This window comes from Variovorax sp. GW821-FHT09B05 (assembly GCF_059418265.1).
Genome location: NZ_JBWKPN010000003.1, coordinates 608028 through 720895 on the forward strand (window position 1 = coordinate 608028; position 112868 = coordinate 720895).

Sequence of the window (112868 nt, forward strand, 5' to 3'; positions counted from 1 at the left end):
GAAGACCGTGGTGGCAATCATGGGCGCCGGAACTGGCGCTCCAACACACGGCAAGAACCGGCGTGCCTGGCGGGGGAGGTGCGGAACCCGGGGATTTCAAATCGGGTTCAGGGGGCCTCGGTGCCAATCGGCCAACCGGTGGGGTGACGAGAAAAGACTTCGTCGTAGTATCGAAACGAACCCGGCATTGTAACCGGACTGGCATGACTGTTGCTCAGGTTTCGGCCGGGACTGGCGCGAACGCGCGACAAATCGGCCGATATTGCTATCAAAAAAGTAGCTGAAAGCCCTCAGGCCGCCGCGGGCTCCCCGACCCGCGCGACCGCGCCGCCGCCGTGCCGGCGGCCATGGGCCAGCAGCAGCACGCCGGCCAGCTGGCAGGCCGCGCCCACCCAGCCGACGGCGCTCACGCCGAACCACGCGATCGCCACGCCGCCGAATAGCGAGCCGGCCGCGATCCCGAGGTAGATCGCCGAGGCGTTGAGCGACAGCGTCATCGGCGCGCGCTCGGGCGCCAGCCGGATCAGCCGCACCGCCTGCGCCGGCCCGAAGCCCCAGCCCGCGAAACCCCACAGCGCCGCCAGGCCCACCACGGTCGGCAGCGCCAGGCCGCCGGGCAGCGCCTGGGCCGCGAGCGACAGCCCGCCGAGGACCGCCACCAGCAGCAGCGCGAAGCCGCGCGCCACCCGGTCGGCGCCGAAGCGGTCGGTGGCCCAGCCGCCGGCCGCGGTGCCGAGCGCCGCCGCCACGCCGATGGCGACGAACACCGCGCCGATGCCTTCGGGGCCGATGCCCACCGTGCGCGAGAGGAACAGCGCGATGTAGGTGTAGAAGCTGAAGCCGCCCGTGGTCCAGAGCACGCTGACGCCGAGCCCGGCCAGCACGCCCGGCGCGCGCAGCACGGCGAAGGCCGCGCCGCCCGATGCGGCGGGCGCCGCCGCCGCGAGCCGGCGCGGCAGCCCGGCCGCCAGTCCCACGGTCGCGACCAGGCCCAGCGCGGCGATCAGCAGGTAGGCCGTGCGCCAGCCGCCCCAGCCCGCGATCCAGGCGCCCAGCGGCACACCGAGCGCCACCGCCAGCGTGCCGCCGCCGGTCACGATCGCCAGCGCCCGGCCGCGCAGCGCGGGCGACACCAGCGAGGCCGCCACCGCGCTCGCCGTCGGCACGAACACGCCCGCCACCAGGCCCAGCGCCAGCCGCGCCAGCGCGAGCTGGCCGAAGCCCTGCGCCATCGACGCCAGCAGCGTGAGGCCGCTGAAGGCCGCCAGGCTCGCGACCAGCAGCGGCCGACGGCCGAAGCGCGCGCAGGCCGCGGCCATCAGCGGCGAGCCGATCGCATAGCTGAGCGCGAACAGCAGCACGAGCTGGCCCGCGTGCGTGGGGCTGATCCGCAGGTCGGCCGCGAGCACCGGCAGCAGGCCCGCGACGATGAAGCTCTCGGTGCCGATCGCGAAGGCGCCGAGCGCGAGCCAGGTGAGGCTGAGCGGCAGGCGCTCGGGCGCGGTGGAAGAAGAGGGGGCGTGGTGCATGGCGTTTCTCCGTCGAGCATTCGATGGGGTCCAGCGTAGGCTTGCGATTGGTTCCTCAAAAGAACCACAATCGGCCAATTCCATGGAGCCACTTTTCGAGCTGTCCCTGCAGCTGCCCGCGGCCGGCTCGCGCGAACTGCTGCGCGAGCTGCACCGGCAACTGCATGCCGCCATCCTCGACGGCCGGCTGCGGCCCGGCGCCCGCCTGCCCGCCACGCGCGCGCTCGCGCAGCGCCTGGGCGTGTCGCGCAACACCATGCTGGCGGCCTACGACCTGCTGCTCAGCGAGGGCTACCTGGTCGCCCGCCCCGGGGCCGGCACCTACGTGGCCGACACCCTGCCAGCCTCGCGCCGCGGCCGGTCGCCACGCACCGCCGCGCTCACCGAGGCCGGCACGCCCCGCCGCGATCCCCGCCTGGCCCCGCCGCGCGTGCCCGGCGCCGACCTGCCGCCCACGCTGCAGCAGCGCCCGGCGCGCGACGATTTCCGCGTCGGCCTGCCCGATGCGAGCGCGCTGCCCTTCGACATCTGGCGCCGGCTGTCCGACCGCGCGCTGCGCCGCATCGCGCGCGGCGGCGGCGAAGCGGCGCAGTACGCCGACCCGCGCGGCCAGCCGGCGTTGCGCGAGGCGATCGCGCGCCACGTGTCCTTCACGCGCGCGGTCGGTTGCAGTGCCGACGACATCGTCGTCACCGCCGGCGCGCAGCAGGCCTTCGGGCTGCTCGCGCGCATCCTCGTCGTGCCGGGGCGCACGGTGGTGGCGGTCGAGCAGCTGTCCTATCCCTCGCTGCGCGAGGCCCTGGCGGCCGCCGGCGCGAAGGTGGTGCCCGTGCCCACCGACGCCGAGGGCCTGTGCGTCGACCGGCTGCCGGCCGAGACGCGCGTGGTCTGCGTGACGCCCTCGCACCAGTTCCCCACCGGCGTCGCCATGTCGACGCCGCGACGCGCCGCGCTGCTGGCCTTCGCACGCGAGCGCCATGCGGTGGTGATCGAGGACGACTACGACAGCGAATTCCGCTTCGCCGGCCGCCCGCTCGACGCGCTGCAGACGCTGGACCGCGCCGACTCGGTCTGCTACGTGGGCACCTTCTCGAAGAGCCTCTTTCCCGCGCTGCGCCTGGGCTTCGTGGTGGCGCCGCCGTGGGCCCGCGCGGCGCTGGTGCGCATGCGCGAGCTGGCCGACTGGCACAGCCCGGTGCTGGGCCAGGACGCGCTGGCCGATTTCATCGCCGAAGGCCACCTGGCGCGCCACATCCGCAGGATGCGCAAGGTCTACGGCGAGCGCCGCCGCGCGCTGCTCGAGGCCCTGGTGCGCCATGGCGCGGACCTGTTCGAGGCCATTCCCTCGCAGGCCGGCCTGCATCTGTCGGCCCGGCTGCATGCGCCGCTGCGCGCCGACCTGCTGGCCCGGCGCGCGGCCGAGGCCGGCATCACGCTGGCGCCGCTGTCGCGCTATGCGCTCGATCCGAACGCGGCCGATGTGCCCGAAGGCCTGGCCTTCGGCTATGGGCTGATCGAGGCCGCGCGCATCGACGACGCGATCCGGCGCGTGGCGCAGCTCGCGCGCGCCGGCTGACGCAGCCTCCCGTGCAGGCGGTCGAGCGCAGCCACGGGAGCCGACGGCCTACACCGCGCGCTGGGGGCGCCACGCTCAATGGTCCGACCCAGGATGCCAAAGGAGCCTCGACCATGAACGACACCGCCACGCATGCCCGCACTCCGGTGCGCTTCGATCCCTCCGTCGAGACCGAGCGCGAGGACGAGGCCCAGACCCAGATCGAGCTGGTCGCCACCTTGCGCGAGATGGCGCAGACCATGGCCGAGCACACCGGTCATGCCATGCGCGCCGTGCACGCCAAGAGCCACGGCCTGCTGCATGCCGAACTCGTCGTGCCCGAGGGCCTGCCGCCCGAGTACGCACAGGGCCTGTTCGCCACGCCGGGGCGCCATCGCACGGCGATGCGGCTGTCGACGCCGCCGGCCGAGGTGCTCGACGACCGCATCTCGCTGCCGCGCGGCATGGCGCTCAAGGTGTTCGACGTCGAGGGCGAGCGCGTCGAGGGCTCCGAGGACCACACCACGCAGGACTTCCTGTTCGTCGACGGCCCGGTGTTCGTCGCGCCCGACGCCCGCGGCTTCCTGCGCAGCCTCAAGCTGCTCGCGGCCACCACCGACCGCGCGCCGACTGGCAAGCTGCTGCTGTCGGGCGTGCTGCAGAGCATCGAGAAGCTGATCGAGGTGGCGGGCGGCTCGAGCGCGAAGCTGGTCGCGCTGGGCGCGCATCCGCTGACCCATCCGCTGGGCGCCACCTTCTTCACCCAGGTGCCGATCCGCTTCGGCGATCACATCGCCAAGCTGCAGCTCGCGCCGGTGTCCGATGCACTCGTCGCGCTCGAGAAGGTAGAGCTGCATCTGGACGGCAAGCCCGACGGCACGCGCGAGGCGGTGATGGACTTCCTGCGCACGCATGGCGGCGAGTGGGAGCTGCGGGCCCAGCTGTGCGTCGACCTCGAGCGCATGCCGGTCGAGGACGCCTCGGTCGAATGGCCGCAGGAACTCAGTCCCTTCGTGACGGTCGCGCGCGTGCTGGCGCCGCCGCAAGCGGGCTGGAGCGAGGAACTGTCGCGCGAGATGGACGACGGCATGGCCTTCAGCCCCTGGCAGGCGCTCGCGGCGCACCGGCCCCTGGGCGGCGTGATGCGCGCGCGCAAGGCAGCCTATGCGGCCTCGTCGGAGTTCCGCAGCGAGCGCAACGGCTGCCCGCTGCACCGCTGAGCGGCCGCGTCAGTCGAGGCCGAGCACGCGCCGGTTGGCCGCCACGTCGACGCCGCCGGCCGCGAAGTCGTCGAAGGCCCGGTCGGCCACGCGGATGATGTGGTCGGCGATGAACTTCGCGCCCTCGCGCGCGCCGTCCTCGGGATGCTTGATGCAGCACTCCCACTCGAGCACTGCCCAGCCCGGGAAGTCGTACTGCGCCATCTTCGAGAAGATGGCCTTGAAGTCGACCTGCCCGTCGCCCAGCGAGCGGAAGCGCCCGGCGCGGTCGATCCATTTCTGGAAGCCGCCGTACACGCCCTGCTTGCCGGTCGGGTTGAACTCGGCGTCCTTCACGTGAAAGATCTTGATGCGCTCGTGGAAGTGGTCGATGTAGGCCAGGTAGTCGAGCTGCTGCAGCACGAAGTGGCTCGGGTCGTAGAGCAGGCAGGCGCGCGGATGGTTGTTCACGCGCTCGAGGAACATCTCGTAGCTCACGCCGTCGTGCAGGTCCTCGCCCGGATGGATCTCGTAGCCCACGTCCACGCCCGCGGCGTCGAAGGCATCGAGGATCGGGCGCCAGCGGCGCGCGAGCTCGTCGAAGGCCTCCTCGATCAGTCCCGGCGGGCGCGGCGGCCACGAGTACAGGTAGGGCCAGGCCAGCGCGCCCGAGAAGGTCGCGTGCGCCGTGAGGCCGAGGTTGGCCGAGGCCTTCGCCGCGTAGTGCAGCTGCTGCACCGCCCATTGCTGGCGCGCCGCCGGATTGCCGCGCACCTCGGGCGCCGCGAAGCCGTCGAAGCCCGCGTCGTAGGCCGGGTGCACCGCGACGAGCTGGCCCTGCAGATGGGTCGAGAGCTCGGTGATCGAGAGGCCGTGCGCGGCGAGCGTGCCCTGGATCTCCTGGCAGTAGGTCCTGCTCTCGGCGGCCTTCTTGAGGTCGATCAGCCGCGCGTCCCAGCTCGGGATCTGCACGCCCTTGTAGCCCAGGCCCGCAGCCCAGCCGGCGATCGCGTCGAGCGAGTTGAAGGGCGCGGTATCGCCCGCGAACTGGGCCAGGAAGATGGCGGGCCCCTTGATCGTCTGCATGCGGTGTCTCCTTGTGGGCTCGACAGGATACTTCGCGGGTTCGGCTGACACACGACCGAAGTTCGGTGGGCGCAGAATGAATTTCGCTCACAGGGAACCCAACGAGATGCCCCAGCCCGTCTCCGCCCGACTCAAGATCGGTTTGTCCGCCTGCTTCTCGCACGCCGATCCGGCGCGCTCGCTGTTCACCAACAAGACCCTGCAGTACGTCGAGCAGTCGATCGCCCACTGGCTGATGTCGGCCGGCGCGATGGTGGTGATGGTGCCCTGCCCCACGGGCGAGACCGCGCGCGGCGACACCAAGCTGTCGCACTACGCCGAGTGGCTCGACGGCGTGGTGATGCACGGCGGGGCCGACGTCTGGCCCGGCAGCTACGGCGAGGTGCCGCTCAAGGACGCCTGGATCGGCGACCGCATCCGCGACCTCTACGACCTCGCGCTGGTCGAGGCCTTCGAGCAGGCCGGCAAGCCGATCTTCGGCGTGTGCCGCGGGCTGCAGCTCATCAACGTGGCCTTCGGCGGCACGCTCTACCAGGACATCGAGGAGCAGCACGGCCATCCCGAGACGCTGCGCCACCGCGACCCGGTGACCTACGACCAGAACTTCCACCAGATCGGGATCGTGCCGGGCACGCGGCTCGCGAAGCTCTATCCCGAGGTGCAGACCGCGCGCGTCAACAGCATCCACCACCAGGGCGTGAAGGACCTCGCGCCCGGTTTCGAGGTCGAGGCCTGGAGCCTGCCCGACCGGGTGGCCGAGGCGATCCGTCGCCGGCCCGAACGCGGCCGCAGCTACATCGCTGCCACGCAGTGGCACCCCGAATTCCACAAGTACGGCAGCACCGAGACCGTGGACGACACGCCGATCCTGCACGACTTCCTGTGGGCCTGCGCCACCGCCAAGGTGGCGCCGAAGACCACGCTGCGCGGCGCGCCCGGCAAGATCCGCGACCGCGCGGCGCGCGTGCTGCAGCAGGCGCTGCTGCGGCGGCGCCGCTGAGCGCCGCGCCGGTTCAGCGGCGCTCGGACTTGGTCGAGTAGCCGCTGACGCCGGCGTCGACGGTGCCGAACACCGTCACGCCGCTGCCCGAGGAGGCGGTGCTGCCGGCATCGGCGGTGCGCGAGGACGAGGCACAGCCCGCGAGCGAGAAGCCCATGGCAAGGGCGAAGGCGGTGGCAATCAATGACTTCATGGAATCTGTCCCCAGGGGTGGATCGAACGACTATAGGCCGCGCGTCATGGCGCGCATGTAACAAGACCCCGCGCGCGGGGTCTTGTCGTTGGTGCCGCCGCGGCACGCCGGGTTCCCGTCGCGCGCGATCTTGAAGAAAAACTGCAAGCCGCTTCGCTCGCCGGGCGGCTTATCAAAGGCGGAAGCCGGGCGCACATTCAGGGCACACAACACCCAGAGGACACCGCCATGACATCCGCTCCCGCTTCTTCTTCACCGCAGCGCACCTGGTTCATCACCGGCGTGAGCACCGGCTTCGGCCGCGCGCTCGCGCAGGAGGCGCTGGCCGCCGGCCACCGCGTGGTCGGCACCCTGCGCGACGAGGCCGCGCGCGCCGCCTTCGACGCGCTGCAACCCGGCCGCGCCTTCGGCCGCCTGCTCGACGTGACGCGCCACGACGATGTCGAGCGCGTGGTGGCCGAGGTCGAGGCCGGCATCGGCGCCATCGACGTGCTGGTCAACAACGCCGGCTACGGCCACGAAGGCACGCTCGAGGAATCCTCGCTCGACGAGGTGCGCCGGCAGTTCGAGGTCAACGTGTTCGGCGCGGTGGCCGTCGCCAAGGCCGTGCTGCCCTTCATGCGCGCGCGCCGCCGCGGCCACATCCTCAACATCACCTCGATGGGCGGCATCGTCACCTTCCCGGGGCTCGGCATCTACCACGGCAGCAAGTTCGCGCTCGAGGGCCTGTCGGAGGCGCTCGGCAAGGAAGTGGCGAGCTTCGGTATCCGCGTCACGGCCGTGGAGCCGGGCGGCTTTCGCACCGACTGGGCCGGTCGCTCGATGGTGCGCGCGCCGCAGAGCATCGCCGACTACGCACCGGTGCTGGGCCCGGTGCGCGAGGCGCGGCTGGCGCGCAGCGGCAGGCAGGCGGGCGATCCGGTGAAGGCCGCGCGCGCCATGCTGCGCATCGTCGAAGCGCCGACGCCGCCCGCGCATCTGCTGCTGGGCAGCGATGCGGTGAAGGCGGTGCGCGAGAAGCTGGCCGCACTGCAGGAGGAACTGAGCGCGTGGGAATCGCTGTCGCTGTCGACCGACTTCACGCCGGCCTGACGCAACGGGCTATTCGGGCTTCGCGCCCGAGGCCTTGACGGCCGCGCCCCAGAGCCCGATCTCGCTCGCGACGAAGCGGTCGAACTCGGGCCCGGTCGTGGGCGCCGGCTCCGAGCCGCGCTCGCGGATGAAGCGTGCCATCTGCTCGCTCTTGAGGATCTCGGTCACCTCGCGGTTCAGGCGCGCCAGCACATCGGGTGGCGTGCCGCGCGGCGCCATCAGGCCGAGCCAGCCCACGGCCTCGAAGTCGCGCGTGCCGGCCACGCCGCTCTCGCGCACGGTGGGCACCTCGGGCAGCTGTGAGGAGCGCGTGGCCGAGGTCACGGCCAGCGGGATCGCCTTGCCGGCCTTGATGTGCGGCAGCGCGGCGGTCACCGAATCGATCATCAGCGGCACCTGGTTGCCGAGGAAGTCGGCTTGCGCGGGCCCGCTGCCCCGGTACGGAATGTGCGTGACGAACACATGCGCCGCCGACTTGTACATCTCGCCCGACAGATGCTGCGTGCCGCCGATGCCGGCGCTCGCGTAGCTGAGCCGGCCGGGCTCGGCCTTGGCGCGCGCGGTGAGCTCGCCCAGCGTGCGGATGCCGCTCTCGGGCGTGGCGAGGAACACCAGCGGCACCTTGGCGATCAGCGAGATGCCCACGAGGTCCTTGCGCGGGTCGAAGCCGGGCTTGGCGTAGAGCGTCTGGTTGACCGCCATCGCGCTGCCGGCCACCACCAGCGTGTAGCCGTCGGGCGCGGAACGCACCACGAACTCGGTGCCGATGTTGCTGCCGGCACCGGCCTTGTTGTCGACGATCACCGGCTGGCCCAGCCGCCGGCCGAGCTGCTCGGCGAGCGCGCGCGCGAAGATGTCGGTGGCCTGCCCGGGCGGGAAGGGCACCACCAGCTTGACGGGCTTGTCGGGCCAGTCGGCGGCCTGGGCCGGGGCCCAGGCGGAAAGCAATGCCAGCGCGAGGCCGGCGGCCGTGCCTGCGAAGCTTCTGCGCCGCATGGCTCAGAGCGCCGTGAGGTGCTTGCCCACGATGCCCGCGAGCTCGAACATCGTCACCTGGTCCTTGCCGAACACCGGCTTGAGCTTGGCGTCGGCATTGATCGAGCGCTTGTCCTTCGCGTCCTGCAGGCCGTTGGCCTTGATGTAGTCCCAGAGCTTCTTGACCACCTCGGTGCGCGCCACCGGCTCGTTGCCGATCACCGCGGCGAGCGCGTCGCTGGGCTTGAGGCCGGCGCCGGTCTTGCGCGGCGCCTTCTTCTCGGCCGGTGCCTTCTTGGCCGCGGGCGCCTTCTTCGCCGCCACCTTCTTGGCGGCTGCGGTCTTGCCGGCCGGCGCGGCCTTGCCGAAGGTCTTGCGCGGCGGGAATTTGCTGCCGCCCTCGCGCGGCGCGAACTCGAAGGTCACCTTGCCTTCTTCCGCGTTCCAGGTCAGGAAGGCCTTGAAGGCGCGGCGCGTGCGCATCGAGACGAACTTGTCGAGCAGGTCGGTCTTGCCGGTGGCCAGCAGCTTCTCCATCTGCGCGCGCTCCACCGGCTGCTGCAGGATGATCTTGCCGGTCTTGAAGGTGCAGCTCGGCGTGGGCTGGGCGTTGGTGGGCACCGACTTCTCGCAGATGTAGTTGCTGCCGTGCTCGAACACGGGCGCGCCGCAGATCGGGCACGGGCCGACCGTGTCCTGCTCGCTGAAGTCGACGATCTCGCCGCTGTCCTCGTTCTTGTCGTCGCCGAAGTCGAACTCCAGCTTCCAGTTCTTCGCCTCCTCGTCGTACTTGAGCACGATCTCGGAGGTGAAGGGCCAGCCGGCCTTGGAGCGGAAGCCCTCGAGCGGGCCGATGTGCTTGTCGCGCAAGAGCGCCTCGGCCTCGGCGACCTCGAAGGTGCGCCCGGCCGGCGACTTGCCGAACGAGAAGCCGCAGGCGTCCTCGCCCGTGCCGCTCTTGCCGGTGCAGCCGTAGCGGCGGTAGTTCTCCTTCACCACGCCGCCGCAGTTGGGGCAGGGCGTGGCCAGCGTCGTGTAGTCGCCGGGCACGGTGTCGCGGTCGTACTCCTTGGCCTTCTTGACGATGTGCTCGGTCATCGCCGCGATCTCGCGCATGAAGGCGTCGCGGCTGAGCGACCCCTTCTCCATCTGCGCGAGCTTGTATTCCCACTCGCCGGTGAGCTCGGCCTTGGAGAGTTCCTCCACGCCGAGGCCGCGCAGCAGCGTCATGAGCTGGAACGCCTTGGCGGTCGGGATCAGCTCGCGGCCCTCGCGCAGCATGTACTTCTCGGCGATCAGGCCTTCGATGGTGGCTGCGCGCGTGGCTGGCGTGCCCAGGCCCTTCTCCTGCATGGCCTCGCGCAGTTCCTCGTCGTCGATGGTCTTGCCCGCGCCTTCCATGGCGCCGAGCAGCGTGGCTTCGGAGTAGCGTGCCGGCGGGCGGGTCTTCAGGCCCTTGGTGTCGACGGTCTCGGCCAGCACCATCTCGCCGGGCTTCACCGGCACCAGGTTCTTGCCGTCCTTCTCGTCGTCGTCGCTGACGGCTTCCTTGCCGTAGATCGCGAGCCAGCCCGGCTTGACCAGCACCTTGCCGTCGGAGCGGAAGGCGTAGTTCCTGCCGGCCTGCGCCACCGTGCTGATGCGGGTCGTGACCTGGTATTCGGCGCTCGGGAAGAACACCGACAGGAAGCGGCGCACCACGAAGTCGTAGAGGCGCTGCTCGGCTTCCGACAGGCCGCTGGGCGCCTGCAGGGTCGGGATGATCGCGAAGTGATCCGACACCTTCGCGTTGTCGAAGATGCGCTTGCTCGGCTTCACGTAGTTCTGGTCGATCGCCTGCTGCGCGAACGGCGCGAGGTGGCGCATGCCGCTGGTGGCGAGCATGCCCATGGTCTGCTTGACCACCGGCAGGTAGTCCTCGGGCAGGGCGCGCGAGTCGGTCCGCGGGTAGGTCAGCGCTTTGTGGCGTTCGTACAGGCTCTGGGCCAGCGCCAGCGTGGTCTTGGCCGAGAAGCCGAAGCGGCTGTTGGCCTCGCGCTGCAGCGAGGTCAGGTCGAACAGCTGCGGCGAGGCCTGGGTGGTGGGCTTGCTCTCCTCGGTGACGCTGGCGGGCTTGCCGCGCGCGGCCTGCGCGATGGCGAGCGCGTCGCGCTCGTTCCAGATCCGGTCGGCGCGCTGCTCGGGGTCGGGCTCGCCGCTGGGCAGCAGCGGGGCGCTGGCCTTCTTCCAGGCCGGGTCGAACCACTTGCCCGGATAGTGGCCGGCTTCGGCGAGAAAGCTGGCGTGCACTTCCCAGTAGTCGCGCGAGACGAACTTGCGGATCTGCTCCTCGCGCTCGACCACCACCGACAGCGTGGGCGTCTGCACCCGGCCCACGGTGGTCAGGAAGAAGCCGCCGTCGCGCGAGTTGAAGGCCGTCATCGCGCGCGTGCCGTTGATGCCCACCAGCCAGTCGGCCTCGGAGCGCGAGCGCGCGGCGTCGGCCAGGCCCTGCATCTGCTTCTCGGTGCGCAGCGAGTCGAAGCCGTCGCGGATCGCCTGCGGCGTCATCGACTGCAGCCACAGCCGCCGCACCGGCTTGTTCAGGCCCGTCTTGCCGCCGGCGTACTGCTCGATCAGGCGGAAGATCAGTTCGCCCTCGCGGCCCGCGTCGCAGGCGTTCACGAGCTGGGTCACGTCCTTGCGCTTGGCCTGCTTGACCACCGCGTTGAGGCGGGTCTTGGTCTTGTCCACCGGCTTGAGGTCGAAGTGCGGCGGGATCACCGGCAGGTTGGCGAAGCTCCACTTGCCGCGCTTGACGTCGAACTCCTCGGGCGCCTGGATTTCCACCAGGTGGCCGACGGCGCTGGTCACGACGTACTGGTCGTTCTCGAAGTGCTCGTCGTGTTTGTCGAACTTGCCGGCCACCGGCGTGAGCGCACGCACGATGTCCTGCGCCACCGACGGTTTTTCTGCAATAACCAATGTCTTCGTCATCTGTGCTCTCTCAACTGTTTCGCCAAGCCGGCTCGCGGGCCATGCGCGCAGTGCCATGGGCTCTCTCTATACTCGGCGGCTTCTCGCGTGCGCACACGCGCACGCGCATGTGTGCATATTCAAACTAACAGACTTCGGCGATGCCTTCCAAATCCCCACTTTCCAACGCCCGCCGAATTCAGACGCGGCGTTCCTCCGTCCATGGCAACGGCGTGTTCGCGGTGCAGGACCTGGCCGAAGGCGAGCGGATCATCGAGTACAAGGGCGAGATCATCACGTGGAAGGAGGCACTGCGCCGCCATCCGCACGATCCGGCCCAGCCGAATCACACTTTCTACTTCCATATCGATGACGGACGCGTGATCGACGGCAACGTCGACGGCAATGCGGCCCGCTGGATCAACCACTCGTGCGAGCCCAACTGCGAGGCCGACGAGGTCGATGGGCGCGTCTATATCAAGGCGCTGCGCAACATCGCGGCCGGCGAGGAACTCAACTACGACTACGGCCTGATCATCGACGAGCCGTACACCGAGAAGCTGCTGTCCGAGTTCCCGTGCTACTGCGGCTCCGAGCAATGCCGCGGCACGCTGCTCACGCCGAAGGACGACGAGGAAGAGGACAAGAAGAAAAAGAAGAAGGCGAAGAAGAAGGAAGCGAAGAAGGCCGAGAAGGAGAAGGCCGAGAAGAAGGCTGACAAGAAGGCCGAGAAGGAGAAGGCCGAGAAGAAGGCTGACAAGAAGGCCGAGAAAAAGTCCGAAAAGAAGGCCGAGAAGAAGTCGGAAAAGAAGGCGGACAAGAAGGGCGGCAAGAAGAAGGACAAGGCGCCGAAGGCCGACAAGCCGGCCAAGGCGAAGAAGGCCGAGACGGTCGCCGAGGCGGCCCCCGCCGCGGCCGGCAGCGGCGGGCTCTGAGCATGGCCGCCGGCGGCAGCGCCCTGCAGTGGCACGAGGAGCGGATCGCCGCGGCGCTCGCCCCCCTGCTGCCGGGCTTCGCGGCCGAGGTGGTCGGCGAGATCGATTCCACCAACACCGAACTCATGCGGCGCGCGCGCGCCGGGCGGACCGAGCCCGTGCTGCTGGTCGCCGAGCGTCAGACCGCGGGCCGCGGCCGGCTCGGCCGGCCCTGGCAGAGCGCGCAGCAGCCCGGCGACGATGTCGCGCCGTCGCTGACCTTCTCGCTGGGCCTGCCGCTCGCGCCGGCCGACTGGTCGGGACTCTCGCTCGCGGTCGGGGTCAGCCTGGCCGAGAACCTCGATCCCACGGGCGCGGCGAAGCTCGGGCTCAAGTGGCCCAACGACCTCTGGGTCGACGAGCGCAAGCTCGTGGGCATCCTGATCGAGACCGCGCTGCCGCATGCCGGCGGTGCCGCCGGCGTCGCATCGTCGCCGCGCTACGTGGTCATCGGCATCGGCGTGAACATCGGCGCGCGCGATGCCGAGGGCATGCGCACGCCACCCGCCTGGATGCGCCAATGGCGCCCCGACGCCACCTCGCCCGCGGTGCTGGCCGAGCTGATCCCGCCGCTGGTGCGCGACGTGCTCGCGTTCGGCGCGCGCGGCTTCGCGCCGTTCGCCGAGCGCTTCGCGGCGCGCGACGTGCTGCGCGGGCGCGAGGTGGTGCTGAGCGACGGCCGCACGGGCCTGTGCGAGGGCGTCTCGTGGACCGGCGAGCTGCAGGTGCGCACGGCCGAGGGCCTGCAGGCCATCGTCAGCGACGAGGTCAGCGTGCGGCCGCGCGGCATGGCCCTCTGAGACCGGACGCCGCGATGCCGCTGCGCCTGGTCGTGATCGCCCTGCTGGTCCTCAATGGCGGCTACTGGCTGTGGTCGCGCGGCGACCTCGCGGGCTTCGGGCTCGCGCCGGCGGGGCTCGACGAGCGCGATCCGCAGCGCCTCACGCGGCAGATCCATCCCGAATATCTGCAGATCCGCGCCGAGCCGCCGAAGGCCGGTGCCTCGGGCCCCGGCGCCCGATGAGCCGGCCGTTCAGGCCGGCGCGCTCTCGAAGCGCACCGTGAAGCGCGCGCCCGGCGGCTGCCGCTCGGGATGCGCGTCCTCGAGCGTCACCTGCGCATGGTGCTGGTTCGCGATCTCGCGCACGATCGGCAGCCCCAGGCCCGAGCCGTCGGCCTCGTTGCCGAGCACGCGGTAGAAGGGCTCGAACACGAGCTCGCGGTCGGCTTCGGAAATGCCCGGCCCGTTGTCCTCCACCTGCAGCAGCAGCACCCGGCCGAAGGGATCGGCCAGCACCCGCGCGGTGATCACGCCGGTGCGTTCGGGCCGCGAGGGCGTGTAGTTGATCGCGTTGTCGACCAGGTTGCGCACCAGCTCCTTGAGCAGGGTCGGATTGCCCTCGAGCACCACGCCGCGCGAGCCGGGATCGAGGCCGTCGTAGCCGAGGTCGATGCGCTTCTCGATCGCGCGCGGCACCGCCTCGCGCACCACCTCGATCGTGAGCCGCGCCAGGTCGCAGGGCTGGCGATGGGCGCCGGCGCTGTTGCCTTCGGCGCGCGCCAGCGACAGCAGCTGGTTCACCGTGTGGGTGGCGCGCACGCTGGCGCGGCCGATCTGCTTGAGCGACTGCTTGAGCTCGTCGGCATTGGCGTTCTCGCGCTGCGCCAGGTCGGCCTGCATGCGCAGGCCCGCGAGCGGCGTCTTGAGCTGGTGCGCCGCGTCGGCCAGGAAGCGCTTCTGCGTGTCGATGGAATCGTTGAGCTTGTCGAGCAGCTCGTTGACCGAGGACACCAGCGGCACCACCTCGAGCGGCACCGAGGACTCGTCGAGCGGGCTCAGGTCGCCGGGGCGGCGCTCGCGGATGCGCGCCTCCACCACCGACAGCGGCTTGATGCCGCGCACCAGCGCCAGCCAGATCAGCAGCACTGCGAGCGGCAGGATCGCGAACTGCGGCAGCAGCACGCCCTTGATGATGTCGGCCGCCAGCAGCGACTGCTTCTGGCGCGTCTCGGCCACCTGCAGCAGCGCGGGCGGCGCATCGGGCGCGTCGCCGGCCAGCCAGATCCAGGCCACGCGCACCGACTTGCCGTTCATCTCGCCGTCGCGCAGCTGGACCTGGCCGATGATCGGCGGCTCGTCGAGGCTGGGGTGCGGCACGTCGTGCTCGCCGCTGAGCAGCGTGCCGTGGCTGTCGAGCACCTGGTAGTACACGCGGTCGGTGTCGTCGCCGCGCAGGATCTCGCGCGTCGGCTGCGGCAGCACGAAGCGCGGGCTGTCCTTCTGCAGCGAGACCGTGCGCGCCAGCGTCTCGATGTTGTGCGTGAGCACGCGGTCGAAGGAGGCGCTCGCGATGCCCTGTGCCACCAGCCAGGTCACGCCGATGCTGACCGGCACCAGCAGCAGCAGCGGCGTGAGCATCCAGTCGAGGATCTCGCCGAACAGGGAGCGCTGCGCGCGCTGGAAGAGTTTCATCGGACCGGACCCGCCGCGCCCGGCGGCCGCACGCGCGTCACTGGATCTTTTCGAGGCAGTAGCCGAGCCCGCGCACGGTGGCGATGCGCACCGGGCCCTTCTCGATCTTCTTGCGCAGGCGGTGGATGTAGACCTCGATCGCGTTGAGGCTGACCTCCTCGCCCCATTCGCACAGGCGCTCCACCAGCTGGTCCTTGCTGACCAGCCGGCCCGCGCGCTGCAGCAGCACCTCGAGCAGGCCCAGCTCGCGCGCCGACAGCTCGACCATCTTGCCGTCGAGCGTGGCGACGCGGCCGGCCTGGTCGTAGATCAGCGGGCCGTGCTTGATCGCGTTGCTGGTGGTGCCCATGCCGCGGCGCGTGAGGGCGCGCACCCGCGCCTCGAGCTCCTGCAGGCTGAAGGGCTTGGCCATGTAGTCGTCGGCGCCGTTGTCCAGCCCCTTGACGCGCTCCTCCACGCTGTCGGCCGCGGTGAGCACCAGCACCGGCAGCTGCGAGCCGCGCGCGCGCAGCCGCTTGAGGATCTCGATGCCATGCAGGCTGGGCAGGCCGAGGTCGAGGATCAGCAGGTCGAACTCGCTGTGCGTCATGAGCGCGGTGTCGGCCTCGGAGCCGTTGGCCACGTGATCGACGGCGGCGCCCGAGGTGCGCAGGCTGCGCAGCAGTGCATCGGCCAGCACCTTGTCGTCTTCGGCAATCAGTATCCGCATAGCCACCTCCAGCCCGGTTCGCGCCGTGGGCGGCGCCTTTGCACGTTGTCTCCGCTCAGGGGAGTCTAGCCCGCCGTATAGGCTTCCAGACCGATGGTTACCACGGTGGCGACATCGTCGCCCACGCTGGCGCGGAACTCGCGCTCGGCCTGCGTCACCGCCTGGCGGAAGGCCTCGAGCCAGGCCAGGCCGTCGGCCGTGAACAACACGCGCCGCGCGCGCGCATCGAGCGGATCGGGCCCGCGCGTGACCAGCCCCCAGGCCTCGCACTGGTCGACCAGCGCGCCCATGGCCTGCTTGGTCATGCCGGCACGCTCGGCGAGCTCGGTCAGGCGCGAGCCCTCGCGCGCGAGGTGGCGCGTGATGTGGACGTGGGCCGCGCTCACCTGCGCGCGCGCCGCGAGGTTCGACAGCGCCAGCGGCACGTCGACGTCGTGCGCCATCAGCGCGAGCACGCGCTCGTCGAAGCGCCGCATCGCATGGCCGAGCAGCCGGCCCAGGTGGGTCTGGCGCCAGGCATCGGGATCGAGGGGGAAGGGGGTGTCGCTCACGGCGCCAAATGGTAAAGCAAACTGACCAAAAAATGGGTTTACTCGAATCCATCCGCCCCTACACTACTGTTCAAGCATCCAGGCTGTAGTTAAAAGCAGATGGATCCGGCAGTACACAACCCGTTGATCTTCAAGGAGTTTTTCACATGGACGCAGTCGTCAAGGGCTCGAGCATCGCAGGCGCCAACACCGAAAAGGCCAAGGCCCTCCAGGCCGCGCTGGCCCAGATCGAAAAGCAGTTCGGCAAGGGCACGATCATGCGGCTCGGCGAAGGCGAGGCGCTCGAGGACATCCAGGTGGTCTCCACCGGCTCGCTGGGCCTCGACATCGCCCTGGGCGTCGGCGGCCTGCCGCGCGGCCGGGTGGTCGAGATCTACGGCCCGGAATCCTCGGGCAAGACCACGCTCACGCTGCAGGTCATCGCCGCCATGCAGAAGCAGGCCGGCACCTGCGCCTTCGTCGACGCCGAGCACGCGCTCGACGTGCAGTACGCCCAGAAGCTCGGCGTGAACCTGTCCGACCTGCTGATCAGCCAGCCCGACACCGGCGAGCAGGCGCTCGAGATCGTCGACTCGCTGGTGCGCTCGGGCGCCGTCGACCTGATCGTCATCGACTCGGTCGCCGCGCTCACGCCCAAGGCCGAAATCGAAGGCGAGATGGGCGACTCGCTGCCCGGCCTGCAGGCCCGCCTGATGAGCCAGGCGCTGCGCAAGCTCACGGCCACGATCAAGAAGACCAACTGCATGGTCATCTTCATCAACCAGATCCGCATGAAGATCGGCGTGATGTTCGGTTCGCCCGAAACCACCACCGGCGGCAACGCGCTGAAGTTCTACGCCTCGGTGCGCCTGGATATCCGCCGCATCGGCACCATCAAGAAGGGCGACGAGGCCATCGGCAACGAAACCAAGGTCAAGGTGGTGAAGAACAAGGTCTCGCCCCCGTTCAAGACGGCCGAGTTCGACATCCTGTTCGGCGAGGGCATCAGCCGCGAGGGCGAGATCATCGACATGGGCGTGACCGCCAAGATCATCGACAAGTCGGGCGCCTGGTACGCCTACAACGGCGAGAAGATCGGCCAGGGCCGCGACAACGCGCGCGAGTTCCTGCGCGAGAACCCCGAGCTGTCGCGCGAGATCGAGAACAAGGTGCGCGAATCGCTGGGCATCCCGCTGCTGGCGGCGGACGCGGCCGGCGCGGCCGAATAACCGGCCGATGCCTGCGAGCGGGGCGCCTTCGGCCGCCCCGCTTTCTTTTTCCGCTCCCGCATTTCCGATGGCATTCGATGCTCCTTCCCTGAAAGGCCGCGCGCTGCGCCTGCTGAGCCAGCGCGAGCATTCCCGCAGCGAACTCGAGCGCAAGCTGGCGCGCTACGAGGAAGAGCCGGGCACGCTCAAGGCCGCGCTCGACGAGCTCGCGGCCAAGGACTTCATCAGCGAGGAGCGCGTGGTCGCCTCGGTGCTGCACCAGCGCGCGGGCCGGCTCGGCGCGGCGCGCGTGCGGCAGGAGCTGCAGGCCAAGGGCATCGGCGCCGAGGCCATCTCGCAGGCGGTGGCCGGGCTGCAGGGCAGCGAGCTCGAACGCGCGGCCGCGCTCTGGCGCCGTCGCTTCGATGCCCCGCCCGCCGATTCCAAGGAACGCGCCCGCCAGGCCCGCTTCCTGATGGCGCGGGGGTTTTCGGCCGCGGTGGCGGCCAAGGTGCTGAGGAGCGATATCGATGAGCTCGAATGAACTGTCTCGCGTGATCACGCAGCGCGTGGCCTGCGACTGGCGCGCGGCCTATGCACTGGCGGCCGATCCCGCGCGCCTGCCCGATTGGGCCAGCGGCCTGGCCGACGGCGCACTGACACGCGACGGCGATCGCTGGCTGGCGACCACGCCCGGTGGCCGCGCGGTGCTGCGCTTCGCGCCGGCCAACGAGCTCGGCGTGCTCGACCACTGGGTGGCGCCCGAGGGCGTGCCCGAGGTCTACGTGCCGTTCCGCGTCATCGGCGTGGCGCCCGGCGCGTGCGAGCTGCAGTTCACGCTGCTGCGCCAGCCGCACATGGACGACGCGGCCTTCGCGCACGACGCCGAGTGGATCGCGCGCGACCTGCGCGCGCTGCAGGCGCTGCTCGAGGCGCCGGCCGACTGAGCAGCCGGGCCCGCGACGGGCCGATGGCATGATCCGCGGCTTCATACAAAGAGGAGGAGTCGCAGATGTCTTCGGAATCCACCGGATCCCCTTCACTCGTGCGCACCGGCGCCCGCGCCGGCGCCGCCTTCGTCGGTTCGGTCGCGAAGGGCGTCTTCTTCGGCGTGGTGCTCGGTGGCGGCGCCTTCGTCTATTACCTGAGCCGGTTGAGCGGCCCCGGCATTCCCGGCGCACGCGCGGGCGGCGCCGGCGCGGTGCTGGCGCTGCTGGCCTCGCCGCCGCTGCTGGTGGGGCTGCTGCTGGGGCTCTTCATCGGCGTCTACGTGCTGCTCGGCGTGTCGCAGGGCCGCACGCGCGCGATGCAGCACCTGGTGGCCGCGCGCGGCGAGGCCGTGTCGCAGCGCCTGGGCGATGCCATCGCCGGGCGCATCGAATCGATGCCGCGCACCCACGGGGCGCTGCAGCGCGTGAGCGACTGGCTCTCGGTCGATGCACTGAGCGCGCAGCTCGCGCCGGTGCTCGGCGAAGGCAAGGCGGTGCGGGCGGTGATCGCCTTCGTGGTCAACCGGCTGCCGCTCAACGAGCTGCTGGCCGAATGGCAGCAGGGCCGCGCCGCGCAAGGCGAGCCGGCACTGCTTCCCACGGTGCCGGGCGGGCCCGTCGCGGCGCAGGACCCGGCCTTGCGCGCGCTGATCACGCGACGCATCCACGAGACGCTGCAGGAGATGTCGACGCCCTCGCGCAAGCCGTTCTACATCGTGCTCGCGCTGCATGCGGCGCTGCTCGGCACCGGGCTCTGGCTGGTGGGCTGAAACGAAAAAGGCGCCGGGGAGCCGGCGCCTTTCGAGTGGTGGAGGCCGCGCCTCAGAGCGACAGCATCAGCTTGAGGTTCTGCACCGCGGCGCCGCTCGCGCCCTTGCCGAGGTTGTCCAGGCGCGCGATCACCACGGCATGGCGATGGTCCTCGTTCGGGAACACGCGGATCTCGAGCTGGTTGGTGTCGTTGAGCGCCAGCGCGTCGAGCTTGCCGTCCGCGGTGGGCGGCAGCACCTTCACGAACTGCTCGGGCGTGTTGCTCTTCGCGTAGTGCGCGGCCAGTGCCTCGTGCAGGTCGCCGGCCTTCGGTTTGCCGGGCAGCAGGTCGAGGTGCAGCGGCAGCTGGACCAGCATGCCCTGCTTGAAATTGCCGACCGAGGGGATGAACACCGGGCGCTGCGTGAGGCCGGTGTATTTCATGATCTCGGGAATGTGCTTGTGCGTGAGGCCCAGTGCGTAGGTCTCGAACAGCGGTGCCTCGCCCTTCTCGTAGGCCTCGATCATGGTCCGGCCGCCGCCCGAGTAGCCGCTGACCGAGGGCAGCGCGATCGGGAAGTCGGCGGGCAGCAGGCCCGCGTCGACCAGCGGACGCACCATGGCGATCGCGCCGGTGGCGTAGCAGCCGGGGTTGCCCACGCGGTCGGCCTGGGCCACGGCCTGCCAGTGGCCCGCCACCAGTTCGGGAAAACCGAACACCCAGCCCGGCGCCACGCGGTGCGCGGTCGAGGCGTCGATGATCTTGGGCTTCTTGCCGGGCAACTGGTCGATCAGCGCGACCGATTCGCGTGCCGCGTCGTCGTGCAGGCACAGCACGACGAGGTCGACGCCGGCCATGAGGTCGCGCTTGGCATTGACGTCTTTTCGCAGCTCAGGCGCGATGCTCACGAGCTCGACCTGCGGCATGTCTTGCAGCCGCTCGCGGATCTGGAGGCCGGTGGTGCCGGCTTCGCCATCGATGAAAACCTTGGCCATGGTGGGGTTGCCTGATGGAAGGGCTGGAGGAAAGGGGGCGGAAGGAGACGGGCTAGAAGAAAGTACGTATTGACCGCACACGCCCGTCAGTATTGATGCGGCGCACCATGATACAGTCCGCGATTGTCCGCCGCCCCCAGCCGTCAGGCTGCCGTCGCCTGTGGACAACAGAGCCAACACCAGCCTGCCTAGATCTCCCGTTTATTCAACCTCTTCCTTCCGAGAGACATCCCTCATGAAGATTCACGAGTACCAAGGCAAGGAAATCCTTGCCAAGTTCGGCGTGCCGGTGCCGCGCGGCATTCCGGCCTACACGGTCCAGGAGGCGGTCGAAGCCGCCCAGAAGCTGGGCGGCCCGGTCTGGGTGGTCAAGGCCCAGATCCACGCGGGTGGCCGCGGCAAGGGCGGCGGCGTGAAGGTCGCCAAGACCATCGAGGACGTGAAGAAGCTGGCCGGCGAGATCCTCGGCATGCAGCTCAAGACGCACCAGACCGGCCCCGAAGGCCAGAAGGTCCGCCGCCTCTACATCGAAGACGGCGCCGACATCCAGAAGGAATACTACGTTTCGGCCGTGACCGACCGCGCCACCCAGAAGGTGGCCTTCATCGCTTCGAGCGAAGGCGGCATGGACATCGAGGAAGTGGCCCACTCCTCGCCCGAGAAGATCATCACGGTGTTCGCCGACCCGCAAGCCGGCCTGACCGACGAGCAGGCCAAGCAGATCGCCGACGGCATCGGCATCCCGGCCGATTCGACCGCGCAAGCCGTCGACATCTTCAAGAAGCTCTACACCTGCTACATGGAGACGGACGCCTCGCTGGTCGAGATCAACCCGCTCAACCGTGACGGCAAGGGCAACATCATCGCCCTGGACGCCAAGTTCAACTTCGACAGCAACGCGCTGTTCCGCCATCCCGAGATCGTCGCGCTGCGCGACCTCGACGAGGAAGATCCGGCCGAAGTCGAAGCCTCGAAGTTCGACCTCGCCTACATCTCGCTCGACGGCAACATCGGCTGCCTGGTGAACGGCGCCGGCCTCGCGATGGCCACGATGGACACCATCAAGCTGTTCGGCGGCGAGCCGGCCAACTTCCTCGACGTGGGCGGCGGCGCCACCCCCGAGAAGGTCACCGAAGCCTTCAAGATCATGCTGAAGAACAAGAATGTCGAGGCCATCCTCGTCAACATCTTCGGCGGCATCATGAAGTGCGACACCATCGCCACCGGCGTGATCGCGGCCTGCAAGGCCGTGAACCTGCAAGTGCCGCTGGTCGTGCGCATGAAGGGCACCAACGAAGCCGAAGGCAAGAAGCTGCTGGCCGACTCGGGCCTGCCGATCATCAGCGCCGACACCATGGCGGACGCGGCCCAGAAGGTCGTGGCAGCAGTCAAGAAGGCCTAAGGAACAGAGTCATGTCGATCTACATCAACAAAGACACCAAAGTCATCACCCAAGGCATCACCGGCAAGACGGGCCAGTTCCACACCGAGAAGTGCCAGGAATACGCGAACGGCAAGAACGCCTTCGTGGCCGGTGTGAACCCGAAGAAGGCCGGCGAGTCGATCTTCAACATCCCGATCTTCGGTTCGGTGAAGGAAGCCGCCACGCAGACCGGCGCCACCGTGTCGGTGATCTACGTGCCGCCGGCAGGCGCCGCGGCCGCGATCTGGGAAGCCGTCGAGGCCGACCTCGACCTCGCGATCTGCATCACCGAGGGCATCCCCGTTCGCGACATGCTCGAAGTGCGCAACAAGATGAAGGCCAAGGAAGCCGCCGGCGGCAAGAAGACGCTGCTGCTCGGCCCGAACTGCCCCGGCCTGATCACGCCCGACGAGATCAAGATCGGCATCATGCCCGGCCACATTCACCGCAAGGGCCGCATCGGCGTCGTGAGCCGCTCGGGCACGCTGACCTATGAAGCCGTGGCGCAACTGACCGAGATCGGCCTGGGCCAATCGTCGGCAGTCGGCATCGGCGGCGACCCGATCAACGGCCTCAAGCACATCGACGTGATGAAGGCCTTCAACGACGACCCCGAAACCGACGCCGTGATCATGATCGGCGAAATCGGCGGTCCCGACGAAGCCGACGCTGCCCGCTGGTGCAAGGACAACATGAAGAAGCCGGTGGTCGGCTTCATCGCCGGCGTGACCGCGCCTCCCGGCAAGCGCATGGGCCATGCCGGCGCGCTGATCTCGGGCGGTGCCGACACGGCCGAAGCCAAGCTCTCCATCATGGAAGAGTGCGGCTTCACCGTGACGCGCAACTTTTCGGAACTGGCCAAGCTGCTCAAGGGCAAGCTGTAAGCCACGGCGTTCGCGCCCAGCAAGGTCCGTAAAGAGACCTCACACGCGCAAGAAAGAACAAGACGCCCGCAATCCGATTGCGGGCGTTTTTTTCACAAAAACAAAGCGGGATCAGAGACATGGAACTTCTTCAAAGCACGGACTTCTGGATCGGCCTGATCAAGATCGTCTGGATCAACATCATCCTGTCGGGCGACAACGCCGTGGTGATCGCCATGGCGGCGCGTTCGCTGCCGCCCGAGCAGCAGAAAAAAGCGGTGCTCTTCGGCTCCGGCGCGGCCGTCGTGTTGCGCATCGTGCTGACGGTGGTGGCGGCCAAGCTGCTGGCGCTGCCGTACCTGCAGATCGTCGGCGGCCTGCTGCTGCTGTGGATCGGCCTGCAACTGCTCGGCGAGGAAGACGAGGGCGACGGCGACTCCAAGGAGTACGGCAGCATGATGGCGGCCGTGCGCACCATCCTGCTGGCCGACCTCGTGATGAGCCTGGACAACGTGATCGCCGTGGCGGCCGCCGCGCAGGGCAGCATGGTGCTGCTGGTGCTGGGCCTGGCGATCAGCATCCCGCTGGTGATCTTCGGCAGCACGCTGATGATCAAGCTGATGGAGCGCTTCCCCATCATCGTGATGCTGGGTGCGGCGCTGATCGGCTGGGTCGGCGGCGAGACCATCGTGAGCGACGTGTCGCTGCGCGAGGTGCTGGCGGCCAACCCCTGGCTGCACTACGCCGCTGCCGCGGCCGGTGCGCTGTTCGTGGTGGCGGTGGGCAAGCTGCTCCAGCGGCGCGCCCACGCGGCCGCGGCGCAGCACTGACGGCGGAAGCCACCACCGGGCTGCCGCTTCGCCGACACTTGCGACCATGGTAGGTGTCGGCACTTCCCTCTTCTCGACCCGTCCCCCGCTCTCGTGGGAGTTCGCGGCGCTGACCGACGTCGGCCGCGTGCGCGCCCACAACGAGGACGCGGTCCATGTCGATCCCGTGCTCGGGCTGGCGGTGCTGGCCGACGGCATGGGCGGCTACAAGGGTGGCGAGGTCGCCAGCGCGATGGCGGTGTCGCTGGTGCATGCGAACTTCCGGCGCTGGTACGTGCAGGCCGGTCCGCAGGCGCCGGCCCGCGTCGTGCGGCGCGCGCTGCAGGCCGCGACCGACGAGGCCAATGCCGCCATCCTCGACGGCAGCCTGACCAATCCCAACCTGCAGGGCATGGGGACCACGCTGGTCCTGGCCGCCTTCGGGCCGCATCGCGTGATGGTGGGTCACATCGGCGACTCGCGCTGCTACCGGCTGCGTAACGACAAGCTCGAGCAGCTCACGCGCGACCATTCGCTGCGCCAGCAGCAGCTCGATGCCGGCGCCATCACGGCCGAGGAAGCGCTGTCCTCGCCCAACCGCAATCTCGTGACCCGCGCCGTCGGCGTCGAGGCCCAAGTCTTGCTGGAAATGCATGAACACACGGCCAGGCCCGACGACCTCTATATGCTGTGCTCCGACGGGCTCAGCGAAATGGTCCCAGACGCCCAGCTTTTCACGCTTCTGACGAGACAAGACGGTGGTATTGAGTCCAAGGTATCACTTTTGGCAAACATCGCCAACGAAAATGGCGGACGGGATAACATTTCTGTCATCCTGGCCCGGGCCAGCCTGCCACGCGCGGCGGCCTGACGCAGGCGATGGGGCGGCGGATGCATCCGCCGCGTCGTCGTCGGCCCCGCGACAATTGCAATCAGGGAGTCGGCAGTGCCGAGAATGAGTATCTCGATCGATGGTGTCGTCATTCGGGAAGTGACGCTCGCGAAGGACCGTACCACCCTCGGGCGGCGCGCCTACAACGACATCGTGGTCGACAATCTCGCGGTGAGCGGCGAGCATGCCGTTCTGACCCTGCGCGGTGGCGATGTCCAAATTGAAGACCTCAACAGCACCAACGGCACCTACGTCAATGCAGTGGCCGTGCAGAAGCGGACGCTCAAGGACAACGATGTCATCGAGGTCGGCGGCTGCCGCATCCACTACCGCGCGCGCAGCGTCGCGCCCGCGGCCGGCACGCCGGTCCAGGTCGTCGTCGGCACCGAGTCTTCCGCGCCTATCCCCCTGTCCGCCGCGCCCACCGAATCGGGCGCGCTGGTCGAGCTCGGCGTGCCGGTGCTGCGCGTGCTGGCCGGCGAGAACGCCGGGCACGACCTGCCGCTGCAGAAGGTCGTCACCACCGTCGGCAAGCCCGGCGTTGCCGTTGCGGTCGTCACGCGCCGCCGCCAGGGCTACGTGGCGGCGAGCGTCATGGGTGCCGTCCTGCTCAACGGCGAGCCGCTGGGTGTCGAGGCCGTCGCGCTGCACGAGCGCGACCTGCTCGAGCTCGGCACCCTGCGCCTGCAGTTCGCACGGGTCTGAGCCGCGGGTCTTCCGTCGGCGAACCGGCCCCGATTCCGACCCCGGTTCCGGTCGATCATGAGTGCATTGCGGCGCCATTGGGCGCGCATCGCCGTCACCCTGCTGCCCGTGCTGCTGGCGCTGGCGCATGCCACCGGGCTCTGGCATGCCGGCATGCTCGAGCGCCTCGACCACCTGATCTACGACGTGCGCCTGCGCGCCACCATGCCGGGCACCTTCGATCCGCGCATCGTGATCGTCGACGTCGACGACGCGAGCCTCGCGCGCCAGGGGCAATGGCCGTGGCCGCGCGACAAGGTGGCGCGGCTCGCGACCGAGCTGCTGTCGCACCAGCAGGCCAAGGTCGTGGGCTTCGACGTCATGTTCGTCGAGCCCGATCGCAGCTCGGGCATCGACCGGCTGCGCGAGCTGGCGGACGGCCCGCTGCGCGGCATCCCGGGGCTCGCCGGCGAGGTCGAGAAACTCGCGCCCTCGCTCGACAACGATGCCGTGCTGGCGCGCACGCTCGCCGGCCGGCCCGTGGCGCTCGGCTACTACTTCACGCAGGCCGAAACGCCGCGCGCCCGCGGCGCCTTGCCCGCCACGCCGCTGTGGCCCGCCGACGCGCTGCCCGCGAAGCAAGGCTACACCACGCACTGGAACGGCTTCGGCGCCAGCCTGCCGGTGCTCGCGCAGGCCGCGCCCAGCGGGGGCTTCCTCAACACCCTGGTCGGCGAGAGCGATGACGGCGTGATCCGCAGCGTGCCGCTGATCGCACGCTACGACGGCGACCAGGCCCGGCCCGGCTACTACGAGTCGCTCGCGCTGGCCGTCTACCGGCTCGCCAACGGTTCGCCGCCCGTGGTGCCCGCACTGGTGCCCGACAGTCCGGTCGCGCAGCTCGAGTCGCTGCGCATCGGCGAACTGCGCGTGCCGGTCGATCGCAACGCCAGCGTGCAGGTGCCGTTCCGCGGCCCGGGCGGAAGCCGCGGCGGCTCGTTCCGCTACGTGGCGGCCGCCGACGTGCTCGAAGGCCGGCTCGCGCCCGAGGAGCTGAAGGACAAGATCGTGCTCGTCGGCGCCACCGCGCCGGGCCTGCAGGATCTGCGCGCCACGCCCGCGGCACCTTCCTTCGCCGGCGTCGAGGTACATGCCAACATCGTCTCGGCGCTGCTCGACGACCGCCTGCTCGCCGTGCCCGACTACGCGCCGGGCTACGAGGTGCTGACCGTGTTCATCGCCGGCATCGCGCTGGCCATCGGCCTGTCGCTGCTGCCCGCGCTGCGCGCCGTGGCCTTCATGCTGGCCGTGGCCGCGCTGCTGGTCGGGCTCAACACCTGGCTCTACGTCGCGCACGGCCTGGTGTTGCCGCTGGCCTCGACGCTGGCCATGGTCGCGCTCGCCTTCCTGCTCAACATGAGCTGGGGCTACCTGGTCGAATCGCGCGCGCGCCGCGGTCTCGTGCAGCTCTTCGGCACCTACGTGCCGCCGCAGCTCGTCGACGAGATGCTGGAGCGCCCCGGTCACTACAGCATGCGCGCCGAGAGCAAGACCATGACCGTCATGTTCTGCGACATGCGCGACTTCACGCGCTTCTCGGAGCAGATGTCGCCGGCCGAGCTGCAGGCCTTCCTCAACACCGTGTTCAGCCGCCTCACCGACGTCATCACCGCGCACCGCGGCACCGTCGACAAGTACATGGGCGATTGCGTCATGGCCTTCTGGGGCGCGCCGCTGGAGACGCCGGACCACGCCAGCCTCGCCGTCAATGCGGCGCTCGACATGGCCGAGGCCGTGCAGGACCTCAACCGCATCCACCGCTCCCTCGGCCGGCCCGAGATCAGCATCGGCATCGGCCTCAACAGCGGCGTCATGAGCGTGGGCGACATGGGATCGGCCGCGCGGCGCAGCTACACCGTGGTCGGCGACGCGGTCAACCTGGCCTCGCGCCTCGAGGGCCTCAGCGGCCACTACGGCGTCGAGATCGTTGCCAGCGGCGGCACGCGCGAGTTCGCGCCGGCCTATGTCTGGCAGGAGCTCGACAGCGTGTTCGTCAAGGGCCGGGCCCAGGCCGTCGCTGTGTTCACGCCGCTGGCCGTCGCCCTGGACGAAGCCGACGTCGTCGCCGTGCGCGAGGCGCACCGGCTCGAACGCTGGGCCGAGGTGCTGGCCGCCTACCGGCGCCAGGACTGGGCCTTGGGCCGAAACTTGCTGGACCCCCTCCTCGTGGCCGATGCCAAAAAAGTCCTTTACCAGCTCTACGCGCAGAGATTAGCCTCGATGGCGTTGCGTCCCCACGACCCGTCGTGGGATGGTGCGACCCGGTTCGAAACCAAATGACAGACACAGACAAGGGGTCTCTCACAATGCAGGTTCGTGTGCTGGGTTGCTCGGGCGCCATCGCCAAAGACTGCCGCACCACCTCCTTCCTGGTCGATACCGACCTGCTCGTCGATGCCGGTACCGGCGTCGGCGATCTCACCCTCGAAGAAATGGCCGGCGTCGACGACATGGTGCTCACGCACTGCCATCTCGACCACATTGCCGCCCTGCCCCTGATGCTCGACGCCGTCGGTGGCCGCCGCACCCGACCGCTGCGCGTGCATGCGCTACGCGCCACCATCGAGGCGCTGCGCGCGCATGTGTTCAACAACATCATCTGGCCCGACTTCGAGAGCATCCCGAGTCCCGAGGCGCCCTTCGTCACCTTCCACGACATCGCCGTCGGCCAGACCCTGTTGCTCGGCAGCGCCACGCCCAAGCGCATCGAGGTGCTGCCGGCCGTGCACACCGTGCCCGCCTGCGGCTTCGCCGTGAGCCGCGCCGACGGCGGTGCCCACTGGGTCTTCAGCGGCGACACCGAGCGCAACGCGCCGTTCTGGGACCGCGTCAACGCGCTCGAGGTCGCGATGCTCGTCATCGAGACGGCGTTCAGCAACCGCGAACAGGCCCTGGCGGAACGCAGCCTGCACCTGTCTCCCACCATGCTGGCCGACGAGCTGGCTCACATCGAGCCCGGCAAGGACTACCCGATCTACATCACCCACACCAAGCCGGCCGAAACCGAGGAGATCATGAGCCAGATCGAATCACTGGCCGGCCGGCAGGTGCCGGGGTTGGCGCAGCGGGACATCCGCTGGCTCAAGGCGGACGGCATCCTGACCTTCTGAGCCCCGCCGCGGCGGCACGGATGGCATGACAAATTTGTCACCATGTGTCGCATCTTGATACATCTTCTGTCACATGCAGTAACGCCAATGTGGTCAGGGGTGACGCGTTAGGTCGCTGACGGGACGTCAAAACGGGTGGCACGGATGCTGCGGAAGGTTCTTCGCTCCGGGGGGAGGACTCCCGGGAGTGACAACCAACCCAACCAACCTGGAGTTAGTGAAATGAACCGTCGTACGATCGCCCGCCGCGCGCAGGCAGGCTTTACCCTTATCGAATTGATGATCGTTGTGGCGATCATTGGTATTTTGGCTGCCGTGGCACTGCCGGCATATCAGGATTACACGGTGCGTGCTCGCGTGTCGGAGGCGCTGGTCTTGGCAGGCGGTAACAAGGCGACGATCGCCGAAAATGCTGCGAATGCGGCGTCCGATTTGAGCTTGGGCACCACTCCAGTCACGGCCTCCAGCCAGACCAAGAACGTTGCAGAACTGACAATCGCTCCCACGACTGGGGTGATTACGATCAAAACGACCAAGGCGGCAGGCGAGCTCGGCCTGACGCTCACGCCGAAAACGGCTTCTGGTGCGGCTCTGCAAAACAACCAGCTGCCGGACGGAACGATTGTCTGGACTTGCAAGGTCGATGCTGGCAAAGAAAAATTTGTTCCGAGCGAATGCCGCTAAATTGTAGGCGGATTTAAAAAGCCCCGGAAGGGGCTTTTTTTATGAGCATGAAAATTCTTGTTCGGCCAACTCTAATTCTCGGAACTATTTTCTTCTCGATTAGTTGGCTTATTCCAAATAAAACCGAGCCGTGGAGAGGTTTTCATTCGGAATTCATATCCACATTGGGCCTGGGACTGATCGCCTTAGGAATAGTTCTTGGATCTCAGATTTCTTGGAGAGGCGGCTCGCTTGTCCGCTTGGCGGCGGCATTAGTGCCAATTCCATTTTTTCAATATCTTTTTGGGGTAATTCCGTTTTCCGGGCAAGCTTGGATTTCTGTTGTTTATATTTACGCTTGTCTTTTGATGCTGCTGGCGGGCGGTGCTTGCAAAGAAGAAAAATTTGTTCAGTTGTGTGATTTTCTTTTTGCAGCCATTCTTTTTGCTGCATTGATATCGATTGTCTTGCAGTTTCAGCAGTGGCTCGGAATCTACCAAGATGGGGCTTTGGATATTTGGGTTGCGAGCCGATCGAAAGGTCGCCCTGCCGCGAATCTGGGGCAACCCAACCACCTTGCCACCCTTTTGTTATGGGGGCTCATTGGAGTTTGGTGGTGGAAATGGAGGGGGGTTTTTGGATTCAGCACAACTTATCTCCTTTCATTTCTTTTCATTTTTGGCATTGCTATCACTCAGTCGAGAACGGGGGCAATAGGAGTTTTTGCGATTGCTTTGTCTTTGCTGTTTTGGAAGCCGCTGCAGACTGTTTGGGGCAAAAAAGGGACGGCTAGATTGTATGCCTACGTCGTGATTTTCTTCTTCGTAGCAATTTTTTGGAGCGCCCAAAAAATATCTGCATACTTGTTACTAGAGACAGCTGGGAATTTAAGTGACAGATTAACGAGTGAAGTAAGGCCCGTTATCTGGCGAATGTTGATGGAGGCAGTTTTCGATAGACCTTTATGGGGGTATGGCTGGAATTTTGTTGTTCCTGCGCAAATGGGCAAAGCGGAAAATTTCCCTTCGCTGCATGTCGTATTTTTTCAATCGCACAATCTTTTTTTAGATTTTTTGGTGTGGATGGGGTTGCCTCTGGGTGGCAGCATGATTGCGATCATTTGTATTTGGGCTGTACGAGTTGTGGCGAGAGTTCGAGCTCCGTGCGAGGTCTTTGCTTGTTTGATGCTATTGACGGTAGGCATCCATGCCATGTTTGAATATCCTCTCCACTATGCATATTTTCTTTTGCCTGCAATGCTGATGGCAGGAGCTCTCGATGTATCGCACATTAAAGAAGGCAAAGCATCCTCAAGAGTTGGGTCGCAAATAATTTTTATTATTGCGATTTTTGTAGGAGGAGGCGCCATGGCGCTGATCGCGAAAGATTATCTTGCCGCTGAGGCTTCCTTCGAATCGTTTCAGCTGGAGCAAGCAGGATTGCGTGCAACCGGAACTACCAAACCTCCGGATTTGATTTTTCTGAATCAAATCAAAGAGGAATTTAATTCAAAATTGTTTTTGCCCAAAACGGGGATGACTGATCTCGAGATAAATCACGCTGAACGCGTGTTGGAAATTTCTCCAAGCACCAAAAATTTCGTGGATATGGCTGTCGTTTATGGATTGAATGGAGAGCAACGGAAAATTGAACCGACATTAAATCGGATGTGCAAGATGGTGCCAAAAGACCAATGCTATGCCGCTCAAAAAAAATGGAAGCGCTTGCGCGCCGAGTATCGGAATTTAAATTTCCCGCACTGGCCAAACGAGAACGATGCCCAAAAATATTGATCTTCGTGCTTTTTGAAATGCACGCCTTCAGGCTGCGATGGAAGCACTCGTCCTACCGTTGGTCTGCGGGTGATGGGGGCTGCTGAAGCTCACCCGCACGCCCAGGCGGATGAGCACAGCGCGAGCTCGCTGAGTTGGCGCGGCTCGCGCGGGCTGCCGAAGGGCGCGCCGTTGGCCGCATTGATGCGCACCGGCAGACCGTAGCGGGAGAAGACGTCCTGCAGCTGGTTCTTCACATTGGCCGTTTGCAGGCGAGCGCAGGCGCGCAAAGCCAGGGTTGTAGCGGGAGTGGTCGCCCAGGCAGCGTTAGCGAACTGCGGCGCTCCGCTGAGGTGGATGTGTAGCCCTTGAAGTCGATCTGCCAGAGGCTGTTGGGCGCCTCGTGCTCGAAGCGCTGCCAAGCGTGGCCGCGCTGATGGCCTGGACGCTGATGAGGCCGTGGCGTTTGAGGATGGAATTGACGGTGCTTGGAGCCAGACAGCCCTGGCCGAGGTCGCTCAGGCGCCGTGCGAGCTTGCGAGCGCCCTAGGCGGGGTGCTGCAACAAACTCTTCTCTCAGGCTCATGATGTCTAGGGTGCTCCAGGGCATGGTCGGATTCCGGTCGGGCAATATGTCCGACGGTGTCCACCGTGTCCTCGCACAACCGTCCACCATGTGTCCGGTCCACACACCAAAAAAAGATGGCGTTCTATCCAAACTACCAATTTGCTTCGCGCCGAAATGGGGCGATTCAATTAAGTTGAGCGAGGTGTCGTATTAGTAGTTGAGCATCCAATAGTGCATGGGGCCGACTCACGCTGAGGGCGGAAATTCACTTAGGAGAAGCAATTGGTGAGTGGAGTGACCACAGACTCGTGAAGCACATCGTCTAACTGAACTACATCGAGCCGAACATTACTGCGTCAACTCTCGCCACGAAGTCCGCTGCGGGGTAATACTCGAACTCGTACTCGACGGCGTCCTCACCAACGAAGTCGTGCCATCGCTGAGTTGCCGCAAAAGCCGCAACGTCCCATCCGCCAGCTTCACGAAGCTCTGCCCCACGATCACGGAATTGGCGCTCACAAGCGCGCCGGCTTTGCTCTCCAGCGCGGCGCCACTGGCGGTGTTCAGCAGGTAGTTCCACGAGCTGCCGCCAGAGCTGCACGCATCACCGGTGGGAATCGCCGTGGAAATCGCGAGCACGCTGCCCTGGAGCGCGATGTCGACGAAGATGCGTTCACCCGACTGAGGCAGGTCTACCTTCCAGCCGTTCTGGGTCGTCCAGTTGACCGGGTTGCTGGTGATCGTGGCTTCGTTGTTCGATACGGTGATGGTTTGCCGCACTAGCGTCGTGCCGGCCCGCACGTCGCCCAGGCCCGTGCTCGCCAGCGAATCCTTGATGGCGTAGATGCTCTGCTGCGTCGTGTTGGTGATGTCGCCCGTGCTCATGTAGCGCCCGGTGCCGATGACGATGACCGGCTTGCCGTTCACCTGTGTCAAGCGAGGGCGCGTCGTGATGGGCTGCGGTGTCGTGCTGTTGATCAGGAACTGGGCCAGCAGCATCGCGGAGTTGTAGGGTTGCGTCGCGCCATCGATGTCGAAGCGCCAGAGGTTGCCCAGTTCGTCCCCGCCGTAGAAGCGCCTGGAGGTATTGTCCGATTCCTGGTCGATCCATCCGTTGATCTTCGACAGTCCGCTCGGCGCGGAAGTGCTGCCCACACCCGTGCTGATATCCGTGCGAGCTCTCGCGCCAGTATTGGCGTTGAGCACGAAAAGCCGGCCCACGCCGTCGCCGGGGCTGACGTTGTTGTAGCCCGACGCGAACGCCACGACCCATGTGCCATCCGCGCGCTTGGTGATGACGGGATTTCCGAAAGTGAGGCCCAGGTTGTCGTCGGTGAATTCCCACAGCGACCGCGGACTCTGCGGGTCCGTAATGTCGAGCGCGTAGTAGCCTCGTCCGCCCTTGCCCATGCCGCCGACGAGGATCGTCTTCCAGGCGTTGCCCACATAGATGTCGCCGACCACCGGGGCACCATCCAGAATGTAATTGTGCTTGTTCGCATAGTTCGAGTCGGCGAGGCGGTAGAGGTTGGGCATCGCGGCCGTCGGCACGTAGGCCCACAACTCGGTACCGCCATCCGTCGTATCGGCGGAGATCGCATGCAGCATGCCATCGTTGGCCGCCACATAGATCATCGGCTTGCGATTCCGGTTGTTGCGCACGAAGTCGGTGTAGCCCGCATCCGAGTAGCCGAAATCGGGCTTGCTCACATACCTGGGGGCGCCATTGATGATGTCGCCGAGCACCCCCGCGCGCACGCGATACAGAGCCGTGGTGCTACCGATCGCGGTGTTTGCTCTTTCGTTGCTGCGGTCGCCGCTGAGAAAGTTCACCAGGTTCGTCGCGCTGTTGGCCCGGGTCTTGTCGGCATCACTCAAGGTCTGGCATTGCGTCACTCCAGTGTGATTGGCATTCCCGCACAAGTTGAAGTGATCGGCCAGCCCGTCGGCGGTGAGGTTGGTTGCATTGAAGGTGCCCAGCGCGTTGGTGCTCGAGCGGCGGTAATAGATGGTCCGCGCGGTATAGGCCGCGCCCGTCAGCTTGGTCTGTGCCGACCAGGTGGGGTTGGTATTGATGGTGCCGCTGCTGCCGTCCAGCGAGTAGGCCTTCAGGTCGCCAGTCCAGGTGCCCGTGGTATAGCTCGCACTGTAGACCTGATTGTTGTCGCCCGACACCAGCTCCAGGGTGCTCGTTGTCGCTGCGGCGGAAGAGCCCGTCACTTCCTGGATCGCACTGACCACGCCGCTGATGGCTTCGGCAAGCTGGGTGGCATTGAGTGCAGAGTAGTACTGGCCGCGCCCGTTCACCGCGGCATGCCAGAGGTCGTCGATGTTGCGGGCATCGCCTGAGGCGCCAGAAATATTGACCGTATCCGGCACCGGCCAGTTGGTGGCGCCGCTGGTCAGGTCCACGTAGGCGCCCGAGGTCTGCGTGAGGTAGTTGCGATCGTAGGTCAGCGTTCCGCTCACGCCTAGGCCGATGGTAAACGTGGTCATGTGCTGGTGCCTCGCGGTATCGCGGCCCGAAGTGGGAACGATATCGCTGCAAACGTTCTGGATGATTCCCGAACTGGTCGACGTGCAGTTGGTCGTGCGCAGATCGGTCTTGTAGTAATAGGCAGCCACATCGGCGAGGCTGTTCGAGGATCCCCCCGACGGGTTCGTGACAGCGGTCACGGTGGAGTAGACGGTTCCCCCTGCGTTGGACGCGGCCGTCTGCTGGGGGGAAGTGTTGGGCAAGACATAGCTGCCTGCCTGGCAGTCGCCGCGACTGTTGGTCGGCGCCGGTGCATCGGGTGTCCACGTCGAGTTGTCGGTGGATGTCTGATCCGTCGCCCGGACCTTGTATTGGTTGTTGGAGCAGTTGTTAGCGCCTCTCGTGCTCACTCGATAGGCAGTACGGCTGTATGACGTGGTCGTGGTGGTGCCGTCAAACAGAGGCCGCGCCTCGCTGCCATCCTGGTTGCCCACATTGTTGCCATCCAGATCGATGGCGCTGTAGCCGGTGCCCTCTGTCGCTCCGGGAGAGCCGCCCTTGTTCCAGTAACCATCGGTGGACAGCAGAACGAAATTGCGCTGGCACGCGTACTGAACAGGATCGTTCGCTTCGGTTTGACCCGAAAGTCGACGACCGTAATACCGGCCGATCTTGGCTAGCGCGCCACGCAGCGGCGTCCCCCCAGCCGCGGCCGCGCCGTACAGCTTGGTGTAGAGCGTCGTCTTTTGATCCCCGGTGAAGTCTCCAACGGGCTGGAAACCATCGGACGTCGTCACCGTGGTACTGCTGTTGATGGTTGAGAAACCGAGACGATATCCATCGTCGAGGGCCGCGAAGGCACGTCCCACCGCGGTGCGCATCAACAGCGTCCGGGTGCGGTAGTAGGAATACCAATTGGCGTAGTTCTGGGCCTCGGTGGATGCGCTGGTGACCGTGAAGCTGTCGAACAGGGAGGCACCCGAAGAACTGCTCGTCTTGTAGTTGCACTCGTTGTAGAAAGTGTCCTGAACCACGTCCGCACTCGTGTACTGCCAAGACATCCTGGGCCTTGTTCCCTTGTACTTGTAGTACACACTCCCCGTGAGGCGACTGAGCGTCCAATCCTTCGTGGCAGCCGTGCCGGTGGACTGGGTCACGTTGAGCACCATCGTGTATGTGAAGGTGCTAGAACCTGTGGTGGTCAGCGTGGTAATCGTCCCGATCATGGTGGCGCCCGACGACGTCACTGACACCAGACTCCCGACATCGATTCCCAGGTCGCTCTTGTAGGAGGTGCCGCTGAAGACGAAGGTCTTGCTTCCGGTTCCTGGGGTGATGTTCGCGGTCGTGGTCAGGGTTCTGCTTGCCGCCACCCCATTGAGATTCGTGGTGCTGCTCGACGAGCTGAAGCCGTCCTGCTTCGCCGCCGTGAAGGAGCTGTTCACCATCTCCGCCCCGGCCGCATCGAGCGGCGGCTTGTAGGTGATGCTCGGATCGTAGGCAACGCCGTTGCACTGCGCGCTTCTGAATCCGAAGGTGCCCGTGTCGCTCATCTCGTCGGGCATGTACTCGCGAGCCATACTGCCCGAGTCGTCCAGCACGAACATCAGGTTCGGCTTGGCGTGTGCGTTGGGGCTGGTGATCAGCGGTACATCGGAAATCTCCGTGGCATCGCTGCGAACGGTGAAACCCACTGCGCCCAGCATCGTCAATGCCGCGGCAGCGATGAGGCCGATCTTCCTGCCGCTAGCACGAAGAGGGTTCCGGAACGTGGACGAGAATTGATTTGGCATGGTTGCGACTCCCGGTGCGAGAGCTTTCGCCCTAGAGTTGAACGATGGTTTCGATGTAGCTCACCGAGTTGCGAGAGCCACGCACCTGCACCACGATGCGGTAGAAGGCGCCGGCGGCGGGCTGGGAAATCGACCGCTCGCCGGCCTCGTGGCCACTGCTTGCGGCGCTGGTGGCTGTTGCACAGTTGTTGGTGCCGGTGACGGCCGTCGACACGGCACCGGTCAAGCTGCAGAGACGGAAGATGGTGTAGGCGAGCTGATTGTTGCCGTTGGGCGTCGTGCCGGCATCGACGGCCTTCAGCGTGCAACTGCCGTTGGTGCCCGCATAGGCGCAGGTGCCATCGGCGTACCAGTCGATCAACTGGCGCGAGGTGTTGCTTGCGTACTGCCGGCCCGTGACGTCGAGCGGTGCGGTGCTGTCGGTGTCGCGCGAAGTGGCGTAGTAGCCGCTGTTGGGAACGTCCGCCGTCAGGTCGGCCTGGCCCTTGAGCCACACGAAGGCCTTGCGCGCGGCCTGGTCGCCCGCCGCGGTGGCATCCTGCTTGAAGCTCAGGTTGCCGAGCAGCAAGGCCCCCGTGTCGACCGACCGTACCAGCGAGAGTGTCGCCAGGCCCAGGATCACCAATGTGATCAAGGCGAAGATGAGTGCCGCGCCCTGCTGGCGGCGAAGTGCGATGAAACGGTGCATGTTCAGCTGGCTGAGTTCCACAGCACGTTGCGCAGTGGAATGATGGTGTCGTAGACCCGGTAGCGGTAGTGCTTCCAATCCGGTACGTGGCTGACCTTGATCGACAGGCACTTGCTGCCGCCGTGGCAGTCCGTCGCGCCCGTGACTGTTGCGCTGGCGCCGAGGTCCCAGAGCGGATCGGCCTGGGTCACTGCATCGCCATCGTTGGCTTTCTTGGTAGGCTCGTATTGGGTACTGCGGGCCACCACGGCGATGCGGATCGCCAGCACCTGCTGCCAGCCAGCACTGGTCGTGGGCGTGGTGCTGTCATAGGTGTCGACCACACCGTCGTTGTTCGTGTCCTTCCCGTACAGTGCTTGCAGATTCACGATGTTGGGAAAGAGCTCGGAGGTGGATCCCGCGGCAGTTGCCGTGCGCGTCGTGATCTGGAGTGCGAGATCGCTGCTGATCGAATAGGAGCTGTAGCCCAGGCCACCCAGGTTGAGCAGATAGCTGGCCGTGATGGCGGACAGCGCCGAATTGTTGTTCCAGCTGGGAAGCGCACCTTCGACATGCGGCACGCGAAGCGCCCACAACCCGGTGTTGCTGGACGTGCCCGCGCCGTCGTCGGTGACCGAGAACAAGCGGCACGGAGCAGACGATCCCCATGGATTCGGAATGGCGACCATCAGGTCGCCCGCCTTCACGCCCAGTGACGACTGCACGGTGAAGTAGTCGGAGGATTGCGCGGTCACTATCACGGGGACCGAGAAACCAGCCGTCCGGCTCTGGAGGATCGTCACCGTGTCGGGTGCGCCACTGGCTCCTTCGGTAATCTGGACAGGTGCCAGGGTCGCGGCGAAGGTTTCAGCCGTGGCGCTGGCATTGAGCTTGAAGGTGCCTTGAAGCGGGCAGCCCATCGCATCCGGCTTGATCGCCAGGCCATAGCCGGCCATGGCGATGTCGCGCTGCAGCGTGTAGGCCGCCAATGCACCATTGATCTGTGCATCGTTCCCGCTCGCGATGGTGCGCTTGCGGCTCTCGCTCGTCGCGAGGATCTGCGTGATGACGAGCACGGTCAGCAGCCCTAGCAGCAAGCCGACCATGAGCTCGACGAGCGTGAGTCCATGCATGCGCGACCGGGACGCAAGTGCGGGCGGCGCGGACGACCGCGCGCGGGCGTGATGGATGCGCTTCATCAGCTGGCCGCCTTCGCGGAGACGTTGCTCTGCGTTTCGTAGGTATGGGTGCTGCCGCCGGGCAGTGCCCACTGGATCCGCACCGACACATTGCCGGCGCTGGCGCCCGTTCCCACCGTGATGGCGGCGGTCGCTCCCGGAAGCAGCAGGGCGAGCTTGTCGCGCCATTCGGTGCAGGAAGTGGCGCTGCATGAATCGGTTCCGGCATAGCTGCTGAGGTTGCTGATGTCGGCCCACATGCGGCCGATCAGTTCGCTGGCCAGGTACGCCGCGTTCGCACGCGTGTTGGCCTCGCTCTCGGCCCGGACCAATGCAGTCTGCAGGCCGATGAAGCCCAGGATGCCGAACATGAAGATCAGCAGCGCGACCAGCACCTCGATCAGGACGATGCCGCGATGGCTTTTTCGCCGCGACGGGACATGTGGCCGAAGGGGACGGATGCGGGACGAGGCGCGCATGGCGACGAGATCCTTCAACATTTGCGGGGATCGTTGGTCTGAATGGAGGACCGCGGGTCGCAGATGCGGACCCCGCCCCCCGTCTCGACGATGACCATGAGATCGAGGTAGGTGATGTCGGTCTTGGGACCGGTGATCCGCACGCGATTCAGCGGCGAGGACGTGGTGTCCAGGCGACCGAGGCCATCGAAGGTCGTCGTGGTGGCGGCGGTGCCCACGACCGTCTTGTCGCTCGTATTAGAAGAACTGCCCGCCGAAATCTTGACACCGCTGCTCGAGGAGCCGATCGCACGCGAGCCGAGGATGGAGGCGTTGCCGCACTTGCCTGCCGGCGAACTGGTGTTGATCACCCACGAGCCGCTGGTGGATGACAGGGCGCAGCTGTTGTCCATGGTGCTGCCATTGGTCAGCGACACGAGGTAGAAGGACACGCTCTGGTTGCGGCGCACGGCCTCCATCCGCGCTGTCTGGAGACCGGCCTGCAAACCCTCGGCCGCACTCCGGATGCGGGTGTTGTCGAGCCATACGCCGATGTTGGGCATGGCGACGAGCAACCCGACGGCCAGCACCGCCATGGTGATGACCAGCTCGATCAACGTGAAGCCGCGAACGCGGCGCATGTATCGCATCGGGCGGCTCAACAAGCGCTGGACCGCGTCAGCCAGCACTCGGCGGAAACGGTGGCGCCTTTGAATTTCGAAGTCGAACGATTGCCGTTCTGATCGATGGAATAGACATCGTTCTTCACTTGGCCGTTCTTGCCCGTTGCGCTGATCAAGTAGGCTTGCTGCGCGCTGTCTGTGATGGTGCAGGCGTACCGAAAGTGGTCCGTTTCCTTGAAGTCGTTCCACGTGGACGCGGTCGCGTCATTGGCGCAAGTGGTGCCCGAACCGTACTTCCGGTTGTCTTGGTAGTACTGCTCCATCTTGGCGCGGAAGTCGGACAGGGCATTGAACGCTTCCGGCTGTTGCCCACGGCGGATGTAGTCGTTGTAGGAGGGTAAGGCGATCGCCGCCAGGATGGCGATGAGGGCCACCACGATCATCATCTCGATGAGAGTGAAGCCCCGCATGCGGCTCGCGAGCGCGACGCGATGACGCGGAAAAATGGAAAACTTCAAGGGCACCTCGTTGTAGAGCAGGTTGGGTGACGACTGTGAATGCACCTGACAATGGTCACAGAATGTCTCCAATTGTGTTTGATTGCAAAACCACTGAGCCCAGGCGATCGACCATTCGTCAGCAATTGCAGGTTTCGGGGGGAGTTGTGCATACTTTGTATGTAAGTGAGCCGGGTTTCTAGGGCTTGAGTTCATCCATCCGGCAGATCGTGCGGCCGGTTCACAATCGCGCTGGATGTCCTCGGTCCTCAAGCGAATCTCTCGACTCGAAAGCGCTCCCTCCATCGGCTGCGCGGGACTCGTCGCCATTCCATTTCTCTGCCCGCTCGTGGCGGGCCCTTCGGCCAACGCGTGGCAACTGCTCGCCTCCGGGCTCTGCGCGGCCCTGCTGGTGCTGTCGGCGAGTGGCGGTGCCGTCGATCGGCGCTTGGCCGTTTGGCTGGGTTGCTGTGTCGTGGCGCTCGCGCTTTCGCTCCAAGGCTTCGCGGACTTGCGATTCATGGGGTGCGCGGCGCTCGCGGGGATCGGTTTGTCGGCGCTCGCCGGTGCCGGAAAGCAGGGGCAGACCGTATCCGTTCCGGCGGCGTTGGCCTGGGGCATCCTGGCGGCCGGCGTCATCAATGCACTTGTCGGGCTGCTCCAGTACGGCAACCTGGCTGAAGACCTGTTTCCCTGGATCACCTCTCCCACCGCCGGTCGCGCCTGGGGACTGCTGCGCCAGCGCAACCAGTTCGGCACATCGATCAGCCTGGCCTTGATCGCCACCTTGTGGCTGTACGCAATGGGAGGCTCCGGTCGCATACGGAGCAGCCTCGTCGCTGCCGCCGTGCTGCTCATTGCCGCCACCGCCGCATCAGGCTCCCGCACCGGCTTGCTCCAAGTTGCGCTGATCTCGGTCGCCGCGGGCGTCGTGGCCTGGAAGGAGCGCCGCATTGCTTCCGATCCAATCGCGGTTCGCCGCCTGCCGCCGCCCCTGGCATTGCTGGCCATGCTCCCCCTCTACTTCGCCCTGAATTGGTTGCTACCCCAGCTCGCAGCCATCGGCACCAGCCACAAGGCCGTCGCCTCCGCCGGCGCCCTGGTCCAACGTCTCCAACCCACCGCCCTAGGCAACGAAAGCCGTCTCACCCTCTGGCACAACGTCCTCTCCCTGATCGCCGAGCGCCCGTTCACCGGCTGGGGCTGGGGCGAACTCAGCTACGCCCACTTCATGGCCGTCTACCCGGGCCCGCGTTTTCCTGTGCTCCTCGACAACGCCCACAACCTCCCGTTGCACCTCGCGGTCGAACTCGGCATCCCGGCCGCCGTGCTGATCTGCGGCGGCTTCCTCTGGCTGGTGATCTCCGCTCGCCCCTGGCGCGAGCGCGATCCGAACCGACTCATGGCCTGGGGCCTGCTGGCCGTCATCCTCGTGCACAGCCTGCTCGAGTACCCGCTGTGGTACGGCCCCTTCCAGCTGGTCTTCGGCCTGTGCCTGGGCATGCTGTGGCCCGCGCGCGCCGGCGGCGAGCCGGCATCGAAGAAGACATGGCTCCCCGACGGCCGAAAGCTTTCAGCCCTGGCGAGCATCGTCCTGCTCTCGTTCGTCGTCTACGCCGCCTGGGACTACACCCGCATCAGCCAGATCTACCTGCCGCGCGACGAGCGCCTGCCGCCCTGGCAGGACGACACGCTCGCGAAGGTCCGGGATTCCTGGCTGTTCGCGCGCCAGGTCGATTTCGCCGAATTGACGCTGACGCCGGTCACGCACGAGAACGCGGCGCGGATGCATGCGCTCGCCGAGCGGACGCTGCATTTCTCGCCGGAGCCGCGCGTGATCGTGAAGCTGATCGAGAGCGCCGAACTCTCGGGTCGCGAGGACGAAGCGCGCCTGATCGCCGAGCGCTTCAGGGCGGCCTTCCCGCGCGACTACGCGCGCTGGCTCCAGCAGAACCCCGTCGAGGCGGTGCCGGCTCCTTAGGTCGCTGGCGCGGCAGTCCAGCTCCCCGACTTCCCGCCATGCTTCTCCACCACATGCACCCCGGTGACCGTCATCCCGCGGTCCACCGCCTTGCACATGTCGTACACGGTCAGGAGCGCGATCTGCACGGCGGTCAGCGCCTCCATCTCGACGCCGGTCGGCCCGACGGTCTCGACCGTGGCGGTGCATCGCACGTGCGGTGTCGCGTCGTCGGCCTCGGAGAGCGCGAGGTCGACCGCCACCCGGGTGATGGCCAGCGGATGGCACAGCGGGATCAGGTCGCTGGTCTTCTTGGCGGCCTGGATGCCGGCGATGCGCGCGATGCCGAGCACGTCGCCCTTCTTCGCGCTGCCCGAGGCGATCAGCGCCAGGGTCTCGGGCCGCATCTCGATGCGGCCGGTGGCCACGGCCACGCGATGGGTGGCGGGCTTGGCGGCGACGTCGACCATGTGGGCCTGGCCCTGGGCGTCGAAATGGGTGAGTGAGCTCATGGTGAACGTTCAAGAGGGAGGTGCATCATACGAGCCCGAGTTCTGGACAAGCCATGCCACGCTGGACCCCACCCCCTCGCAAGAAACGACCCTTCGTCCCCGCCCTGCGGACGGTTTGCGCTAGCGTTTTAATAGCGTCCCAGGTGCTGATGCCGCCGCTGGCGCGCGCGCAATTGCTGCCGGGGCTCGGCGACGGCGGCGAGATGACGGCGACCGCCGAGCGCCACCTGGGCGACCAGATCGCGCGCGAGCTCTACCGCGACACCGACTACATCGACGATCCGGTGATCGCCGACTACGTGCAGGAGATCTGGCAGCGCCTGCTGGCGGCGGCGCGGGTGCGCGGTGAACTCACGCCCGAACTCGACGAGCGCTATGCCTGGGTGGTGATGCTGGGGCGCGATCGCAACATCAACGCCTTCGCGTTGCCGGGCGGCTACCTCGGGCTCAACCTCGGGCTGGTGGCGGCGGTGGGCAGCCGCGACGAGCTGGCGACCGTGCTCGGGCACGAGCTGTCGCACGTCACGCAGCGGCACATCGCCCGCATGATGGACAAGCAGAACAAGCAGTTCCCGCTGATGCTCGCGGGCCTGATCCTCGGCATGATCGCCGCGGGCAAGAGCCGCAGTGGCGGCGACGCGGGCCAGGCGATGGTCCTGGGCAGCCAGGCGGCGTTCATGCAGAACCAGCTGAATTTCTCGCGCGACATGGAGCGCGAGGCCGACCGCGTGGGCTTCGGCGTGATGACGCAGGCCGGCTTCGCGCCGCAGGGTGCGGCCACGATGTTCGAGAAGCTGCAATACGCCTCGCGGCTCAACGACAACGGCTCCTTCCCCTACCTGCGCAGCCATCCGCTGACGACCGAGCGCATCTCCGACATGCAGGGCCGCTTCCAGTTCCGCATGGACACGGTGCCGCCGCCGGTGCTGCTGATGGACCATGCGATGGTCTCCTCGCGCGCGCGCGTGCTGACGCGCCCCGGCGTCGACGTGCTGCGGCAATGGGTCGACGCGGCCTCGACCGGCGAGTTCGCCAAGAGCACGCCGGCCCAGCAGGCGGGCACGCTCTACGCGGCGGCGCTGTCGGCCAAGGAGTTGCGCGATTACAAGGCGGCGCGCGCGCTGGCGCAGCGGCTGGTCGAGCGCACGGCGGAAGACGTTCCGGCCGCGCGCCAGGCGCGCTGGCTGCAGGCCGAGATCGAACTGGCGGCCGGCGGCGCGGGCGTGGCCAAGGCGGCCTCGCTGCTCGACGGCAAGGCCAAGTCGCGGCCCGAGATGCTGCTGGCGGCCGACGTCGCGGTGGCGAGCCGCCAGCCGGCGCCGATGATCCCGGTGCTGCGCGACTGGGTGGCGGCGAATCCGCGCGATGCCACGGCCTGGCGCACGCTGGCCAATCTCTACGGCGCGCAGAACGACACGCTGCATGCGGTGCGCGCGGACGCCGAGTCGAACGTGGCGATCCTCGACTACCCGGCGGCGCGCGACCGTTTCAAGGCGGCGCAGGAACTGATCCGCCAGAGCCAGAGCGGCCGTCCGGGCGCGGTGCCGATCGACCACTTCGAGGCGTCGATCATCGACACCCGCGCGCGCGAGATCGAGGTGCTGGTGAAGCGGCAGGCCGAGGAGCCGGCGCTGCGTTGAGCCAGGGGAGGTGGATCAGGTGGATCAGGTGGATCAGCGGCGCGTCAGCAGCCCGCCGAGCGCGCTCTCGATCAGCAGGCTGAGCACCGAGTAGAGCAGCGAACCCACGAGCGCGGCGAGGAAGCCGTTGACGTGGAAGCCCGCCAGCAGGCCGGACGCGGCCCAGAACATCAGCGCATTGATCACGAACAGGAACAGCCCGAGCGTGACGATGGTGACCGGCAGCGTGAGCACCACCAGCACCGGGCGCACGATCATGTTGAGCAGGCCGATGACCACGGCCGCGATCAGCGCCGAGCCGAAACTGCTGACCTGGACGCCGCTGTAGAGGTAGGCCACCGCAAGCAGCGCCACCGCGCTGAGCAGCCATTTGAGGAGGATGCGCATGCGGCGCAGGATACCGCAGCACCGGGGCGGCGGCGAGACGGACATGCCCGCGAACCCGCGTGGGACGGGGCGTCGGCCTCGCGATGCCCATCGGCATGGGCACAAAAAAACGGCTCCCGAAGGAGCCGTCGTCTGAGCGGGAAGGCGCGGCGCTGACGCCGCGGTCCTCTTATTCCGCCAGTTCGTTCGCCAGCACCAGCAGCGCGCCCATGCCCATCACGGCACCGGGAAAGGCCCAGCCTTGCTGGCCGGCCGGCTTCTGCTCGGGCGTGACCGGCTCGAGGTCCACACCGACCTTGGGGCGGCGGGCGTCGACCACGTGGACGGCCATGTGCTCGCGCTTGAGCTGCTGCGTGAGCTCGGTCAGCGGACCCTTGGCCAGCACGGCCGTGACCTGCCCACCGTTTCGCTCCAGCAGCGGCAGCAGCTGCGCCTGCAGCTTGCTGAACCACTTCGCACGCCAGTTCTCGCGTGCGCTGTGGCTCACCCACTTGCTGATGCGATGCGTCATGCGCGGCGCGCAAGCCACGAGCACCCAGTGACGCGCCACGACGGTGTCGGCGTCCGGCGCCAGCTCGGCGAACTGTTCGCAGGCGTAGACGACGTCGTCGACGTAAAGAATGATCTTTTCCATAGGGTGCTCCTTCAGGTAGTTAGAGTGGCAGAGACGGGTCGAAATGGATAGGGGACTTTCGTGGGGCGGGCAACGGGCTCAGCTCGCGGTGGCCGGCGTCGACGCCTTGGCGCGGGCCTGGCGCGAAGCCACCCACTTGCCGATGGCCAGCACGAGCAGGGCACCGGCGATGCCGGCGGCGTACTTCACGACATCGGTCTGCGGCACCTTCGGCACCCAGGTCCAGGCGGCGGCGTTGGCCAGCGCGGGGTCGGACACGGCCATGGTGCCGGCGATCCAGCCCAGCAGCATGCCGCCGAGCGTGATGATCATCGGGAAGCGGTCCATCAGCTTGATCACGAGCTGGCTGCCCCAGACGATGATCGGGATGCTCACGAGCAGGCCGAAGATCACGAGCGGCATCTGGTGGCCTTCGCCGGCGCCTTGGGCGGCACCCGCGATGGCGATCACGTTGTCGACGCTCATCACGAGGTCGGCAATGATCACGGTCTTGACGGCACCCCAGAGCCTGTCGCTGCCGGCGATGTTGCCGTGTGCGTCGTCATGCTCGGGCGCCAGCAGCTTGATGCCGATCCACAGCAGCAGGATCGCGCCCACGAGCTTCAGGAACGGAATGGCCAGCAGGGTCAGCGCGAAGAAGATCAGGATCACGCGCAGCAGGATGGCGCCGGCGGTGCCCCACAGGATGCCCTGCGTGCGTTGGGCCGGCGGCAGCTTGCGGCAGGCCAGCGCGATCACGACGGCGTTGTCGCCGCCAAGAAGGATGTCGATCATGATGATCTGACCGACGGCGACCCAGAATTCCGGGGTCATGAACTGTTCCATAGTTTCCTCTGTGTCTTGTGACCGTCCCGCTCCACCGTTGCGTGGTGGCCGCGGGCATGGCACATGCGATGCGTTTCGATTCATCCCGGGCGGGCTGATCGAAGCGAGGAAATGAAACCGGGTGACACCGGGGGATCCAACGACGCTTCGACCAAACCTGCACAGGTTCAAATCGAAGGTCTGGCTCGGCACACGCACGGTCGTTCGCCGACATGCGCAATGCCCGACAGGCCGGAAGTGTTGTGCTTCGTATTGACGACCTGGCGATGTCCGTCGTGGGTGCGACGGCCGGGAGCTACTCCCCTTCGTGGGCGCGATTAGAGCATCGGCGCTCGCGCGCTGGCAACCGAAAGTTTCAAGCCTTCAAAAGGAAGGCGCTCAAAACCTGCATCGCAGCAAGGTCTATTGCTACAAGTTTGGTAGCGCCTATAACCTTCGAGGGTCTCGGGACATTGGCGGACTATGATCGCCCGCCCTGCCGATCTTTCTGCGTTCATGGCCGCCATCCACATCACCGACATCGAGGCCGCCATCAATCACTGGCGCGAGAAGAGCCCCTCGCCCGATGGCGTCACGCTCGCGCCCGAGCTGCGCGCGCTGGCCGAGGTCTATGCGCTCATGGTCTACCACCACGAGGACGAGGTCGACGAGGTCGGCTTCCCGGCCAAGGCCTGGGCCGCCTGGCTGGACTGGTACCAGAGCACGCCCGACACCCCCTGCATCGCGATCTGCTCCACCAGCCAGGGCGACGACCAGTGCAAGGGCTGCGGGCGCAGCTTCGACGAGGTGCAGCACTGGCCCGCGATGACGCCGGCCGAGAAGCGCGTCACCTGGCGCCGCATCACCATGGAGGATTCGGCCTGGCGCTTCAACCGCTATGCCGAGCGCGCGCGCGAGGCCGAGCCGCCGAAGTGGCCCGACGAGCCGGACGATCCCGCCGTGCCCACCGGGCCCGAAGACGCGAGCTGAGCGGCCGGCCCGATGCGTCGCCTCGCGCAAGCGCCCAACCTCGCCATCGCGACGCTGTGGGTGCATGCGCTGCGCGAGGACGGCGTGGCCGCGACGGTGCAGCGCGAGTACCTGGGCGCGGCGGCCGGCCAGCTGCCGCCCGACCAGTGCCTGCCCGAGATCTGGATCGACGACGAAAGCCAGTTCGAGCTCGCCCAGCGGCTGCTGCATGCGCTGCAGCACCGGCCGCAGCGCAGCTGGCAGTGCGTCTGCGGCGAGCGGATCGAGGGCGGCTTCGAGCAGTGCTGGCAGTGCGGCGAGATGATGCCGCTCTGAGATTCCGGGCTACTTCCAGCGCAGCAGCTCGATGTCGACGCTGTTCGCGCCGTCGCCGAGCGTCAGCGTGTTCTCCTGGATCGTCGCCTGCAGCTGCATCGAGCGCTGCGCCAGCGCCGCGAGCGCCTGCGAGGCGGCGGTGGGCACGCGGTAGACGCGCAGGTTCTGCGGCCGCGAGAGCTTGTTCTCGATGCCGCGCCACCAGATCTCGGCCGCGTGGTTGAAGCAGTAGACGATCACCTCATCGGCCTTGCCGCAGGCCTTGATGACGGGCTTGTCCTCGGGCTGGCCGACCTCGATCCACAGCCGGGTCTGGCCCGTGAAGTCGCGCAGCCAGACATCGGGTTCGTCCACGTTCGACAGGCCGGCGCCGAAGGCCAGCGTGCCGTCGCCGTTGCAGATGTCCTGCAGCTGGTGCGCGTTGAGCGCCAGCGCGACCAGCCGGATCATCATCCGCTCGTCGGTCTCGCTTGGATGGCGCGCCAGCGTGAGCGCGTGGTCGGCGTAGTAGCCGTGGTCGATGTCGGCCACCGCGAGGTTGGCCTTGAAGATGGTGGATTTGAGCGCCATGGGTGCGCGAGTGTATGCGCGCGCTCCCGGGCCGGCGCCGGCCCGGGACCTGCTCGCCGCCCGATCAGTAGGCGACCGAGGCCTGCAGGTACACGGTGCGCGGCTGGCCCACGTACTTGCCGCCGTTGTTGTCCACCGAGCGGTTGAAGTAGCGGCGGTCGAACAGGTTCTTCACGCCCACGGCCAGCTTGAGGTTGCGCATCGTCGGGCCGAAGTCGTAGCCCGCGCGCACGTTCATCACCGCGTAGCCGGGGATGTTGCCCAGGCGGCCGGTGCTGTCCTCGAGCGTGACGTAGCGCGCATTGGTGTCGGGCGAGCCCGGCGAGCGCTGCTTCGACTGCGCGTAGACGTCGGCGTTGAAGGTCCACGGGCCGCGCTCGTAGCGCGCGCCCAGCGTGGCCACCTGGCGCGAGTAGAACGGCAGGTCGCGGCCCGCGAAGGCGCCGGCCTTCTGGATCGCCTGCGTGTAGGTGTAGGTCGCCGACACCGACAGCCCCTTGAGGGCCGGGCTCAGGTCGCCGAGCTCGTAGCGCAGCGCCGATTCCAGGCCGCGGTGGCGCGTGGCGCCCAGGTCGGTCCACTGGCCGACGTCGCCCGTGATCGAGCGCGCGAGCTGCAGCTCCTTGTCGAAGTTGATGTTGAACAGCGTGAGCTCCGAGCTCCAGGCCTCGCCCTTGTAGTGCGTGCCGATCTCATAGGTCTTCGCCTTCTCGGGATGCAGGCCATCGGTGGACTGGGCGAGCTGCGCGTACTGCTGCGGCCCGAAGGACACGCCGGCGTTCGCGAACAGCGACCAGCGCTCGTTCATGCGGTACATCACCGACACGGTCGGCAGCCATTCGTTGGAATCGATCTTCGGCGCGATCACGCTGGTGATGCGGCCGTTGGTCAGGCCCACCACGTCGTTGTGCGAGCGGATCGCCTCGTAGCGCACGCCGGGCGTCACGGTCCAGTTGCCGAAGTCGATGCGGTCGTCGATGTAGAAGGCGTTGGCGGTGGTGCCGCCGGCGCTGGTCTGGTAGGCCGGCTGGGCCAGCGTGCTGGCGTCGAAGCCCAGGCGCGGGCGGTAGTAGCTGCTGCGCGTGGCCACTTCGGAGCTGGCCTCCTTGAGGTAGCGGTAGCCCACGCTGACTTCCTGCACCACGCTGCCCGAGTCGATCAGGCGCGAGTAGCGCGGCTCGATCGCGAAGGTGTGGTACTCGCGCGGCGCGGCCGTCAGGCGGCGCTGGTTGGCGCTGCTGCCCGTGCCTTCCTGCTCGAGGTGGCTGCCGCGGAACGAGTCGGTGTAGTAGGTCAGCAGCTCGAACTTGTTGATGCCGTCGTTGTGCGTGTAGCGCAGCGAGCCGTCGGTGCGCCGTCCGGTGAACTCGTCGAAGGGACGGTCCGACTGGAATGGGTTCAACGCGTACTGCGCCGTCGTCAGGCCGCCGGGCATGCGGCCCTGGCCTTCGAAGTGGTGCAGCGCCACCGCGATGTCGTCGGTCTTCGAGAAACGGTAGCTGCCCTTGAGCATCACGTCGTCGATGTTCGTCTTGTCGTTGCTCTGGCGGAAGCCCTCGCCGTGCGTGCCCGAGTACAGCAGCGCCAGGCCCAGGCCCTTGTCGTTGGTGCCGCCGACGAACACGCTGGGCGTCGACTTGGTGCCGCCGCCATGGCCCGCGCTCTCCACGCCGATGCTGGCCTCGGCGGCGAACTTCTCGGGGATCGAGCGCGTCACGAAATTGATGATGCCGCCCACGTTCTGCGGTCCGAAGCGCACCGAGCCGGCACCGCGCACCACGTCCACGGTCTCGATGTTGCCCAGAGACAGCGGTGCCAGCGACAGCTGCGGCTGGCCGTAGGGCGCGTAGGCCAGCGGCACGCCGTCCATCAGGATGGTGGAGCGCGGCGACAGGCGCGAGGTCAGGCCGCGCACGCCGACGTTCAGCGAGATGTCGCTGCCGCCGGTGCCGTTGCTCTCCTGCACCTGCACGCCGGGGATCTGGCGCAGCACGTCGCGCACGCTCGACGAGCCACTCTCGCGGATCTGGCGCTGCTCGACGATGGTCCGCGCGCCGGGGTGCTCGACGACCTTCTTCTCGGTCGGGCTGCCGAGCCAGTCACCGGTGACGGTGATGGCCTCGAGCGCCTTGCCGTCGGCGCCCGTGGGCACGTCGCCCTCGGCGGCGAAGCCGGGCAGGCTCAGGGGAAGCAGGGCCATCGCGATGGCGGTGCGTTGGAAGGGGGACACGGGAACTCCTCGGGTTTTTGAAATTGAAAAAGGAACGGGCGGGCGTGGGGCGCGTCGTTCGGGCAGGCCGGCGTCGTCGCGCCGTCGTCGAATCGCCTGGCGTGGGGCTCAGGACGAGGGGCGCGCGAGCGCGGCGCTGCGCCTGGCCGCCTCGGCGGCCGTGCGGCGGCGGCGCCACCAGAGCCAGATGCCGCTGAAGCCCAGGCCACCGAGCGCCAGGCCCAGCAGCGCGGTCACGATCTCGTGGACCACGCCGCCGAGCTCGCCGGTGTGCAGCGGGAAGATCACCGCCACCGAGCCGTTGCCGGCATCTAGCTCCTGCCACTTGCGCGCGGCCAGCACCTCGCCGGTGACCGGGTGGAGCCAGGCCGAGCTGATGCCGTTGGGATGCGGGTCGTCGGGCAGCTTGAAGCGAACGCGCACGGGCCGGTCGGCCTTGCCGGGCACCGCCACGTAGCCGATCGGCTGGCCCGGATGGACCTGCTGCGCGCGCGCCACGATCTCGTCCAGCGGCAGGCGCGGGCCGTGCGCCGCGCCCTTGGCGATCGTCGGCGCCTTGACCGGCTTCTGCCCCATGGCGGCGGAGATGAAATCGCCCAGCGGCCGCCAGGCCATGTAGGCGCCCGTGGCGACCGACACCGCGATCAGCAGGCCGAGCACCGCGCCGCCCGTGCGGTGCAGGTCGAACAGCCCGCGCAGCAAGCCGCGGTTCAGCACGATGCGCAGCGAGGGCGGCCAGCGCGTCGGCCACCACAGCACCAGGCCCGTCACCAGCAGCACCAGGTAGGACAGCGCGACGAAGGCCAGGATGCCCTTGCCGGTGCTGTCGAGCAGCAGGCTGTTGTGGATCTTGTAGATCAGGTTGTAGGCACCTTCCTGGGTGCCGCGCCGGCCCTGTTCGGCGCCGGTGAAGGGGTCGAGGTAGACCGTGCCGTCCCAGCTGCCGCGCACCAGCACCCAGTAGCTGTCGCCGGGCTGGCGCGGCGGGCGCAGGGTCAGGTTGGTGTCGGGGCCGAACTCGGCCAGCAGCCGCTGGCGCAGCGGTTCCAGCGGCAGCCGCGCCGCGGTGGCGTCGCCGGCCGTGCGCGCGACGAAGAGTTCAGGATGGGCCTGGCGGTCGAGCGGCTGGCCCACGACCAGTGCCGCGCCGAGCAGGGCGGTGACGGCGAGGATCGGGCCGAGCGTGAGGCCGACCCAGCGGTGGATCTTGAGCCAGAGACGTCGCAGGGAAGCGCGCAGCATGGACAACGGGGACGCCGAGGCGTCCCGCACGGAAGTGTTGCTGGCTGGCGCACGGCTGGCAGGCGGCGTGCGTTGGCTAGGAAATTGGAAGGAAACCGGAAAGGGCGATCGAAACGAATCGGCCGCCCTCGACGGATTCAGGCGGCCTCAGCGAACGAACCAACCGCTTAAAAAGGAGAAAAGCAGTTGGTGCATCGATGCACAGGGCGTCAGATTCTACCGGCGAGTTCGGCCGCCTTGCCCACGTAGCTGGCCGGTGTCATGGCCAGCAGGCGGGCTTTTTCCTCTTCGGGAATCGCGAGCGAACGGATCAGGCCATGCAGCGCCTCGGCCGTCACGGTCTGGCCGCGCGTCACTTCCTTGAGCTGCTCGTAGGCGCCCTGCACGCCGAAGCGGCGCATCACGGTCTGGATCGGCTCGGCCAGCACTTCCCACGAGGCATCGAGGTCGGCCGCGAGCGCGTCGCGGTTGAGCTCGAGCTTGCCCAGGCCGGTGGCCAGGCTCGCATAGGCCAGGGTCGCGTAGCCGAAGGCCACGCCGATGTTGCGCAGCACCGTGCTGTCGGTCAGGTCGCGCTGCCAGCGGCTGATCGGCAGCTTCTCGCTCAGGTGGCGCAGCAGCGCATTGGCCAGGCCCAGGTTGCCCTCGGCGTTCTCGAAGTCGATCGGGTTGACCTTGTGCGGCATGGTCGAGGAGCCGATCTCGCCCTTCTTGAGCCGCTGCTTGAAGTAGCCCAGGCTCACGTAGCCCCAGACGTCGCGCGAGAAGTCGACCAGGATGGTGTTGGCGCGCGCCACGGCATCGAACAGCTCGGCCATGTAGTCGTGGGGCTCGATCTGGATGCTGTAGGGCTGGAAGCTCAGGCCCAGGCCCAGCGGCGCCGGGGTCTCGACGACCTTGCGGCTGAAGGCTTCCCAGTCGAAGTCGGGCCAGGCCGCCAGGTGGGCGTTGTAGTTGCCGACCGCGCCGTTCATCTTGCCCAGCAGCTGCACCGAGGCGATCTGCGCGCGCGCCTTCGACAGCCGCACCGCCACGTTGGCGATCTCCTTGCCGACCGTGGTCGGGCTGGCGGTCTGGCCGTGGGTGCGCGAGAGCATCGACACGTCGGCGAACTGGTGCGCCATCTCGCGCAGCTTGGTGATCAGGCCGTCGATCGCGGGCAGCAGCACGGTGTCGCGCGAGGCCTGGATCTGCAGCGCGTGGCTGGTGTTGTTGATGTCCTCGCTGGTGCAGGCGAAGTGCACGAACTCGGCCGCGGCCAGCAGCTCGGGGCGGGCCTCGAACTTGGACTTGATCCAGTATTCGACCGCCTTCACGTCGTGGTTGGTGGTCTTCTCGATCTCCTTGATGGCCAGCGCGTCGGCCTCGGAGAAGTGCGAGACCAGGCCCATCAGGTACTTGCGGGCGCCGCCGGTCAGCGGCTTGAATTCGGCGAAGCCGCAGTCCGACAGCGCGATGAACCACGCCACTTCGACCTGCACGCGCCGGTGCATGTAGCCCTGCTCGCTCATCAGGGGGCGCAGGGCCGCGAGTTTGGCCGCGTAACGGCCGTCCAGGGGGGAAAGGGCGGAGACGGTGGAGAAGCTCATGCCCGAATTTTAGGCGGGCCGCCCGGGGACGAACCCGGTACACCGAAAGCCGGGCTTTGGCGTTCCCCTAAAATGATTATGAACAAACGTTATCAATGTCGAGGGAGAGAGCCTTCATGAAACTGATCGGATCCGCCGCCAGTCCCTATGTGCGCAAGGTGCGCGTGGTGCTGGCCGAGAAGCGGCTCGACTACCAGTTCGTGATCGAGGACGTCTGGTCGCCCGACACGACCATCGCCAATTCGAACCCCCTGGGCAAGGTGCCGTGCCTGATCATGGAAGGCGGCGAGGCGATGTTCGACTCGCGCGTGATCGTCGAATACATCGACACCCTGTCGCCGGTCGGCAAGCTGATTCCCCAGCAGAGCCGCGAGCGCGCCGAGGTCAAGACCTGGGAGGCGCTGGCCGACGGCGTGATGGACGCCGGCGTGCTGTGGCGCCTGGAGCGCACCTGGTCCGGCCGCGCCGACGGCGAGCGCAGCGAGGCCTGGATCGACCGCCAGCGCGCCAAGGTCGAGGCCGGCGTGGCCGCCATGGCCAAGGGCCTGGGCGACAAGCCCTTCTGCAGCGGCATCCACCTGAGCCTGTCGGACATCGCGGTGGGCTGTACCCTGGGCTGGCTGAACCTGCGCTTTCCCGAGATCGAATGGCGCGCCGAGCACGCGAACCTCGCGAAGCTCTACGACAAGCTGATGCAGCGCCCGAGCTTCATCGACACCCAGCCCTGAGCCGCTGAACGGCTTCCGCCCATGAAAAAAGCGCCTTCCGGCGCTTTTTTGCCGTCGGCCCGGCCTCAGGGCTTGCGCAGCGTGTACTGCACCACGTCGATGCTGCGCTCGGCGAAGGCGGCCTCGCAGTAGGCCAGGTAGAACTCCCAGATCCGCATGAAGCGCTCGTCGAAACCGAGCTGCAGCACCTGGGCGCGCTGCGCCAGGAAGCGCTCGCGCCAGCGCCGCAGCGTCTCGGCGTAGTCGGCGCCGAAGGCGAATTCGTCGACCATCTCGAGGCCCGCGGCCTCGGTGGCGCGCCGGAACTCGCGCGGGCAGGGCAGGCAGCCGCCCGGGAAGATGTACTGCTGGATGAAGTCGGTGGCGTCCACGTAGCGCTCGAACAGCCCGTCGTCGATCACGATGCTCTGGATGCAGGCGCGCCCGCCCGGCTTGAGCAACCGGCTCACGCTCGCGAAGTAGGTCGGCCAGTATTCGCGGCCCACGGCCTCCACCATCTCGATCGAGCAGATCGCATCGAAGGGCGCGTCGCCGGTGGTCCGGCCGATGTCGCGGTAGTCCTGCAGCCGCAGGTCGACCGGCAGGCCCTCGGTGCGCTGGCGCGCGTGGGCGAGCTGCTCGTGCGAGAGCGTCACGCCGGTGACGGCGGCGCCGAATTCGGTCGCGGCCTTCTCGGCCAGCGCGCCCCAGCCGCAGCCGATCTCGAGCACCCGGTCGCCGGGCCGCACGCCCGCCATGGCGAGCGCGCGCCGCACCTTGGCGTGCTGCGCCTCGGGCATCGGCCGCGTCAGGTCGCCCTCGAACCAGGCCGACGAGTAGTTCATCGTCTCGTCGAGCCAGAGTTCGTAGAAGGCATTGCCCAGGTCGTAGTGCGCCTGGATGTTGCGTGCGCTGCCGGTCCTGCTGTTGCGGTTCAGCAGCAGGTGGCGCAGGCGGTAGAGCAGGCGGCCGGTCCAGCTGCCGTAGAACACGTTCTCGATCGCGCGCCGGTTCGCCACGAACACGCGCAGCAGCTCGACCAGGTTCGGCGTGGTCCAGTCGCCCGCGATGTAGCTCTCGGCGAAACCGATGTCGCCCGACTTCAGCGCGGCGCTGCAGACCGTCCAGTTGCGCAGCGTGAGCGAGGCGGTCGGGCCCTCGCCCGGCGCGGCGCCGAAGTGGCGCACCGAATCGTCGGGCAGCCGCACGGTCAGCGAGCCGTGCGCCAGGCGTTGCAAGAGGCGCAGCACGCTGCGGGCCGCGCGCGGCGCGTCCTGCGGCAGGTGGAAGCCCGAGGCGGGCGAGTCGGCAGTGGTCGTCGTCGGGGTCATGGATTCGCCTGCGGCTGGCGCGGCTCGCCGCGCGACACGGAATGAAGCGGCGGGGCCGGCTTGTGGACGAAGGGCACGCGCTTGAGCCACAGCCGCGCGGCCTGCCAGTGGATGCGGGCGATCAGGCCCAGCGTCATGGCGGGGTAGCGCCAGAGCGCGCGCCGCAGGCTGGCCGCGTCGAGCGCCTGGAGTTCGCCGCCGACGCTGGTCTGCAGCAGCGGGCCGTCGGCGTCGTCGTGGTCGATGCGCACCAGCGTGCGCGTGCGTTCGTCGTCGGTGAAGAAGCGGAAGCGGTAACTGCCGTCGATGCGGCAGAACGGCGAGACGTGGAAGGCCTTGGTCGCGCGCAGCTCGGGGCCGAAGGCCGGCCGGTCGAGCAGGTAGCAGTGGCGCTCGCCGAAGGTGTTGTTGACCTCGACCACGATCGCTCGCAGCGCGCCCGCGCGGTCGTGGCAGTACCAGAAGCTGACCGGCTTGAAGGTGTAGCCGAACACCCGCGGGTAGCAGTGCAGCCAGGCCTCGCCGTCGGCGTCGTCGATGCCGTGGGCGGCCAGCAGTTCGTCGAGCCAGGCCAGCGCGCCGCCCGCATCGGGCGCGCGGCCGTCGCCATGGTCGACGTCGTGGAAGGACAGTGCGCCGCGGCGGTTGAACGCGAGCGCCGGGCTGCCGTCGCGGCGCAGGGCGCGCATCGGCAGCATGAGAAAGAAGGTGGGGTAGGCGAAGGCGTTGCGGGCCGGGCGCAGCCGCGCATGCCGGACCTCGCCGAAGCCGATCAGCGGCAACGGCCCCGCCGTGGTCATGGGGCGGCTTTCCCGGTCGCCAGCTGCGCCTGCAGGCCGCGGGCCGCGGCCAGGCCGGCCTTCAGGCCGTCCTCGTGGAAGCCGTAGCCCATCCAGGCGCCCGCGAACCAGGTGCGGCGCTGTCCCTGCAGCGCGGGCACCCGCGACTGGGCATCGATCGCTGCTAGATCGAGCACCGGGTGGGCGTAGTCGTATTCGGCCATGACCTCACTACGCGCGATCTCGCGAACCGGATTCAGCGAAACGATCACCGGTTGCGACCAGGGCAGCGGCTGCAGCTTGTTGAGCAGGTAGTGCAGGCAGACGCCGCCCGATTCCCGCGCGCCGTCCGCGCGCTGGTAGTTCCAGGCCGCCCAGGCGGAGGGCCGCTCGGGCAGCACCGAGGCGTCGGTGTGCAGCACCGCGTGGTTCGGCTGGTAGCGGATCGCGCCGAGCACCGCGGCCTCGGCCGGGCTGGGCTCGGCCAGCAGCGCCAGGGCTTGGTCGGAATGGGTGGCGAGCACCAGGTGGTCGAAGGCCTCGGTGCCGGCATCGGTGGCGATCCGCACGCCGTCGGCGTCGCGCTCGATACGCCGCACCGGTGTGTTCAGCCGTGCATCGGACAGGCCCGCGACGATCTTCTCGACATAGCGTTGCGAGCCGCCGCGCACGGTGCGCCACTGCGGCCGGTTGGCGATCTGGATCAGGCCGTGGTTGTGGCAGAAGCGGATCATGGTCGCGACCGGGAACGCCAGCATCTGCGCGGTCGGGCAGCTCCAGATGCAGGCCATCATCGGCAGGAAATACCAGTCGCGGAAGGCCGGACCGAAGCGGTGCGTATCGAGGAAGTCGCCCAGCGGCTGGGAGAGCTCGCCCTCGGTGCCGGCGAGCGCGATGCGCGTCGTCAGCCGGTTGAAGCGCATCAGGTCGGCCAGCATGCCCAGGAAGCGCGGATCGACGAGGTTGCGGCGCTGCGCGAACACGGTCGCGAGGCTGCTGCCGCTCCATTCCAGGCGCCCGCCGCCGGGCCGCGTCGCCTGGACCGAGAACGACATGTCCGAGTCGGCGGTCGCCACGCCCAGGTCGGCGAACAGGCGGATCAGTTCGGGGTAGGTGCGGTCGTTGTAGACCAGGAAACCCGTGTCGACACCATGCGCGACGCGTTCGCCCAAACCGGGCGATGTCGGCAGCGTGACCGTGGCCGTGTGGGCGTGGCCACCGAAGTAGTCACTGGCTTCGAAGAGGGTGATGCGGGCCGAATCGCGCAGCGCGTGGGCCGCGGCCAGTCCCGAGATGCCGGCGCCGACGATGGCGACCCGGGTCGGCGGCCTCATGGCACCGCCCCGGATTGGCTGGAAGACAAAAATGCTGCGAGGCGCCCCGACGCGAAGGAGGGAGGGAGGGAGGAGGAGAAGAATCGCCTCGGGATTTCGACCAGACGGCAAGCGCCCGGAAGACCTCGCAACATGAAAACCGTGGGGCATTCACTGCCCACGCGAGTTATGAGCGAGGACTTTGCCGCACGGTTCCCACCGCAGTGGTAAGCATTTGTGACGATCCGTTCACAATCTGATTGACGCATCGGTAAATAATATTACCGATACGTCTTCGTGTGAACTGATCAGTTTTGAATTCGATCGCCGGTGCGAACCTGCCGGCATCAGCCCGGATTGGCGGCCAATTGCTTCTCGATGATCGAGATGAAGGCGTTCTCGTCGGGCGCGGTCATGCTCGACCAGGCCTGCACCACCTTGCCGTCGCGGCCGATCAGGTACTTGTAGAAGTTCCATTTCGGCGTCGTGCCCGAGGCCTGGGCCAGCTGCTTGAACAGCGGGTTGGCGTCCGAGCCGCGCACCGAGGATTTGCCGAACATCGGGAATTTCACGCCGAAGGTGCTTTCGCAGAAGTCGGCGATCTCCTTGTTCGAGGCCGATTCCTGAGCGAAATCGTTCGACGGGAAGCCCAGCACCACCAAGCCGCGCGCGCGGTACTTGCTGTCGAGCGCCTCCAGTCCCTTGTACTGCGGCGTGAAGCCGCAGAAGCTGGCGGTGTTGACCACCAGCACCACCTTGCCCGAGTACTGGCACAGGGACTGTGGTTTTTCGTCCTGCAGCCGTGGGAAGGTGTGCTGCAGTATGGCGGGACAGCCTGCCGCCGCCTGGGGCGCGGCAGCCGGTGCGGGCGCCGCGGGTTGCTGGGCGAAGGCCGGTGCTGTTGCGGTCAACAGGCCGGCCATCAGGGCCATTGCCGACGTACGGAGCATCGGGACCGACAATGGGGTGGGGGTTCGCATGGCGGGCTCCTGGTTCACAAAAAGGGGGGCGCATCCGTGCCGCGACGGCGCACGTATTCGCATCATCGCGCGCCTGTCATGGATGCGCCAAACGTGCCGTTTAAAATCGGCGGCCTTAGAAAGATATAGATGCTCTATCCGGAACTCTTCAGACAGCTCGAATCCGTCCGCTGGGACATGGACAAGGACATCCCGTGGCAGTCGTTCGACGCTTCGCTGCTGTCCGAAGAGCAGGCGCAAACCATCAAGATGAACGCCATCACGGAGTGGGCGGCGCTGCCGGCCACCGAGATGTTCCTGCGCGACAACCGCCACGATAGCGATTTTTCCGCTTTCATGTCGATCTGGTTCTTCGAGGAGCAGAAGCACTCGCTGGTGCTCATGGAGTACCTGAAGCGCTTCAGCCCCCAGCACGCCCCCACCGAGGCCGAGCTGCACGAGGTGCGCTTCGACTTCGACCCGGCGCCCCCGCTCGAGACCCTGATGCTGCATTTCTGCGGCGAGATCCGCCTCAACCACTGGTACCGCCGTGCCGCCCAGTGGCACACCGAGCCGGTCATCAAGCACATCTACACCACGCTGAGCCAGGACGAGGCCCGCCACGGTGGCGCCTACCTGCGCTACATGAAGCGCGCGCTCGAGAAGTTCGGCGACGAGGCCCGTTCGGCCTTCACCAAGGTCGGCGTGCTGATGGCGAGCGCCCGGCGCACCGCCCAGGCGCTGCACCCGACCAACCTGCACGTGAACAAGGCGCTGTTCCCGAACGACACGATCCAGAGCCGCATGCCCGATCCGGACTGGCTCGAGCACTGGCTCGACAAGCAGATCAAGTTCGACGCGGTCTGGGAAACCAAGGTCGGTGAGCGCATCCTGCACAACCTGAGCCTGTTGATGAACCGCAGCTTCAAGACGGTCCAGGAACTGAACCGCTACCGCAAGGAACTGGCGGCCAGCCTCGGCCCCAAGCCCGAATACCAGGGCGCCTGAGCAAGAAAGAAAGCAGAAAATCGCCCCGCACGCCGGGGCGATTTTTTTTGAGGCCCCGCGTCACAAACCGGCAACGCCAGCCGTCTTGCCTTCATGGACGCCGCCACCCTCGCCTTCGACCGCCACCGCCCGCGCCTGCAGGGCATCGCCTACCGCATGCTCGGTTCCGTGGCCGAGGCCGAGGAGGTCGTGCAGGACGCCTGGCTGCGCTGGCACGAAACCGCCACCGAGGCGCTCGACAGCACCGAGGCCTGGCTGGTCACGGTCGTGACCCGGCTGTCGATCGACCGGCTGCGCGCGGCCAAGGTGCAGCGCGAGCACTACAGCGGCCACTGGATGCCCGAGCCGATGCTGACCGAGTCGCCGGCCACGCCCGAGGAAGTGCTGGCGCGCGCCGACGACGTCTCGGTGGCCTTCCTGACCGTGCTCGAACGGCTGGCGCCCGAGGCCCGCGCGGCCTTCCTGCTGCGCGAGGTGTTCGACACCGACTACGACGAGATCGCGCGCATGCTCGGCAAGAGCGAGGCCGCCTGCCGCCAGCTGGTGCACCGCGCCAAGACCCAGGTGCAGGAAGGGCGGCCGCGCTACCGCGTCTCGCGCGAGACCCAGATGCGGCTGCTGCGCAGCTTCGCCGAGGCCTCGGCCAAGGGCAGCGTGCGCGAGCTCGAGGCCTTCTTCACCGAGGAGGCCGAGCTGGTCGGCGACGGCGGCGGCAAGGTCCAGACCTTCACGCACGGGCTGGTCGGCGCGCGCCGCATCGCCCAGCTCTACTTCGCCGTGCAGCGGCGCCACGCGGGTGGCGAGCCGGAACGCAGCGTGCGCACCGAGCTGGTCGACCTCAACGGCGAGCCGGGCCTGCTGCGCTTCATCGGCGGCGTGCTCGAATCGGCCCAGACCTTCGAGTTCGTCGGCGACCGCATCTCGCGCGTGCGCGCGCAGCGCAACCCCGACAAGCTCGCGCGCATCGCCGCGGCCTTCGCGCGCTGATTTTTTTCCGACTTCGTGTCACAGGCCGGCGGGCCGGCGCGTCTTCAGTGTGTATCTCGATTTCATCGTCAACCACTGGAGAACATCGCCATGAACACCACTCCCCGCCTCAACTGGTTCAAGACCGTGCCCAAGGCCTTCGAGGCCCTGCTGTCGGTCAACACCGCCATCGCCGACACCACGCTCGAGAAGAAGCTGGTCGACCTCGTGTTCGCCCGCGTCTCGCAGATCAACGGCTGCGCCTACTGCCTCGACATGCACGTGCGCGACCTGCGCAAGGAGGGCGAAGGCTGGCAGCGCATCAACAGCCTCGCGACCTGGCGCGAGATGAGCTTCTACGACGCGCGCGAGCGCGCCGCGCTGGCCTGGGCCGAGTCGCTCACGCGCATGGCCGACCGCCACGATGCGCGCGATGCCGAATACGAGGCGCTGAAGGCCGCCTTCAGCGACCTCGAGATCGCCGAGATCACGGTCGCGGTGGCGCAGATCAATTCGTGGAACCGCATGAACGTCGCGATGCACGTGCCCGCGCCGGTCAAGCCGCTCGAATGAGCGCAGCGGCCGGACGCTCCTAGCGCCGCTCGACCACCATCGGCGAGATGCGCAGGCTCTCGCGCACCTGCGACACCGCCTCGCCGGCTTCGCCGCGCGAGGCGAAGGGCCCGGCCTGCAGCCGGTGCGTGCCGGCCTCGCTGAACACGCGCAGTTGCGGCGCGAGCGCAGGCAGGCCGCGCGCGGCCTGGGCGCGCAGGGTTTCGGCGCCGCCGCGTTCGCGGAAGGCGCCGAGCTGGACCCAGAAGCCGGCCGACGGCGTGTCGGGCCCGGCCAGCGAGGCCGCGGCGGCGGCAGCCACCGCCGCGGGCGAGGGCCCGCTCGGCGGCGCGGCCGCGGCCGGTGCCAGCGGCGGCAGGGCATTCACCACCATGGGCGGGCGCGGTCCCGGCGGCGGCTCGACCTCGTCGTCGGCGCCGGGTGCGGGCCCAGCCATGGTGGACGGCGCCACCGGCATCGTCGAAGCCTCGGGTGCGTTCGTTCCCACCGTCGAGCCCCAGGCCGAGGGCACGGCCACCGGCGCGGCGGCCGCGCGGGTCGGCATCGGCGGCGGCGGCACGTAGACCGGTGCCGCGGGTGCGGGCGCGGGTGCCGTGTAGACAGGCGCCGCCGCCAGCATCGTGTCCGACCCGCGCCGCCAGGCGCCGGTGCGGATGTCCTCGTTCGTGATGCGCTCGATCTCCACCGGCGCCACGCCGCGCAGCAGGTCGAGCTTGAGCGCGGCCGTGTAGCTCAGGTCGATGACGCGGCCGTCGACGAAGGGCCCGCGGTCGTTCACGCGCACGATCGCCTCGCGGCCGTTGGCCGGGTTGCGCACGCGCACGTAGCTCGGCAGCGGCAGCGTCTTGTGGGCCGCCGTCATCGCGTACATGTCGTAGGGCTCGCCGCTGGCCGTCGAGCCCGCGTGGAACTTGCGTCCGTACCAGGAGGCCAGGCCCGACTCGCGGAACGGCCGGTCGTCGGTGATCGGCGTGTAGCCGCGGCCGAGCACGGTGTAGGGCTTGCTGGTGCCGCCGCTGCCGCGGATCGGCTCGATGCGGGGCTCGGCGTCGGGCACGCGCTCGAGGTTGGAGGGCGGACTGGCGCCCGGCCCGTCGCGGCCAGCGCCGCCGCCGCGTGGCCCGCTCGCGCAACCCGCGAGCAGGACGGCGACAGCCACCGCACAGGCGGCGCAGGCCGCGCTGGGTCGGCGGGCGCCGCGCGCCTCAACCAAACACGGCCCTCCACAGCGCCAGCATCGCTTCGCGCTGCGCGGCCAGCGCGGGTGGCGTCACCTGCGTCGGCTCCTCGTTGAGGCGTGCGCGGTGCTGCACGCGCCGCAGCTCGCGGTAGGCCGCGGCCGCGTTGCGGCCCACGCCCGCGGGCAGCAGGCCGGCGTCCTCCGCGCGGATCAGCAGCGCGATGTTGCCGAGGTTGGGGATCAGTTCGGGATGCTCGCTGGAGGCCGACAGCACCAGGAACTGCACCGCGAACTCGGCATCGACCATGCCGCCGGGGCTGTGCTTGACGTCGAAGCGGTCGGCCTTCACGGGCCGCGCGCCGCGCAGCTTGTCGCGCATCGCGATGATCTCGGCCTTCAGCGCCTCGCGGTTGCGCGGCGCCACCAGCACGGCCTCGCGCACCTGGTCGAAGCGCGCGCCGAGCTCGGCGCCGTGGTCCTCGCTGCCGAGCACGAAGCGCGCGCGCGTCATGGCCTGGTGTTCCCAGGTCCAGGCGGTGTTGCTGCCGCGGCCGAGCTGGTACTTCTCGTAGGCCTGGAAGCTGGTGGTCAACAGGCCCGAATTGCCGTTGGGCCGCAGCGCGGTGTCGATCTCGAACAGGTCGCCCTCGCGCGTCTTCACCGTGAGCCAGTTGATGAGCTTGCGCACGTAGGCCGCGTAGACCTCGCCGGCGCGTTCGTCGTCGTCGTCGTAGACGAACACGATGTCGAGGTCGCTGCCGTAGCCCAGTTCTTTGCCGCCCAGCTTGCCGTAGCCGATGATCGCGAACTGCGCCACCTCGCGGTGCCGGTTGCGCACGTGCGGCCAGCACCAGCGGGCGGTCACGCGCAGCGTGGTGTCGGCCAGCGCGCTCAGGTCGTCGGCCACCTGCTCGACGGTGATGCGGCCGTCCACGTCGCGCGCCAGGGTGCGGAACACTTCGGCATGGTGCGCATGGCGCAGCAGGTTCAGCAGGCGCTCCTCGTCGGCCTCGCCGGTGCGGCTCAGCGAGGCATGGCGCGCCTCGAGCTCGCGCTCGAACTCGGCGGCCACGAAGCGGCCCGACAGCATCTCGTCGCTGGCCAGCTCGTCGATCACGCCCGGGTGCTGCATCAGGTAGCGTGCCGGCCAGCGCGCCGAGCCCAGCAGCCGCAGCAGGCGTTCCTGCACCGCGGGCCGTTCGACCAGCAGCGCGAGATAGCTCTCGCGGCGCAGCAGCGGCTCGATCCAGTCGGCCCAGCGCAGCGCGGCCTCGACAGGGTGGGTGGTCTGGCCCTGGCTGTCGCCGTCGGGCTCGCGCAGCCACTGGCCGGTGCGCTGCACCAGCTGGCGCAGCCGCGCGCGCGTTTCATCGCGCAGCGCCATCATGCGCGGCGTCTCGCACCAGTCCTTGATGCGCTCGGCGAAGGCCGGCGGCAGCTCGTCGAGCAGGTCCGACAGCTCGGCCGGCGCGGCCGCCTTGCGTGCACCGTTGCACTTGCCGTTGCAGGGCTTGTCGCCGCCCAGCAGCTTGTCGAACTCCTGCGCGACGAACTCGCGGTGGGTGTCGAGCTGGGCCAGGAATGGGCAGCAGTCGGCATAGCCGAGCGTCTGCGCGATCCAGCGCAGGTCCTCGTCGGCCACGGGCAGCGCATGGGTCTGCTGGTCGTCCAGGTACTGGATGCGGTGCTCGACCTGGCGCAGGAACTCGTAGGCCGCGGCCAGCGCGTCGGCGGTTTCCTGCGGCATCAGGCCGGCGCGCGCGAGCCGCTGCAGCGCATCGAGCGTGGGCCGGGTGCGCAGCTCGGGGAACTGGCCGCCGCGCACCACCTGCAGCAGCTGCACGGTGAACTCGATCTCGCGGATGCCGCCGCGCGACAGCTTCACGTCGTTCGCGCGCTCGGGTCGGCCCGCGCTGCGGCGCGCCGACTGCTCGCGGATCTGGCGGTGCAGCACGCGCAGCGAATCGAACACGCTGTAGTCGAGGTAGCGGCGGAACACGAAGGGCAGCACCGCGCCGCGCAGGCCCTGGGCCTGGCCCTGCGCGACCACCTCGGTGGGCGCGACCACGCGGCTCTTCATCCAGGCGAAGCGCTCCCATTCGCGGCCCTGCACCTGGAAATACTCCTCCAGCGCATCGAGCGAGACCACGGGTGGCCCCGAGTTGCCGTTGGGCCGCAGCGCCAGGTCGACGCGGAACACGAAGCCGTGCTCGGTGGTGTCGCCCACCAGCGCGTAGATGCGCTTCACGGCGCGCGCGAAGTACTCCTGGTTCGCGAGCTTGCCGCGGCCCTGCGGGTCGCCGGCGGTGTCGCCGTCCTGGTCGTAGAGGTAGATGAGGTCGATGTCGCTCGACACGTTGAGCTCGCGCGCGCCGAGCTTGCCCATGCCCACGATCCACAGCTGCGAGCGCTGGCCGTCGGCGCCCAGCGGCGCGCCGTGCGCCGCGTCGAGCTCGGCGCAGGCCTCGCGGCAGGCGGTGTCGAGCGCGAACTCGGCGAGCTCGGTGACCGCGGTGGTCACCACGGCCAGCGGCGCCTGGCGGTCGCAATCGAGTGTGACAAGGCGTTCCATCACCAGCTGCCGCACGATGCGCAGGGCGTCGCCCACGCCGTCGCCGCGCGCGCGCAGTGCCTCGTAGGCCTGCGTCATCGATGCGCGGCGCGGCTCGCCCTCGGGCAGCAGCGCGAGTTCGCCCGCATAGCGGCGGCGCAAGCGCTGCACGAAGCGCGAATAGGAGGACAAGGCGGGCTTGTCCGCGTCGGGGTTCGTCGATGCTGTAGCTGACAACTGATTCAAACTGGTGCTGGTTGCGGCGGAACCCGTCCCGATGGTGGCGGTCATAATTCCCGGCACAGCGCGATCCTCAATGAACGACACGGTGTCTTCCCCTTCACGTCTGCTCAAGATCACCGCTGTGACGGCGCGCTGGCTCCTGGGTCTTCTCGTGGCTGCGTGGCTTCTCCTGGCCCTGGCAGTCGTGGTCCTGCACGCGTGGATTGTGCCGCGAATCGGCGATTACCGTGGTGCGCTGGAGGCGCAGGCCAGCAAGGCGATCGGGGTGCCGGTGCGCATCGGTTCGATCACGGCCCGCTCGGGCAGCCTGTTCCCCGCCTTCGAGTTGCGCGACGTGGTGCTGCAGGACGCGCAGCAGCGCGAGGCGCTGCGCCTCGTGCGCGTGGTGGCCAGCGTCTCGCCGCGCTCGCTGTGGCGCTTCAATTTCGAGCAGCTCTACATCGAGGGCCCGGCGCTCGACGTGCGCCGCGACGCTCAGGGAAAACTCCATGTCGCGGGCCTGCACATGTCGACCGATACGACCGGAGAAACCCGCGCCGCCGACTGGTTTTTCGCGCAGCGCGAACTGGTGATCGAAGGCGGCACGGTGCGCTGGACCGACGAGCAGCGCCAGGCCGAGCCGCTGATGCTGACCGACGTGCGCTTCGTGGCGCGCAACGGCGGCCGCCGCCACGGCCTGCGGCTCGACGCCACGCCACCGGCCGGCTGGGGCGAGCGCTTCACGCTGCGCGGCCAGTTCCGCCAGCCGCTGCTGTCGGTGCGCACCGGCCGCTGGCAGACCTGGGACGGCCAGATCTACGCCGACCTGCCCTACATCGACGTGACCCGGCTCGGGCGCTACGTATCGATCGATGCACGCATCCGCGAGGGCAACGGCGCGCTGCGGCTGTGGGCCGACGTGGACGACGGCCAGATCGTCGGCGCCGCCGCCGACCTCGGCCTCGACCGGGTCGATGCCTCGCTCGGCAAGGGGCTGCAGCCGCTGGTGCTGCGCGCGGTCACGGGCCGGCTCGCTGGCCGGCTCACGGTCGACACGATGGAGTTCTCGACCACCGCGCTGCAGTTCGACACCGCCGACGGCCTGCGCTGGCCCGGCGGCAACCTCTGGCTGCAGCACACGCCCGCCAAGGGTCGCACGCCCGAGCACGGCGCGCTGCGCGCCGACCGGCTCGATCTCGCGGCGCTGGCGCTCATCGCCGACCGGCTGCCGCTCGGAGACGCCACCCACCGCGTGCTCGATGCCTACGGCCCGCGCGGGCTGGTCGAGCGCATCGACCTGAACTGGCAGGGCTCGCTGGGCGCGCCCGACCGCTACCAGGCCAAGGGCCGCATCAGCGGGCTGCGCATCGCCTCGCAGGCCGGCGCGGCGCCGGCGGAGACCCCTGCTGCCGCGTCCGCCACGCCCGTCGCCAAGCCGCCCGCCCCGACACCTTCCGCACCTTCGGCGAGCACCACGGCCACCGCGGCCGTCCCCCCGCGCGTGCATCCCGGTTCCCCCGGCCTCAGCGGCGCCACGCTCGACTTCGACGCCACCCACGCGGGCGGCAGTGCCACGCTCGCGATCGCGCAGGGCGGGCTCGAATTTCCCGGCGTGTTCGAGGAGCCCGCGATCCCGGTCGACCGGCTCTCGGCCCAGCTGCAATGGAAGATCGACAACGGCAACACGCAGCTGCAGGTGTCGAAGCTGCGCTTCGCCAACGTCGATGCCGAGGGCGATGCCGAGGCCAGCTGGCGCACCAGCGACCCGGCCACCTCGAGCAGCAAGGCGCGCTTTCCCGGCGTGCTCGACCTGCGCGGCAAGCTGACCCGGGCCGACGGCACGCGGGTCTTTCGCTACCTGCCGCTCGACATCCCGCAGCACACGCGCGACTACGTGCGCGACGCGGTCACCAAGGGCGTCGCGAGCAGCGTCGACTTCCGCGTGCGCGGCGACCTGCACGACATGCCGTTCATGGACCCGCGGCTCGGCGAGTTCCGCATCGCGGCCAAGGTGCAGGACGTGCACTACGCCTATGCGCCGCCGCACGTGCCCGCTGCGGTCGCCGCGCCGGCACCCGCGCGCGGCACCGCGGCCTCCCGCGTCGCCGCCGCGCCCACCCCGCCGACCGTCGCCCCGCCCGCCGCGCCCAGCGTGGCCCAGTGGCCCGCGATCACCGGCCTGTCGGGCGAGCTGATCTTCGAGCGCGCCGGCATGCAGGTGCGCAACGCGCGCGGCCGGCTCGCGGGCGCCACCGCCATCGAGGTGTCGAAGGCCGAGGCCCAGATCGCCGACATGTCGCACCACGCCGCGCTGCTCAAGGTCGACGCGCAGGCGCGCGGGCCGCTGGGCGAGCTGCTGCGCGTGGGCGCGCCGCTGGCCGGCGATGCCGGCGAGTTCCTGCGCGGCGTGCGCGCCAACGGCGTGGCCGACTACAAGCTGCATCTCGAGCTGCCGCTCGAGGCCATGGACAAGGCGAAGGTGCAGGCCAGCGTGGCCTTCGGCGACAACAACGAGGTGCAGCCGGTGCCCGAGGCGCCGCTGCTGACCCAGACCAAGGGCACGCTGAACTTCACCGAGACCGGCTTCGCGCTGGCCGGCGTGCAGGCCCGGCTGCTCGGCGGCGACGTGCGCATCGACGGCCGCGGCCGCTACACCGGCCCGGCCGCGAGCCACGAGCTCGCCATCCGCGCGCAGGGCAACGTCAGCGCCGACGGCATGCGCGCCGCGCGCGAGGTCGACTGGCTCGCGCGGCTGGCGAAGAAGGCCACCGGCAGCGCGCCCTACACCGCGAGCTTCTCGATGCGCGAGGGCGCCTCCGAGTTCTCGGTCGCCAGCAGCCTGCAGGGCCTGGCGCTGCAGCTGCCGGCGCCGCTCGCGAAGAGCGCCGAGGAGCAGATGCCGCTGCGCATCGAGAAGAAGATCGTGCAGCGCGAGGCGCGCGCCGGCACGGCGGGCAGCGCGGGCGCGGCCAGCGTCGCCACGCAGGACCAGATCGGCCTGGAGATCGGCCGCGTCGGCTCGGTGCAGTACGTGCGCGACATCTCGGGCAGCGAGCCGCGCGTGCTGCGCGGCGCCATCGCGGTCGGCCTCGCGGCCAACGAGACCGCGAGCGTGCCCGAGCGCGGCGTGCTCGCCAACATCAACCTCGCGCGACTCGACATGGCGGCCTGGCAGGCGGCCTTCGGCGAAGCCGCCGGCACCGGCCCGGCCGACATGCAGGCCGCGGCCGGCGACGAGGCCTCGCCCTACCTGCCCACGCGCATCGCGGTGCGCGCGCAGCAGCTCAGCGTGGCGGGCCGCACCCTGCACGAGGTGGTGCTCGGCGGCACGCGCGACGGCGCGCTGTGGCGCGCCAACATCGACGCCACCGAACTCAGCGGCTATGCCGAGTACCGCCACACCCAGGCCGGCCGGCTCTATGCGCGGCTGGCGCGGCTGAAGATCGCGCCGACCGAGGCGACCCAGGTCGAGGCCCTGCTCGACGAGCAGCCCGGCACCCTGCCCGCGCTCGACATCGTGGTCGACGACTTCGAGCTGCTCGGCAAGCGCCTGGGCCGGGCCGAGATCGATGCGGTCAACCGCGGCGGCGTGGGCCGCGAATGGCTGCTCAACCGGTTGAGCTTCACCATGCCCGAGGCCAGCTTCGCGGCCAAGGGCACCTGGGCCGCGGTCCCGGGCTCGGGCGGCGGCGGCCGCGCCGAGCAGCGCCGCACCGCCATGACCTTCCGGCTCGACATCAACGATGCCGGCAGCCTGCTCGGGCGCTTCGGCATGCCCGGCGTGCTGCGGCGCGGCAACGGCCGGCTCGAGGGCAACGTCGACTGGCGCGGCTCGCCGTTCTCCATCGACTACCCGAGCCTGGGCGGCCAGCTCGGCGTGAACGTCGAATCGGGCCAGTTCCTCAAGGCCGACCCGGGCCTGGCCAAGCTGCTCGGCGTGCTGAGCCTGCAGGCGCTGCCGCGCCGGCTCACGCTCGACTTCCGCGACGTGTTCAGCCAGGGCTTCGCCTTCGACTTCATCCGCGGCGACGCGAAGATCGCGAACGGCACCGCGAGCACCAACAACCTGCAGATGAAGGGCGTGAACGCCGCCGCGCTGATGGACGGCTCGGCCGACATCGTCCACGAGACGCAGAACCTGCGCGTGGTGGTGGTGCCCGAGATCAACGCCGGCACCGCCGCGCTGGTCGCGACCGCGATCAATCCGGCCATCGGCCTGGGCACCTTCCTCGCGCAGTGGGTGCTGAGCAAGCCGCTGTCGAGCGCGGCCACGCAGGAGTTCCAGATCGAGGGCACCTGGGCCGACCCCAAAATAGCGAAGGTGGCGCGTCCGCTGCTGCCCAATATTTCGAACAACCTGCCGCACCTGCCGGCGCTTCCCAGCCTGCCGGGCATCCCGGGGCTGCCGGCCGCGGGCGAAGGCCGGAGACCGGAGACCACGCAATGAAAGTCGCAGCCATCCAGATGGTGTCGGCCATCGCCCGCGAAGCCAACCTGGCGCGCGCGCACGACCTGCTCGCGCGCGCCGCCGCCGAGGGCGCCGAGCTCGCGGTGCTGCCCGAGTACTTCTGCATGATGGGCGCGCGCGACACCGACAAGCTGGGCCTGCGCGAGACCGCCGGCGCGGGCACGGTGCAGGGCTTCCTGGCCGACGCGGCGCGCGAATTCGGCCTGTGGATCGTCGGCGGCACGCTGCCGATCGAGAGCACCGATGCCGACCACGTCTTCAACAGCTCGCTGGCCTTCTCACCCGAGGGCAAGTGCGTGGCGCGCTACGACAAGATCCACCTGTTCTTCTTCGACAACGGCCGCGAGCGCTTCGACGAGCGCCGCGTGATCGCGCCGGGCGCCGAGCCGGTGCTGTTCGAGCTGCCCTCGCGCGACGGCCATGCCTGGCGCATCGGCCTGAGCGTGTGCTACGACCTGCGCTTTCCCGAGCTCTACCGCGCGCTCTCGCGCCAGGGCGCCGACCTGCTGCTGGTGCCCAGCGCCTTCACCCACACCACGGGCGCCGCGCACTGGGAGGTGCTGCTGCGCGCGCGTGCCATCGAGAACCTGGCCTGGGTGGTCGCGCCCGCGCAGGGCGGCACGCACGAGAACGGCCGCCGCACCTGGGGCCAGTCGCTGATCGTCGATCCCTGGGGCACGGTGGTGGCGCAGCAGGCGAGCGAGGAGGGCGTGGTGCTGTTCGACATCGACACCGCCCAGGTCGAGCGCGCGCGCACGCAGCTGCCCGCGCTGTCGCACCGCATCCTCTAGGGGCGCGGCATGGCGGTGGATGCGGCCGATCTCGCGGTGCCCGGCGCGCCGGAGCCGGCCTATGCGCCGCCACCGCTGCCGGTGCCGCCCTACCGCCGCCTCGTCGTCGGCTTCGCGCGGCTGCGCTCGCTGTGGCAGCGCTGGTTCCTCTGGCTGCTGCTCGCGATCCTGGTGCTGGCGCTGCTGGTCACCGTGGTCTGGCTCGCGGGCAAGCACGAGGTCGAGCAGGTGCAGGCCGCGCTCGACCGCGACACCGCCGACGCGGTGACCGACCTGCGCAGCGGCCTGCAGCGCAATGCCCAGAGCCTGCGCGCCACGCAAGCGCCCGGCCCCGACCGTTCGCACTGGCCCGAGGCCGCGGCCGCGCTGCTGCGCGAGCACCGCGAATGGCTGCGGCTCGAGTGGCGCGACGCGCGGCTGCGCACGCTCGACGCGGTCGATACGCCCTACCGGCTGCACGTGCTCGATCCCGCGAGCCGCACGGCCGAGCAGTCCGACGTCTCGCTGGCCTGCGCCGCCGCGCGCAAGCTCGGCACGCCGGCCTATTCGCCGAGCCACTACGTGCCGCTGGGCGGCGGTGGCGGCATGGAGGTGATGGAGCTGTGCGTGCCGATGGACACCGGCGGCGGCTTCCTGGTGGCCAGCTACTCGCTGCGCGACACGCTGGCCGAACTGGTCGGCCCCACGCTCACGCGCGGCCAGGAGGTGGCCTTCACCGAGACCGACGGCACGCGCCTGGTGGCCATCGGCACCGCGCGCCGCGTCGGCACGCGCGTGTTCACCTCGCAGCAGCTGATCGACCTGCCCGGCGCCGCGCTGATGCTGCGCGTGGACGGCTGGCGTTCCGCGCCCGACCTGTTCCCGAACGTGCTGACCGCGCTGGTCACGGCGATCTCGATCGCGCTGGTGTCGGTGCTGGTGCTGCTGGCGCGCGACACGCGGCGGCGCCTGCGCGCCGAGCGCGACCTCGCCGATTCGCTGGCCTTCCGCAAGGCGATGGAGGACTCGGTCATCACCGGCCTGCGCGCGCGCGACCTGCAGGGCCGCATCACCTACGTCAACCCGGCCTTCTGCGAGATGGTGGGCTTCAGCGCCGAGGAACTGATGGCGCGCGAGGCCAACGACGCGCCCTACTGGCCGACCGAGCTCGCGCACGAGTACCAGCAGCGCCAGGCGCGCCGGCTGGCCGGCGGCATGCCGCCGCGCGAGGGCTTCGAGTCGGTTTTCATGCGCAAGGACGGCACCCGCTTCCCGGTGCTGATCTTCGAGGCGCCGCTGCTCAACGCGCAGCGCGTGCAGACCGGCTGGATGAGCGCCTTCATCGACGTCAGCGAGCAGCGCCGCATCGAGGAGCTGTCGCGCGCCAGCCAGGAGCGGCTGCAGGCCAGCGCGCGGCTGGCCACCGTGGGCGAGATGGCCTCGCTGCTGAGCCACGAGCTCACGCAGCCGCTGGCCGCGATCGCCAGCTACGCCACCGGTTCGCTCAACATGCTCGGCCCCGATGCGCGCGGCGAGCAGGGCGAGGTGGCGATGGCGGTGCGCCGCATCGCCGAGCAGGCCGACCGCGCGGGCCAGGTGATCCGCAGCGTGCACGACTTCGTGCGGCGGCGCGACCGCACGCGCGAGGCGGTGGCGCCGCAGGCGCTGATCGACGCCGTGCTGCCGCTGGTGCGGCTGCAGGCGCGCAAGCTCGGCGTGATCATCGAGGTGGTGCTCGAGGACCGGCTGCCGGCCGCGATGTGCGACCGCACGCTGGTCGAGCAGGTGCTGCTGAACCTCGCGCGCAATGCGATGCAGGCCATGGACACGGCCGACAACATCGGCAACCGCGTGCTGCGGCTGCGCGTGGCGCGCGCGGTGGCGGTCGGCGGCAGCGGCGTCGACGACGCGCGGCGCTGGCTCGAGTTCTCGGTGGCCGACCTCGGCAGCGGCATCGGCGAGGAGGTCGCCGCGCGCCTGTTCACGCCCTTCTTCACCACCCGCGCCGACGGCATGGGGCTCGGCCTGAGCCTGTGCCGCACCGTGGTCGAGCAACATGGCGGCGCGCTGATGTTCGAACCGAATCGGCCGCGCGGCACCGTGTTCCGGTTTACCCTCCCGGCCGCGGCCTGAGGCCGTCGCCCCCGCCACCCTTTCGATTTCCTTCCCGACCGATATGCAACCGCTGATCGATGGCCTGATCTTCATCGTCGACGACGACGCCAGCGTGCGCGAGGCACTGGCCTGGCTGCTGCGTTCGCGCCGGCTCGCGAGCGAGCACTACGGCAGCGCCGAGGCCTTCGAGCAGCGCCTGGCCGAAGGCCCGCTGCCCGAGCAGCCGCTGTGCCTGCTGCTCGACGTGCGCATGCCCGGCACCAGCGGGCTGGTGCTGTTCGACCGGCTGGTCGAGCGCGGCCTGCTCACGGCCCTGCCCGTGATCTTCCTGACCGGCCATGCCGACGTGCCGACCGCGGTCGATGCGGTCAAGCGCGGCGCCTTCGACTTCTGCGAGAAGCCCTTCTCCGACAACGCGCTGGTCGACCGCATCGAGCAGGCGCTGCTGCTCTCGCAGGACGCGCTCGAGGCGCGGCGCGCGCGCCGCGGGCTGTCCGACCGCATCGCCGAGCTCACCGAGCGCGAGCGCGACGTGATGCGGCTGGTGATCGAGGGGCTGCCGAACAAGCTGATCGCCGACCAGCTCGCGATCAGCGTGCGCACGGTGGAGGTCCACCGCGCGCGCGTGTTCGACAAGATGGAAGTGAAGTCGGCGGTCGAGCTCGCCAACAAGCTGCGCGGGCTCTGAGCCGCGCGTAAAAAAGCCCTCCGCGTGGGGAGGGCTGGCGATGTGCAGGTCGGGCCGGTGCTCAGGCTTTTTCGGCCACGAACAGTTCGACGCGGCGGTTCTGCGCGCGGCCGGCCACCGTGCCGTTGTCGGCCACCGGCTCGCGCGAGCCGCGGCCGTCGGTGGTGATGGCGGTGGTCGACACGCCGCGGCCCACCAGGTGGTTGCGCACGCTGTCGGCGCGGCTCACCGAGAGGCGCTCGTTGCCTTCCTCGCTGCCGGTGTTGTCGGTGTGGCCGATCACGCGCACGCTGGCGGCGGTGGCGCTCTTCAGGCCGTCGGCGACCTTGTCGAGCACCTGCGCGAGGTTGCGCTTCACGTTGGCGCGGCCGGTGTCGAACGACAGCTCGTTCGGAATCACGAGGTGCAGCTGGTTGTCGGCCGTCTGCTCGATCACCACGCCGGTGCCCTTGGTGGCGGTTTCCAGGTCGGTCTTCAACGTGGCCAGCCGTGCGGTCCAGCTGTTGCCGGCGGGGGCTTCGGTCTTGGCGGCGGGCGCGGCCCCGTCGGCCGGTGGCGTGGACGACTGCGAAGCGCAACCGGCGACGAACAACAGCACGGCCGCGGCCGCGCTCGAAACAACGAGCTTCCTCATGAATATTCCCTCGGGTGAACCATTGGACAAGACGTGGATGTGGGTGCCGGTGGTCCGGCACGCCTGCCTTCCCTGCGGGTGATCGGCCGCCTCGACGGCCGACCGGGGGTCAGCCGCGCGGTCCGCGCTCGCCGACGTAGATCTCGACGCGGCGGTTCTGCGCCCGGCCCGCGTCGCTGTTGTTGTCGGCGATCGGCTCGTGCGAGCCGCGGCCCTCGATGCGGAAGATGGCCGCGTTCACGCCGCGCGCCACCAGGTAGTCGCGCGTGCTCGCGGCACGGTCGACCGACAGCGGGTTGTTGATGGCGTCGGAGCCGGTGCTGTCGGTGTGGCCGATGATGCGCACCTCGGCGGCCGGGTTGTTGCGCAGGCCGCTGGCGAACTGGTCGAGCACCGGCGCGAAGTTGGGCTTGATGTTCGAGCGGCCCACGTCGAAGGAGACGTCGCTCGGGATCGCGAGCTTGAGCTCGTTGTTGGGGGTTTGCGTGACGGCCACGCCGGTGCCCTGCGTGGCGGCTTCCATCTGGCGCTTCTGCGCTTCCATGCGCTGCGACCACAGGTAGCCGCCGAGCGCGCCGGCCGCCGCGCCGACCACGGCACCGGTGCCGATCGCCCCGCGGTTGCCGCCGGTGGCCGAGCCGATGACGGCGCCGCCCAGGGCGCCAGCGCCCGCGCCGATGGCGGTGTTGCGCTGCGTGTCGGACATGCCGCCGCCTGCGCAGCCCGCGAGAACGATGGCGAGCGAGGTGGTGGCGAGTACGAGTTTCTTCATGGCGATCCCTTTCGAGGTTGATTCAAAGCGGGCACAGCTTAGCCTTGCGGCGGCTGAGATGGTACGGCTTCCGAGGCCTCTCTGAAACACCGAAAGCCGTGATAGAGCCCGTGATTGCTCGATCGGTTGCTACCAAAGTAATAGCCAGAAGGGCGTTCTCCGACAGTGCGCGTCGACCCGGGACTGCACGAGCAATTCACGGATGCGGCGGCGGGTCTTGTTCGTCCTTCGCGTCCCCCGTCTTGGGCTCGTCCTCCTCGTGCAACTCGCCCTTCTTGCGGCCCGAGAACATGGTCCACCAGACGATGCCGATGAACAGGAGTCCGGCCGCGAGGGCTTCAAGCAAAATCAAACCCATGAGAAATGGACTCCAGTGGCTGGTTGGGCTCGCGATCGTAGCAACGCTGGCCGGCTGCTCCGTCGGGCCGCGCGTGCCCGACACCCCCGCCCGCCCCCCCGTCGTGCAGCCGCCGCGCGACCTCGGCCCCCTCACCGGATCGATGGCGCATCCCAAGAGCCGCTGGGTGCCCGTCGGCTGGGCCGAGCTGCCGGGCTTCGGCGAGGACCCGCTGCACGAAGCCTGGATCGCGCTGGTGGCGAACTGCTCGCGGCCCAACGCCGCCTTCGCGCCGCTGTGCCGCGAGGTGCGCCAGCTCGCCATCGCGACCCTCGACGAGCAGCGCCAGTGGATGACCCAGCGGCTGCAGCCCTACCGCGTCGAGTCGCTGGCCGGTTCGAGCGAGGGCAAGCTCACCAGCTACTACGAGCCGGTGTACGAGGCCTCGCGCGTACCGACCGCGCAGTTCAACGTGCCGCTCTACCAGGTGCCCGCGGGCTTCGTGCCGCGCCGTCCCTGGTACACGCGCCAGGAGATCGAGACCCTGCCCGAGGCCCAGGCCGCGCTGCGCGGCCGCGAGATCGCCTGGATGGCCGACCCCATCGACGCGCTGATGCTGCACATCCAGGGCTCGGGCCGGCTGCGCCTGACCGAGCCCGACGGCTCGCAGCGCACCGTGCGCATGGCCTTCGCCGGCACCAACGAGCAGCCCTACCGCAGCGTGCAGCAGTGGCTGATGTCGCAGGGCGTGAGCCGGGTCAGCCGCTGGCCCGACGACACCAAGGCCTGGGTGGCGCAGAACCCGCAGCGCGTGTCGCAACTGCTGTGGAGCAACCCGCGCTACGTGTTCTTCCGCGAGGAGGACCTGAACGAGGTCGACGCCGCCTTCGGCCCGCGCGGCGCCCAGGGCGTGCCGCTGACCGCGGGCCGCTCGATCGCGGTCGACCGCGAGAGCATCCCCTACGGCACGCCGGTGTGGCTGGCCTCGGCCGGCCCGTCGGCGCAGCTGCAGAAGCTGGTGGTGGCGCAGGACACCGGCAGCGCCATCGTCGGCGCGGTGCGCGCCGACTACTTCGCGGGCACCGGCGCCGATGCCGGGCGCTTCGCGGCGAGCATGAACCAGTCGCTGCGCCTGTGGGCGCTGTGGCCGAAGCAGCTGCCGCCGCCTTGACTCCGCGCGGGGCTCGATGCCTCGTCCATTCATCGGGGGCTCGAAGCCCCCTTTTTTTCGTCCGCATCTGGATGCCGGGAGCCGTCGCATGGCGGCATCGTGACAACCACAAAAACACAGGTCGAATGAACCTGAACGGAAGCTGACCAATTCACGGAACTGTCATTCGTTCTGCCTAACTTCGCGGGCTGGTTACTTTTCCAACCCACGAGAAAGACAGCGCGCATGACCGCACCTACCCGCGACGACCCTTCGTACGATCTCGACGACGTCGGCACCAATCCCAGCAAGAACCCGTCGTTCAACGACCTGATCGCTTCGCGCCTGAGCCGCCGCCATCTGTTCGGCCTGGGCGTCGGCACCGCCGGCACCGCGCTGCTGCAGGCCTGCGGCGGCGGCGGTGGCGGCGGCGGGTTCCTGCCCATCGTCCCGCCCCCGCCCGCACCTCCGCCGCCCGCGCCTCCGGCACCGCTGAAGCTCAACTTCAACCCCGTGGCCAAGAGCCTCGCCGACGTGGTCACCGTGCCCGCCGGCTACACCGCCAGCGTGCTCTTCCGCCTGGGCGACCCGATGGCCGCCGGCGTGGCCGCGTACAAGAACGACGGCACCGACGATCCGGCCACCTACGACCGCCGCGCCGGCGACCACCACGACGGCATGACCTTCTTCGGCATGAACGGTTCGAACAAGTGGGACGCCGCCAACGCGACGCGCGGCTTGCTGGTGATGAACCATGAAGCGATCACGCCGCTGTTCCTGCATCCCAATGGCCAGACCGTGGTCGGCGGCGTGCGCACCGTGGCCGACGAGGTCAAGCGCGAGTTCTACCTGCACGGCGTGAGCGTGATCGAGGTCAACAAGAGCGGCAACAGCTGGAGCTACAAGCAGGACTCGAGCTTCAACCGTCGCGTCCACACGCTGACCGAGATGACCTTCTCGGGCCCGGCCGCCAAGACCGACTACCTGAAGACCAAGTTCTCGACCGACGGCAGCAAGACCCGCGGCACGCTCAACAACTGCGCCAACGGCACCACGCCGTGGGGCACCTACCTGACTTGCGAAGAGAACTGGGCCGGCTACTTCCGCCGCACGGCAGGCATGGCCAACGACGACAAGAACCGCACGGCCAAGGAACTCAAGTCGTTCAGCCGCTACGGTGTTGCCAGCGCCGGCCGCGAACTCTGGGCCACCGTCACGCCCGACACCGCCGACAACCAGTACGGCCGCTGGAACACCGAGGTGCTCGGCGCCAGCGCCATCGCCGACTACCGCAACGGCCACAACACCTATGGCTGGGTGGTCGAGATCGATCCCTTCAACCCCTCGAGCACGCCGAAGAAGCGCACCGCGCTCGGCCGCTTCGGCCACGAAGGCGCCTGCCTCGGTCCGGTCGTGGTCGGCAAGCCGCTGGTCTGGTACATGGGCGACGACTCGCGCAACGAGTACATCTACAAGTTCGTTTCGACCAAGAACTGGGACGCGGCAGATATCGGTGGCGGCATGGCCGCCGGCGACAAGTACATGGATGACGGCCGCCTTTACGTGGCGCGCTTCGATGCCGACGGCACCGGCAAGTGGCTCGAGCTCAAGCTCGGCGTCAACGGCATCACCTCGAGCAACACCAACTACGCCTTCGCCGACGCGGCCGACGTGGTGATCAATGCCCGCCTGGCCGCCGATTCCGCCGGCGCGACCAAGATGGACCGCCCCGAGTGGACCGCCGTGAACCCGAAGAACGGCGACGTCTATGTGACGCTGACCAACACCAACGACAGCGCACGGCCCATCGGCCAGACCAACGGCCCCAATCCGCGCTTCTACAACGACATCAAGAACAACACGCAGAACCAGAAGGGCAACCCCAACGGCCACATCGTGCGCTTCGCCGACGACAACGCCGACCCGGCGGCGCTGAGCTTCAAGTGGGACGTTTACCTGTTCGGCGCGCGCTCCACCGCCCCGGTCGACGTCAACGTGTCGCAGCTCTCGGCCGACAACGACTTCTCGAGCCCCGACGGCATGTGGTTCAGCCACGCCGCCCCGGGCCTGCTGTGGCTGCAGACCGACGACGGTGCCTACACCGACGTCACCAACTGCATGCTGCTGGCGGCATTGCCGGGCAAGCTCGGCGATGGCGGCGCGAAGGTGATCACCAACACCGACGACGCGACCCCTCCCACCACGCGCACGCAGAACACCTTCGTGGGCAAGGCGCCCGGCACCCACGGCCTGCGCCGCTTCCTGGTGGGACCGAAGGACTGCGAGCTGACCGGCATCGCCGAGTCGGGCGATGGCCGCGCGCTGTTTGTGAACATCCAGCACCCGGGCGAGACGCCGCCGCCGAACAACACCGGCACCACGGACCCGACCAAGTACGGCAGCCACTGGCCGCAGGGCGGCACCGCCCGCCCGCGCTCGGCCACGCTGGTGATCACGAAGGACGACGGCGGCCTGATCGGCCTCTGAAACCCCGTACCGCGGACCGGCCTCGCCGGTCCGCGCATGGGGCTCCCGAGTGGGAGTGACACGCGGATGTCGTCACATCCGCGTGCGCGGTGTCATGGCCTTGTCATGTGCGATGCACGTCGTCGTCACAGTAGTTAACTAAGGTTCGCGACTGACCGGCAGCGGAGAGAAACAGAGGCTGCACGGTCATCCCACGACACCCCACGACAACTCGGGAGAAATCCATGTCCGATTCCACCAAGGCGCAGTCCGGCGCCTCGCGCCGCCACGCCCTCAAGCTGCTGAGCGCAGCACCGATGCTGCCGCTCGGCGGCGTTGCCTTCCTGACCGCCTGCGGTGGTGGCGGAGGCGGCGGCGGCTTCCTGCCCATCGTTCCGCCCCCGCCCGCACCGCCGCCGGCTCCCGCCGCGCAGTTCGTCTCGGCCGAATTCATCGGCATGCCGGCCCCCTCGCTGGCCAATCCCGCCGCCATGGCGACCACCACTGTCGGCTCGACGCTCAAGGTCTCGTTCGACAACGGCAGCTCCACCGAATACCGCCTGGCCTACCACCCCTTCTTCCAGACTGGCGACATGGTGCCGGACGGCAAGGGCGGCAAGATCCTGGCGGGCGGCTACTACGACATCAAGAACCAGCCCATCATCGACCGTTCGTTGGCCGACCCGACCAAGGACCGCCAGTTCTTCTCCGACGCACCGGACGGCAGCTCGCTGCTGAGCCTGCCCAACGCCAACGTGCCCGGCATCAAGGGCAAGCCGGTGTTCGCGGTCGTGCAGTTCGAGTACATGACGAAGAACCTGAAGGGCGAGGGCACCTACGGCCAGTTGCCTTCGCCGATCGCCGTGCTCACGCTCGACCAGGATCAGACCACTGGCAAGCTCGAACTGGTCAAGTACCACAACGTCGACATGTCCAGCGCCCACGGCCTGTGGATCACCTGCGGCGCGAGCCTCTCGCCCTGGGGCACCCACCTGTCGAGCGAGGAGTACGAACCCGATGCCTTCACCGCCTCGACCAGCGCGCAGTTCAAGGGCTACAGCAAGAACGTGTTCGGCGACGAGACCACGGCCCGCGCCTACCACTACGGCCATCTGCCCGAAGTCACCGTGAATCCCGACGGCACCGGCAGCGTCAAGAAGCACTACTGCCTGGGCCGCATCTCGCACGAGCTGATCCAGGTCATGCCTGACAACCGCACCGCGCTGATGGGCGACGACTACACCAATGGCGGCCTGTTCATGTTCGTGGCCGACAAGGAGAAGGATCTTTCGGCCGGCACGCTGTACGTCGCGAAGGTTGGCACCGGCTTCTCGATCGACCCCGCCGCTGCGGGCGCCGCACTGACCTGGATCCGCCTCGGCCACGCCACCAGCGCCGAGATCGAGGCCTTCGCCAACACGCTGCTGCCGACCGACATCATGGACGTGAAGTTCACCGATCCGGCCAATGCCTCCTACACCCAGATCTTCGCCGACGGCGTCAAGCAGTGGGTCAAGCTGGTGCCCGGCATGGAGAAGGCCGCCGCCTTCCTCGAGACGCACCGCTACGCCAACCTCGTGGGCGCCAGCATGGCCTTCACCAAGATGGAAGGCACGACCGTCAATGCCAAGGACAAGATTGCCTACTCGGCACTGGCCAACATCCAGTCGTCGATGGTCAAGGGCAACGCCGCGTGGCGCTCGGATCTGAACGTCACGGTCGAAAAGGCGCTCGTGGCCGGCGGCGTGATGGCTCACAACCTGACCGGTGGCCAGAAGGACACCGGCGGCGCCGTGATCAACAGCGATTGGGTGCCCGTGAAGACCAAGGCCCTGATCGTGGGCGAGGACCTCGACCCGGCCGACAGCCTCGGCAACAACGCCAATGCGGACAAGATCGCCAGCCCCGACAACATCAAGTTCTCGGAAAAGATGCGCACCCTGTTCATCGGCGAGGACAGCGGCAACCACGTCAACAACTTCCTGTGGGCCTACAACGTCGACACGAAGAAGCTCTCGCGCATCCTGTCGACCCCGACCGGCGCCGAGTGCACGGGCCTGCACGCGGTCGACGAGATCAACGGCTGGACGTACATCATGAGCAACTTCCAGCATCCGGGCGAGTTCATCAAGACCGCCAGCAGCGACGTCAAGAAGCTCGAGACGCTGATCAAGCAGAACTACAACCAGGGCTACAGCGCCGTGGTGGGTTACCTCACGGCCGATCCGGCGCAGCCGAAGCTCTCGAAGTAATCGGCCCTGCCGAAGTGATCAGGACGGCGCTGTCGGCAACGGCAGCGCCGTTTTGTATCGCACCTGCTTGAGCGCAAAGCTCGAGCGGATCTTCTCGATCCCCGGGATCGGCGTGAGCTGCTCGAGGATGAATTTCTCGAGCGCCGCCATGTCCGCCACCGCGATGCGGATCAGGTAGTCGCTGTCGCCGGTCATCAGGTAGCACTCCATCACCTCGTCGTGCTCGGCGATGCGCTGCTCGAAATCGGCCAGCGACTGCTTGCTCTGCGTCGTGAGGCTGATCGAGATGAACACGTTGAGGCCCAGGCCCAGCGCCTTGGCGCTCGCGAGCGCCACGTAGCGGTCGATCACGCCCTCGGTCTCGAGCAGCTTCACGCGCGCGAGGCAGGGCGAGGGCGACAGGTGCACGCGGCGCGCGAGTTCCACGTTCGACAGCGCGCCGTCGCGCTGCAGTTCGTCGAGGATGCGCAGGTCGATCGCGTCGAGTTGCATGAAATGCCGTGATCTGAAGGATTGGCGGCATTTTATGCTGGTGAGCCGTCAAGATGCGGGCTGCAGCAGTAGCCAATTCTTTTCATGGCGGCTTAAAGTGCCGGCATGAACGCCCCGATTTCCGCCGACCAGATCCGTGCCCTGCTGCTCGACGAGGCAGCGCTGTCGCACGACCCCGATCCCGCCGAGACCGCCGAATGGCGCGAGTCCTTCCTCGCGCTGGCGCAGGTCCACGGGCCGCAGCGCGCGCGCCAGATGCTCGACGAACTCGCGCGGCTCGCGCGCCAGCAGCGCATCGGCTGGCAGCCGGAGCTGTCGACGCCGTACGTCAACACCATCGCGGCCGAGGACCAGCCGCCGTTCCCGGGCGACCTCGCCGTCGAGGAGAAGCTGGCCTCGCTGATGCGCTGGAACGCGCTCGCGATGGTGGCCAAGGCCAACCAGGCCTATGGCGAGCTCGGCGGCCACATCGCGAGCTATGCGAGCGCGGCCGACCTGTTCGAGACCGGCTTCAACCATTTCTTCCATGCGCGCAGCGCGGCCCATGGCGGCGACCTCGTGTTCTTCCAGCCGCACAGCGCGCCGGGCGTCTATGCGCGCGCCTACCTCGAGGGGCGCCTGAGCGAAGACGACCTCGCGCATTACCGCCAGGAACTCACTGCGCCCGCCTTCGTCGACGGCAGCGGCGCGCGCGGCCTGTGCAGCTACCCGCATCCCTACCTGATGCCGGACTTCTGGCAGTTCCCCACCGGCTCGATGGGCATCGGCCCGATCAGCTCGATCTACCACGCGCGCTTCATGCGCTACCTCTCGCACCGCAACCTGCTCAATTGCGAAGGCCGCAAGGTCTGGGGCGTGTTCGGCGACGGCGAGATGGACGAGCCCGAATCGATGAGCGCGCTGACCCTGGCCGCGCGCGAGAAGCTCGACAACCTCGTGTGGGTGGTCAACTGCAACCTGCAGCGCCTCGACGGCCCGGTGCGCGGCAACGGCCGCATCATCGACGAGCTCGAGAAGCTGTTCGCGGGCGCTGGCTGGAACGTGATCAAGCTGGTCTGGGGCAGCGACTGGGACGGCCTGTTCGCGCGCGACACCAGCGGTGCGCTGGCGCGCGCCTTCGCCGCCACCGTCGACGGCCAGATGCAGACCTTCGCGGCCAAGGACGGCCGCTTCAACCGCGACAACTTCTTCGGCCAGAACCCCGAGCTCGCGCGCCTGGCCGAGGGCATGACCGACGAGCAGATCGACCGCCTCAAGCGCGGCGGCCACGACCTCGTGAAGATCCATGCCGCCTATGCCGCGGCCGCCGCCCACAAGGGCCGGCCCACCGTGATCCTGGCTCACACCAAGAAGGGCTACGGCATGGGCAGCGCGGCCCAGGGCAAGATGACCACGCACTCGCACAAGAAGATGGGCGAGGTCGACCTGATCGAGTTCCGCGACCGCTTCGACCTGCCGCTGAGCGACGCGCAGGCCGCCGCCATGGACTTCTACCGCCCGGCCGAGGACAGCGCCGAGATGCGCTACCTGCGCCAGCACCGCGAGGCGCTCGGCGGCGCCATGCCGCGCCGCGAGACCGCCTGCGAAGCGGTGGCCAAGCCCGACCTCGCGAACTACGCGCAGTTCGCGGTCGCGGCCGCCGGCAAGGAGATGAGCACCACCATGGCCTTCGTGCGCCTGCTGGGCAACCTGCTCAAGGACAAGGCGCTGGGCCCGCGCATCGTGCCGATCGTGGCCGACGAGGCGCGCACCTTCGGCATGGCGAACCTGTTCAAGCAGGTCGGCATCTATTCGAGCGTGGGCCAGCGCTACGCGCCCGAGGACATCGGCTCGGTGCTGAGCTACCGCGAGGCCACCGACGGCCAGATCCTCGAGGAAGGCATCAGCGAGGCCGGCGCCATCGCGAGCTGGACCGCCGCGGCCACCAGCTACAGCGTGCACGGCCTGGCGATGCTGCCGTTCTACATCTACTACTCGATGTTCGGCTTCCAGCGCGTGGGCGACGCGATCTGGGCCGCGGCCGACCAGCGCGCGCGCGGCTTCCTGCTCGGCGCCACCTCGGGGCGCACCACGCTCGGCGGCGAGGGCCTGCAGCACCAGGACGGCAGCAGCCACCTCGTGGCCGCGACCATTCCCAACTGCAAGGCCTACGACCCGGCCTACGCGGGCGAGATGGCGGTGATCGTCGATGCGGGCATCCGCGAGATGATGGTCGAGCAGCAGGACGTGTTCTATTACGTCACGCTGATGAACGAGAACTACGCGCAGCCCGACGTGCCCGCGGGCGCCGAGGCCGACATCCTGCGTGGCTGCTATCGCTTCGGCACTTACGCGCCGGCATCGGGCAAGGCAAAGAAGAAGGTCACGCTGATGGGCTCGGGCGCGATCCTCACCGAGGTCGTGAAGGCCGCGCAACTGCTGGCCGACGAGGGCATCGAGGCCGAGGTGTTCAGCGTCACGAGCTGGAGCGAGCTCGCGCGCGACGGCCTGGCCTGCGAGCAGCGCGCCATCGCGGGTGACGATGCGGGCGAGTCCTTCGTCGCGCGCCAGCTCGGCCAGGGCAAGGCGCCGATCGTGGCCGCCACCGACTACGTGCGCGCCGTGCCCGAGAGCATCCGCGCCTTCCTGCCCGCGGGCCGCCGCTACCTCACGCTGGGCACCGACGGTTTCGGGCGCAGCGACACGCGCGCCGCCCTGCGCGGCTTCTTCGGCGTCGACGCGCAGAGCATCGCGAAGGCCGCGCGGCACGCGCTGGGCTGACCCGCCGCACCGGCCGGCCACGCCGAAAGTGGCCGGATCCGTGGGGTCGTTGTCGTTGCGGCCAATCGCGGCGCGCATGACACTGCCGGCATGCAAACGCCGCGCGCCATCGCCTGCACGATCTACCCCGATGTCCAGGTGCTGGACGTCACCGGTCCGCTTCAGGTGTTCGCTTCGGCCAATGTCGAGCTGCAGCGCCAGGGCCGACCGGCCGGCTATTCGCTGCACCTGCTGGCCGACGCGGTGGGGCCGGTGGCCTGCTCGGCCGGCTTCTCGCTGCTAGCCGAGGCCGCGCGCGAGGACCAGGACCCGGCGCGCTTCGACACCGTGCTCGTGCCCGGCGGCTGGGGCGCCGAAGCCCAGCTGCGCAACGCGCCGCTGCTGGCCTGGCTGCAGCGCGCCGAGCCGCGCGTGCGCCGGCTCGGCTCGGTCTGCTCGGGCGCGCTGATCCTCGCCCAGGCCGGCCTGCTCGACGGCCGCCTCGCCACCACCCACTGGGACAGCGTCGAGGCGCTGCGCACGCGCCATCCCGCGGTCGAGGTGGCGGCCGACCGGCTCCACACCTACGACCCGAGCGGGCGCGAGGGCGACGGCCATGTCTTCACCTCGGCCGGCGTCACCACCGGCATCGACCTCGCGCTGGCGCTGGTCGAGCACGACCTCGGCCGCTCGATCGCGCTGGCGGTGGCGCGCCGGCTCGTGATGTTCCTGCGCCGGCCCGGCGGGCAGGCGCAGTTCAGCCGCTTCCTCGCGCCCGAGGCCACGCATGCGCCCCGGCTGTCGTCGTTGCTCGAATGGATTCCGGGCCAGCTCGCGGGCGATCTCTCGCTCGAGGTGCTGGCCGAGCGCGCCTGCATGCCGCCGCGCACCCTGAGCCGTGTGTTCCGGCGCGAGCTCGGCATGACGCCCGGCCACTATGTCGAGCGCGTGCGCGTCGAGGCCGCCTCGGCATTGCTGGCCCATGCGCAGACCTCGGTGTCGACCGTGGCGCGGCTGTGCGGCTTCGGCCATCCCGAGACGCTGCGGCGCAGCTTCCACAAGCACCTCGCCGTGAGCCCGCAGGCCTTTGCCGAGCGCTTCGGCGCGGGCGCGCCGCGCACCGGGAGTTGAGCGATGCAGCTGCTGCGCAATCCCGCGATCCGGCTGCTGTTCCTCGGCCAGGCGCTCTACTGGTCGTGCTCGATCATCGGCATCACGCTGACCTCGGTCGCGGGCCTGCGGCTCGCGCCCTGGCCCGCGCTGGCCACCCTGCCGCTCGCGCTGCTGGTGCTCGGCAACCTCGCGGCCGTGTCGCCGCTGTCGATGTTCATGCAGCGGCGCGGCCGCCGCCGCGGCCTGATGGGCGGCGCGCTGCTCGGCGTGGTGGGCGGGCTGGTCTGCGCCACGGGCCTGGGGCTCGGCAGCTTCGCGCTGTTCTGCCTTGGCGCCGCCTGCATCGGCGGCTATCAGGCCTCGGCCGGCTTCTACCGCTATGCCGCGCTCGAGGCCGTCGAGCCGCGCCACAAGGGCCGCGCCGCCGCGCTGGTGGTCGGCGGCGGTGTCTGCGCGGCGGTGTTCGCGCCCGCCATCGCGGTCTGGACGCGCAACGCGCTGCCCGTGCCCTTCGCGGGCGCCTACCTCGCGATCGCGGTGCTCGCGCTGTGCGGCGTGGTCGCCATGTCGAGGCTGCGCGAAGGCGCCGCGCCGCCGGCCGTGGCGCGCGGCTGGGCCCAGATGCGCGCGCTGCTCGCGCGGCCGATGCTGCGCGCCGCCATCCTCATGACCGCCATCGGCCACGGCCTCATGGTGCTGGCGATGAACGCGACCCCGCTCGCGATGGACTTCTGCGGCTTCTCCGCCGCCGCGGCCGCGCAGGTGATCCAGTGGCATGTGCTCGGCATGTTCGCGCCGGCCTTCTTCGCCGGTGCGCTGGTCGACCGCTGGGGCAGCCGCCGCGTCGCGATGCTGGGCTCGGCGATCCTCGCGACCAGCGCCGCGGTCGCGCTCTCGGGCCAGGACTTCGCGCACTTCCTCGCGAGCTCGCTGCTGCTGGGCCTGGGCTGGAATCTGATGCTGATCGCCGGCACCACGCTGCTGGCCGAGGCCCACGCCGAGCACGAGCGCGGACCCGCGCAGGCGCTGATGGAACTGAGCAACGGCACCACGGCCGTGCTGATGTCCTTCGGCTCGGGCGCGTTGCTCGCGGGCGTGGGCTGGACCGCGATCAACCTCGCGATGCTGCCGCTGCTGGCGTTCGCGTTGACGCTGCTGTGGCTCAACGCGCGGCCGGTGGTGGAGCGGGCCTAGATCGCTTGTTGGACCGGTCGCGCGGGCCAGTCCGCGGGCGGCGCGATGACTTCGAGCGCCTGCAAGGCGAATGTCTTGCGCGGCGTGCGGTTGCGCAGCCGAGCTTCGCGCACCTTGACTCTGGCGCGGACATGCCGATGCAGAGGAGCCAGTCCCTCTTGCAGCGAGTGCTCCATGGCGGCACGCGTCACCGTGCCGACCACCACGCTCCGATCGCCATGCAGGCGCAGTTCGAAGCGCGACGAATACTCGGCCCAGCCGATGACCTCGCCTTCGAGCATCTCGACGCGGTCTTCGATGGTCATCGCCTCGGCGCGTTGGCGTGCGCGTCGAACGGCTTGCGTCGAGAGTTCGAAGTCCCGCTCGCCTTCGACGAGGCGAAGACTGGCGCCCTCGTCGTCGAGCAGCTTGAAGAACTCCTGCAAGGTACCGAGCTGGCGGTTGTCCACGTCCGCCGAGGCTTCGTCGAACAGGGCGTCGTCCGCCGCCGCCATGCGGGACAGGGTATCGGCCACGTGATCCACGGCGTCCTTGAGCGGTGCATCGCTGCTGGCGGGTTCGCTGCCCTGCAGCACGAAACCGAACGAGCCGCGTACCACGTCGGTGACCAGCAACTGGGTGTCGTCGCTCATCGGCACGCGGCCACGCGAAGAGAGCGGACCTGTCTCGGCGGCCGCATAGCGCTGACTCACGAGCTTCTGAAACTTGCCGATGGCCTGCGTCCCGAACGACGCCTTGATGCCATTCGAGCCCACGACCGGGCGCCCCCCAAAGAACAAGGCCACGCCGACGGGCGCGTTCGTGCCTGCTTCCGACAATTCGGTCAGTTCCTTTTCGAGGCGCGCGACGCGCTGGGCATATTGATGCACCGCGATCGGATCGTCGTGCGCCTGCCCGTCTGCCAGCAGCTGACGAACCTGCGCCAGGTCAGCCTGCAGGAATTGCTTCTCAAGTTGAGCCAGCATTCGGTTCTCCTTGGTGCATGAGTCGATCGAGCATCACACGGGCGGAGTGATCGTCGGAATCCATGGGCAACTGCAGCATGCCTTTCCACAGGGCATCGCCGCGGCGATGAGAAAACAAACCATACCAATAGCGCGTCTGCTGCACCAACCGCTCCGGTGAGGTGGTCAGGTTGATGATGCTGGTGTCGCAGTGAAACCCCTGCTTGCAGCGCTCGTGATCGAAGAGATCGGGGCGCTCGTCCATTATCCGATTGATCTCCGTCTTGCTCATTCCCTGCGGCGGGTAGGCGAAGCTCACGACATCGATGTCCCGAGGAGGGCGACCTTCGCGTGCCTCGATATCCTCGACGAAACTGCCATCGAGCCACTGAAAGCCTTCGACGAACCCGATGCCGCGGAGTTCGGCGCGATAGCGCAACAGGCCGTCGAGGATGGTGCATCGCGCCGTGCCGATCGCGAAGCGCTGCACCATTTCGCAGGCCGACACCAAGTAAGGCGAGCTGTGCGCGCCACTCAACCGCTCGCCCTCGAACGGCGGCAGCACGTGCGAATGATTGAAGGTCGGAATCACGAGCGGCAGCATAGCGAGCGGTCCCTACGGCGCCACTCGACGCGCAGGAAATGCCCGCGGGAAATGCGCCGAACTGCGCGCTTGCCTTCATCCACATGCGATGGCATCCCGCCGGCGGGCCTGCGTTAGAGTCGCAGCCCATTCATGACCGCCCGCTTCCAATCGCTCGCCCCCGCCGTCCGCCTGGCCGACCAGGTGGCCGATGCGCTGGCGGCCGAGGTGCGCAGCGGTCGCTTGTCCGAGGGCGACCGGCTGCCGACCGAGTCCGCGCTGGCCGAGCAGTTCGGCGTCAGCCGCACGGTGGTGCGCGAGGCGGTGTCGCGGCTCAAGTCGCTCGGGCTGGTCGACTCGCGCCAGGGCAGCGGCGTGTACGTGCGCGCGGCCGGGGTCGAGCCGCTGCGCTTCGAGATGCCGCACGTGGCTTCGCGCGAGGCGGTGATCCAGATGGTCGAGCTGCGCCGCGCGCTCGAGGCCGAGGTGGCGGCGCTGGCGGCCGAGCGCCGCACGGCCGAGGACGTGCGCCGCATCCGCGACGCGATCGCGGCGCTGCATGCGGCCGTGGCCGTGGGCGGCAACGGCGCCGAGGAAGACGTGCGCTTCCACCGCGCCATCGCCGAGGCCGCGCGCAACCCGTTCCTGATCGGCACCCTGCAGTACCTGCGCCAGTTCCTGCACGGCGCCACCCGCGTCACGCGCGCCAACGAGGCGCGTCGCGCCGACTTCGCGCGCGAGGTGGCGCAGGAGCATGCGCGCATCGTCGAGGCGATCGAGGCCGGCGATGCGCTGCGCGCGCGCGAGGCCGCCAAGACCCACATGGACAACGCGATCCGCCGCATCGAGCAGGCCGACCCGGCCTTCTGGCAGCAGGAGGGCGCGCAGCTCGCGCGGCCGCTGGTCGAGGGGCTGCAGGAGAGCGGCGCGGCCAGCAAGGGGCGGCGCAAGAAGGCCTCCTGAGGGGCGGGCTGGAATTCGGTGCGAGACAAAGTCATCTCAAATTTGTATGATGACCTGACAAATAATCCAGCCCCTTCCTTCCATGACCACTTCCTCCCCTCCCGTCGTCGGCCTCGTGGGCCTCGGCGCCATGGGCGCCGGCATGGCGCAGTCGCTGCGCCGCGCGGGCCATGCGCCGCACGTGTTCGACCTGCGCCGCGAGGCCGCGCAGGCCTTCGCGCGCGACGGCGGCACCGCCTGCGACACGCTGGCCGCGCTCGGCGCCGCCAGCGACATCGTGATCTCGGTCGTCGTGAACGCGCAGCAGACCGAGGCGGTGCTGTTCGGCGACGCCGGCACGCCGGGCTGCGCGGCCTCGATGAAGCCCGGCAGCCTGTTCGTGATGTGCTCGACGGTCGACCCCAACTGGTCGGTGGCGCTCGAGGCGCGGCTCGCGACGCTCGGCCTGCTCTACCTCGACGCGCCGATCTCGGGCGGCGCCGCCAAGGCCGCGAGCGGCCAGATGACGATGATGACCGCCGGCACGCCCGCGGCCTACGACAAGGCCGGCGGCGTGCTCGACGCGATGGCCGCCAAGGTCTACCGGCTCGGCGACAGCGCGGGCGCGGGCAGCAAGGTGAAGGTCATCAACCAGCTGCTGGCCGGCGTGCACATCGCCGCCGCGGCCGAGGCGATGGCGCTGGGCCTGCGCGAGGGCGTGGACCCGGCCGCGCTCTACGAGGTCATCACCCACAGCGCGGGCAACAGCTGGATGTTCGAGAACCGCATGGCGCACGTGCTCGCGGGCGACTACACGCCGCTGTCGGCGGTCGACATCTTCGTGAAGGACCTGGGCCTGGTGCTCGACGTGGCGCGCGCCAGCAAGTTTCCGCTGCCGCTGTCGTCCACCGCGCACCAGATGTTCATGCAGGCCTCGACCGCGGGCCATGCGCGCGAGGACGACAGCGCGGTGATCAAGATCTTCCCGGGCATCGAGCTGCCGGCCGCGAAAGGAAATGCCTCGTGAGCGAACACAGGACCGTCGACACGCCGCTGCTGCGCATCGGCTACGAGGAATGGAACGCCGCCGGCGCCGCCACCGTGGTGCTGGTGCACGGCTGGCCCGACAGCCCGCGCGGCTGGCATGGCGTGGCCGCGCGCCTGGCCGCCGCCGGCTGGCGCGTGCTGCTGCCCGCCCTGCGCGGCTTCGCGCCCACGCGCTTCCTGCACGCGGACACGCCGCGCAGCGGCCAGCTCTCGGCGCTGGGCCGCGACCTGCTCGACTTCATCGATGCGCTGGGGCTCGAGCGCCCCGCGCTGGTCGGCCACGACTGGGGCGCCCGCGCGGTGGCGAATGCCAGCGGGCTGCGCCCCGGCGTGGCGAGCGCGCTGGCGCTGCTGTCGGTGGGCTACGGCACCAATGCGCCGGGCCAGCCGGTGCCGCTCGAGCAGGCGCGCAACTACTGGTACCACTGGTACATGGCCACGCCGCGCGGCGAGCGCACGGTGCACGACGACCGCCTCGCCTTCACGCGCATGATGTGGCGCACCTGGGGCCCGCCCGGCTGGTACGACGAGGCCGAGTTCGACACCACCGCCGCCGCCTTCGAGGGCGAGGACTGGGCTCGCGTGGTGGTGCATTCGTACCGCCATCGCTGGGGCTACGCGCCCGGCGATCCGCATTACGCGGCCGACGACGCGGCGCTCGATCCCGCGCCCGTGCTGTCGGTGCCCACGCTGGTGCTGCACGGCGCGGCCGATGCGTGCAATCATCCGGACAGCTCGGCGGGCAAGGAGCGCTTCTTCAGCGGCCCCTACCGCCGCGAGCTGCTGGACGGCGTGGGCCACTTCCCGCAGCGCGAGGCGCCCGAGGCGGTGGCCGATGCGCTGCTGCGCTTCCTGCCGGCCCTCTGACCCACTTGCGAACGACCACCGAGACAAGACGACCATGAACATCCTCATCACCGGCGGCTGCGGCTTCCTCGGCGCGCGCCTCGCGCGCACGCTGCTCGCCCAGGGACCGCTGGCACTGGCCGGCGCCGCGCCGCAGCCCATCGAACGCATCGTGCTGGCCGACCGCGTGGCGCCGCCGGCCGATCTCGCGGCCGACGCGCGCGTGCAGTTCCTGCAGGGCGACCTGCTCGAGCAGGCGCACAGCGGCACGCTGCCGATCGCGGGCAGCCAGCTCGTGTTCCACCTGGCGGCCGCCGTCAGCGGCGAATGCGAGGCCGACTTTGACCTCGGCATGCGCAGCAACCTCGACACCACGCGCGCGCTGCTCGAAGCCGCGCGCCGCGCCGGCCATGCGCCGGTGTTCGTGTTCTCGAGCTCGGTCGCGGTGTTCGGCGATTCGCCCGAGCAGCGGCTGCCGGCCCTGATCGAGGACACGACGCTGCCCACGCCGCAGAACAGCTACGGCATCCAGAAGTTCGTCGGCGAGCAACTGGTGGCCGACTTCACGCGCAAGGGCTTCGTGCAGGGCCGCAACGTGCGGCTGATGACGGTGTCGGTGCGCCCGGGCCGGCCCAACGGCGCGGCCTCGAGCTTCCTCAGCGGCATGCTGCGCGAACCGCTCGCGGGCGAGCGCGCGCGCTGCCCGGTCGCGCCCGACACGCCGGTGGCGCTGGCCTCGCCCGGCAACACCATCGCGGGCATCGTGCGCGCGGCCACGGCGAGTGGCGCCGAGTGGGGCGCGCGCACCGCCATCAACCTGCCCGCGCTGACCACCACCGTGCGCGAGATGGCACAGGCGCTCGAGCGCATCGCCGGCACCGAGGCAACGAGCCTGATCGATTGGGAACCCGACGCGGCGATCGCGAAGATCGTCACGAGCTGGCCCAGCCGCGTGCATGCGGCGCGCGCCGAGGCGCTGGGCCTGAAGGCCGATGCCAGTTTCGACGCGATCCTGCGCGACTACGTGCGCGAGAACCCGCAGGCCGTGAAGCTCGCGGTGAAGGGCTGAGCGATGGCGAAACTGCTGCTCGGCTGCATCGCCGACGATTTCACCGGCGCCACCGACCTCGCCAACAACCTGGTGCGCGCGGGCATGCGCGTGGTGCAGACGATCGGCGTGCCCGAGGGCCCGCTCGCGGCCGAGGTGGATGCGGTGGTGGTCGCGCTCAAGTCGCGCACCATCGCGCCGGCCGAGGCCATCGCGCAGTCGCTCGAGGCGCTGCGCTGGCTGCAGGCGCAGGGCGCGCAACAGATCTACTTCAAGTACTGCTCGACCTTCGACAGCACGCCGCAGGGCAACATCGGCCCGGTGACCGAGGCACTGATGGAGGCGCTGGGCTGCGACTTCACGATCGCCACGCCGGCCTTCCCCGACAACAAGCGCACGGTGTTCAAGGGCTACCTGTTCGCGGGCGAGGTGCTGCTCAACGAGAGCGGCATGCAGAACCATCCGCTGACGCCGATGACCGACCCGAACCTGGTGCGGGTGCTGCAGGCGCAGTGCCGGCGCAAGGTGGGGCTGATCGATCACGCGGTGGTGGCGCGCGGCGCGGAAGCCATCGAAGCGCGCATCGCGCAGCTGAAGGCCGAGGGCGTGTCGATTGCGATCGTCGATGCGGTGTCGAACGACGACCTGCTGCGCATGGGCCCGGCGCTCGCGAAGTTGCCGCTGGTCACCGCGGGCTCGGGCGTGGCCATCGGCCTGCCGGCCAACTTCGGCCTCGCACCCTCATCGCAGGCCAGCGCGTTGCCGAAGGCCGGCGGCCGCACGGCGGTGGTGTCGGGCAGCTGCTCGCTGGCCACCAACCGGCAGGTGCTCGACTTCATCGGGCGCGGCGGCGCCGCATTGGCCATCGATCCGCTGCGCATCGCGGCCGGTGTCGACGTCGCGGCCGAGACGCTGGCCTGGGCCGCGCCACTGATCGACAAGGGCCCGGTGCTCGTCTACTCCACGGCGGAAGCCGGTGCCGTGAAGTCGGTACAAGGCCAACTGGGCGTGGAAGAGGCCGGCGCGATGGTCGAGCGCACCATCGCGGCGATCGCGCGGGGGCTGGTCGAGCGTGGTGTGCGCCAGCTCGTGGTGGCGGGCGGCGAAACCTCCGGGGCCTGTGTGCAGGCGCTCGGCATCGCGCAATTGCAGATCGGGCCGCAGATCGATCCGGGGGTGCCGTGGTGTCATGCGCGTTCCTCGTTGGCGCCGGACACCGGGGTGCATATCGCCTTGAAGTCGGGGAACTTCGGGGGGGATGATTTCTTTACCAAGGCGTTTGTGGTGTTGGGGTGATGCCTTGGGGTGTTGAAGGTCGGGGCGGGCGTGCGCCGATGGGGTACTCCCCTCCGCGAATGTCCCCCGCCTTCGGCTCCTCCTTAATTTCGCTGCGGGGAGTACCCCATCGACGCACGCCAGACGCGCAGCGCCTGATCGGCCGGCACAACCCGAGCGCCTCCGTGCACAGGGCAGTGGGTGCTTCCCGCAGCGAAATAAAGGAGGAGGCCGAAGGCCGGGGGACATTCGCGGAGGGAAGTACCCGCTGTCCTGTGCACGCGCCCCGACCGATCCAACCGCAGCAAACAAACATGACCGAAACAGAAGCAAGAGAAGAAATCTGCCGCACGGCAAAAAGCCTGTTCGACCGTGGCTACGTCCACGCCACAGCCGGCAACATCAGCGTGCGCCTGGAAGACGGTGGCTTCCTCATCACCCCGACCGATGCCTGCCTGGGCTTCCTCGACCCCGCTCGGCTCGCGAGGCTGGACGCGCAGGGCCAGCAGATCAGTGGCGACCGCGCCAGCAAGACCATCGCGCTGCACATGCGCATCTACGAAGCAGCGAGAGCTTTCGATGCCGATACCGCCTGCGTGATCCACACCCACAGCACCCACTGCGTCGCACTCACGTTGAGCGGAGCCAGCGACGAACTGCTGCCCGCCCTCACGCCCTATTTCGTGATGAAGGTCGGCCACGTGCCGCGCATCCATTACCACCGCCCGGGCGCGCCCGAAGCGGCGGCCGAGGTCGCGCGGGTCATCGCGCAGCGCGGCGCGGCCGGCGTGCCGATCCGCGCCGTGATGCTCGACCGCCTCGGCCCCAACGTGTGGCACGACACCCCCGCCGCCGCGATGGCCGTGCTCGAGGAACTCGAGGAGACCGCCAGGCTCCACCTCATGACGCGCGACCATGCCACGCCGCCCGCACCGCTGTCGCCCGAACAGATCGCCGAACTGCGCGTGACCTTCGGCGCGCGCTGGTGAATCCGTTCGAGACCACAATCGCCAGAACCTACAAGAGACACGCCATGCCACGCTTCGCCGCCAACCTCTCGATGCTCTATCCCGAGCTGGACTTCCTCGACCGCTTCGATGCCGCCGCGAAGGACGGCTTCGAGGCCGTCGAGTACCTGTTTCCCTATGCCTTCTCCAAGGAAGATATCGTCGCGCGCCTCAAGCACAACGGTCTGCAGCAGGTGCTCTTCAACGGCCCGCCCGGCAACTGGGAGGGCGGCGAACGCGGTCTGGCCTGCCTGCCGGGGCGCGACGCCGAGTTCCGCGAAGGCATTGCCAAGGCCATCGACTACGCGGTCGCGCTCGACTGCCCGCGCATCCACGTCATGGCCGGGCTGGTGCCCGAGGGCCTCACGGCCGATGCCGTGCAGCAGGTGTACGTCGACAACCTGCGCTGGGCCGCCGAGGAGGCCGCGAAGGCCGGGCGCGATGTGCTGATCGAGCCGATCAACACGCGCGACATCCCGCGCTTCTTCCTCAACCGCCAGGACCATGCGCATGCTATCGTCGAAAGCATCGGCGCGCCGAACCTCAAGGTGCAGATGGACCTCTACCACTGCCAGATCGTCGAGGGCGACGTCGCGATGAAGATCCGCCAGTACCTGCCCACCGGCCGCGTCGGCCACATCCAGATCGCCGGCGTGCCCGAGCGCCACGAGCCCGACATCGGCGAGCAGAACTATCCCTACCTGTTCCAGGTGATCGACGAGGTGTCGGCGCAGACCGGCTGGCAGGGCTGGGTCGGCTGCGAATACCGGCCGCGGCGCGGCAGCGAGCCCGGCGGCACTTCGGCCGGGCTGGGCTGGCTGCGTGCGTGGCGAGAGGCGCAGTGAAGCTCGAGGCACTGCGCATCCCGAAGCCGCTGCGCGGCTTCGCGTCGGAGGCCGAGCTGTTCGACCTGGTGCTGGACGGCGACCGCGTGGCCTCGGTCGCGCCGAGCGCGCGGCAGGATTCGGCGCGCGGCATCGTGCTGAGCGCCTGCGTCGACGCGCATGCGCACATCGACAAGAACTACACCGTGCAGGAAGTGGGCGCGGCGCAGGGCAACCTGTTCGCGGCCATCGAGCGCATGAACGGCCACCGTGCCGGCTGGACCGCCGACTCGCTGCACCCGCGCATGGAGCGCGCGCTCGAGGACGCCTGGCGCAGCGGCACGCGCGCGCTGCGCACCCACCTCGACTGGGTGCAGCCCGAGGCGCCGGTCTCGCTCGCGGTGTTCGAATCGCTGCGCGAAGCCTGGCGCGGCCGCGTCGAGCTGCAGTTCGTCTCGCTCACGCCGCTCGACCTGTTCGCCGATGCCGAGGCCGGCGAGCGCATCGCGCGCGAGGTGGCGCGCGCGGGCGGTGCGCTCGGCGCCTTCGTCTACCGCAACGAGGCCCTGCTGCCCAAGCTCGACCGCGTGTTCGAGCTCGCGCACAAGCACGGGCTGTCGCTCGACTTCCATGTCGACGAGGGCCTCGATGCCGACGCCAGCGGCCTGCGCGCCATCGCGCAGCTGGTGCGTGCGCGCGGCTTCGCGGGCCGCGTGGTCTGCGGCCATGCCTGCTCGCTCTCGGTGCAGGACGATGCCGTGGCGCACGAAACCCTGGCGCTGTGCGCGGGCGCGGGCCTGCACCTGGTCGCGCTGCCCACCACCAACCTCTACCTGCAGGGCGCCTGGGACCGCACGCCGGTGCCGCGCGGCATCACGCGCATCCGCGAGGCGGCGGCACGCGGCTTGCGTGCGAGCCTGGCGACGGACAACGTGCAGGACGCCTTCTATCCCTATGGCAGCTACGACCTCGTCGAGACCTTCGGCCTCGGCGTGCAGGTGGCGCACCTCGCGCCGGCGCTCGACTGGATCGACAGCATCACGCTCGCGCCGGCGCGGGCGCTCGGGCTGGCCTGGGACGGTCGCATCGCCGCGGATTGTCCGGCCGACCTGGTGGTGCTGGCCGCCACCGACGAACACGAACTCATCGACCCGCGCGGCCGCCGCCGCAGCGTCATCCGCGCGGGCCGGATCCTGGAGCACACCGCATGAGCATGGGCAAGCCGATGGCCAACTATGCCGCCGCCAAGCGCGTCGGCGATTTCGTCTACATGAGCGGCGTGGTCGCCGTCGACCCGGCCACGCGCCGCGCGGTCGCCGGCTACGACGCCATTCCCGAGGCCGGGCGCAGCGCGCTGCAGGGCCTGGGCTACGCCACCGGCCAGATGTCGGTCGACGTGTTCGAGGCGCCGATCGTGGCGCAGAGCTGGTTCGTGCTCGAGCGCATCCGCCAGATCGCGGCCGAGCACGGCGGCACCATGGAGGACGTGGTGAAGCTGGTGCAGTACTTCCGCCACCTGCCGCACTACGCCTTCTACAACCGCGTGCGCGGTTTGTTCTACCCGGGCGAGCCGCCGGTCAGCACGGTGGTGGAGGTGTCGCGCTTCCTGCCGGGCGACGAGGTGCTGGTGGAGGTCGAGGCCACCATGTACCTGCCGGTGCGCGCTACCTGACGCCCGCGCCCTTGAACAGGAACGCCGTCACCTGCTCGACCAGGTAATCGCGGTCCTGCGCGTCGCCGTGCTGCGCGGTGTTGCGGAAGTACGCGGCCTGGGTCGCATGGTCGGCGTAGAACTGTGTCACGGCCCAGATGTGGAACAGCACCAGCATCGGGTCGGCCTCGTCCATCAGGCCCTGGTCCATCCAGTTGCGGATCACGGCGGCCGCCTGGTCGGTGCGCTGCTTGCTCGTGTCCATCAGGGGGTTGAGCACCGGCGCGCCGCGCAGCATCTCGGCCGTGAAGATGCGCGAGCGCAGCGGGTGCTCGAACGAGAATGCCATCTTGCGGCGGATCAGGTCGCCGAGCACCTTGCGCGGGCCCAGGGCCTCGTCGTCGAAGCCGAACACCACGATCCAGTCGGTGAGGATGTCCTGCAGGATCTGCCGGTACAGCGCCTCCTTGCTGTCGATGTAGTAGTGCAGCTGCGCCTTCGAGAGCCCGGCCTTGTCGGCGATCGCCTGCGTCGAGGCGCCGGCCAGGCCCTCGCTCGCGAACACCTCGATCGCGGCCTGGTTGATCACGCCGAGCACCTGCGCGTACTTGCGCGAGCGCCCGCGCGTGGCGGGGCCCTCGGCGTCCTCGGTGGTGTCGACGGCGGTGGTCCTGGCCATGCGCGGTCTCAGAGCTGCACCACCAGCTCGGCCCCCTTGGCGCGCGAACAGCACAGCGCCACCTTGTGGCGCCGCTCGCTGCCCGTGAGGCAGAAGTCGCGGTGCTCGGCGCCCTCGCCTTCGGCGCCGACCACGCAGGTGCCGCACAGGCCCTGCTCGCACGACACCGGGATGTCGATGCCGACCTCGTGCAGCGCGTCGACCGCGGTCTGGTCGGCCGCCACCGGCACCACGATGCCGCGCTGCGCGAGCCGCAGCACGAAGGGCTGGCCCGCGGTGGCGGCGGCATCGGTGGGCGCGGCGAAGTACTCGGCGTGGATCGCGTCCTCGGGCCACTGCGCGGCGGCGGCCGCGTCGCGCACCGCCTGCATGAAGCCGCCGGGGCCGCAGACATAGAGATGCGCGGCACCGGCATGCGCGGCCAGCAGCGCGCGCAGGTCGATGCGCTGCGAGGCGTCGCCCTGGTCGAGGTGCAGCCGCACATGCGGCGCCAGCGCCGGATCGCGCAACGCATCGGCAAAGGCCAGGTGCTCCTCGGCGCGCGCGAACACGCACAGCGTGAAGCCCTCGCCGCGCGCGGCCAGCGCCTGCGCCATCGCGAGCAGCGGCGTCATGCCGATGCCGCCGGCCAGCAGCAGGTGATGGCGCGCCCGCGCCTGCAGCGGGAAGGTGTTGCGCGGCGTGCTGATCGGCAGCAGGTCGCCCTCGCGCACGCGCTCGTGCATCGAGGCCGAGCCGCCGCGGCTCGCGGCCTCGCGCTTCACGCCGATCAGGTAGGACGAGACGGCGCCCGCCGAGGGCGCGCGCGCCAGCGAGTACTGGCGCGAGAAGCCGCCGGGCATGTGCACGTCGATGTGCGCGCCGGCCTCGTAGCCGGGCAGCGCGCGGCCCCAGGGATGGGCCAGCTCGAAGGCCAGGATTTCGGGCGTCTGGCGCGCGATGCGCGTCACGCGGACGGTGAGCGTGCGTTCGAGGCTCATGGTGTTTTCTCCCGGATCGTTGGGGTCGTGGTCACAGCGTTTGCAGCTTGCGCGCCACGCGCTCGATGAAGCGCGTGCGGTCGAGCGCGGTCACGGCGTTCATGTCGTGCAGCTGCAGCCAGGTCACCTTGCAGCGCCAGGCGAACAGGGCGCGCAGCGCGCGCGTGAACAGCCGTCGCCCGGGGTCGCCGATGGCCATCACGAACCAGCGCGGCGAGCCGCCCGTGGTGACCACCGTGAGGCGCTGGATGTGGCGCATGCCCGAGCGCGCGGCCTGGCCCTTGCGCTCGGCCGGCAGGAAGGCCACGCCGGGTAGCCACACCCGTTCCAGCCAGCCCTTGAGCATCGAGGGCGGTCCGTGGAACCAGGTGGGATAGACGAACACCAGGTGCTCGGCCCACAGCAGCGCTTCGACGTGGGGTTGCACGCGTTCGCGGATCAATTGGGTGTTGTCGAGGTACGCGATGCGTTCCTCGCGGGTCAGCGTCGGGTCGAAGCCCTCGGCGTACAGGTCGATGGCCCGGACCTGGTGGCGGGGTTCGAGGGCGGCGAGCGCCGTGCGGTAGAGCGCGTGGTTGAAGCTGTCAGGGTTCGGATGGCAATGAACGACGAGCGTTTTCATGGGAGGGCCGGTTCGCCGATAGGACCTGTTAACGCTATGCAAGGGGTCGCGAAGCTCGCCAGAGCCCGCCCATCAAGGCGCGCGACGACGCGTGTGCGTCCGCACACGCTAGGAGCGCAACGCCGAGGGGCGGGCTCTGGCGAGCTTCCCTCCGGGTTGCCCCGCAAAGGGGCCGTCTGCGGCGTTGCCCGCGCTTGCAAGGCGCCAGCCTTGCTGCGCGCGGGCGCCTTGCATCCAGCCCCTTTGCGGGGCAACGCGACCCCTTGCATAGCGTTAACAGGTCCTAGGCGGCAATACGGGGTCAGAGCCCAGCGAATGAAGAGCCGCACGGTGCCTTATGGCATCCCAGGCGCCGGCATCTGACCCCGGCGCAAGCACCGCGCGGCCCGCGGAGAAATCGGTGTGGTCGTGGATCGGATCCTTGGTCGCGGCTTACTTGCCCGTGAGCTTCTTGCGCACGTCCAGGCCCACGCCCTTGTTGACGAACTGGGTCGTGACCACCTTCGACAGGTCGACCTCGCCGGGCTTGTAGAGGCCGGCCTTGACCATCTTGTCGTAGAAGTCCTTCACGCGCGCCTCGTCCATCGCGCCGATGCCCTTGGTCAGCGACTCGCCGCTGTCGACGATGCCCATCTTCTTCATGAGCTCGATCGAGCCCTGCAGCGCGGCCACGGGCGAGTCGGGGTTGGTCTTGGCGATCAGCTCGTTGGCGGCCTTGTTGTCGCCGTAGAGGTAGTTGTTCCAGCCGATGATCGAGGCCTCGACGAACTTGCGCACCGTCTCGGGCTTGGTCTTCACCAGGTCGGCGCGCGTCTCGATGGTGGTCGAGTAGGTCGAGAAGCCGTTGTCGGCCAGCAGCTGCACCACCGGGTCGAAGCCGGCCTGGGCCTTGATCGACAGCGGCTCGGAGATCGCGTAGCCCTGCTGGATCGACTTCTTGTCGGCCAGGAACGGGCCCACGTTGAAGGTGTAGGGCTTGAGCTGCGAGTCCTTGAAGCCGTGCTCCGACTTCATCCACTGCCAGAAGCTGAACTGGCCGTCCTTGCCGATGAAGGCCACGGGCGCCTTGGTCATGTCCTTGAAGCTGTCGAAGCCCTGGCCCGGGTGCGCGAACATGGCCTGCGGGTCCTTCTGGAAGAAGGCCGCGACCACCACCGTGGGCACGCCGTTCTTCACGTTGTCGAAGGACTGCAGCAGGTTGCCGGTCATCAGGAAATCGATCTTGCCGGCCGGCAGCATCGGCCGGTTGTTGACCATCGGGCCGCCCTGCTGGATCTCGACGTCGAGGCCGTACTTCTTGTAGGTGCCGTCCACCAGCGCCTGGTAGAAGCCGCCATGGCCGGCCTGCGCCTTCCAGTTGGTGGCGAACACGACCTTCTCCTGCGCCTGCGCGGCGAAGGCGGCGGCGGTCAGCGCCAGGCCGAGGGCCAGGCTGCCGAGCGGGCGGATGCGGAAAGCGGGGATGCGCATGAGGACGTGCTCCTGTGGAGGTTTCTTGGAAAAAGGACGGGACGCGAAGCCTAAATCTTTTCAGCCCTCGGTGGCCATGTCAGCGGTCCAGCCGCGCGTCTTGCCGGGGTTCATCAGCCCCATCGGGTCGCTGCGCTTTTTGAACTCGATCTGCTGCGCGTCGATGGTCTTCATGCCGCCGTCCTCGATGGTCACCACGTGCGGGTTGAAGATCTTGCAGCCGCCCTGCGACTCGATCTCGCGGATCAGCTCGTACTGGCGCGCCTCGCCGGTCCAGCGCACCAGCAGGATGCCGAAGGTGCCGGCCTCGCCGCCCGCGCGCGCGAAGTCCTGGTGCTGCAGCACCTCGTCGCCGAAGATCTCGAGGTGGCGCTCGACCACCGCGGGATCGAAGGGCTGCGCATAGGCCACCTGCAGGTAGGTCCAGCCGCGGTCCATCTTGAGCGCCTGCAGCGTCGTGTGGTTGAACGCGCATTCGTAGGCCGGCGGCAGGCCGGCCGCGAGCAGCTCGGCCTCGGTGCCGGCCAGCGCGATGTGGCCGCCGTGCGCGGCGGCGAGCGCGCGGAAGTCTTCCATCGACCCGGGCGCGACCATCGTGAAGACCGCGTGCCGGTCGGCGGGAAAGTGCTCGCCCATCGCCGTGTAGTAGGGCGAGAAGCGCGCTTCCACGGTCGACAGCAGGAACAGGTCGAGATCGGGCGTGCTGGCCGCGATGCCGAAGTCCAGCGCCGCGCGGTAGCGCTCGAACAGCACCGTGCAGTGCACCCAGTCGACGGCCGGGCTCAGCGCCACCTCCACGTCGAGGATCACGCCGTTGGTGCCGTAGGCATGGTGCACCTGCTGGATCTCGTCGCCCGCGAGCTCGATCACGCGCGGCTCGCGCTCCACCGTCATCACGCGCGCGCGCAGCAGGTTGCCGGGGTCGCGCAGGATGCCGTGGCGGAACGAGCCGATGCCGCCGAAGCCGCCCGCGATGAAGCCGCCGATGCTGGCCACGTGCCAGGTCGAGGGCCACATGCGCAGCGCCTGGCCGGTCTCGCGCGCGGCCAGGTCGATGTCGTGCATGCGCGCGCCGGCCTCCACGCGCATGCGGCCGTCGCCGATGTCGAGCACGCGGCACAGCTGGGTCACGTCCATCACCAGGCCGCCCTCGAGCGGCACGCACTGGCCGTAGTTGCCGGTGCCGCCCGCGCGCACCGTGAGCGGCAGCTTCCACCTGGCGGCGGTGGCGCAGACCTGGCGCACGTCGTCCTCGGTGCCGACCTTCACGACCAGCTCGGCCACGCAGCCCGAGAGCTGCGCCGTGAGGATCGGGCTGTACCAGAAGAAGTCCTTCGACAGCTGCTTGCGCTGGCCCGGCGCGGTGACCAGGTTCAGGCCCGCGAGGTCGCGATGCACCGCGTCCCAGTCGACGGCCGGGGCGAGCGAGGTCCTAGCGTTCACGGCGCATTTCGCTTTCATGCCAGTGGCCCAGCACCAGGCGCGACAGCGCGGCGAAGACGATGAAGATCACGATCCCGAGCAGCGACACCAGCAGCAGCGCCGCGAACATCATCGGGATCTCGGTGCGGAAGCTCGACTCGAGGATGCGCGAGGCCAGCCCGGTTTCCTTGCCGGCCGTGCCCGCGGTGAACTCGGCCACCACCGCGCCGATCAGGCTCAGGCCGCCCGCGATCTTCAGGCCCGCCATGAAGTAGGGCAGCGCGCTGGGCGCGAGCAGGTAGCGGAAGGTCTGCCAGGGCGAGGCCTTGTAGAGTTGGAACAGGTCGCGCAGGTTGCTGTCGGCGCTCTTGAGGCCCACCACCGTGTTCGACAGGATCGGGAAGAAGGCCACGATCCAGGCGCACAGCAGCAGTGCCGCGGTGGTGCTCGAGACGTAGATCAGGATCAGCGGCGCGATCGCGATGATCGGCGTGACCTGCAGGATCACGGCGATCGGGAACAGCCCGATCTCCACCCACTTGAACAGCGCGAAGGCGATCGCCAGCAGCACGCCGCCGACGATGGCCGCGGCCAGCGCGAGCAGCGTGAGCCGCACGGTGAACCACAGCGCGCTCGACAGCGTGTCCCAGTTGTCGAACAGCGTCTTCAGGATCAGCGAGGGCGCGGGCAGGATGTAGTGCGGGATGTTGTTGGCGCGCACGGTCCATTCCCACAGCAGCAGCAGCGCGCCGACCACCACCGCGGGCACCACGATGCGCAGCAGCGATTCGCGCCGGCGCTGCCGGTCCTCGTGCGCGCGCTGGGCGTCGGCCGAGGGCGTGGCGATGTCGTCGTCGTGCAGGGCGGGAGCAACGGTGACCGCGGGCTCAGTGATCGATGTCGACGCCATGCAGGGCTCCATGCAGGGATTGGGACACCGCGGTGCAGTGCGCGTTGTAGCGGCTCGAGGTGCGGAAGGCTTCGCCGCGCGGGTAGGGCTCGTCGATGCGGATCTCGTCGATCACGCGGCCCGGGCGCGCGGCCATCACCACGATGCGGTTCGAGAGGTAGACCGACTCGTAGACGCTGTGCGTGACGAACACCACCGAGAAGCGGTGCTCGCGCCAGATCGCGAGCAGGTCGTTGTTGAGCTTGATGCGCGTCATCTCGTCGAGCGCGGCGAAGGGCTCGTCCATCAGCAAGAGGCGCGGGTGCGTGACCAGCGCGCGCGCGATGGACACCCGCATCTTCATGCCGCCCGAGAGCTCGCGCGGATAGACATCGGCGAAGCGCGAGAGCCCGACCATCTCGAGCACCTGCTGCACCACGGGCGCGGCGGCATCGCGCTTCATGCCCGCGAGCTTGAGCGGCAGCCAGACGTTGTCGAACACCTTGGCCCAGGGCATCAGCGTCGGCTCCTGGAACACGAAGCCCAGGTCGCGGTCGGTGCGCGCCGCGGCGCCGCCGGTCCAGGCCATCTCGCCGCTGCTGGCGCGCGTGAGGCCCGCGATCAGCCGCAGCGCCGTGCTCTTGCCGCAGCCCGAGGGGCCGAGGAAGCTGATGAAGTCGTGCGCGCCGATGTCGAGCGACATGCCCTGCAGCGCGAGCGTGCCGTTGGCGAAGCGCTTGCCGACGTTGCGCAGCCGGACCAGCGGCGCTTCGGCATCGGGGGTGGATGGCGTGGTGCTTTCCATGGGGTGTTCCGGAGGGCGTGGCGGGGCGCGAGCCTAGCGCCAGGCGGGCTCGTTGGCCAGGCGCGACAGCGGGAAGCGGTCGACCTCGTGCAGCAGGTCGACGAAGCGCCGGCCCACGTGGTCGAGCACCGCGGCGCCCTTCTCGGCGGTGGCGCGGGTGGCGTCGCCGGCCGCGCCCATCGGGTTGATGTCGTGCATCTGCCAGCCGAGCTTGCCGCTGGGCGTGATCGAGAGGTACTTGTTCTCGGCCGCGAGGTCCTCGGTCATCGAGTGGAAGTTTCGGAACTGGTCGGCGCGCACGTAGTCGGGCGTGAGGTGCAGCATCACCGAGCTCTCGAGGTCGCCGGCGTGGATGCCGTGCCTGCCCTCGTGCGCGGTGAACAGGCCCTCGGGCAGGCCCAGCGTGTACCAGTTGGCGGCCACCACCATCATCCCGTGCGCCTCGCGCAGGTCGCGCGCCACGATGTCCATCACGCTCATCTGCCCGCCGTGGCTGTTGTAGAGCACCAGCTTGCGCACGCCGGCACGCGCCACGCAGGCGCCGATGTCAGTCCACATCGCGATCAGCGTGCTGGCCGAGACCGTGAGCGTGCCCGGGTAGCGCGAGTGCTCGTTGCTCTTGCCGTAGGGCACCGTGGGCAGGAACAGCACCGGCAGGTCGTCGGGCAGGTGGGGGAGCGTGGCGCGCACCATGCCGTCGATGGTGGCGGTGTCGGTCGACATCGGCAGGTGCGGACCGTGCTGCTCGGTGGCGCCCACCGGCAGCACGGCGATCAGCCGTTCGCGGTCGAGGCGGGAGAACTCTTCGCTGGTCAGGTCCGACCAGAAGCGGCTGCGCAGGGTGACCGGGTTCATCGGGGTGGTCCTCGTTCGTGGCGACGGCGCGGATGATGACCTAAATTATCCGAATGGTCAAAAAAAGTCGCGTCAGGGTTTTCCTCGGGCTGCCGCCCCGCGCTCGGGTCGCCGCGCTCAGGTGGTCGCGACCCCGGGCTTGCGCCACGGCCAGGGCAGCAGCAGGCAGGCGCCGACCAGCGTCACGCCGCCGGCCAGCGCGCAGAACACCTCGACCGGAAAGCGCGGCACCACGCTGCCGAGCAGGAACGAGACCGAGAAGATGCCGAGGTTGAGCAGGCTCGCGTGGTACGAGTTGATGGTGCCGCGGTAGCGCTGCGACAGCGCGCTGAGCCGCGCATGGTGCAGCGGCCCCGCGCAGCCATAGCCGAAGGCCCAGGGCAGGCCGAGCAGCACCAGTTGCGTGGTCGAGCCCACCGGCAGCGCCAGGCCCAGCAGGCCCGCCGCCGCGGCCAGCGCCGCCAGCGGCAGCGCGGCCTCGCCGAGCGCGCGCTGCAGCCGGCCGCTGGCCAGGTTGCCGGCGATCACGGCCAGGCCGAACAGGCCGGCGATCAGGCCGGTGTCGGTCGACGACAGCACCAGCTTGCGCGCCGCCACCTCGGCCACCACGGCGCCGAAGCCCGCCACCCAGCCGAGCCAGAGGTAGCTGACCGCGAGCCGCCGCCGCACGCCGGGCGTGCGCAGCGCCTGCGCGTGCGTGGCGAGAAAGCCCGCATGCGACGCGGCCGCGGGCACGCGCTGCACGAAGGTGCGCGTCACCGCGAGAAAGGCCAGCGCGGCCATCGCCGCGAGCGTGTAGTAGGCCGAGCGCCAGCCTGCGGTGTCGCTCAGCCAGCCGGCGACCACCGGCGTGAGCACGAAGGCCAGCATCAGGCCGACGAACACGTGGCTGAGCCGGCGGCCGATCTGCGCGGGTGGCGATTCGTCGGCCACCAGCGACAGCGCATTGGGCTGGATCAGACCCGCGCACAGCCCGGCCAGGGCCGACAGCACGATCGCCACCGCCAGGCTCGGCGCGCTCGGCAGTGCCGCGCTCAACAGCGCGAAGCCCAGCAGCCCGGCCTGCAGCGGCCGCCGGCGGCCCCAGCGGTCCGACAGCGGCCCGGCGATCAGCGCGAAGGCGCCGTAGGCGAGCCCGTAGGCGGCCGGCAGGTAGGCGATGGCGCTCGAGCGCACGCCGAGGTCGGCGCTCATCGCGCCCATCATCGGGCCCGCCACCACCTCGGCCGAGCCGATGAGGAACAGGCAGCAGAACAACGTGGCGACCTGGGTCGTCTTCATGGCGTCAGGGGGCTTGCGTGGATCAGCGGCGCACGACGTAGCGCGTGACCACCGGCGGCGATTCGCCCAGGTGGAAGGCCAGCCGGCGCTCGCGCAGCGCCATGTCGGCGGCGGTCGCGCGGTTGAAGCGGCGCAGGTGCTCGGTCCAGCTCTCGTCGACGATCTGCTCGACGTAGCGGCCCGGCTCGCCGATGTCGTGCAGCAGCTCCCAGCCGATCGCGCCCTGGCTCAGCCGCGCGCGGCGCGTCTGCTGCATCACCAGGTGGAAGGCCGCGGCGCGCGCCGGGTCGATGATGAATTCGACGTTGATCACCACGCGGCCGTTCTCCTGCGGCGCCTCGGACGGCGGCCCCGAGGCCCAGCCGGCCTTGGCGGGCGTGGTGTCGTCCTCGCCCGAGACGTCGGTGACCCAGCGCAGCGCGGCCAGCATCAGCAGCGTGCCGGTGACCGAGGCCACGACCAGGCTGACCTGCAGGTCGGTGACCGTGGCGACCTGGCCCCACAGCGCGGCACCGATCGCGCTCGCGCCCATGATCGCCATCTGGTAGGTCGACATGCCGCGCGCGCGCACCCAGTCGGGCAGCGCGAGCTGGGCCGACACCGACAGCGAATTGGCCACCGTGATCCAGGCCATGCCGCCGAAGAACATCGCCGGCACCGCGACCCAGGCATTGGGCGCGAAGGCCATCACCGCCGTGGCGGCCGACTGCAGCGCGGTGCCGCGCAGCACCAGCTGGTCGCGTCCCAGCGCCTGGCGCAGCCGCGGCAGGAACAGCACCGCCACGATCGCGCCCGAGCCCATGGCCGCCAGCAGCAGGGTGAAGGTGCCCGCGCCGCCGCCCTGGAGGTTGCGTGCCAGCAGCGGCAGCAGCGCCAGCAGCGCCGTCGAATGGAAGAAGAAGATCGTGATGCGGCTGAGCACCGCGCGCATGCGCTGCGACTGCCAGACGAACTGCACGCCCACGCGCATCGCGCTGATCAGCCGCTCGCGGCCCAGCGGATTGGGCGTGTGCTCGCGGCGCCAGCGCAGCACCACGAAGCCCGAGGCCACCGACAGCACCGCGTTGAGCGCGAACACCCAGACGCTGCCCGCGCTCGCGATCAGCATGCCGGCCGTGAGCGGGCCGATGATGCGCGAGGCATTCATCGCGATGCCGTTGAGCCCGAGCGCGGCCGGCAATTGGGGCCGCGGCACCAGCTCGGGCACGATGGCCGAGAACACCGGCCAGCGCAGCGCCAGCCCGATGCCGTTGGCGAAGGTCAGCGCCAGCAGCAGCGGCGCGGTCATCATGTCGAGCGCGATCGCGGCGCACAGCACGATCGCCGTGCCCGCGAGCCAGAACTGCGTGGCCATCAGCCAGCGCCGGCGGTCGAGGATGTCGGCCAGCGCGCCGCTGGGCAGGCCCAACAGGAACACCGGCAGCGTGGAGGCCGACTGCACCAGCGCGACCCAGATCGGCGAGGTGGTCAGCGAGGTCATCATCCACGCCGCCGCCACGTCGTTCATCCACATGCAGATGTTGGCGATCAGCCAGGTGCTCCACAGCATGCGGAACACCGGCAGCTTCAGCGGCTCGAGCGCGGCGAGCTTGGGCGGCTTCGGCCGCGCGGGCGGGATGGGCGTCTCTTCGGGCGATATCGGGGGCATGTGGGGCTATTGTCGCCGCGAGCCCCGAGCTGGTCAGTTCGTGGTCAGCCGCGGTCGCTGCGCGCGAGCCGGTGCTCGAGCCGGCGCAGCAGCGTGGTCAGCACCAGCGTCATCACCCAGTAGATCACCGAGATCGCGAGGTAGGGCTCCCAGTAGCGCGCATAAGCGCCGGCCACCGTGCGCGCCGCGTAGGCCAGCTCGGCCAGGCCGATGGCGGAGACCAGGGAGGTGTCCTTGAGCAGCGCGATCGCGTTGTTGCCCAGCGGCGGCAGCATGCGGCGGAAGGCCTGCGGCAGCACCACGTAGCGCATCACCTGCGCCGGGTTGAAGCCCAGTGAGCGGCCGGCGTCGAACTGGCCGCGCGAGATCGACTGGATGCCCGCGCGGAACACCTCGGAGATGTAGGCCGCCGAATTGAGCGTGAGCGCCACCACGCCCGAGATCAGCGCACCGTGCTCCTGCTTGAGCGTGCGCGCGAGCTCGCCGTCGATCAGCAGGCCCGAGGTGGGGTGGATGAACACCGGCATCACCGCGAAGTGGATCAAGAGGATCTGCACGAACAGCGGCGTGCCGCGGAAGAAGCTCACGTACACCGTGGCCGGCCAGCGCAGGAAGAAGCGCGCCACCCAGGTCCAGGGCGCATGCCGCGGCTGCGCCAGTCGCGCCAGCGCCAGGCACAGGCCCCAGCTCGCGCCCAGCAGCACGCAGACCACCGTCATGCGCAAGGTCATCCAGGCGCCCTGCCAGAACAGGTCCTTGTATTCGACCAGGATGTCCCAGCGGAACCATCCGAACAGCAACACCGGTTGTTCCATGGCGGCTTCCTTCAATGCAGAGAAACGAACGAAAAGAAAAACGAAACGGCCGCGAAGCGCGGCCGTGGGAGCAGAACGGGGGCCGTGCGGCTCAGCGCACGTTCGGGTCCTTGTTGAACCACTTCTTGTAGATCGTCACGTAGCTGCCGTCGGCGCGGATCGCCGCCAGGCCGGCCGAGAGCTTGTCGAGCAGCGCCTTGTCGCCCTTCTTCACCACGATGCCGAAGCCTTCCTCGGGGAAGGACTTGTCGTCGACGGTCTTCAGATCGGGGTTCTGCGACACGCGGTAGGCGATCACGCCGTTGTCGCCCATCGCCGCGTCGACGCCACCGCCGGCCAGCTCGGAGATGATCAGCGGCGTGCTCTCGAAGCGGCGGATGTTCGGGCTGGTCTTGCCGAACTCGCGCGATGCGATGTCGTCGGCCGTCGAGGCGCTCACCACCGCGATCTTCTTGCCCGTGAGGTCCTTGAGCGAGGCGACCGTGCTGTTCTTCGGCAGCGCGATCAGCTGGCGCGCCGCGAAGTAGGGCGGCGTGAAGTCGTAGCTCTGCTTGCGCTTCTCGTTGATCGTCACGCCCGAGATCACGAGGTCGACGTCGCCGTTGTTGAGCGCGCCGAAGATGCCGGTGAACGGCGTGTTCACGATCTTGATCTTCAGGCCCTGCTGCTTGGCGATGGCGTTGATGATGTCGATGTCGAAGCCGACGATCTGCTTGTCCTTGTTCTCGAACGCGAACGGCGCATAGGTGGCGCTGGAGGCCACGGTCAGTTCGCGGTTCTGCGCCTGGGCGGGCGCCAGGGCGCCGAAAGCCAGCACGGCGGCGGCAAAGCCAAGCGCCAGGGCGCGGCGGGTGGGGGTCATGCGGAGTCCTCGGGTGCGCCGGGTGGCGGTTGGGGTGGGCGAGGATTTTAGGCTGGCGGGCGGCGGGTTCCGTCGGGCCCTCGCGGCCGCTACTTCGCCAGGTGCCCCAGCGGCAGCGCGCTGCTCGCCTTCACCTCGCCGAGCGAGAAGCTGGTGTGCAGGTCCTTCACGTTCGGCAGGTTCATCAGGTGCTGCCGCGCGAAGGCGGAGAAACCGTCGAGGTCGCGCGCCACCACCTGCAACTCGAAGGTGCCGGTGCCGCTGATGTAGTGGCAGGCCACGACTTCGGGCATCTTGCGGATGGCGTCCTCGAGCTTGCGGGTCGCTTCGTTGGTGACGCGCTCGGTGTCGACGCGCACGAAAGCGAGCACGCCCAGCCCGATCTTGTGCCGGTCGATCTCGGCGCGGTAGCCCTTGATGAAGCCGGCCTCTTCCAGCGCGCGCACGCGGCGCCAGCAGGGCGCGGCCGACAGGCCCACGCGCTGCGCAAGCTCGGCGTTGGTGAGGCGGCCATCGGTCTGCAGTTCTTGCAGGATGGCAAGGTCGAACTTGTCAATGCTTTCCATAAGCCTCGATATTAAGCAATCTTCTTTCTGGAAGTGGCTTTTTGGGGGCATGGAAAGCAAACACCTGTCGCGGACCCCGGCATACACTTTGCGTGATCATGGGCTCGCGCCCGACCGGGCACAGACCCGCACCTATCAGCCAGGCCCACAAGGCCCTGCCACCACGGAGACGACAGACATGAATGCCCCGCTGCCCGAGCACATCCGCCGCGCGCTAGAGACCGTCACGCTCGATGACAAATACAGCCTCGACTACGGGCGGGCATTCATGAGCGGGGTCCAGGCCCTGGTCAAGCTGCCGATGCTGCAGCGCCTGCGCGACAAGCAGGTCGGCAAGAACACGGCCGGCTTCATCAGCGGCTACCGCGGCTCGCCGCTGGGCGGCTACGACCAGGCGCTGTGGAAGGCCAGCAAGTTCCTCAAGGAACAGAACATCGTCTTCCAGCCCGGCGTGAACGAAGAGCTCGCGGCCACCGCGCTGTGGGGCACCCAGCAGCTGGGCTTCTCGCCGCAGGGCACCAACAAGTTCGACGGCGTCTTCGGCATCTGGTACGGCAAGGGCCCGGGCGTGGACCGCTGCTCCGACGTCTTCAAGCACGCCAACATGGCGGGCACCACCGCCTGGGGCGGCGTGATCGCGGTGGCCGGCGACGACCACATCTCCAAGAGCTCGACCGCAGCGCACCAGAGCGACCACATCTTCAAGGCCTGCGGCACGCCGGTGTTCTTCCCGGCCAACGTGCAGGAAATCCTCGACCTCGGCATCCACGCCTTCGCGCTGAGCCGCTTCTCGGGCGTGTGGTCGGGCATGAAGACGATCCAGGAGATCGTCGAGTCGAGCGCCACGGCCATGATCGACCCCGAGCGCGTCGACATCGTGATCCCGACCGACTTCGAGATGCCGCCCGGCGGCCTGCACATCCGCTGGCCCGACCATGCGCTGGAGCAGGAAGCCCGGCTCATGCACTACAAGTGGTATGCCGCGCTGGCCTACATCCGTGCCAACCGCCTCAACCACAACGTGATCGAGGGCCCGAACGACCGCTTCGGCATCATGGCCAGCGGCAAGGCCTACAACGACACCCGCCAGGCCCTGATCGACCTGGGCCTGGACGACGCGGCCTGCCGCCAGCTCGGCATCCGGCTGCACAAGGTGGGCGTGGTGTGGCCGCTCGAGGCGCAGCTCACGCGCGAGTTCGCCACCGGCCTGCAGGAGATCCTGGTGGTCGAGGAGAAGCGCCAGGTCATCGAATACCAGCTCAAGGAAGAGCTCTACAACTGGCGCTCCGACGTGCGGCCCAACGTGGTCGGCAAGTTCGACGAGGGCGAGGTGCACGCGGCCGAAGGCTACTCGGGCGGCGAATGGTCGATGCCCAACCCGACCGCCCACACGCTGCTGCGCGCCAATGCCGACCTGAACCCGGCGCTGATCGCCAAGGCGATCGCCGGGCGCCTCAAGAAGACGGGCCTGCTGCCCGCCGGCTCCGACATGGCGGCGCGCATCGACGCGCAGCTCGCGATCCTAGAAGCCAAGGAACGCTCGATGCAGGTGATCCAGGCCGAGGGCGTGAAGGATGCGCGCCAGCCCTGGTTCTGCTCGGGCTGCCCGCACAACACCAGCACCGTGGTGCCCGAGGGCTCGCGCGCCATGGGCGGCATCGGCTGCCACTTCATGGCGACCTGGATGGACCGCTCCACCATCGGCTTCACGCAGATGGGCGGCGAGGGCGTGCCATGGGTGGGCCAGCAGCCGTTCACGACCGACCAGCACATCTTCGCCAACCTCGGCGACGGCACCTACTTCCACAGCGGCCTGCTGGCGATCCGCCAGAGCATCGCGGCCGGCGTGAACATCACCTACAAGATCCTCTACAACGACGCGGTCGCGATGACCGGCGGCCAGACCGTGGGCGAGCGCCCCGAGGGCCACTCGGTGCTGCAGATCGCCGAGAGCCTGCATGCCGAGGGCGCCAAGAAGGTCGTGATCGTGACCGACGAGCCCGAGAAGTACGAGGGCGTCAGCATCCCGGGCGACCACGTGCAGGTCAAGCACCGCGACCTGCTCGACGAGATCCAGCGCGAGTTCCGCGCGATGCCCGGCACCACGGCCATCATCTACGACCAGACCTGCGCCACCGAGAAGCGCCGCCGCCGCAAGCGGGGCACGGCCGTCGACCCGGCCAAGCGCGTGGTCATCAACGAGCTGGTCTGCGAGGGCTGCGGCGACTGCGGCGTGCAGAGCAACTGCCTGAGCGTGGAGCCGCTGGAGACCGAGTTCGGCCGCAAGCGCACGATCAACCAGAGCACCTGCAACAAGGACATGAGCTGCCTCAAGGGCTTCTGCCCGAGCTTCGTCAGCGTCGAGGGCGGCCAGCTCAAGAAGAAGGCGAAGAACAAGGCGGCCACGCCGGCCGAGTTCGGCCTGCTGCCCGAGCCCGCGATCCCGTCGCTGGCCGGCGGCAAGGTCTGGGGCGTGGTGGTGGCCGGCGTCGGCGGCACCGGCGTGATCACCATCGGCCAGCTGCTGGGCATGGCCGCGCACATCGAGGCCAAGGGCATCGTCACGCAGGACGCGGCCGGCCTGGCGCAGAAGGGCGGCGCCACCTGGAGCCACGTGCTGATCGGCGACACCCAGGGCGACATCCGCACCACCCGCGTGGGCACGGCAGCGGCCGACCTGATCCTGGCCTGCGACCCGCTGGTGTCGGTGAACGGCGAGACCATGGCGCGCATGCGCGAGGGCCGCACCCACGTGGCGCTCAACACGCACAGCGCGCCCACGGCCGCCTTCGTGCGCAACGCCAACTGGCAGAACCCCGAGGACGCCTGTGCCGCCGAGATCGCGCGCGCCGTGGGCGCCGAGGGCGTGGGCGCCTTCGATGCCGACGCGGCCGCGACCGCGCTGATGGGCGACACCATCTACGTCAACCCGATGATCCTGGGCTACGCCTGGCAGAAGGGCTGGATCCCGCTGGCGCACGAGTCGCTGATGCGCGCGATCGAGCTCAATGCCGTGGCGATCGAGAACAACAAGGCCGCCTTCGAATGGGGCCGCCAGGCCGCCGTGCGGCCCGACGAGCTGCAAAAGCGCGTGCGTCCCGGCCAGGTGATCGAGTTCAAGAAGCGCGAGAGCGTCGACAGCCTGGTGGCGCGCCGCGTCGAGTTCCTGACCGGCTACCAGAACGCGGCCTATGCCGACGAGTACCGCCGCTTCGTCGCCAAGGTGCAGCAGGCCGAGAGCAGCCTGACCGGCAAGAGCGCGCTGACCGAGACGGTGGCGCGCTACCTGTTCAAGCTCATGGCCTACAAGGACGAGTACGAGGTCGCGCGGCTGCACACCGACCGCGCCTTCCTCGAGCGCATCGAGGGCATGTTCGAGGGCGACTTCAAGCTCAACTACCACCTCGCGCCGCCGCTGATCGCGAAGAAGAACGCCAAGGGCCAGCTGCTGAAGCAGAAGTTCGGCCCCTCGATGCTGACGGGCTTCAGGCTGCTGGCCAGGCTCAAGGGCCTGCGCGGCACCGCCTTCGACCTGTTCGGTCGCACCGAGGAGCGCAAGACCGAGCGCGCGCTGATCGGCGAGTACCGCGCGAGCATCGACGAGGTGATCGGCGCGCTGCGCGCCGACAACCACGCGCTGGCGCTCGAGATCGCGGCGCTGCCCGAGCAGATCCGCGGCTATGGCCACGTGAAGGAACGCAACCTCGAGGCCGCGCGCCTGCGCTGGAACGAGCTGCTGGCCCGGTGGCGCCAGCCCCGCGCCGAACGCGCGGCGGCCTGAGCGCGGGCCCGGCCGCGCCGGCGCCGGGCCCGTGGGCCTGGCGCCGAAACCGTGCTGTCACAGGCACCGCTTAGGATCGATGCTATTCAAAACATAGCAATCCAGGAGCGCCTCCCAAACACCGAATGCCCACCGCCCCGCGCCGGATAAGCGCGCGGAGCGGCGCTTCGCCACGAATACAATGCCCGGTGCTGTGCGGCGGCCAAGCCCCCGCCTGGCTTCGATTCGCGGCCCGTGCCCGTTGACCCTTGGCCCGTTCGAAGGCCCTGGTGCGAAGGCCCTGTGCCGCCGAACCCCGAGCGCGGCTCGCGCCGGAGTCATTACCTCTTCCCTCTGTTGGAGACTTCCTTGTTCATTTCTACCGCTTTCGCCCAGACCGCCGCTCCCGCTGCCGGAGGTGGCGACATGTTGTCCTCGCTGGGCAGCATGCTCCCCCTGGTGCTCATGTTCGTGGTGCTGTATTTCGTCATGATCCGCCCGCAGATGAAGCGCCAGAAGGAAGCCCGCGCGATGATCGAGGCGCTGGTCAAGGGCGATGAAGTCGCCACCGCCGGCGGCGTGCTCGGCAAGATCACCTCGGTCGGCGACCAGTACCTGGGCCTCGAGATCGCCAACGGCGTCGAGATCAAGGTGCAGCGCAGCGCGGTGGTGCAGGTGCTGCCCAAGGGCGCCGTCAAATAAGAAAGAAAAGCGTGGCCCGGTCTTGCGCTTCGTTGCCCCGGACCTCAAGTCACGCCGTGTCCCGTTCCTGCCGTCTCTGAAAAGCGCGATCTCATGAACCGTTACCCGGTCTGGAAGTACGCGATCATCGTGATCGTGCTGCTCGTGGGGCTGATCTATGCCCTGCCCAATTTCTTCGGCGAGGCACCTGCGGTGCAGGTCTCGTCGGCCAAGTCGACCGTCAAGGTCGACAGCGCCACCCAGACCCGCGTCGAGGAGGCCCTGAAGGCGGGCGACCTCGTGCCCGATCTGATCACGCTCGATGGCGGTTCGCTGCGCGCTCGCTTCGGCAGCCCCGACGAGCAGCTCAAGGCGCGCGACCTGATCCAGCATGCGCTGGTGCCCGACGCCGCCGACCCGCCCTACACGGTGGCGCTGAACCTGGTGTCGCGCTCGCCCAAGTGGCTCACGGCGCTGCATGCCTTCCCGATGTACCTGGGGCTCGACCTGCGCGGCGGCGTCGACTTCCTGCTGCAGGTCGACATGAAGGGCGCCATCGACAAGAAGGCCGAATCCTTCGCGAGCGACCTGCGCACCAACTTCCGCTCGAAGGACATCCGCGGCACCCAGGTGAGCCGCAACGGCCAGGCCGTCGAGGTGACCTTCCGCGACGCCGCGGCGCTGGAAAAGGCCAAGCAGCTGATCCAGGACCAGTTCCCCGATCTCACGACCACCGACGGTCCGGACGGCAGCAACTGGCGCCTCGTCGCCACCATCAAGCCCGAGGCCGCGCGCCGCCTGCAGGACGCCGCGCTCAAGCAGAACATCACCACGCTGCACAACCGGATCAACGAACTCGGCGTGGCCGAACCCGTGATCCAGCAGCAGGGCATCGACCGCATCGTGGTGCAGCTGCCGGGCGTGCAGGACACGGCCAAGGCCAAGGAAATCCTCGGCCGCACCGC

General features: G+C 68.8%; 97 protein-coding genes and 2 pseudogenes (1 of these 99 only partly in view). 50 read left to right on the forward strand and 49 right to left on the reverse strand.

The annotated features are described in order from the left end of the window. Positions 1-290 precede the first annotated feature (290 nt). Complete coding sequence (locus tag AC07RM_RS11240) at positions 291-1529, reverse strand: MFS transporter (protein ID WP_495334485.1); 1239 nt, start codon at positions 1527-1529, stop codon at positions 291-293. 82 nt (positions 1530-1611) lie between these two features. On the opposite strand from AC07RM_RS11240, the gene pdxR reads away from it, so the two are divergent. Then, the gene (pdxR, locus tag AC07RM_RS11245; protein WP_495334486.1) at positions 1612-3105 is read left to right on the forward strand and encodes a MocR-like pyridoxine biosynthesis transcription factor PdxR; all 1494 of its coding nucleotides are present in this window, start codon (positions 1612-1614) and stop codon (positions 3103-3105) included. Positions 3106-3218: 113 nt separating this feature from the next. Further along, positions 3219-4304, forward strand: coding sequence for a catalase family protein (locus tag AC07RM_RS11250; protein WP_495334487.1), 1086 nt, complete (start codon positions 3219-3221; stop codon positions 4302-4304). A 9-nt stretch (positions 4305-4313) separates the two neighbouring features. Here AC07RM_RS11250 and AC07RM_RS11255 read toward each other — a convergent pair whose 3' ends face one another. Beyond that, on the reverse strand, positions 4314-5369 hold the full coding sequence (locus tag AC07RM_RS11255) for a sugar phosphate isomerase/epimerase family protein (protein ID WP_495334488.1): 1056 nt from the start codon (positions 5367-5369) through the stop codon (positions 4314-4316). A 106-nt stretch (positions 5370-5475) separates the two neighbouring features. Between AC07RM_RS11255 and AC07RM_RS11260 the strand changes: the two genes are divergently transcribed. After that, positions 5476-6369 (forward strand): gamma-glutamyl-gamma-aminobutyrate hydrolase family protein, encoded by an 894-nt coding sequence (locus tag AC07RM_RS11260; protein ID WP_093351544.1) that lies wholly within the window; start codon positions 5476-5478, stop codon positions 6367-6369. A gap of 13 nt (positions 6370-6382) precedes the next feature. Here AC07RM_RS11260 and AC07RM_RS11265 read toward each other — a convergent pair whose 3' ends face one another. Beyond that, on the reverse strand, positions 6383-6562 hold the full coding sequence (locus AC07RM_RS11265) for a hypothetical protein (protein ID WP_093351542.1): 180 nt from the start codon (positions 6560-6562) through the stop codon (positions 6383-6385). A gap of 228 nt (positions 6563-6790) precedes the next feature. Here AC07RM_RS11265 and AC07RM_RS11270 point away from each other — a divergent pair, with 228 nt between their 5' ends. After that, a complete protein-coding gene (locus AC07RM_RS11270) occupies positions 6791-7654 on the forward strand; it encodes an oxidoreductase (RefSeq protein ID WP_495334489.1) in 864 nt (287 codons plus the stop codon). Between the two features lie 9 nt (positions 7655-7663). Here the strand turns inward: AC07RM_RS11270 and AC07RM_RS11275 are convergent, their stop codons facing one another. Beyond that, positions 7664-8650, reverse strand: coding sequence for a tripartite tricarboxylate transporter substrate binding protein (locus AC07RM_RS11275; RefSeq protein ID WP_495334490.1), 987 nt, complete (start codon positions 8648-8650; stop codon positions 7664-7666). A gap of 3 nt (positions 8651-8653) precedes the next feature. Continuing rightward, positions 8654-11605: a DNA topoisomerase III gene (locus AC07RM_RS11280; RefSeq protein ID WP_093351537.1), complete on the reverse strand. Its 2952-nt coding sequence runs from the start codon at positions 11603-11605 to the stop codon at positions 8654-8656. A gap of 140 nt (positions 11606-11745) precedes the next feature. Here AC07RM_RS11280 and AC07RM_RS11285 point away from each other — a divergent pair. From AC07RM_RS11285 to AC07RM_RS11295, 3 genes and pseudogenes are all read left to right on the forward strand, one after another. After that, positions 11746-12384, forward strand: a pseudogene (locus tag AC07RM_RS11285) (SET domain-containing protein); the annotation flags it as partial. A gap of 137 nt (positions 12385-12521) precedes the next feature. Further along, on the forward strand, positions 12522-13358 hold the full coding sequence (locus AC07RM_RS11290; protein ID WP_495334491.1) for a biotin--[acetyl-CoA-carboxylase] ligase: 837 nt from the start codon (positions 12522-12524) through the stop codon (positions 13356-13358). A 14-nt stretch (positions 13359-13372) separates the two neighbouring features. Beyond that, positions 13373-13582, forward strand: coding sequence for a sporulation protein (locus AC07RM_RS11295; RefSeq protein ID WP_398494953.1), 210 nt, complete (start codon positions 13373-13375; stop codon positions 13580-13582). 9 nt (positions 13583-13591) lie between these two features. Here the strand turns inward: AC07RM_RS11295 and AC07RM_RS11300 are convergent, their stop codons facing one another. From AC07RM_RS11300 to AC07RM_RS11310, 3 genes are all read right to left on the reverse strand, one after another. Then, positions 13592-15031 carry a sensor histidine kinase gene (locus AC07RM_RS11300; RefSeq protein WP_495334492.1) on the reverse strand — a complete coding sequence of 480 codons (1440 nt, stop codon included), beginning with the start codon at positions 15029-15031 and terminating at the stop codon, positions 13592-13594. A gap of 37 nt (positions 15032-15068) precedes the next feature. After that, positions 15069-15740 (reverse strand): response regulator, encoded by a 672-nt coding sequence (locus tag AC07RM_RS11305; RefSeq protein WP_093351522.1) that lies wholly within the window; start codon positions 15738-15740, stop codon positions 15069-15071. 65 nt (positions 15741-15805) lie between these two features. Further along, positions 15806-16291: a MarR family winged helix-turn-helix transcriptional regulator gene (locus AC07RM_RS11310; protein WP_093351519.1), complete on the reverse strand. Its 486-nt coding sequence runs from the start codon at positions 16289-16291 to the stop codon at positions 15806-15808. 146 nt (positions 16292-16437) lie between these two features. On the opposite strand from AC07RM_RS11310, the gene recA reads away from it, so the two are divergent. From recA to AC07RM_RS11330, 4 genes are all read left to right on the forward strand, one after another. Continuing rightward, entirely contained in the window at positions 16438-17499 is a 1062-nt protein-coding gene (gene recA, locus AC07RM_RS11315; RefSeq protein WP_093351515.1) for a recombinase RecA, read from the forward strand. 67 nt (positions 17500-17566) lie between these two features. Beyond that, complete coding sequence (gene recX, locus AC07RM_RS11320) at positions 17567-18022, forward strand: recombination regulator RecX (RefSeq protein ID WP_495334493.1); 456 nt, start codon at positions 17567-17569, stop codon at positions 18020-18022. Continuing rightward, positions 18009-18425, forward strand: a complete 417-nt coding sequence (locus AC07RM_RS11325) for an SRPBCC family protein (RefSeq protein ID WP_281078288.1) — start codon at positions 18009-18011, stop codon at positions 18423-18425. The genes recX and AC07RM_RS11325 overlap by 14 nt, the downstream gene beginning before the upstream one ends. A 65-nt stretch (positions 18426-18490) precedes the next feature. After that, on the forward strand, positions 18491-19237 hold the full coding sequence (locus AC07RM_RS11330; RefSeq protein ID WP_495334494.1) for a hypothetical protein: 747 nt from the start codon (positions 18491-18493) through the stop codon (positions 19235-19237). Positions 19238-19289: 52 nt separating this feature from the next. Here AC07RM_RS11330 and argC read toward each other — a convergent pair whose 3' ends face one another. After that, complete coding sequence (gene argC / locus AC07RM_RS11335) at positions 19290-20213, reverse strand: N-acetyl-gamma-glutamyl-phosphate reductase (RefSeq protein WP_093351504.1); 924 nt, start codon at positions 20211-20213, stop codon at positions 19290-19292. Positions 20214-20448: 235 nt separating this feature from the next. On the opposite strand from argC, the gene sucC reads away from it, so the two are divergent. The 9 genes from sucC to AC07RM_RS11380 all read left to right on the forward strand — a co-directional run bounded on the left by sucC (position 20449) and on the right by AC07RM_RS11380 (position 30510). Next, positions 20449-21615, forward strand: coding sequence for an ADP-forming succinate--CoA ligase subunit beta (gene sucC / locus AC07RM_RS11340; RefSeq protein ID WP_093351500.1), 1167 nt, complete (start codon positions 20449-20451; stop codon positions 21613-21615). Positions 21616-21626: 11 nt separating this feature from the next. Further along, positions 21627-22520 carry a succinate--CoA ligase subunit alpha gene (gene sucD, locus AC07RM_RS11345; RefSeq protein ID WP_093351497.1) on the forward strand — a complete coding sequence of 298 codons (894 nt, stop codon included), beginning with the start codon at positions 21627-21629 and terminating at the stop codon, positions 22518-22520. Between the two features lie 119 nt (positions 22521-22639). After that, positions 22640-23329, forward strand: a complete 690-nt coding sequence (locus tag AC07RM_RS11350) for a TerC family protein (protein WP_093351495.1) — start codon at positions 22640-22642, stop codon at positions 23327-23329. A gap of 46 nt (positions 23330-23375) precedes the next feature. After that, positions 23376-24179 carry a Stp1/IreP family PP2C-type Ser/Thr phosphatase gene (locus AC07RM_RS11355; protein WP_093351492.1) on the forward strand — a complete coding sequence of 268 codons (804 nt, stop codon included), beginning with the start codon at positions 23376-23378 and terminating at the stop codon, positions 24177-24179. 75 nt (positions 24180-24254) lie between these two features. After that, positions 24255-24905, forward strand: coding sequence for an FHA domain-containing protein (locus tag AC07RM_RS11360; protein ID WP_093351487.1), 651 nt, complete (start codon positions 24255-24257; stop codon positions 24903-24905). A gap of 57 nt (positions 24906-24962) precedes the next feature. Continuing rightward, on the forward strand, positions 24963-27224 hold the full coding sequence (locus AC07RM_RS11365; RefSeq protein WP_495334495.1) for a CHASE2 domain-containing protein: 2262 nt from the start codon (positions 24963-24965) through the stop codon (positions 27222-27224). A gap of 26 nt (positions 27225-27250) precedes the next feature. Beyond that, complete coding sequence (locus tag AC07RM_RS11370; protein WP_093351479.1) at positions 27251-28054, forward strand: 3',5'-cyclic-nucleotide phosphodiesterase; 804 nt, start codon at positions 27251-27253, stop codon at positions 28052-28054. Positions 28055-28276: 222 nt separating this feature from the next. Continuing rightward, positions 28277-28738, forward strand: coding sequence for a pilin (locus AC07RM_RS11375; RefSeq protein ID WP_495334496.1), 462 nt, complete (start codon positions 28277-28279; stop codon positions 28736-28738). A gap of 41 nt (positions 28739-28779) precedes the next feature. Next, positions 28780-30510, forward strand: a complete 1731-nt coding sequence (locus AC07RM_RS11380) for a PglL family O-oligosaccharyltransferase (RefSeq protein WP_495334497.1) — start codon at positions 28780-28782, stop codon at positions 30508-30510. Positions 30511-30532: 22 nt separating this feature from the next. Here the strand turns inward: AC07RM_RS11380 and AC07RM_RS11385 are convergent. From AC07RM_RS11385 to AC07RM_RS11415, 7 genes and pseudogenes are all read right to left on the reverse strand, one after another. Further along, positions 30533-31035 (reverse strand): annotated as a pseudogene (locus AC07RM_RS11385) (DDE-type integrase/transposase/recombinase); the annotation flags it as partial. A gap of 370 nt (positions 31036-31405) precedes the next feature. After that, positions 31406-35326 (reverse strand): pilus assembly protein, encoded by a 3921-nt coding sequence (locus AC07RM_RS11390; protein WP_495334498.1) that lies wholly within the window; start codon positions 35324-35326, stop codon positions 31406-31408. A 31-nt stretch (positions 35327-35357) separates the two neighbouring features. After that, positions 35358-36035, reverse strand: coding sequence for a pilus assembly PilX family protein (locus AC07RM_RS11395; protein ID WP_495334499.1), 678 nt, complete (start codon positions 36033-36035; stop codon positions 35358-35360). Further along, a complete protein-coding gene (locus AC07RM_RS11400; RefSeq protein WP_495334500.1) occupies positions 36017-37192 on the reverse strand; it encodes a PilW family protein in 1176 nt (391 codons plus the stop codon). The genes AC07RM_RS11395 and AC07RM_RS11400 overlap by 19 nt, the downstream gene beginning before the upstream one ends. Beyond that, positions 37192-37671 (reverse strand): type IV pilus modification protein PilV, encoded by a 480-nt coding sequence (pilV, locus tag AC07RM_RS11405; protein WP_495334501.1) that lies wholly within the window; start codon positions 37669-37671, stop codon positions 37192-37194. Before pilV ends, AC07RM_RS11400 begins: the two co-directional genes overlap by 1 nt. Further along, positions 37665-38318: a GspH/FimT family pseudopilin gene (locus tag AC07RM_RS11410; protein WP_495334502.1), complete on the reverse strand. Its 654-nt coding sequence runs from the start codon at positions 38316-38318 to the stop codon at positions 37665-37667. Before AC07RM_RS11410 ends, pilV begins: the two co-directional genes overlap by 7 nt. Next, the gene (locus AC07RM_RS11415) at positions 38288-38770 is read right to left on the reverse strand and encodes a type IV pilin protein (protein WP_495334503.1); all 483 of its coding nucleotides are present in this window, start codon (positions 38768-38770) and stop codon (positions 38288-38290) included. Before AC07RM_RS11415 ends, AC07RM_RS11410 begins: the two co-directional genes overlap by 31 nt. 235 nt (positions 38771-39005) lie before the next feature. Here AC07RM_RS11415 and AC07RM_RS11420 point away from each other — a divergent pair, with 235 nt between their 5' ends. Then, positions 39006-40730, forward strand: coding sequence for a PglL family O-oligosaccharyltransferase (locus AC07RM_RS11420; protein WP_495334504.1), 1725 nt, complete (start codon positions 39006-39008; stop codon positions 40728-40730). On the opposite strand, the gene moaC is transcribed toward AC07RM_RS11420, so the two are convergent. Next, positions 40727-41221, reverse strand: coding sequence for a cyclic pyranopterin monophosphate synthase MoaC (gene moaC / locus AC07RM_RS11425; protein WP_495334505.1), 495 nt, complete (start codon positions 41219-41221; stop codon positions 40727-40729). The genes AC07RM_RS11420 and moaC overlap by 4 nt on opposite strands. Before the next feature lie 53 nt (positions 41222-41274). Between moaC and AC07RM_RS11430 the strand changes: the two genes are divergently transcribed. Further along, a complete protein-coding gene (locus AC07RM_RS11430) occupies positions 41275-42861 on the forward strand; it encodes a M48 family metalloprotease (RefSeq protein WP_495321410.1) in 1587 nt (528 codons plus the stop codon). Positions 42862-42894: 33 nt separating this feature from the next. Here AC07RM_RS11430 and AC07RM_RS11435 read toward each other — a convergent pair whose 3' ends face one another. The 3 genes from AC07RM_RS11435 to AC07RM_RS11445 all read right to left on the reverse strand — a co-directional run bounded on the left by AC07RM_RS11435 (position 42895) and on the right by AC07RM_RS11445 (position 44707). Continuing rightward, positions 42895-43248 carry a phage holin family protein gene (locus AC07RM_RS11435; protein WP_093351452.1) on the reverse strand — a complete coding sequence of 118 codons (354 nt, stop codon included), beginning with the start codon at positions 43246-43248 and terminating at the stop codon, positions 42895-42897. A 169-nt stretch (positions 43249-43417) separates the two neighbouring features. After that, a complete protein-coding gene (locus AC07RM_RS11440; protein WP_093351448.1) occupies positions 43418-43882 on the reverse strand; it encodes a hypothetical protein in 465 nt (154 codons plus the stop codon). Positions 43883-43960: 78 nt separating this feature from the next. Next, a complete protein-coding gene (locus tag AC07RM_RS11445) occupies positions 43961-44707 on the reverse strand; it encodes a TerC family protein (RefSeq protein ID WP_093351445.1) in 747 nt (248 codons plus the stop codon). A 495-nt stretch (positions 44708-45202) separates the two neighbouring features. Between AC07RM_RS11445 and AC07RM_RS11450 the strand changes: the two genes are divergently transcribed. Together AC07RM_RS11450 and AC07RM_RS11455 are read left to right on the forward strand one after the other, a co-directional pair. Then, positions 45203-45676, forward strand: a complete 474-nt coding sequence (locus AC07RM_RS11450; protein ID WP_296774898.1) for a DUF3717 domain-containing protein — start codon at positions 45203-45205, stop codon at positions 45674-45676. Between the two features lie 12 nt (positions 45677-45688). After that, the gene (locus AC07RM_RS11455) at positions 45689-45991 is read left to right on the forward strand and encodes a DUF2007 domain-containing protein (RefSeq protein ID WP_203203371.1); all 303 of its coding nucleotides are present in this window, start codon (positions 45689-45691) and stop codon (positions 45989-45991) included. Positions 45992-46000: 9 nt separating this feature from the next. On the opposite strand, the gene AC07RM_RS11460 is transcribed toward AC07RM_RS11455, so the two are convergent. From AC07RM_RS11460 to purB, 4 genes are all read right to left on the reverse strand, one after another. Next, on the reverse strand, positions 46001-46561 hold the full coding sequence (locus tag AC07RM_RS11460; RefSeq protein ID WP_296774906.1) for a YaeQ family protein: 561 nt from the start codon (positions 46559-46561) through the stop codon (positions 46001-46003). 64 nt (positions 46562-46625) lie between these two features. Continuing rightward, positions 46626-48761, reverse strand: coding sequence for a TonB-dependent receptor family protein (locus AC07RM_RS11465; RefSeq protein WP_495334545.1), 2136 nt, complete (start codon positions 48759-48761; stop codon positions 46626-46628). Positions 48762-48899: 138 nt separating this feature from the next. Continuing rightward, positions 48900-50033, reverse strand: a complete 1134-nt coding sequence (locus AC07RM_RS11470; protein ID WP_495334506.1) for a PepSY-associated TM helix domain-containing protein — start codon at positions 50031-50033, stop codon at positions 48900-48902. Positions 50034-50242: 209 nt separating this feature from the next. Then, entirely contained in the window at positions 50243-51622 is a 1380-nt protein-coding gene (purB, locus tag AC07RM_RS11475; RefSeq protein ID WP_495334507.1) for an adenylosuccinate lyase, read from the reverse strand. A gap of 116 nt (positions 51623-51738) precedes the next feature. Between purB and AC07RM_RS11480 the strand changes: the two genes are divergently transcribed. After that, positions 51739-52350: a glutathione S-transferase N-terminal domain-containing protein gene (locus tag AC07RM_RS11480; protein WP_093351431.1), complete on the forward strand. Its 612-nt coding sequence runs from the start codon at positions 51739-51741 to the stop codon at positions 52348-52350. A 65-nt stretch (positions 52351-52415) separates the two neighbouring features. Here the strand turns inward: AC07RM_RS11480 and AC07RM_RS11485 are convergent, their stop codons facing one another. The 4 genes from AC07RM_RS11485 to AC07RM_RS11500 form a co-directional block, all read right to left on the reverse strand. Further along, on the reverse strand, positions 52416-53660 hold the full coding sequence (locus tag AC07RM_RS11485; protein WP_495334508.1) for a class I SAM-dependent methyltransferase: 1245 nt from the start codon (positions 53658-53660) through the stop codon (positions 52416-52418). Then, positions 53657-54460, reverse strand: coding sequence for a DUF1365 domain-containing protein (locus AC07RM_RS11490; protein ID WP_495334509.1), 804 nt, complete (start codon positions 54458-54460; stop codon positions 53657-53659). Before AC07RM_RS11490 ends, AC07RM_RS11485 begins: the two co-directional genes overlap by 4 nt. Beyond that, positions 54457-55773 (reverse strand): NAD(P)/FAD-dependent oxidoreductase, encoded by a 1317-nt coding sequence (locus AC07RM_RS11495; protein WP_495334510.1) that lies wholly within the window; start codon positions 55771-55773, stop codon positions 54457-54459. The genes AC07RM_RS11490 and AC07RM_RS11495 overlap by 4 nt, the downstream gene beginning before the upstream one ends. Before the next feature lie 326 nt (positions 55774-56099). Then, positions 56100-56732: a glutathione peroxidase gene (locus AC07RM_RS11500; RefSeq protein ID WP_495321415.1), complete on the reverse strand. Its 633-nt coding sequence runs from the start codon at positions 56730-56732 to the stop codon at positions 56100-56102. A gap of 129 nt (positions 56733-56861) precedes the next feature. On the opposite strand from AC07RM_RS11500, the gene AC07RM_RS11505 reads away from it, so the two are divergent. From AC07RM_RS11505 to AC07RM_RS11515, 3 genes are all read left to right on the forward strand, one after another. Beyond that, positions 56862-57719: a ferritin family protein gene (locus AC07RM_RS11505; RefSeq protein WP_057597796.1), complete on the forward strand. Its 858-nt coding sequence runs from the start codon at positions 56862-56864 to the stop codon at positions 57717-57719. A gap of 93 nt (positions 57720-57812) precedes the next feature. Continuing rightward, the gene (locus AC07RM_RS11510) at positions 57813-58706 is read left to right on the forward strand and encodes an RNA polymerase sigma-70 factor (protein WP_495334511.1); all 894 of its coding nucleotides are present in this window, start codon (positions 57813-57815) and stop codon (positions 58704-58706) included. 90 nt (positions 58707-58796) lie between these two features. Then, positions 58797-59258, forward strand: coding sequence for a carboxymuconolactone decarboxylase family protein (locus AC07RM_RS11515; protein ID WP_495334512.1), 462 nt, complete (start codon positions 58797-58799; stop codon positions 59256-59258). Between the two features lie 19 nt (positions 59259-59277). On the opposite strand, the gene AC07RM_RS11520 is transcribed toward AC07RM_RS11515, so the two are convergent. Next, on the reverse strand, positions 59278-60417 hold the full coding sequence (locus tag AC07RM_RS11520) for a septal ring lytic transglycosylase RlpA family protein (RefSeq protein ID WP_495334513.1): 1140 nt from the start codon (positions 60415-60417) through the stop codon (positions 59278-59280). A gap of 46 nt (positions 60418-60463) precedes the next feature. Then, the gene (gene glnE / locus AC07RM_RS11525) at positions 60464-63280 is read right to left on the reverse strand and encodes a bifunctional [glutamate--ammonia ligase]-adenylyl-L-tyrosine phosphorylase/[glutamate--ammonia-ligase] adenylyltransferase (protein ID WP_495334514.1); all 2817 of its coding nucleotides are present in this window, start codon (positions 63278-63280) and stop codon (positions 60464-60466) included. 25 nt (positions 63281-63305) lie between these two features. Between glnE and AC07RM_RS11530 the strand changes: the two genes are divergently transcribed. Genes AC07RM_RS11530 through AC07RM_RS11545 form a run of 4 tightly spaced genes read left to right on the forward strand, consistent with a single transcriptional unit; the run spans position 63306 to position 71252 of the window. Further along, complete coding sequence (locus tag AC07RM_RS11530; RefSeq protein ID WP_495334515.1) at positions 63306-67658, forward strand: YhdP family protein; 4353 nt, start codon at positions 63306-63308, stop codon at positions 67656-67658. Next, entirely contained in the window at positions 67655-68470 is an 816-nt protein-coding gene (locus AC07RM_RS11535) for a carbon-nitrogen hydrolase family protein (RefSeq protein WP_093351404.1), read from the forward strand. Before AC07RM_RS11530 ends, AC07RM_RS11535 begins: the two co-directional genes overlap by 4 nt. Before the next feature lie 9 nt (positions 68471-68479). Next, positions 68480-70582, forward strand: coding sequence for a two-component system sensor histidine kinase NtrB (locus AC07RM_RS11540; protein WP_093351402.1), 2103 nt, complete (start codon positions 68480-68482; stop codon positions 70580-70582). Positions 70583-70625: 43 nt separating this feature from the next. Continuing rightward, positions 70626-71252: a response regulator transcription factor gene (locus AC07RM_RS11545; RefSeq protein WP_093351399.1), complete on the forward strand. Its 627-nt coding sequence runs from the start codon at positions 70626-70628 to the stop codon at positions 71250-71252. Between the two features lie 61 nt (positions 71253-71313). Here AC07RM_RS11545 and AC07RM_RS11550 read toward each other — a convergent pair whose 3' ends face one another. The 3 genes from AC07RM_RS11550 to AC07RM_RS11560 all read right to left on the reverse strand — a co-directional run bounded on the left by AC07RM_RS11550 (position 71314) and on the right by AC07RM_RS11560 (position 73016). Further along, a complete protein-coding gene (locus AC07RM_RS11550; RefSeq protein ID WP_093351397.1) occupies positions 71314-71886 on the reverse strand; it encodes an OmpA family protein in 573 nt (190 codons plus the stop codon). Between the two features lie 109 nt (positions 71887-71995). After that, complete coding sequence (locus AC07RM_RS11555; RefSeq protein ID WP_057597447.1) at positions 71996-72658, reverse strand: YiaD family glycine zipper/OmpA-like lipoprotein; 663 nt, start codon at positions 72656-72658, stop codon at positions 71996-71998. A gap of 196 nt (positions 72659-72854) precedes the next feature. Next, positions 72855-73016, reverse strand: a complete 162-nt coding sequence (locus tag AC07RM_RS11560) for a hypothetical protein (RefSeq protein ID WP_177239500.1) — start codon at positions 73014-73016, stop codon at positions 72855-72857. Here AC07RM_RS11560 and mltA point away from each other — a divergent pair. From mltA to AC07RM_RS11575, 3 genes are all read left to right on the forward strand, one after another. Continuing rightward, positions 73015-74166: a murein transglycosylase A gene (gene mltA, locus AC07RM_RS11565; RefSeq protein ID WP_490877462.1), complete on the forward strand. Its 1152-nt coding sequence runs from the start codon at positions 73015-73017 to the stop codon at positions 74164-74166. The two genes, AC07RM_RS11560 and mltA, sit on opposite strands and share 2 nt — an antisense overlap. Positions 74167-74391: 225 nt before the next feature. Beyond that, positions 74392-76632 (forward strand): PhoX family protein, encoded by a 2241-nt coding sequence (locus tag AC07RM_RS11570; RefSeq protein WP_495334516.1) that lies wholly within the window; start codon positions 74392-74394, stop codon positions 76630-76632. A 224-nt stretch (positions 76633-76856) separates the two neighbouring features. Next, entirely contained in the window at positions 76857-78863 is a 2007-nt protein-coding gene (locus tag AC07RM_RS11575) for a PhoX family protein (protein ID WP_495334517.1), read from the forward strand. Between the two features lie 18 nt (positions 78864-78881). Here the strand turns inward: AC07RM_RS11575 and AC07RM_RS11580 are convergent, their stop codons facing one another. Further along, positions 78882-79355: an Lrp/AsnC family transcriptional regulator gene (locus AC07RM_RS11580; RefSeq protein ID WP_057595886.1), complete on the reverse strand. Its 474-nt coding sequence runs from the start codon at positions 79353-79355 to the stop codon at positions 78882-78884. Between the two features lie 105 nt (positions 79356-79460). On the opposite strand from AC07RM_RS11580, the gene mdeB reads away from it, so the two are divergent. The 3 genes from mdeB (at position 79461) to AC07RM_RS11595 (ending at position 84401) form a co-directional block, all read left to right on the forward strand. Then, positions 79461-82115, forward strand: a complete 2655-nt coding sequence (gene mdeB, locus AC07RM_RS11585; RefSeq protein WP_495334518.1) for an alpha-ketoglutarate dehydrogenase — start codon at positions 79461-79463, stop codon at positions 82113-82115. A gap of 90 nt (positions 82116-82205) precedes the next feature. After that, on the forward strand, positions 82206-83225 hold the full coding sequence (locus tag AC07RM_RS11590) for a GlxA family transcriptional regulator (protein ID WP_495334519.1): 1020 nt from the start codon (positions 82206-82208) through the stop codon (positions 83223-83225). 3 nt (positions 83226-83228) lie between these two features. Further along, entirely contained in the window at positions 83229-84401 is a 1173-nt protein-coding gene (locus AC07RM_RS11595; protein WP_495334520.1) for an MFS transporter, read from the forward strand. On the opposite strand, the gene AC07RM_RS11600 is transcribed toward AC07RM_RS11595, so the two are convergent. Further along, complete coding sequence (locus AC07RM_RS11600) at positions 84398-85366, reverse strand: hypothetical protein (RefSeq protein WP_495334521.1); 969 nt, start codon at positions 85364-85366, stop codon at positions 84398-84400. The two genes, AC07RM_RS11595 and AC07RM_RS11600, sit on opposite strands and share 4 nt — an antisense overlap. Beyond that, a complete protein-coding gene (locus AC07RM_RS11605) occupies positions 85350-85949 on the reverse strand; it encodes a DUF6932 family protein (protein ID WP_495334522.1) in 600 nt (199 codons plus the stop codon). Before AC07RM_RS11605 ends, AC07RM_RS11600 begins: the two co-directional genes overlap by 17 nt. Positions 85950-86081: 132 nt before the next feature. On the opposite strand from AC07RM_RS11605, the gene AC07RM_RS11610 reads away from it, so the two are divergent. The 9 genes from AC07RM_RS11610 to AC07RM_RS11650 all read left to right on the forward strand — a co-directional run bounded on the left by AC07RM_RS11610 (position 86082) and on the right by AC07RM_RS11650 (position 94589). Further along, positions 86082-86891, forward strand: coding sequence for a FadR/GntR family transcriptional regulator (locus AC07RM_RS11610; RefSeq protein ID WP_398500563.1), 810 nt, complete (start codon positions 86082-86084; stop codon positions 86889-86891). Between the two features lie 82 nt (positions 86892-86973). Next, positions 86974-87897 carry an L-threonate dehydrogenase gene (ltnD, locus tag AC07RM_RS11615; RefSeq protein ID WP_495334523.1) on the forward strand — a complete coding sequence of 308 codons (924 nt, stop codon included), beginning with the start codon at positions 86974-86976 and terminating at the stop codon, positions 87895-87897. Beyond that, positions 87894-88784 (forward strand): alpha/beta fold hydrolase, encoded by an 891-nt coding sequence (locus AC07RM_RS11620; protein ID WP_495334524.1) that lies wholly within the window; start codon positions 87894-87896, stop codon positions 88782-88784. The genes ltnD and AC07RM_RS11620 overlap by 4 nt, the downstream gene beginning before the upstream one ends. A 34-nt stretch (positions 88785-88818) precedes the next feature. Next, positions 88819-89832 carry a D-erythronate dehydrogenase gene (gene denD / locus AC07RM_RS11625; protein WP_495334525.1) on the forward strand — a complete coding sequence of 338 codons (1014 nt, stop codon included), beginning with the start codon at positions 88819-88821 and terminating at the stop codon, positions 89830-89832. 3 nt (positions 89833-89835) lie between these two features. Continuing rightward, positions 89836-91107: a 3-oxo-tetronate kinase gene (otnK, locus tag AC07RM_RS11630; RefSeq protein WP_495334526.1), complete on the forward strand. Its 1272-nt coding sequence runs from the start codon at positions 89836-89838 to the stop codon at positions 91105-91107. 293 nt (positions 91108-91400) lie between these two features. Further along, positions 91401-92075 carry a class II aldolase/adducin family protein gene (locus tag AC07RM_RS11635; protein ID WP_495334527.1) on the forward strand — a complete coding sequence of 225 codons (675 nt, stop codon included), beginning with the start codon at positions 91401-91403 and terminating at the stop codon, positions 92073-92075. A gap of 44 nt (positions 92076-92119) precedes the next feature. Beyond that, positions 92120-92938 (forward strand): 2-oxo-tetronate isomerase, encoded by an 819-nt coding sequence (gene otnI / locus AC07RM_RS11640; RefSeq protein ID WP_495334528.1) that lies wholly within the window; start codon positions 92120-92122, stop codon positions 92936-92938. Next, entirely contained in the window at positions 92920-94128 is a 1209-nt protein-coding gene (locus AC07RM_RS11645; RefSeq protein ID WP_495334529.1) for an amidohydrolase family protein, read from the forward strand. The genes otnI and AC07RM_RS11645 overlap by 19 nt, the downstream gene beginning before the upstream one ends. Beyond that, complete coding sequence (locus AC07RM_RS11650) at positions 94125-94589, forward strand: RidA family protein (RefSeq protein ID WP_057595876.1); 465 nt, start codon at positions 94125-94127, stop codon at positions 94587-94589. Before AC07RM_RS11645 ends, AC07RM_RS11650 begins: the two co-directional genes overlap by 4 nt. Here AC07RM_RS11650 and AC07RM_RS11655 read toward each other — a convergent pair. The 13 genes from AC07RM_RS11655 to AC07RM_RS11715 form a co-directional block, all read right to left on the reverse strand. Beyond that, positions 94582-95247: a TetR family transcriptional regulator C-terminal domain-containing protein gene (locus AC07RM_RS11655; RefSeq protein WP_495334530.1), complete on the reverse strand. Its 666-nt coding sequence runs from the start codon at positions 95245-95247 to the stop codon at positions 94582-94584. The two genes, AC07RM_RS11650 and AC07RM_RS11655, sit on opposite strands and share 8 nt — an antisense overlap. Positions 95248-95255: 8 nt before the next feature. Beyond that, positions 95256-96227, reverse strand: coding sequence for a PDR/VanB family oxidoreductase (locus tag AC07RM_RS11660; RefSeq protein WP_495334531.1), 972 nt, complete (start codon positions 96225-96227; stop codon positions 95256-95258). Positions 96228-96258: 31 nt separating this feature from the next. Next, positions 96259-96849 (reverse strand): NAD(P)H-dependent oxidoreductase, encoded by a 591-nt coding sequence (locus AC07RM_RS11665; RefSeq protein ID WP_057595873.1) that lies wholly within the window; start codon positions 96847-96849, stop codon positions 96259-96261. Positions 96850-97281: 432 nt separating this feature from the next. Then, a complete protein-coding gene (locus AC07RM_RS11670) occupies positions 97282-98319 on the reverse strand; it encodes an ABC transporter substrate-binding protein (protein ID WP_209541365.1) in 1038 nt (345 codons plus the stop codon). Between the two features lie 60 nt (positions 98320-98379). Next, a complete protein-coding gene (locus AC07RM_RS11675; RefSeq protein ID WP_495334532.1) occupies positions 98380-99780 on the reverse strand; it encodes an FAD-binding oxidoreductase in 1401 nt (466 codons plus the stop codon). Next, positions 99752-100651 (reverse strand): ABC transporter permease, encoded by a 900-nt coding sequence (locus AC07RM_RS11680; RefSeq protein ID WP_495334533.1) that lies wholly within the window; start codon positions 100649-100651, stop codon positions 99752-99754. Before AC07RM_RS11680 ends, AC07RM_RS11675 begins: the two co-directional genes overlap by 29 nt. Further along, on the reverse strand, positions 100629-101435 hold the full coding sequence (locus AC07RM_RS11685; RefSeq protein WP_093351340.1) for an ABC transporter ATP-binding protein: 807 nt from the start codon (positions 101433-101435) through the stop codon (positions 100629-100631). The genes AC07RM_RS11680 and AC07RM_RS11685 overlap by 23 nt, the downstream gene beginning before the upstream one ends. 33 nt (positions 101436-101468) lie before the next feature. Next, complete coding sequence (locus tag AC07RM_RS11690; protein ID WP_093351337.1) at positions 101469-102290, reverse strand: creatininase family protein; 822 nt, start codon at positions 102288-102290, stop codon at positions 101469-101471. Between the two features lie 117 nt (positions 102291-102407). Continuing rightward, positions 102408-103571, reverse strand: coding sequence for an MFS transporter (locus AC07RM_RS11695; protein WP_495334534.1), 1164 nt, complete (start codon positions 103569-103571; stop codon positions 102408-102410). A gap of 22 nt (positions 103572-103593) precedes the next feature. Next, positions 103594-105219 (reverse strand): MFS transporter, encoded by a 1626-nt coding sequence (locus AC07RM_RS11700; RefSeq protein WP_209541360.1) that lies wholly within the window; start codon positions 105217-105219, stop codon positions 103594-103596. A 44-nt stretch (positions 105220-105263) separates the two neighbouring features. Next, a complete protein-coding gene (locus AC07RM_RS11705) occupies positions 105264-106034 on the reverse strand; it encodes an amino acid ABC transporter permease (protein ID WP_057595865.1) in 771 nt (256 codons plus the stop codon). A 91-nt stretch (positions 106035-106125) separates the two neighbouring features. Then, positions 106126-106896: a basic amino acid ABC transporter substrate-binding protein gene (locus tag AC07RM_RS11710; protein WP_093351330.1), complete on the reverse strand. Its 771-nt coding sequence runs from the start codon at positions 106894-106896 to the stop codon at positions 106126-106128. Between the two features lie 89 nt (positions 106897-106985). Next, a complete protein-coding gene (locus AC07RM_RS11715) occupies positions 106986-107462 on the reverse strand; it encodes an Lrp/AsnC family transcriptional regulator (protein ID WP_057594358.1) in 477 nt (158 codons plus the stop codon). Positions 107463-107640: 178 nt separating this feature from the next. Here AC07RM_RS11715 and AC07RM_RS11720 point away from each other — a divergent pair, with 178 nt between their 5' ends. The 3 genes from AC07RM_RS11720 to secD form a co-directional block, all read left to right on the forward strand. After that, positions 107641-111243 (forward strand): indolepyruvate ferredoxin oxidoreductase family protein, encoded by a 3603-nt coding sequence (locus AC07RM_RS11720; protein ID WP_495334535.1) that lies wholly within the window; start codon positions 107641-107643, stop codon positions 111241-111243. 348 nt (positions 111244-111591) lie between these two features. Further along, positions 111592-111924 carry a preprotein translocase subunit YajC gene (gene yajC, locus AC07RM_RS11725; protein ID WP_093351325.1) on the forward strand — a complete coding sequence of 111 codons (333 nt, stop codon included), beginning with the start codon at positions 111592-111594 and terminating at the stop codon, positions 111922-111924. A 93-nt stretch (positions 111925-112017) separates the two neighbouring features. Beyond that, on the forward strand, positions 112018-112868 hold the 5' portion of the coding sequence (gene secD / locus AC07RM_RS11730; RefSeq protein WP_495334536.1) for a protein translocase subunit SecD. It continues 1042 nt past the right edge of the window; the window shows 851 of its 1893 coding nt (coding positions 1-851); its start codon is at positions 112018-112020; the stop codon falls past the right edge of the window.

What these genes read in the sequence shown, in the direction of transcription:
- AC07RM_RS11240 (WP_495334485.1), bottom strand. Translation starts at nt 1,529, where the DNA reads ATGCACCACGCCCCCTCTTCTTCCACCGCGCCCGAGCGCCTGCCGCTC.
- pdxR (WP_495334486.1), top strand. Translation starts at nt 1,612, where the DNA reads ATGGAGCCACTTTTCGAGCTGTCCCTGCAGCTGCCCGCGGCCGGCTCG.
- AC07RM_RS11250 (WP_495334487.1), top strand. Translation starts at nt 3,219, where the DNA reads ATGAACGACACCGCCACGCATGCCCGCACTCCGGTGCGCTTCGATCCC.
- AC07RM_RS11255 (WP_495334488.1), bottom strand. Translation starts at nt 5,369, where the DNA reads ATGCAGACGATCAAGGGGCCCGCCATCTTCCTGGCCCAGTTCGCGGGC.
- AC07RM_RS11260 (WP_093351544.1), top strand. Translation starts at nt 5,476, where the DNA reads ATGCCCCAGCCCGTCTCCGCCCGACTCAAGATCGGTTTGTCCGCCTGC.
- AC07RM_RS11265 (WP_093351542.1), bottom strand. Translation starts at nt 6,562, where the DNA reads ATGAAGTCATTGATTGCCACCGCCTTCGCCCTTGCCATGGGCTTCTCG.
- AC07RM_RS11270 (WP_495334489.1), top strand. Translation starts at nt 6,791, where the DNA reads ATGACATCCGCTCCCGCTTCTTCTTCACCGCAGCGCACCTGGTTCATC.
- AC07RM_RS11275 (WP_495334490.1), bottom strand. Translation starts at nt 8,650, where the DNA reads ATGCGGCGCAGAAGCTTCGCAGGCACGGCCGCCGGCCTCGCGCTGGCA.
- AC07RM_RS11280 (WP_093351537.1), bottom strand. Translation starts at nt 11,605, where the DNA reads ATGACGAAGACATTGGTTATTGCAGAAAAACCGTCGGTGGCGCAGGAC.
- AC07RM_RS11290 (WP_495334491.1), top strand. Translation starts at nt 12,522, where the DNA reads ATGGCCGCCGGCGGCAGCGCCCTGCAGTGGCACGAGGAGCGGATCGCC.
- AC07RM_RS11295 (WP_398494953.1), top strand. Translation starts at nt 13,373, where the DNA reads ATGCCGCTGCGCCTGGTCGTGATCGCCCTGCTGGTCCTCAATGGCGGC.
- AC07RM_RS11300 (WP_495334492.1), bottom strand. Translation starts at nt 15,031, where the DNA reads ATGAAACTCTTCCAGCGCGCGCAGCGCTCCCTGTTCGGCGAGATCCTC.
- AC07RM_RS11305 (WP_093351522.1), bottom strand. Translation starts at nt 15,740, where the DNA reads ATGCGGATACTGATTGCCGAAGACGACAAGGTGCTGGCCGATGCACTG.
- recA (WP_093351515.1), top strand. Translation starts at nt 16,438, where the DNA reads ATGGACGCAGTCGTCAAGGGCTCGAGCATCGCAGGCGCCAACACCGAA.
- recX (WP_495334493.1), top strand. Translation starts at nt 17,567, where the DNA reads ATGGCATTCGATGCTCCTTCCCTGAAAGGCCGCGCGCTGCGCCTGCTG.
- AC07RM_RS11325 (WP_281078288.1), top strand. Translation starts at nt 18,009, where the DNA reads ATGAGCTCGAATGAACTGTCTCGCGTGATCACGCAGCGCGTGGCCTGC.
- AC07RM_RS11330 (WP_495334494.1), top strand. Translation starts at nt 18,491, where the DNA reads ATGTCTTCGGAATCCACCGGATCCCCTTCACTCGTGCGCACCGGCGCC.
- argC (WP_093351504.1), bottom strand. Translation starts at nt 20,213, where the DNA reads ATGGCCAAGGTTTTCATCGATGGCGAAGCCGGCACCACCGGCCTCCAG.
- sucC (WP_093351500.1), top strand. Translation starts at nt 20,449, where the DNA reads ATGAAGATTCACGAGTACCAAGGCAAGGAAATCCTTGCCAAGTTCGGC.
- sucD (WP_093351497.1), top strand. Translation starts at nt 21,627, where the DNA reads ATGTCGATCTACATCAACAAAGACACCAAAGTCATCACCCAAGGCATC.
- AC07RM_RS11350 (WP_093351495.1), top strand. Translation starts at nt 22,640, where the DNA reads ATGGAACTTCTTCAAAGCACGGACTTCTGGATCGGCCTGATCAAGATC.
- AC07RM_RS11355 (WP_093351492.1), top strand. Translation starts at nt 23,376, where the DNA reads ATGGTAGGTGTCGGCACTTCCCTCTTCTCGACCCGTCCCCCGCTCTCG.
- AC07RM_RS11365 (WP_495334495.1), top strand. Translation starts at nt 24,963, where the DNA reads ATGAGTGCATTGCGGCGCCATTGGGCGCGCATCGCCGTCACCCTGCTG.
- AC07RM_RS11370 (WP_093351479.1), top strand. Translation starts at nt 27,251, where the DNA reads ATGCAGGTTCGTGTGCTGGGTTGCTCGGGCGCCATCGCCAAAGACTGC.
- AC07RM_RS11375 (WP_495334496.1), top strand. Translation starts at nt 28,277, where the DNA reads ATGAACCGTCGTACGATCGCCCGCCGCGCGCAGGCAGGCTTTACCCTT.
- AC07RM_RS11380 (WP_495334497.1), top strand. Translation starts at nt 28,780, where the DNA reads ATGAGCATGAAAATTCTTGTTCGGCCAACTCTAATTCTCGGAACTATT.
- AC07RM_RS11390 (WP_495334498.1), bottom strand. Translation starts at nt 35,326, where the DNA reads ATGCCAAATCAATTCTCGTCCACGTTCCGGAACCCTCTTCGTGCTAGC.
- AC07RM_RS11400 (WP_495334500.1), bottom strand. Translation starts at nt 37,192, where the DNA reads ATGAAGCGCATCCATCACGCCCGCGCGCGGTCGTCCGCGCCGCCCGCA.
- pilV (WP_495334501.1), bottom strand. Translation starts at nt 37,671, where the DNA reads ATGTTGAAGGATCTCGTCGCCATGCGCGCCTCGTCCCGCATCCGTCCC.
- AC07RM_RS11420 (WP_495334504.1), top strand. Translation starts at nt 39,006, where the DNA reads ATGTCCTCGGTCCTCAAGCGAATCTCTCGACTCGAAAGCGCTCCCTCC.
- moaC (WP_495334505.1), bottom strand. Translation starts at nt 41,221, where the DNA reads ATGAGCTCACTCACCCATTTCGACGCCCAGGGCCAGGCCCACATGGTC.
- AC07RM_RS11430 (WP_495321410.1), top strand. Translation starts at nt 41,275, where the DNA reads ATGCCACGCTGGACCCCACCCCCTCGCAAGAAACGACCCTTCGTCCCC.
- AC07RM_RS11435 (WP_093351452.1), bottom strand. Translation starts at nt 43,248, where the DNA reads ATGCGCATCCTCCTCAAATGGCTGCTCAGCGCGGTGGCGCTGCTTGCG.
- AC07RM_RS11440 (WP_093351448.1), bottom strand. Translation starts at nt 43,882, where the DNA reads ATGGAAAAGATCATTCTTTACGTCGACGACGTCGTCTACGCCTGCGAA.
- AC07RM_RS11445 (WP_093351445.1), bottom strand. Translation starts at nt 44,707, where the DNA reads ATGGAACAGTTCATGACCCCGGAATTCTGGGTCGCCGTCGGTCAGATC.
- AC07RM_RS11450 (WP_296774898.1), top strand. Translation starts at nt 45,203, where the DNA reads ATGGCCGCCATCCACATCACCGACATCGAGGCCGCCATCAATCACTGG.
- AC07RM_RS11455 (WP_203203371.1), top strand. Translation starts at nt 45,689, where the DNA reads ATGCGTCGCCTCGCGCAAGCGCCCAACCTCGCCATCGCGACGCTGTGG.
- AC07RM_RS11460 (WP_296774906.1), bottom strand. Translation starts at nt 46,561, where the DNA reads ATGGCGCTCAAATCCACCATCTTCAAGGCCAACCTCGCGGTGGCCGAC.
- AC07RM_RS11465 (WP_495334545.1), bottom strand. Translation starts at nt 48,761, where the DNA reads ATGGCCCTGCTTCCCCTGAGCCTGCCCGGCTTCGCCGCCGAGGGCGAC.
- AC07RM_RS11470 (WP_495334506.1), bottom strand. Translation starts at nt 50,033, where the DNA reads ATGCTGCGCGCTTCCCTGCGACGTCTCTGGCTCAAGATCCACCGCTGG.
- purB (WP_495334507.1), bottom strand. Translation starts at nt 51,622, where the DNA reads ATGAGCTTCTCCACCGTCTCCGCCCTTTCCCCCCTGGACGGCCGTTAC.
- AC07RM_RS11480 (WP_093351431.1), top strand. Translation starts at nt 51,739, where the DNA reads ATGAAACTGATCGGATCCGCCGCCAGTCCCTATGTGCGCAAGGTGCGC.
- AC07RM_RS11485 (WP_495334508.1), bottom strand. Translation starts at nt 53,660, where the DNA reads ATGACCCCGACGACGACCACTGCCGACTCGCCCGCCTCGGGCTTCCAC.
- AC07RM_RS11490 (WP_495334509.1), bottom strand. Translation starts at nt 54,460, where the DNA reads ATGACCACGGCGGGGCCGTTGCCGCTGATCGGCTTCGGCGAGGTCCGG.
- AC07RM_RS11495 (WP_495334510.1), bottom strand. Translation starts at nt 55,773, where the DNA reads ATGAGGCCGCCGACCCGGGTCGCCATCGTCGGCGCCGGCATCTCGGGA.
- AC07RM_RS11500 (WP_495321415.1), bottom strand. Translation starts at nt 56,732, where the DNA reads ATGCGAACCCCCACCCCATTGTCGGTCCCGATGCTCCGTACGTCGGCA.
- AC07RM_RS11505 (WP_057597796.1), top strand. Translation starts at nt 56,862, where the DNA reads ATGCTCTATCCGGAACTCTTCAGACAGCTCGAATCCGTCCGCTGGGAC.
- AC07RM_RS11510 (WP_495334511.1), top strand. Translation starts at nt 57,813, where the DNA reads ATGGACGCCGCCACCCTCGCCTTCGACCGCCACCGCCCGCGCCTGCAG.
- AC07RM_RS11515 (WP_495334512.1), top strand. Translation starts at nt 58,797, where the DNA reads ATGAACACCACTCCCCGCCTCAACTGGTTCAAGACCGTGCCCAAGGCC.
- glnE (WP_495334514.1), bottom strand. Translation starts at nt 63,280, where the DNA reads ATGACCGCCACCATCGGGACGGGTTCCGCCGCAACCAGCACCAGTTTG.
- AC07RM_RS11530 (WP_495334515.1), top strand. Translation starts at nt 63,306, where the DNA reads ATGAACGACACGGTGTCTTCCCCTTCACGTCTGCTCAAGATCACCGCT.
- AC07RM_RS11535 (WP_093351404.1), top strand. Translation starts at nt 67,655, where the DNA reads ATGAAAGTCGCAGCCATCCAGATGGTGTCGGCCATCGCCCGCGAAGCC.
- AC07RM_RS11540 (WP_093351402.1), top strand. Translation starts at nt 68,480, where the DNA reads ATGGCGGTGGATGCGGCCGATCTCGCGGTGCCCGGCGCGCCGGAGCCG.
- AC07RM_RS11545 (WP_093351399.1), top strand. Translation starts at nt 70,626, where the DNA reads ATGCAACCGCTGATCGATGGCCTGATCTTCATCGTCGACGACGACGCC.
- AC07RM_RS11550 (WP_093351397.1), bottom strand. Translation starts at nt 71,886, where the DNA reads ATGAGGAAGCTCGTTGTTTCGAGCGCGGCCGCGGCCGTGCTGTTGTTC.
- AC07RM_RS11555 (WP_057597447.1), bottom strand. Translation starts at nt 72,658, where the DNA reads ATGAAGAAACTCGTACTCGCCACCACCTCGCTCGCCATCGTTCTCGCG.
- mltA (WP_490877462.1), top strand. Translation starts at nt 73,015, where the DNA reads ATGAGAAATGGACTCCAGTGGCTGGTTGGGCTCGCGATCGTAGCAACG.
- AC07RM_RS11560 (WP_177239500.1), bottom strand. Translation starts at nt 73,016, where the DNA reads ATGGGTTTGATTTTGCTTGAAGCCCTCGCGGCCGGACTCCTGTTCATC.
- AC07RM_RS11570 (WP_495334516.1), top strand. Translation starts at nt 74,392, where the DNA reads ATGACCGCACCTACCCGCGACGACCCTTCGTACGATCTCGACGACGTC.
- AC07RM_RS11575 (WP_495334517.1), top strand. Translation starts at nt 76,857, where the DNA reads ATGTCCGATTCCACCAAGGCGCAGTCCGGCGCCTCGCGCCGCCACGCC.
- AC07RM_RS11580 (WP_057595886.1), bottom strand. Translation starts at nt 79,355, where the DNA reads ATGCAACTCGACGCGATCGACCTGCGCATCCTCGACGAACTGCAGCGC.
- mdeB (WP_495334518.1), top strand. Translation starts at nt 79,461, where the DNA reads ATGAACGCCCCGATTTCCGCCGACCAGATCCGTGCCCTGCTGCTCGAC.
- AC07RM_RS11590 (WP_495334519.1), top strand. Translation starts at nt 82,206, where the DNA reads ATGCAAACGCCGCGCGCCATCGCCTGCACGATCTACCCCGATGTCCAG.
- AC07RM_RS11595 (WP_495334520.1), top strand. Translation starts at nt 83,229, where the DNA reads ATGCAGCTGCTGCGCAATCCCGCGATCCGGCTGCTGTTCCTCGGCCAG.
- AC07RM_RS11600 (WP_495334521.1), bottom strand. Translation starts at nt 85,366, where the DNA reads ATGCTGGCTCAACTTGAGAAGCAATTCCTGCAGGCTGACCTGGCGCAG.
- AC07RM_RS11605 (WP_495334522.1), bottom strand. Translation starts at nt 85,949, where the DNA reads ATGCTGCCGCTCGTGATTCCGACCTTCAATCATTCGCACGTGCTGCCG.
- AC07RM_RS11610 (WP_398500563.1), top strand. Translation starts at nt 86,082, where the DNA reads ATGACCGCCCGCTTCCAATCGCTCGCCCCCGCCGTCCGCCTGGCCGAC.
- ltnD (WP_495334523.1), top strand. Translation starts at nt 86,974, where the DNA reads ATGACCACTTCCTCCCCTCCCGTCGTCGGCCTCGTGGGCCTCGGCGCC.
- denD (WP_495334525.1), top strand. Translation starts at nt 88,819, where the DNA reads ATGAACATCCTCATCACCGGCGGCTGCGGCTTCCTCGGCGCGCGCCTC.
- otnK (WP_495334526.1), top strand. Translation starts at nt 89,836, where the DNA reads ATGGCGAAACTGCTGCTCGGCTGCATCGCCGACGATTTCACCGGCGCC.
- AC07RM_RS11635 (WP_495334527.1), top strand. Translation starts at nt 91,401, where the DNA reads ATGACCGAAACAGAAGCAAGAGAAGAAATCTGCCGCACGGCAAAAAGC.
- otnI (WP_495334528.1), top strand. Translation starts at nt 92,120, where the DNA reads ATGCCACGCTTCGCCGCCAACCTCTCGATGCTCTATCCCGAGCTGGAC.
- AC07RM_RS11650 (WP_057595876.1), top strand. Translation starts at nt 94,125, where the DNA reads ATGAGCATGGGCAAGCCGATGGCCAACTATGCCGCCGCCAAGCGCGTC.
- AC07RM_RS11655 (WP_495334530.1), bottom strand. Translation starts at nt 95,247, where the DNA reads ATGGCCAGGACCACCGCCGTCGACACCACCGAGGACGCCGAGGGCCCC.
- AC07RM_RS11660 (WP_495334531.1), bottom strand. Translation starts at nt 96,227, where the DNA reads ATGAGCCTCGAACGCACGCTCACCGTCCGCGTGACGCGCATCGCGCGC.
- AC07RM_RS11665 (WP_057595873.1), bottom strand. Translation starts at nt 96,849, where the DNA reads ATGAAAACGCTCGTCGTTCATTGCCATCCGAACCCTGACAGCTTCAAC.
- AC07RM_RS11670 (WP_209541365.1), bottom strand. Translation starts at nt 98,319, where the DNA reads ATGCGCATCCCCGCTTTCCGCATCCGCCCGCTCGGCAGCCTGGCCCTC.
- AC07RM_RS11675 (WP_495334532.1), bottom strand. Translation starts at nt 99,780, where the DNA reads ATGAAAGCGAAATGCGCCGTGAACGCTAGGACCTCGCTCGCCCCGGCC.
- AC07RM_RS11680 (WP_495334533.1), bottom strand. Translation starts at nt 100,651, where the DNA reads ATGGCGTCGACATCGATCACTGAGCCCGCGGTCACCGTTGCTCCCGCC.
- AC07RM_RS11685 (WP_093351340.1), bottom strand. Translation starts at nt 101,435, where the DNA reads ATGGAAAGCACCACGCCATCCACCCCCGATGCCGAAGCGCCGCTGGTC.
- AC07RM_RS11690 (WP_093351337.1), bottom strand. Translation starts at nt 102,290, where the DNA reads ATGAACCCGGTCACCCTGCGCAGCCGCTTCTGGTCGGACCTGACCAGC.
- AC07RM_RS11695 (WP_495334534.1), bottom strand. Translation starts at nt 103,571, where the DNA reads ATGAAGACGACCCAGGTCGCCACGTTGTTCTGCTGCCTGTTCCTCATC.
- AC07RM_RS11700 (WP_209541360.1), bottom strand. Translation starts at nt 105,219, where the DNA reads ATGCCCCCGATATCGCCCGAAGAGACGCCCATCCCGCCCGCGCGGCCG.
- AC07RM_RS11705 (WP_057595865.1), bottom strand. Translation starts at nt 106,034, where the DNA reads ATGGAACAACCGGTGTTGCTGTTCGGATGGTTCCGCTGGGACATCCTG.
- AC07RM_RS11710 (WP_093351330.1), bottom strand. Translation starts at nt 106,896, where the DNA reads ATGACCCCCACCCGCCGCGCCCTGGCGCTTGGCTTTGCCGCCGCCGTG.
- AC07RM_RS11715 (WP_057594358.1), bottom strand. Translation starts at nt 107,462, where the DNA reads ATGGAAAGCATTGACAAGTTCGACCTTGCCATCCTGCAAGAACTGCAG.
- AC07RM_RS11720 (WP_495334535.1), top strand. Translation starts at nt 107,641, where the DNA reads ATGAATGCCCCGCTGCCCGAGCACATCCGCCGCGCGCTAGAGACCGTC.